The organism is Promicromonospora noduliphila (assembly GCF_056951025.1).
Map to the genome: position 1 here is coordinate 2,400,428 of NZ_CM167806.1, position 115,343 is coordinate 2,515,770.

87 protein-coding genes, 1 tRNA gene and 3 pseudogenes (2 of these 91 running past the window's edge) are annotated in these 115,343 nt (G+C 72.8%); 72 read left to right on the forward strand and 19 right to left on the reverse strand.

Annotation, left to right across the window (positions count from 1 at the left end):
* The 25 genes and pseudogenes from arc to AC0QU1_RS10685 all read left to right on the forward strand — a co-directional run.
* On the forward strand, positions 1 to 1,576 hold the 3' portion of the coding sequence (gene arc, locus AC0QU1_RS10565; protein WP_483576339.1) for a proteasome ATPase. The gene continues 86 nt to the left of window position 1, outside the view; the window shows 1,576 of its 1,662 coding nt (coding positions 87-1,662); its start codon lies beyond the left edge, outside the window; the stop codon is at positions 1,574 to 1,576.
* Between the two features lie 103 nt (positions 1,577 to 1,679).
* Positions 1,680 to 3,341: a depupylase/deamidase Dop gene (dop, locus tag AC0QU1_RS10570; RefSeq protein WP_483576666.1), complete on the forward strand. Its 1,662-nt coding sequence runs from the start codon at positions 1,680 to 1,682 to the stop codon at positions 3,339 to 3,341.
* Positions 3,342 to 3,424: 83 nt separating this feature from the next.
* Positions 3,425 to 3,622: a ubiquitin-like protein Pup gene (locus AC0QU1_RS10575; protein WP_483576340.1), complete on the forward strand. Its 198-nt coding sequence runs from the start codon at positions 3,425 to 3,427 to the stop codon at positions 3,620 to 3,622.
* Positions 3,619 to 4,458: a proteasome subunit beta gene (gene prcB, locus AC0QU1_RS10580; RefSeq protein WP_483576341.1), complete on the forward strand. Its 840-nt coding sequence runs from the start codon at positions 3,619 to 3,621 to the stop codon at positions 4,456 to 4,458. The genes AC0QU1_RS10575 and prcB overlap by 4 nt, the downstream gene beginning before the upstream one ends.
* A pseudogene (gene prcA, locus AC0QU1_RS10585) lies at positions 4,455 to 5,141 on the forward strand (proteasome subunit alpha); the annotation flags it as partial. The gene prcB and the pseudogene prcA, both read left to right, overlap by 4 nt.
* Positions 5,142 to 5,518: 377 nt before the next feature.
* Entirely contained in the window at positions 5,519 to 6,880 is a 1,362-nt protein-coding gene (pafA, locus tag AC0QU1_RS10590) for a Pup--protein ligase (RefSeq protein WP_483576342.1), read from the forward strand.
* Between the two features lie 103 nt (positions 6,881 to 6,983).
* Positions 6,984 to 7,937 (forward strand): FKBP-type peptidyl-prolyl cis-trans isomerase, encoded by a 954-nt coding sequence (locus AC0QU1_RS10595; RefSeq protein WP_483576343.1) that lies wholly within the window; start codon positions 6,984 to 6,986, stop codon positions 7,935 to 7,937.
* Positions 7,937 to 8,707, forward strand: a complete 771-nt coding sequence (gene hisF / locus AC0QU1_RS10600) for an imidazole glycerol phosphate synthase subunit HisF (RefSeq protein ID WP_483576344.1) — start codon at positions 7,937 to 7,939, stop codon at positions 8,705 to 8,707. Before AC0QU1_RS10595 ends, hisF begins: the two co-directional genes overlap by 1 nt.
* A 265-nt stretch (positions 8,708 to 8,972) precedes the next feature.
* Positions 8,973 to 10,907, forward strand: a complete 1,935-nt coding sequence (locus AC0QU1_RS10605) for an ABC transporter ATP-binding protein (protein WP_483576667.1) — start codon at positions 8,973 to 8,975, stop codon at positions 10,905 to 10,907.
* A complete protein-coding gene (locus AC0QU1_RS10610; protein ID WP_483576345.1) occupies positions 10,904 to 12,925 on the forward strand; it encodes an ABC transporter ATP-binding protein in 2,022 nt (673 codons plus the stop codon). The genes AC0QU1_RS10605 and AC0QU1_RS10610 overlap by 4 nt, the downstream gene beginning before the upstream one ends.
* Before the next feature lie 814 nt (positions 12,926 to 13,739).
* On the forward strand, positions 13,740 to 14,312 hold the full coding sequence (locus AC0QU1_RS10615) for a hypothetical protein (RefSeq protein WP_483616504.1): 573 nt from the start codon (positions 13,740 to 13,742) through the stop codon (positions 14,310 to 14,312).
* 300 nt (positions 14,313 to 14,612) lie between these two features.
* Positions 14,613 to 14,972, forward strand: a pseudogene (hisI, locus tag AC0QU1_RS10620) (phosphoribosyl-AMP cyclohydrolase); the annotation flags it as partial.
* A gap of 281 nt (positions 14,973 to 15,253) precedes the next feature.
* Positions 15,254 to 16,897 carry an anthranilate synthase component I gene (locus AC0QU1_RS10625; protein WP_483616547.1) on the forward strand — a complete coding sequence of 548 codons (1,644 nt, stop codon included), beginning with the start codon at positions 15,254 to 15,256 and terminating at the stop codon, positions 16,895 to 16,897.
* The gene (locus tag AC0QU1_RS10630; RefSeq protein WP_483576348.1) at positions 16,894 to 17,658 is read left to right on the forward strand and encodes a Trp biosynthesis-associated membrane protein; all 765 of its coding nucleotides are present in this window, start codon (positions 16,894 to 16,896) and stop codon (positions 17,656 to 17,658) included. The genes AC0QU1_RS10625 and AC0QU1_RS10630 overlap by 4 nt, the downstream gene beginning before the upstream one ends.
* 61 nt (positions 17,659 to 17,719) lie before the next feature.
* Entirely contained in the window at positions 17,720 to 17,992 is a 273-nt protein-coding gene (locus tag AC0QU1_RS10635) for an HGxxPAAW family protein (RefSeq protein ID WP_483576349.1), read from the forward strand.
* Positions 17,989 to 18,279, forward strand: a complete 291-nt coding sequence (locus tag AC0QU1_RS10640; RefSeq protein WP_483576350.1) for a DUF4190 domain-containing protein — start codon at positions 17,989 to 17,991, stop codon at positions 18,277 to 18,279. The genes AC0QU1_RS10635 and AC0QU1_RS10640 overlap by 4 nt, the downstream gene beginning before the upstream one ends.
* Complete coding sequence (locus tag AC0QU1_RS10645) at positions 18,263 to 18,697, forward strand: DUF2752 domain-containing protein (RefSeq protein WP_483576351.1); 435 nt, start codon at positions 18,263 to 18,265, stop codon at positions 18,695 to 18,697. The genes AC0QU1_RS10640 and AC0QU1_RS10645 overlap by 17 nt, the downstream gene beginning before the upstream one ends.
* 201 nt (positions 18,698 to 18,898) lie before the next feature.
* Complete coding sequence (gene trpC, locus AC0QU1_RS10650) at positions 18,899 to 19,714, forward strand: indole-3-glycerol phosphate synthase TrpC (RefSeq protein ID WP_483576352.1); 816 nt, start codon at positions 18,899 to 18,901, stop codon at positions 19,712 to 19,714.
* An 11-nt stretch (positions 19,715 to 19,725) separates the two neighbouring features.
* Positions 19,726 to 21,012 carry a tryptophan synthase subunit beta gene (gene trpB / locus AC0QU1_RS10655; RefSeq protein WP_483576353.1) on the forward strand — a complete coding sequence of 429 codons (1,287 nt, stop codon included), beginning with the start codon at positions 19,726 to 19,728 and terminating at the stop codon, positions 21,010 to 21,012.
* Positions 21,009 to 21,983 (forward strand): tryptophan synthase subunit alpha, encoded by a 975-nt coding sequence (trpA, locus tag AC0QU1_RS10660; RefSeq protein WP_483576354.1) that lies wholly within the window; start codon positions 21,009 to 21,011, stop codon positions 21,981 to 21,983. Before trpB ends, trpA begins: the two co-directional genes overlap by 4 nt.
* 5 nt (positions 21,984 to 21,988) lie before the next feature.
* A complete protein-coding gene (gene lgt, locus AC0QU1_RS10665; RefSeq protein WP_483576668.1) occupies positions 21,989 to 23,044 on the forward strand; it encodes a prolipoprotein diacylglyceryl transferase in 1,056 nt (351 codons plus the stop codon).
* A gap of 113 nt (positions 23,045 to 23,157) precedes the next feature.
* Positions 23,158 to 27,741 carry a glutamate synthase large subunit gene (gene gltB, locus AC0QU1_RS10670; protein WP_483576355.1) on the forward strand — a complete coding sequence of 1,528 codons (4,584 nt, stop codon included), beginning with the start codon at positions 23,158 to 23,160 and terminating at the stop codon, positions 27,739 to 27,741.
* Positions 27,734 to 29,212, forward strand: a complete 1,479-nt coding sequence (locus AC0QU1_RS10675) for a glutamate synthase subunit beta (protein WP_483576356.1) — start codon at positions 27,734 to 27,736, stop codon at positions 29,210 to 29,212. Before gltB ends, AC0QU1_RS10675 begins: the two co-directional genes overlap by 8 nt.
* 71 nt (positions 29,213 to 29,283) lie before the next feature.
* Entirely contained in the window at positions 29,284 to 30,717 is a 1,434-nt protein-coding gene (pyk, locus tag AC0QU1_RS10680; RefSeq protein ID WP_483576357.1) for a pyruvate kinase, read from the forward strand.
* Between the two features lie 152 nt (positions 30,718 to 30,869).
* Entirely contained in the window at positions 30,870 to 32,540 is a 1,671-nt protein-coding gene (locus tag AC0QU1_RS10685; RefSeq protein ID WP_483576358.1) for a RyR domain-containing protein, read from the forward strand.
* A gap of 40 nt (positions 32,541 to 32,580) precedes the next feature.
* Here the strand turns inward: AC0QU1_RS10685 and AC0QU1_RS10690 are convergent.
* Positions 32,581 to 32,664: transfer RNA gene (locus tag AC0QU1_RS10690), tRNA-Leu, on the reverse strand.
* A gap of 133 nt (positions 32,665 to 32,797) precedes the next feature.
* Between AC0QU1_RS10690 and AC0QU1_RS10695 the strand changes: the two genes are divergently transcribed.
* Both AC0QU1_RS10695 and AC0QU1_RS10700 read left to right on the forward strand, forming a co-directional pair.
* Positions 32,798 to 33,406, forward strand: a complete 609-nt coding sequence (locus AC0QU1_RS10695) for an ANTAR domain-containing response regulator (protein WP_483576669.1) — start codon at positions 32,798 to 32,800, stop codon at positions 33,404 to 33,406.
* A 132-nt stretch (positions 33,407 to 33,538) separates the two neighbouring features.
* Positions 33,539 to 34,189, forward strand: a complete 651-nt coding sequence (locus tag AC0QU1_RS10700; RefSeq protein WP_483576359.1) for a GNAT family N-acetyltransferase — start codon at positions 33,539 to 33,541, stop codon at positions 34,187 to 34,189.
* Positions 34,190 to 34,220: 31 nt separating this feature from the next.
* Here the strand turns inward: AC0QU1_RS10700 and AC0QU1_RS10705 are convergent, their stop codons facing one another.
* The gene (locus AC0QU1_RS10705; protein WP_483576360.1) at positions 34,221 to 34,661 is read right to left on the reverse strand and encodes a PaaI family thioesterase; all 441 of its coding nucleotides are present in this window, start codon (positions 34,659 to 34,661) and stop codon (positions 34,221 to 34,223) included.
* Positions 34,662 to 34,668: 7 nt separating this feature from the next.
* Here AC0QU1_RS10705 and polA point away from each other — a divergent pair, with 7 nt between their 5' ends.
* Positions 34,669 to 37,398, forward strand: coding sequence for a DNA polymerase I (gene polA, locus AC0QU1_RS10710; protein ID WP_483576361.1), 2,730 nt, complete (start codon positions 34,669 to 34,671; stop codon positions 37,396 to 37,398).
* Positions 37,399 to 37,501: 103 nt separating this feature from the next.
* Here polA and AC0QU1_RS10715 read toward each other — a convergent pair whose 3' ends face one another.
* Together AC0QU1_RS10715 and AC0QU1_RS10720 are read right to left on the reverse strand one after the other, a co-directional pair.
* Complete coding sequence (locus tag AC0QU1_RS10715) at positions 37,502 to 38,437, reverse strand: type IV toxin-antitoxin system AbiEi family antitoxin domain-containing protein (RefSeq protein ID WP_483576362.1); 936 nt, start codon at positions 38,435 to 38,437, stop codon at positions 37,502 to 37,504.
* A gap of 184 nt (positions 38,438 to 38,621) precedes the next feature.
* Positions 38,622 to 39,422 carry a class I SAM-dependent methyltransferase gene (locus AC0QU1_RS10720; protein WP_483576363.1) on the reverse strand — a complete coding sequence of 267 codons (801 nt, stop codon included), beginning with the start codon at positions 39,420 to 39,422 and terminating at the stop codon, positions 38,622 to 38,624.
* A gap of 194 nt (positions 39,423 to 39,616) precedes the next feature.
* Between AC0QU1_RS10720 and AC0QU1_RS10725 the strand changes: the two genes are divergently transcribed.
* The 6 genes from AC0QU1_RS10725 to AC0QU1_RS10750 all read left to right on the forward strand — a co-directional run bounded on the left by AC0QU1_RS10725 (position 39,617) and on the right by AC0QU1_RS10750 (position 50,090).
* Complete coding sequence (locus tag AC0QU1_RS10725) at positions 39,617 to 41,263, forward strand: ABC transporter substrate-binding protein (protein ID WP_483576364.1); 1,647 nt, start codon at positions 39,617 to 39,619, stop codon at positions 41,261 to 41,263.
* A gap of 127 nt (positions 41,264 to 41,390) precedes the next feature.
* Complete coding sequence (locus AC0QU1_RS10730) at positions 41,391 to 42,398, forward strand: ABC transporter permease (protein WP_483576365.1); 1,008 nt, start codon at positions 41,391 to 41,393, stop codon at positions 42,396 to 42,398.
* Entirely contained in the window at positions 42,395 to 43,357 is a 963-nt protein-coding gene (locus AC0QU1_RS10735) for an ABC transporter permease (protein WP_483576366.1), read from the forward strand. The genes AC0QU1_RS10730 and AC0QU1_RS10735 overlap by 4 nt, the downstream gene beginning before the upstream one ends.
* Positions 43,354 to 45,099 carry a dipeptide ABC transporter ATP-binding protein gene (locus AC0QU1_RS10740; RefSeq protein WP_483576367.1) on the forward strand — a complete coding sequence of 582 codons (1,746 nt, stop codon included), beginning with the start codon at positions 43,354 to 43,356 and terminating at the stop codon, positions 45,097 to 45,099. Before AC0QU1_RS10735 ends, AC0QU1_RS10740 begins: the two co-directional genes overlap by 4 nt.
* Before the next feature lie 298 nt (positions 45,100 to 45,397).
* The gene (rpsA, locus tag AC0QU1_RS10745; RefSeq protein WP_483576368.1) at positions 45,398 to 46,870 is read left to right on the forward strand and encodes a 30S ribosomal protein S1; all 1,473 of its coding nucleotides are present in this window, start codon (positions 45,398 to 45,400) and stop codon (positions 46,868 to 46,870) included.
* A 268-nt stretch (positions 46,871 to 47,138) separates the two neighbouring features.
* Entirely contained in the window at positions 47,139 to 50,090 is a 2,952-nt protein-coding gene (locus AC0QU1_RS10750; RefSeq protein ID WP_483576369.1) for a tetratricopeptide repeat protein, read from the forward strand.
* Between the two features lie 132 nt (positions 50,091 to 50,222).
* On the opposite strand, the gene AC0QU1_RS10755 is transcribed toward AC0QU1_RS10750, so the two are convergent.
* Together AC0QU1_RS10755 and AC0QU1_RS10760 are read right to left on the reverse strand one after the other, a co-directional pair.
* Positions 50,223 to 51,131: a cation diffusion facilitator family transporter gene (locus tag AC0QU1_RS10755; RefSeq protein ID WP_483576370.1), complete on the reverse strand. Its 909-nt coding sequence runs from the start codon at positions 51,129 to 51,131 to the stop codon at positions 50,223 to 50,225.
* A gap of 206 nt (positions 51,132 to 51,337) precedes the next feature.
* The gene (locus AC0QU1_RS10760; protein WP_483576670.1) at positions 51,338 to 53,227 is read right to left on the reverse strand and encodes an ABC transporter ATP-binding protein; all 1,890 of its coding nucleotides are present in this window, start codon (positions 53,225 to 53,227) and stop codon (positions 51,338 to 51,340) included.
* 206 nt (positions 53,228 to 53,433) lie between these two features.
* Here AC0QU1_RS10760 and AC0QU1_RS10765 point away from each other — a divergent pair, with 206 nt between their 5' ends.
* From AC0QU1_RS10765 to AC0QU1_RS10795, 7 genes are all read left to right on the forward strand, one after another.
* Positions 53,434 to 54,630, forward strand: a complete 1,197-nt coding sequence (locus AC0QU1_RS10765) for a cytochrome P450 family protein (protein ID WP_483576371.1) — start codon at positions 53,434 to 53,436, stop codon at positions 54,628 to 54,630.
* A 76-nt stretch (positions 54,631 to 54,706) separates the two neighbouring features.
* Positions 54,707 to 55,336: a dephospho-CoA kinase gene (coaE, locus tag AC0QU1_RS10770; protein ID WP_483576372.1), complete on the forward strand. Its 630-nt coding sequence runs from the start codon at positions 54,707 to 54,709 to the stop codon at positions 55,334 to 55,336.
* A 97-nt stretch (positions 55,337 to 55,433) separates the two neighbouring features.
* Positions 55,434 to 56,141 (forward strand): pyroglutamyl-peptidase I, encoded by a 708-nt coding sequence (locus AC0QU1_RS10775; protein ID WP_483576373.1) that lies wholly within the window; start codon positions 55,434 to 55,436, stop codon positions 56,139 to 56,141.
* Between the two features lie 153 nt (positions 56,142 to 56,294).
* On the forward strand, positions 56,295 to 57,707 hold the full coding sequence (locus tag AC0QU1_RS10780) for an FAD-dependent oxidoreductase (RefSeq protein WP_483576374.1): 1,413 nt from the start codon (positions 56,295 to 56,297) through the stop codon (positions 57,705 to 57,707).
* 37 nt (positions 57,708 to 57,744) lie between these two features.
* A complete protein-coding gene (gene uvrB, locus AC0QU1_RS10785; RefSeq protein WP_483576375.1) occupies positions 57,745 to 59,859 on the forward strand; it encodes an excinuclease ABC subunit UvrB in 2,115 nt (704 codons plus the stop codon).
* A 110-nt stretch (positions 59,860 to 59,969) separates the two neighbouring features.
* Complete coding sequence (locus AC0QU1_RS10790; RefSeq protein ID WP_483576376.1) at positions 59,970 to 60,941, forward strand: NAD(P)-dependent alcohol dehydrogenase; 972 nt, start codon at positions 59,970 to 59,972, stop codon at positions 60,939 to 60,941.
* Between the two features lie 300 nt (positions 60,942 to 61,241).
* A complete protein-coding gene (locus AC0QU1_RS10795; RefSeq protein ID WP_483576377.1) occupies positions 61,242 to 62,273 on the forward strand; it encodes a TerC family protein in 1,032 nt (343 codons plus the stop codon).
* A 110-nt stretch (positions 62,274 to 62,383) separates the two neighbouring features.
* Here AC0QU1_RS10795 and AC0QU1_RS10800 read toward each other — a convergent pair whose 3' ends face one another.
* Entirely contained in the window at positions 62,384 to 62,665 is a 282-nt protein-coding gene (locus AC0QU1_RS10800; RefSeq protein WP_483576378.1) for a YciI family protein, read from the reverse strand.
* 105 nt (positions 62,666 to 62,770) lie between these two features.
* Here AC0QU1_RS10800 and sthA point away from each other — a divergent pair, with 105 nt between their 5' ends.
* Positions 62,771 to 64,189 carry a Si-specific NAD(P)(+) transhydrogenase gene (sthA, locus tag AC0QU1_RS10805; RefSeq protein WP_483576379.1) on the forward strand — a complete coding sequence of 473 codons (1,419 nt, stop codon included), beginning with the start codon at positions 62,771 to 62,773 and terminating at the stop codon, positions 64,187 to 64,189.
* Positions 64,190 to 64,290: 101 nt separating this feature from the next.
* Here the strand turns inward: sthA and AC0QU1_RS10810 are convergent, their stop codons facing one another.
* On the reverse strand, positions 64,291 to 64,527 hold the full coding sequence (locus AC0QU1_RS10810; RefSeq protein ID WP_483576380.1) for a hypothetical protein: 237 nt from the start codon (positions 64,525 to 64,527) through the stop codon (positions 64,291 to 64,293).
* 229 nt (positions 64,528 to 64,756) lie between these two features.
* On the opposite strand from AC0QU1_RS10810, the gene AC0QU1_RS10815 reads away from it, so the two are divergent.
* The 15 genes from AC0QU1_RS10815 to AC0QU1_RS10885 all read left to right on the forward strand — a co-directional run bounded on the left by AC0QU1_RS10815 (position 64,757) and on the right by AC0QU1_RS10885 (position 83,336).
* Positions 64,757 to 67,537, forward strand: coding sequence for a tetratricopeptide repeat protein (locus tag AC0QU1_RS10815; RefSeq protein WP_483576381.1), 2,781 nt, complete (start codon positions 64,757 to 64,759; stop codon positions 67,535 to 67,537).
* Between the two features lie 82 nt (positions 67,538 to 67,619).
* Positions 67,620 to 70,592, forward strand: a complete 2,973-nt coding sequence (gene uvrA / locus AC0QU1_RS10820; RefSeq protein WP_483576382.1) for an excinuclease ABC subunit UvrA — start codon at positions 67,620 to 67,622, stop codon at positions 70,590 to 70,592.
* 125 nt (positions 70,593 to 70,717) lie between these two features.
* Complete coding sequence (locus tag AC0QU1_RS10825) at positions 70,718 to 71,800, forward strand: C2 family cysteine protease (protein ID WP_483576383.1); 1,083 nt, start codon at positions 70,718 to 70,720, stop codon at positions 71,798 to 71,800.
* A 32-nt stretch (positions 71,801 to 71,832) separates the two neighbouring features.
* A complete protein-coding gene (locus AC0QU1_RS10830) occupies positions 71,833 to 72,132 on the forward strand; it encodes a hypothetical protein (protein WP_483576384.1) in 300 nt (99 codons plus the stop codon).
* A gap of 72 nt (positions 72,133 to 72,204) precedes the next feature.
* On the forward strand, positions 72,205 to 72,690 hold the full coding sequence (locus AC0QU1_RS10835; protein WP_483576385.1) for an OsmC family protein: 486 nt from the start codon (positions 72,205 to 72,207) through the stop codon (positions 72,688 to 72,690).
* Positions 72,691 to 72,779: 89 nt separating this feature from the next.
* The gene (gene uvrC, locus AC0QU1_RS10840; protein ID WP_483576386.1) at positions 72,780 to 74,759 is read left to right on the forward strand and encodes an excinuclease ABC subunit UvrC; all 1,980 of its coding nucleotides are present in this window, start codon (positions 72,780 to 72,782) and stop codon (positions 74,757 to 74,759) included.
* A gap of 20 nt (positions 74,760 to 74,779) precedes the next feature.
* Positions 74,780 to 75,718, forward strand: a complete 939-nt coding sequence (rapZ, locus tag AC0QU1_RS10845; RefSeq protein WP_483576387.1) for an RNase adapter RapZ — start codon at positions 74,780 to 74,782, stop codon at positions 75,716 to 75,718.
* Positions 75,715 to 76,725 carry a gluconeogenesis factor YvcK family protein gene (locus tag AC0QU1_RS10850; RefSeq protein ID WP_483576388.1) on the forward strand — a complete coding sequence of 337 codons (1,011 nt, stop codon included), beginning with the start codon at positions 75,715 to 75,717 and terminating at the stop codon, positions 76,723 to 76,725. Before rapZ ends, AC0QU1_RS10850 begins: the two co-directional genes overlap by 4 nt.
* A gap of 238 nt (positions 76,726 to 76,963) precedes the next feature.
* Positions 76,964 to 77,836: a DUF1684 domain-containing protein gene (locus tag AC0QU1_RS10855; RefSeq protein ID WP_483576389.1), complete on the forward strand. Its 873-nt coding sequence runs from the start codon at positions 76,964 to 76,966 to the stop codon at positions 77,834 to 77,836.
* 113 nt (positions 77,837 to 77,949) lie between these two features.
* Positions 77,950 to 78,930, forward strand: a complete 981-nt coding sequence (gene whiA / locus AC0QU1_RS10860; protein ID WP_483576390.1) for a DNA-binding protein WhiA — start codon at positions 77,950 to 77,952, stop codon at positions 78,928 to 78,930.
* 302 nt (positions 78,931 to 79,232) lie between these two features.
* Entirely contained in the window at positions 79,233 to 80,237 is a 1,005-nt protein-coding gene (gap, locus tag AC0QU1_RS10865; protein WP_483576391.1) for a type I glyceraldehyde-3-phosphate dehydrogenase, read from the forward strand.
* A gap of 125 nt (positions 80,238 to 80,362) precedes the next feature.
* Positions 80,363 to 81,562 (forward strand): phosphoglycerate kinase, encoded by a 1,200-nt coding sequence (locus AC0QU1_RS10870; protein WP_483576392.1) that lies wholly within the window; start codon positions 80,363 to 80,365, stop codon positions 81,560 to 81,562.
* Positions 81,563 to 81,656: 94 nt separating this feature from the next.
* Entirely contained in the window at positions 81,657 to 82,427 is a 771-nt protein-coding gene (tpiA, locus tag AC0QU1_RS10875; RefSeq protein WP_483576671.1) for a triose-phosphate isomerase, read from the forward strand.
* Positions 82,428 to 82,676: 249 nt separating this feature from the next.
* Positions 82,677 to 82,919 (forward strand): preprotein translocase subunit SecG, encoded by a 243-nt coding sequence (secG, locus tag AC0QU1_RS10880; protein WP_483576393.1) that lies wholly within the window; start codon positions 82,677 to 82,679, stop codon positions 82,917 to 82,919.
* A gap of 54 nt (positions 82,920 to 82,973) precedes the next feature.
* On the forward strand, positions 82,974 to 83,336 hold the full coding sequence (locus AC0QU1_RS10885) for an RNA polymerase-binding protein RbpA (RefSeq protein ID WP_483576394.1): 363 nt from the start codon (positions 82,974 to 82,976) through the stop codon (positions 83,334 to 83,336).
* A 110-nt stretch (positions 83,337 to 83,446) separates the two neighbouring features.
* Here the strand turns inward: AC0QU1_RS10885 and pgl are convergent, their stop codons facing one another.
* From pgl to tkt, 5 genes are read right to left on the reverse strand one after another with little or no spacing between them, the layout of a single operon-like run.
* The gene (gene pgl / locus AC0QU1_RS10890) at positions 83,447 to 84,259 is read right to left on the reverse strand and encodes a 6-phosphogluconolactonase (protein ID WP_483576395.1); all 813 of its coding nucleotides are present in this window, start codon (positions 84,257 to 84,259) and stop codon (positions 83,447 to 83,449) included.
* Positions 84,259 to 85,188 (reverse strand): glucose-6-phosphate dehydrogenase assembly protein OpcA, encoded by a 930-nt coding sequence (opcA, locus tag AC0QU1_RS10895; RefSeq protein ID WP_483576396.1) that lies wholly within the window; start codon positions 85,186 to 85,188, stop codon positions 84,259 to 84,261. The genes pgl and opcA overlap by 1 nt, the downstream gene beginning before the upstream one ends.
* The gene (gene zwf, locus AC0QU1_RS10900) at positions 85,185 to 86,747 is read right to left on the reverse strand and encodes a glucose-6-phosphate dehydrogenase (protein ID WP_483576397.1); all 1,563 of its coding nucleotides are present in this window, start codon (positions 86,745 to 86,747) and stop codon (positions 85,185 to 85,187) included. Before zwf ends, opcA begins: the two co-directional genes overlap by 4 nt.
* Positions 86,744 to 87,895 carry a transaldolase gene (gene tal / locus AC0QU1_RS10905; RefSeq protein ID WP_483576398.1) on the reverse strand — a complete coding sequence of 384 codons (1,152 nt, stop codon included), beginning with the start codon at positions 87,893 to 87,895 and terminating at the stop codon, positions 86,744 to 86,746. The genes zwf and tal overlap by 4 nt, the downstream gene beginning before the upstream one ends.
* A gap of 40 nt (positions 87,896 to 87,935) precedes the next feature.
* A complete protein-coding gene (gene tkt, locus AC0QU1_RS10910; RefSeq protein ID WP_483576399.1) occupies positions 87,936 to 90,041 on the reverse strand; it encodes a transketolase in 2,106 nt (701 codons plus the stop codon).
* A 324-nt stretch (positions 90,042 to 90,365) separates the two neighbouring features.
* Here tkt and AC0QU1_RS10915 point away from each other — a divergent pair, with 324 nt between their 5' ends.
* From AC0QU1_RS10915 to cmk, 9 genes are all read left to right on the forward strand, one after another.
* Complete coding sequence (locus tag AC0QU1_RS10915; RefSeq protein WP_483576400.1) at positions 90,366 to 91,346, forward strand: heme o synthase; 981 nt, start codon at positions 90,366 to 90,368, stop codon at positions 91,344 to 91,346.
* Between the two features lie 132 nt (positions 91,347 to 91,478).
* Positions 91,479 to 93,086 carry a serine/threonine-protein kinase gene (locus AC0QU1_RS10920; protein ID WP_483576401.1) on the forward strand — a complete coding sequence of 536 codons (1,608 nt, stop codon included), beginning with the start codon at positions 91,479 to 91,481 and terminating at the stop codon, positions 93,084 to 93,086.
* Between the two features lie 248 nt (positions 93,087 to 93,334).
* Positions 93,335 to 94,120: an HpcH/HpaI aldolase/citrate lyase family protein gene (locus AC0QU1_RS10925; RefSeq protein ID WP_483576672.1), complete on the forward strand. Its 786-nt coding sequence runs from the start codon at positions 93,335 to 93,337 to the stop codon at positions 94,118 to 94,120.
* Between the two features lie 233 nt (positions 94,121 to 94,353).
* The gene (gene xerD, locus AC0QU1_RS10930; RefSeq protein ID WP_483576673.1) at positions 94,354 to 95,310 is read left to right on the forward strand and encodes a site-specific tyrosine recombinase XerD; all 957 of its coding nucleotides are present in this window, start codon (positions 94,354 to 94,356) and stop codon (positions 95,308 to 95,310) included.
* 111 nt (positions 95,311 to 95,421) lie between these two features.
* On the forward strand, positions 95,422 to 96,318 hold the full coding sequence (locus AC0QU1_RS10935) for a ParA family protein (protein ID WP_483576674.1): 897 nt from the start codon (positions 95,422 to 95,424) through the stop codon (positions 96,316 to 96,318).
* Positions 96,302 to 97,345: a segregation and condensation protein A gene (locus AC0QU1_RS10940; protein ID WP_483576402.1), complete on the forward strand. Its 1,044-nt coding sequence runs from the start codon at positions 96,302 to 96,304 to the stop codon at positions 97,343 to 97,345. Before AC0QU1_RS10935 ends, AC0QU1_RS10940 begins: the two co-directional genes overlap by 17 nt.
* A complete protein-coding gene (gene scpB / locus AC0QU1_RS10945) occupies positions 97,342 to 98,001 on the forward strand; it encodes an SMC-Scp complex subunit ScpB (protein ID WP_483576403.1) in 660 nt (219 codons plus the stop codon). Before AC0QU1_RS10940 ends, scpB begins: the two co-directional genes overlap by 4 nt.
* Before the next feature lie 71 nt (positions 98,002 to 98,072).
* Positions 98,073 to 98,990 carry a pseudouridine synthase gene (locus AC0QU1_RS10950; protein ID WP_483576404.1) on the forward strand — a complete coding sequence of 306 codons (918 nt, stop codon included), beginning with the start codon at positions 98,073 to 98,075 and terminating at the stop codon, positions 98,988 to 98,990.
* Between the two features lie 44 nt (positions 98,991 to 99,034).
* The gene (cmk, locus tag AC0QU1_RS10955) at positions 99,035 to 99,760 is read left to right on the forward strand and encodes a (d)CMP kinase (protein WP_483576405.1); all 726 of its coding nucleotides are present in this window, start codon (positions 99,035 to 99,037) and stop codon (positions 99,758 to 99,760) included.
* 78 nt (positions 99,761 to 99,838) lie between these two features.
* On the opposite strand, the gene AC0QU1_RS10960 is transcribed toward cmk, so the two are convergent.
* Positions 99,839 to 101,725 (reverse strand): FtsX-like permease family protein, encoded by a 1,887-nt coding sequence (locus tag AC0QU1_RS10960; RefSeq protein WP_483576406.1) that lies wholly within the window; start codon positions 101,723 to 101,725, stop codon positions 99,839 to 99,841.
* Entirely contained in the window at positions 101,722 to 102,474 is a 753-nt protein-coding gene (locus AC0QU1_RS10965) for an ABC transporter ATP-binding protein (protein WP_483576407.1), read from the reverse strand. The genes AC0QU1_RS10960 and AC0QU1_RS10965 overlap by 4 nt, the downstream gene beginning before the upstream one ends.
* A 107-nt stretch (positions 102,475 to 102,581) precedes the next feature.
* On the opposite strand from AC0QU1_RS10965, the gene AC0QU1_RS10970 reads away from it, so the two are divergent.
* The 3 genes from AC0QU1_RS10970 (at position 102,582) to der (ending at position 106,141) form a co-directional block, all read left to right on the forward strand.
* Entirely contained in the window at positions 102,582 to 103,835 is a 1,254-nt protein-coding gene (locus AC0QU1_RS10970) for a sensor histidine kinase (protein WP_483576408.1), read from the forward strand.
* The gene (locus tag AC0QU1_RS10975) at positions 103,820 to 104,491 is read left to right on the forward strand and encodes a response regulator (RefSeq protein WP_483576409.1); all 672 of its coding nucleotides are present in this window, start codon (positions 103,820 to 103,822) and stop codon (positions 104,489 to 104,491) included. Before AC0QU1_RS10970 ends, AC0QU1_RS10975 begins: the two co-directional genes overlap by 16 nt.
* 105 nt (positions 104,492 to 104,596) lie before the next feature.
* Positions 104,597 to 106,141, forward strand: a complete 1,545-nt coding sequence (der, locus tag AC0QU1_RS10980; protein ID WP_483576410.1) for a ribosome biogenesis GTPase Der — start codon at positions 104,597 to 104,599, stop codon at positions 106,139 to 106,141.
* Positions 106,142 to 106,372: 231 nt separating this feature from the next.
* Here der and AC0QU1_RS10985 read toward each other — a convergent pair whose 3' ends face one another.
* Genes AC0QU1_RS10985 through AC0QU1_RS11000 form a run of 4 tightly spaced genes read right to left on the reverse strand, consistent with a single transcriptional unit; the run spans position 106,373 to position 110,317 of the window.
* Positions 106,373 to 107,383: an ABC transporter substrate-binding protein gene (locus AC0QU1_RS10985; protein ID WP_483576411.1), complete on the reverse strand. Its 1,011-nt coding sequence runs from the start codon at positions 107,381 to 107,383 to the stop codon at positions 106,373 to 106,375.
* Positions 107,380 to 108,228: an ABC transporter ATP-binding protein gene (locus tag AC0QU1_RS10990; protein ID WP_483576412.1), complete on the reverse strand. Its 849-nt coding sequence runs from the start codon at positions 108,226 to 108,228 to the stop codon at positions 107,380 to 107,382. The genes AC0QU1_RS10985 and AC0QU1_RS10990 overlap by 4 nt, the downstream gene beginning before the upstream one ends.
* Positions 108,225 to 109,313 (reverse strand): FecCD family ABC transporter permease, encoded by a 1,089-nt coding sequence (locus AC0QU1_RS10995; protein WP_483576413.1) that lies wholly within the window; start codon positions 109,311 to 109,313, stop codon positions 108,225 to 108,227. Before AC0QU1_RS10995 ends, AC0QU1_RS10990 begins: the two co-directional genes overlap by 4 nt.
* Positions 109,310 to 110,317 (reverse strand): FecCD family ABC transporter permease, encoded by a 1,008-nt coding sequence (locus tag AC0QU1_RS11000; protein ID WP_483576414.1) that lies wholly within the window; start codon positions 110,315 to 110,317, stop codon positions 109,310 to 109,312. The genes AC0QU1_RS10995 and AC0QU1_RS11000 overlap by 4 nt, the downstream gene beginning before the upstream one ends.
* Positions 110,318 to 110,395: 78 nt before the next feature.
* On the opposite strand from AC0QU1_RS11000, the pseudogene lgt (AC0QU1_RS11005) reads away from it, so the two are divergent.
* The 3 genes and pseudogenes from lgt (AC0QU1_RS11005) to AC0QU1_RS11015 form a co-directional block, all read left to right on the forward strand.
* Positions 110,396 to 111,400: pseudogene (gene lgt / locus AC0QU1_RS11005) on the forward strand (prolipoprotein diacylglyceryl transferase); the annotation flags it as partial.
* A 516-nt stretch (positions 111,401 to 111,916) separates the two neighbouring features.
* Positions 111,917 to 113,005: a hypothetical protein gene (locus AC0QU1_RS11010; protein ID WP_483576415.1), complete on the forward strand. Its 1,089-nt coding sequence runs from the start codon at positions 111,917 to 111,919 to the stop codon at positions 113,003 to 113,005.
* A 49-nt stretch (positions 113,006 to 113,054) separates the two neighbouring features.
* Positions 113,055 to 115,343, forward strand: the 5' portion of a protein-coding gene (locus tag AC0QU1_RS11015) for an ATP-binding protein (protein ID WP_483576416.1). It continues 855 nt past the right edge of the window; 2,289 of the gene's 3,144 nt are visible here — the first part of the coding sequence; its start codon is at positions 113,055 to 113,057; its stop codon lies beyond the right edge, outside the window.

A 115,343-nucleotide genomic window follows, 5' to 3' on the forward strand; every position in this document is an offset into this window, starting at 1 on the left:
AGCAAAGAACGAGCGCCTCGCGGAGGCGCTCCGCGCGGCGCGCGATCAGATAGTCGAGCTCAAGAAACAGCTCGACGATCTCGCCAAGCCGCCGGGCACGTACGCGGTGTTCCTCGGTGCGCATGCCGACGGGTCGGTGGACATCTCGTCCGCCGGCCGCAAGATGCATGTGTCCGCGAGCCCCAGTCTTGACGTCACGCGCCTGAGCCCCGGCCAGGAGGTCAAGCTCAACGAGGCCATGACGGTGGTGGGTGCTGGCGACTACGAGCGCACGGGTGAGCTGGTCACGGTCAAGGAGATGCTGGGCGGCGACCGCGTGCTCGTGGTCGGCCGCGCGGACGAGGAGCGCGTGGTGCGCCTCGCCGGATCCGTGATGGACATCCCGCTGCGGGTGGGTGACTCGCTCACGGTCGACACGCGCAGCGGCTTCGTGTTCGAGGTCGTGCCCAAGTCCGAGGTCGAGGAGCTGGTCCTCGAAGAGGTGCCGGACATCGAGTACGAGGACATCGGTGGCCTCGGGCCGCAGATCGAGGCGATCCGGGACGCGGTGGAGCTGCCGTTCGCGCACCCGGACCTGTTCCGCGAGCACGGGCTGCGGCCGCCCAAGGGCGTCCTCCTGTACGGCCCGCCCGGCTGCGGCAAGACGCTCATCGCCAAGGCGGTGGCCCACTCCCTCGCCGGGATGGTGGCCAGCGCCAACGGGAACAACCCCGAGGTGAAGAGCTACTTCCTGAACGTCAAGGGTCCAGAGCTGCTCAACAAGTACGTCGGCGAGACCGAGCGGCACATCCGGCTGATCTTCGCCCGCGCCCGGGAGAAGGCTAGCCAGGGCATGCCCGTCGTCGTCTTCTTCGACGAGATGGAGTCCCTGTTCCGCACCCGCGGCACCGGCCTCTCCTCGGACGTGGAGACCACGATCGTGCCGCAGCTCCTCGCCGAGATCGACGGCGTCGAGCGGCTCGACAACGTCATCGTCATCGGTGCCTCGAACCGCGAGGACATGATCGACCCGGCCATCCTGCGCCCGGGGCGTCTCGACGTGAAGATCAAGATCGAGCGGCCCGACGCCGAGGGTGCCAAGGAGATCTTCGGCAAGTACCTCACCAAGGAGCTGCCGATCCACGCGGAGGACCTGGCGGAGTACGGCAACAACGTCGCTGAGGCGCTCGACGGCATGATCACCTCGGTGGTCGAGCGCATGTACTCGGACGACGAGGAGAACCAGTTCCTCGAGGTCACGTACGCGTCGGGGGACAAGGAGACCCTCTTCTTCAAGGACTTCAACTCGGGTGCCATGATCCAGAACGTCGTGGACCGGGCCAAGAAGAACGCGATCAAGGACTTCCTGTCCACGGGCCAGAAGGGCATCCGCGTCGAGCACCTGCTGAACGCGTGCGTCGACGAGTTCAAGGAGAACGAGGACCTCCCGAACACGACCAACCCCGACGACTGGGCGCGCATCAGCGGCAAGAAGGGCGAGCGCATCGTCTTCATCCGCACCATCGTCCAGAAGAAGGGCGAGGGCGCGACACCCCGCACCATCGACACCGTCCAGAACACCGGCCAGTACCTCTGACCGCATCCCAGGCAGGTTCCGCGTCCGTTCTCCGGGCGCGGAACCTGCCTGACCAACGGGACTACTCCGGCATAGGGTGGTGAACGTGAGCGCGCGTCGTGTGATGGGCATCGAGACCGAGTACGGGGTACTGCAGCCCGGCCGCCCCCTGGCCAATCCCATGCTGCTGTCGAGCCAGGTGGTGACGACCTACCGGGCGATCTCGACGCGCGCGGAGGGTTCCGGCGGCAAGGCCCGCTGGGACTACGACGACGAGGACCCGCTGCAGGACGCGCGCGGGTTCCACCTCGACCGCGCGGCGGCACAGCCGTCGATGCTGACCGACGACCCGGCGCTGCCCGCGCCGTCGGGCCCCGTCACCGGGCAGGTGCCCGTGGTGGAGCCGGGCCTGCCGGGCCGTGGCCGGCGCCGTCCGGGGTCGACGCAGGAGGTGGAGCGGCCCACCACCGAGGAGTACGACGACCCGAGCGCCGCCAACGTGATCCTCACCAACGGCGCGCGTCTGTACGTGGACCACGCCCACCCCGAGTACTCCTCGCCGGAGGTCATGACGCCGGAGGACCTGGTGCGCTGGGACGTGGCCGGCGAGCGGGTCATGCTCGCGGCGCTGCGGGAGCTGTCCGGCTTCCCCGGCAGCGAGGTGGTGCTCTACAAGAACAACGTGGACGGCAAGGGTGCCAGCTACGGCACGCACGAGAACTACCTCGTGGACCGGGCGCTGCCGTTCACCACGCTCGCTGAGCTCATCACGCCGTTCCTCGTCACCCGGCAGGTGTTCACCGGCTCCGGCCGGGTCGGCCTGGGCGCGACGAGCGGGACGGCGGGCTACCAGATCTCGCAGCGGGCCGACTACATCGAGGCCGAGATCGGCCTGGAGACCACGCTGCGCCGTCCGATCGTCAACACGCGCGACGAGCCGCACGCCGACCGGCAGCGGTGGCGCCGTCTGCACCTCATCCTCGGGGACGCCAACCTGATGGAGGTGCCCACCTACCTCAAGGCGGGCACGACCTCGCTCATCCTGTGGGTGCTGGAGCACCTGGACGAGCTGGCGGAGGCGGGGGTGGATGCCCGCTCGGAGCTGGGCGCCCTCCGGCTGGCCGCCCCGGTGAGCGACGTGCAGAAGGTCTCGCGTGACCTTGACCTGTCCGTGCCGCTCGACCTCGCGGACGGCCGGACCATGACGGCGCTGGAGATCCAGGGCGAGATGGCCGACGTCGTGCGCCGGTCCCTCAAGGTGCTCGGTACCGACCCGGAGTCGGACGCCGTGCTGGACCGGTGGGCCTCGGTCGTCGAGCGGCTCGGTACCGACCCGGCCGGCTGCGTACGCGAGGTGGAGTGGATCGCCAAGCTGCGCCTGCTCGACCGCCTGCGCTCGCGCGACAACCTGGGGTGGGACCACCCGCGGCTGCACGCCATGGACCTGCAGTGGTCGGACGTGCGGCCGGAGCGCGGCATCTACCACCGGCTGCTCGCCAAGGGCGCGGTGGACCGCATCGTCGACGAGGAGAGCGTGGCGCGGGCCGTGCAGCACCCGCCGTCGGACACGCGTGCCTACTTCCGGGGTGAGGTGATGGCGCGCTACGGGAGCCAGATCTCTGCGGCGAGCTGGGACTCGGTGATCTTCGACGTCGACGGCGCCCAGGCCCTGCAGCGGGTGCCGATGCTCGACCCGACCCGGGGCACGCGGCGCCACATCGGCGCGCTGCTGGACGCGAGCCCCGACGCCGCCGCCCTGCTCGCGGGACTCTCCGGGACGAGGTGACCGCCGATGTCAGTGTCACCGCCTAAGGTCAGGGCCTAGGCTTCGAGACCAGCACTACGTCAGAGAATCACCAGGAGGCGATCATGGCCGGTCAGGAACAAATCAACCCGTCACACGAGGACCGCTCTCCCGACGACGACGCCGAGACCCCGGCGCCCGCCGGCGCGGCAGCCCAGAAGGACGACGACGAGGTCGACGCCCTGCTCGAGGAGATCGACGAGGTGCTGGAGACCAATGCCGAGTCGTTCGTACGCGGATTCGTCCAGAAGGGTGGGCAGTGACTCTGAGCGCAGACCGCACCACAGGACGACTCCCGGACGCCTTCCTGCGTCCGGGATCGTCGTCCTTCGTGGACTTCCTGGCCGAGCACGCCCCCGACCGGCTGCCCGGGAACCGGGTCATGCCCGCCGGCGTGACCGACCCGGCGACCCTGTCCCCCCATGCCACCACGATCGTGGCGCTGACCTTCGAGGGCGGCGTCCTGCTCGCGGGTGACCGCCGCGCGACCGCCGGGCCCATGATCGCCAGCCGGAGCATCGAGAAGGTGTTCCCGGCGGACGAGTACTCGGCGGTCGGCATCGCCGGCTCGGCCGGCATCGGGCTGGAGCTGGTGCGGCTCTTCCAGCTCGAGCTGGAGCACTACGAGAAGATCGAGGGCTCGCTGCTCTCGCTCACGGGCAAGGCGAACCGCCTGGCCACGATGTTGCGCGGCAACCTGTCCATGGCCATGCAGGGGCTGGCCGTTGTGCCGCTGTTCGCCGGCTACGACCTGGACAAGGACGTCGGCCGCATCTTCAGCTACGACGCCACCGGCGGGCGGTACGAGGAGCACGAGCACCACGGCGTGGGCTCCGGCTCGATCTTCGCGCGCGGCGCCCTGAAGAAGCTCTGGCGGCGCGGGATGGACGAGGAGGCGGCCATCCAGGTCGCCGTCGAGTCCCTGTACGACGCGGCGGACGACGACTCCGCCACGGGCGGCCCGGACAGCGTGCGGGGCATCTTCCCCGTCGTCGCCACCGTGTCGGTGGACGGCTACCAGCGCATCGAGGACGCGGAGGTCGGCCGGGTGGCCGAGCACATCGTCGCGCAGCGTCGCGAGAGGGGGTCTGTCGCATGAACATGCCGTTCTACGTCTCGCCAGAGCAGCTGATGAAGGACCGGGCGGACTTCGCCCGGAAGGGCATCGCCCGCGGCCGGTCCGTGGTGGTGCTGGCCTACGAGGGCGGTATCGCCTTCGCCACGGAGAACCCCTCGCGGGCGCTGCACAAGATCTCGGAGATCTACGACCGCATCGCCTTCGCCGCGGTGGGCAAGTACAACGAGTTCGAGAACCTGCGCGTGGCCGGCGTGCGGTACGCCGACATGCGCGGGTACTCCTACGACCGGTCGGACGTGACGGCGCGCGGCCTGGCGAACGCGTACGCGCAGACGCTCGGCACGGTGTTCATCACCGAGTCCAAGCCGCTGGAGGTGGAGATCGTCGTCGCGGAGGTGGGCGACGACGCCAGCGGCGACCAGATCTACCGGCTGACCTACGACGGCACCGTGGCCGACGAGCACGGCTTCGTCGTGATGGGCGGCCAGGCCGAGCAGCTCGGCCGGCGCGTCAAGGAGGGCTGGCGCGCCGACCTGTCGCTGGGCGAGGCGCTGCGGCTGGCCGTGGCGGCGCTCGGGTCGGGCGAGGGCTCGTCGCCGCGCACCATCGAGGCGGCGCAGCTCGAGGTGGCGGTGCTGGAGCGGGGCCGGCCGCGGCGGGCGTTCCGGCGGCTGACCCGGCAGGTGCTCGCGGACCTGCTCGCCGAGGGCGGCGCGGCGACGTCGGCGGCGGCGCCCTCGGACGGTCTCCCGCCCGCTGAGGACGTACCGGCCGGTCCGGCGACGCCTGGCCTGGGAACGGCGGACACGGCTCCGCCGGACGCCGGACCGACGTCCGGGGACGAGCCACCTGCCGAGGAGCCGTCGGCAGGCGAGTCCTCGACCGACGAGTCCTCGGCCGACGAGGCGAGCCCGGATGCTTCCGCAACGGGCGAGCCCACGACGGACGACAGCACCACCGACGAATCCCCGACCGAGGAATCCCCGACCGAGGACAAGCCCGACGAAGGGCCGGACGCCTCCGGCCCCACGCCGGGTACCGACCACTAGGACCAGGTACCGCGAACAGGGAGGGGAAGTCCATGGACCGCAGGATCTTCGGTCTCGAGACCGAGTACGGCGTGACGTGCGCGGCCGACGACGGGCGTGGCCTGTCGGCAGACGAGGTCGCCCGCTACCTGTTCCGGAAGGTGGTGGCGTGGGGCCGTTCCTCGAACGTGTTCCTGAGGAACGGCTCCCGCCTCTACCTCGACGTGGGCTCGCACCCCGAGTACGCGACGGCCGAGTGCGACGACGTGCGCCAGCTCGTCTCGTACGACCGGGGCGGGGAGCGCATCCTGGAGGGCCTGGTGGCCGACGCGCAGCAGCGTCTGGAGCACGAGGACCTGCCGGGCCGTATCCACCTGTTCAAGAACAACACCGACTCGGCGGGCAACTCCTACGGGTGCCACGAGAACTACCTGGTCCGGCGGTCGGGGGACTTCTCGCGGCTGTCCGACGTGCTCGTGCCGTTCCTCATCACGCGCCAGATCCTGGTCGGGGCGGGCAAGGTGCTCTCGACGCCGCGCGGTGCCGTGTTCTGCCTCTCGCAGCGCGCCGACCACATTTGGGAGGCCGTCTCCAGCGCGACGACGCGGTCCCGGCCCATCATCAACACGCGCGACGAGCCGCACTCGGACGCCGAGCTGTACCGCCGCCTGCACGTCATCGTGGGCGACTCGTCCATGGCCGAGCCCACCACGATGCTCAAGGTCGGCTCCACCGACCTGGTGCTGCGCCTGGTCGAGGCGGGCGTCCCGATGCGGGACCTCACGCTGGAGAACCCGATCCGCGCGATCCGGGAGATCAGCCACGACCGCACGGGCAAGCACGCGGTCACCCTGGCCAACGGCCGGACCATGACGGCCATCGAGATCCAGTCGGAGTACTACGAGCGCGCACGCGAGCTCGTGGAGGCCAACCTCGAGGTCACGCCGGTGGTCAAGCAGGTGCTCGACCTGTGGGAGCGGGGGCTGCGGGCCCTGCAGGCGGAGAACCTGTCGCTCGTGGACCGTGAGCTGGACTGGGTCATCAAGCTCAAGCTCATCAAGCGGTACCAGGAGAAGCACGACCTGGGGCTCGACGACCCGCGGATCGCCCGGCTGGACCTCGCCTACCACGACATCTCGCGGACCGAGGGCCTGTACAACCTGCTCGCGGCGCGTGGCATGGTGGAGCGGGTCACCACGGACCTGGAGGTCTTCGAGTCCACTGCTGTGCCGCCGCAGACCACGCGGGCCAAGCTGCGCGGGGACTTCGTGCGCGCGGCGCAGGAGGCGCGGCGGGACTACACGGTGGACTGGGTGCACCTCAAGCTGAACGACCAGGCGCAGCGCACCGTGCTGTGCAAGGACCCGTTCAAGAGCGTGGACGACCGGGTGGAGCGCCTCATCGAGAGCATGTGACGTCCGAGCGGCGCCCTCCGCCGGCGCCCGGATACCGCCAAGGGTGCCCCGGATCCGACGTCGTCGATCCCGGGGCACTCCCGCGTCGTGCGAGACTTTCCGGGTGAGCTCCTGGGTGCGTGGCGTCGTCGGTGTGCTGGCAGCGGCGGCGGTGCTGGTGACGTCGGCGTGCTCGCAGGCGTCGCTGCCGGTGGAGGTGGGCCCCGAGCCGACGTCGTCGGCGTCGCAGGCGCCGCTGCAGGTCACGGGCGCCAGCGGCGTGCCGCCGACGCTCGAGTACGAGAAACCGTTCGCCGTGGTGCGCCCGGGCGCGCGCATGGTCTGGCCGGGCACCGGCGACGTCCTGGAGCGGGACGACCCGGTGCTGCTGAACCTCTACGCGCAGGACGGCCGCGACGGCACGGAGCTGCAGAACACGTTCCGCACCGCGCCGGCCGCGTACACGATGACCGAGTCGTCGCTGGGCAACCACCTCTTCGAGGCGCTGGAGGGCCGGCGGGTCGGCACGCGCCTGTCCCTCATGGAGGAGCAGGACGGCGTCCCGGTGCTGCTGGTGGTGGACGTGCTGCCCGCGAGGGCGGAGGGCACGCAGGAGGAGCCGCCCGGCGACGGGCTGCCGCAGGTGAGCGTCGACGACCTCGGCGTCCCGTCGGTGCGCATCCCGCGGCGCGCCGAGCCGCCGTCGGACCTGGTGGTGCATCCGCTGATCCGCGGCGGCGGCCCGCAGGTCCGCGCGGGCCAGATCGTCACGGTCGAGTTCACCGCCGTCCGCTGGAGCGACGGGGCGGTCGTGGACACGACCTGGACCGAGGGTACGCCGCCGCAGTCGGCGGAGATCGGGATCGGCCGGCTCGTCGAGGGCTGGGACCGGGGCCTGGTGGAGCAGACCGTCGGCTCCCAGGTGCTGCTCGTGGTCCCGCCGGAGAGCGGCTACGCCAACACCAAGAGCCGGCTGGCGGGCGAGACGATGGTGTACGTGGTCGACATCCTCGACGCGCACAGGGCGGCGGCCGAGGACGAGCCCACGAAGGAAGAACCGAAGAAGGAGGAGGGCTGATGTCGGTCGCGATCCGCGTGATCCCGTGCCTGGACGTCGACGCGGGCCGGGTGGTCAAGGGTGTCAACTTCGCCGACCTGCGCGATGCGGGCGACCCGGTGGAGCTCGCCGGCCGGTACGACGCCGAGGGCGCCGACGAGCTGACGTTCCTGGACGTGTCCGCCTCCTCCGGAGACCGCGAGACCATGGTGGACGTGGTGCGCCGCACCGCCGAGCAGTTGTTCGTCCCGCTCACCGTCGGCGGCGGCGTCCGCTCGACCGACGACGTCGACCGCCTGCTGCGCGCCGGGGCCGACAAGGTGGGCGTGAACACGGCAGCCATCGCGCGCCCCGAGCTGATCTCGGAGATCGCGCAGCGGTTCGGCTCCCAGGTGCTGACCCTGAGCGTCGACGCGCGCCGCGTCACCGGCGACGTCACGACGACGTCGGGCTACGAGGTCACCACGCACGGCGGACGGCGCGGTACCGGGATCGACGCCGTGGACTGGGCCGAGAAGGCGGCGGCGCTGGGCGCGGGGGAGATCCTGCTCAACTCGATGGACGCGGACGGCACCACCGCGGGGTTCGACCTGGAGATGCTGCGCGCGGTGCGCGAGCGCGTGCACGTGCCGCTGGTCGCGTCGGGCGGGGCGGGCACGCCCGAGCACTTCGTGGAGGCGGCGCGCGCGGGAGCCGACGCCGTCCTCGCGGCCTCGGTGTTCCACTTCGGCGCGCTGACGGTGGGGCAGGTCAAGGACGCGATGCGCGCGGCGGGTCTCGAGGTCCGCTGAGACCGGACGGCGTCGCCCCGCCGGACGGCGCCGCCCCGCCGGGCGGCTCCGGCCGAGCGGCCGCCGGTCGTCGAGCCTTGCCGGGACCGTGTCCATTGACCTCAACCAAGGTTGAGGTCATAACGTCGACAACGCCCAGGGCGAAAAACCGTCGAATCGATTCCCGGGCCGTGCGAGGATCGAGACAACCCCCAGGAAGCGAGGTCCCGCTGTGCCCTCTGACGCCCCGCGCCCGCGATCGGTGCACCGGCCACCGGCCAAGCCGATGGCCCTCACCGGCTCCCGCGTACGCCGGTCGATCGCCCTCATGTGGCGCGGGATGCGCGCCTACCCGGGCACCTACGTCCTGGCTGTCGGCGCGTCGGGGCTCTTCGGCGCGCTGACCGTCGCCGTCAGCCGCGCGGTCGGGTGGGCTACCGACTCCGTGGTCGTCCCCGCGATCGGCGGCTCCGAGGCGGCCCGCGACCGGATCTGGCTGGCCGGCCTCGTGCTGGCCGCCGTCGCGCTCAGCCTCGCCCTGTCGGTCGCCGGCCGCCGCATCTGGGCCGGCTACGGGTTCGTGAACAACCAGGCCGGGCACCGCACGGCTCTGACCAGGCAGTATCTGCGCCTGCCCGTGTCGTGGCACCGGTCGCACTCGGCGGGCCAGCTCCTGAACCACACCACCTCCGACACCGAGGCGGCCACCGGCGTGTTCAACCCGCTGCCGTTCGCGCTCGGCGTGGTGGTGATGATCGTCGTCGCCGTCGTGACGCTCGTGCTCATCGACCCGTGGCTCGCGCTCGCGGCGCTCGCCGTCATCCCCGTGACCGTCGCGGTGAACGCCGTCTACCAGCGGCACATGTCGCCCGCCGTCACGCGGGCGCAGCAGCTTCGCGGCGACGTCGCCGACGTCGCGCACGAGAGCTTCGAGGCCGCGCTGCTGGTCAAGGCGCTGGGCACGGAGGCGCGCGAGGAGGAGCGATTCGCCGCCCGCGCCCAGGAGCTGCGCGCGGCGAACGTGCGGGTCGGCACCGTCCGCGCGCTGTTCGACCCCGTGATCCAGACCCTGCCCGCCGTCGGCACGCTGCTGGTCCTCGGTGTGGGCACGTGGCGCACCACCACGGGTGACGTCGCCGCTGGCGACGTCGTCACCGCCGCCTACCTGCTGACCATGATGACCGTGCCCGTGCAGGCGTTCGGCTGGGTGCTCGGCGAGCTGCCGCGTGCCCTGGTCGGCTACGAGCGCATCGCGGCGGTCGTCGACGCGACCGGCGTCCTCGCCCACGGCGACGACCGCCTGCCCCGCACCCTCGGACAGCCCGGCCTGGCCGTCCGCCTGGACGGCGTGGGGGTCGACGTCCCGGGCGCCGGCGCGGGGAGCGGCCGGCAGATCACCCTGCTGGACGGCGTCGACGTCACCGTGGAGCCCGGCACGACCGTCGCCGTCGTCGGCTCCACAGGGGCCGGCAAGACCACGCTGGTCAGCCTCCTGGCCCGGCTGTCCGACCCGACGCGCGGCCGCGTGCTGCTCGACGGCGTCGACGCCCGCACCCTGGCCGACGGCGAGATCCCCGCGCACGTCGCGCTCGTGACCCAGTCGACGTTCGTGTTCGAGGACACCGTGCGCGGCAACGTCACCCTCGCCGACCACGACCCCGACGCGCCGTCCGACGGCACCTTCAGCGATGAGGCGGTGTGGGCGGCCCTGCGGCTCGCGCGCCTGGACGAGACCGTGCGCGAGATGCCCGGCGGGCTCGACGCCCCGCTCGGCGAGCGCGGCGCCAACCTGTCCGGCGGCCAGCGGCAGCGCCTCGCCATCGCGCGGGCCCTCGTGCGCGACCCGCGGCTGCTCGTGCTCGACGACGCGACCAGCGCCGTCGACCCGCGCGTGGAGCAGGAGATCCTGCGCGGCCTCGCCTCGCGCGGCGGCCCGGCGGACGACGGCGCCCCCGGCACCACCGTCGTCATGGTCGCCTACCGCATGTCGTCGGTGGCGCTCGCCGACCGGGTCGTCCACGTCGAGGGCGGCCGCGTCGTCGACACAGGGACGCACGACGAGCTCATGGCGCGCGACGCCGGCTACCGCGCCCTGGCCACGGCCTACGAGGCCGAGACCGACCGGCGGGAGAAGCAGAAGCAGCGGGAACGGGCCGAGGCGGCGGTGGCCGGCGTCGACCCGGACCGGCTGGACGACGAGCTCGAGGAGATGGCCCGATGACCACGGCGACACCGGAACGCGACGCCGTACCGGAGGACCTGCTCGACGCCGACGGCACGCGCATCGAGTCGACGAGCCGGCTCGGCGTGCTCGCGACGCTGCGCCGCGGCATCGAGATCAGTCCGGAGATCGCCTCGGGGCTGTGGCTCACGCTCGCGCTCGCCGTGCTGGCGGCCGGGGGCCGCGTCGTCGTGCCGCTGGTGGTGCAGCAGACCATCGACGTCGGCATCCTGGCCGACGGCGGGCCCGACGTCGGCCGCGTGGCGCTCCTGACGCTGCTCGCCCTCGGGGCGCTCGTGCTGGCCGGGCTGTGCGCCGCCATGGTCAACATCCGGCTGTTCCGGTCCACCGAGGCGGGCCTGGCGACCCTGCGCGTCACGGCGTTCCGGCACGTGCACGACCTGTCCACCCTGACCCAGAACACCGAGCGCCGCGGCGCGCTGGTCTCCCGGGTGACGAACGACGTGGACACGGTGTCGCTGTTCGTGCAGTGGGGCGGCATCATGCTGCTCGTCTCGGCGCTGCAGGTGCTGGTGGCCACCGCGCTCATGCTTGTCTACTCGCCGATCCTCACCGCGGTGGTGTGGGCCTGCTTCATCCCGATGTTCCTCGTGATCCAGTTCGGGCAGAAGTACGTCAACCGGGCCTACACCCTGGTGCGCGAGCGCGTGGGGGCCATGCTGGGCTCGATCTCGGAGTCGGTGGTCGGCGCCGAGACCGTGCGCGCGTACGGGGCCGCCGAGCGGACCGGTCGGCGGATCGCCGAGGCCGTCGGCGCCACCCGTTCGGCGCAGGCCAGGTCGCAGATCCTGGTCGCCTCGGTGTTCTCCTCGGGCGTGCTGGTGTCGAACCTGGTGCTGGCCGTCGTGGTGGTCGTCGGCTCGTACCTCGGGGTGGGCGGCGGCCTGACGGCGGGCCAGCTCGTGGCCTTCCTGTTCCTGGTGCAGCTCTTCACCGGCCCAGTGCAGATGGCCACAGAGATCCTCAACGAGCTGCAGAACGCGGTGGCCGGCTGGCGGCGCGTGCTCGCCGTCGTCGAGACGCCGGTGCGGGTGGCTGAGAAGCCCGGGGCGGTGGCGCAGCCGCGCGGCCCGGCGCACGTGACCCTGCGCGACGTCCGGTTCGCCTACCCGAACGGGCCGGAGGTGCTGCACGGCGTGACGCTCGACCTGCCGCCGCGCGCCAAGGTGGCGGTGGTGGGGCAAACCGGCTCCGGCAAGACGACCATCGCCAAGCTCGTCACGCGCCTCATGGACCCGACGGCGGGGGCCGTGGAACTGGACGGCGTGGACCTGCGCGACCTGGCCTTCGCCTCGCTCCGCGAGCGGGTGGTGCTGGTGCCGCAGGAGGGGTTCCTCTTCGACGGGACGGTGCTGGACAACGCGGCGTACGGGCTCCGGATGCCGTCTGGCGCTGGATCGACGTTCGACGGAGCCGGCGGTCCCGGGCGGGCCGCGGGCGGTGGTGCGGGTCTGGCGCGGGTGTCGGGCGGTGGTGCGGGTCTGGCGCAGGTGTCGGGTGGTGGTGCCGGTCTGGCGCAGGTGTCCGGCGGCGGTGCCGGGACCGAACGGGCGGCCGGGTCCGAGCTGGCCGAGGTGGAGCGGACCGCCGTGGTGCAGGCGTTCGCCGAGCTCGGCCTGTCCGACTGGGTGGCCGACCTGCCCGACGGGCTCGACACCGCCGTCGGGCAGCGTGGCGAGGCGCTGTCGGCGGGGGAGCGGCAGCTCGTCGCGATCGCCCGCGCCTACCTCGCGGCGCCCGACCTGCTGGTGCTGGACGAGGCGACGTCGGCGGTGGACCCGGCGACCGAGGTCCGGATCGCGCGGGCGCTCGACTCCCTGACGGCCGGCCGGTCCACGATCACCATCGCGCACCGGCTCTCCACCGCCGAGGCGTCCGACCTGGTGGTCGTGGTGGACCAGGGGCACGTGGCCGAGGTCGGCTCGCACACGGAGCTTGTCGCCGCCGACGGCATCTACGCCCGCATGCACGCAAGCTGGGTGGCCCAGACCCGCTAGGCCGGGCGGGTGAGCGCAGCCGGGCTGGTGAGCGCAGCCGGGCTGGGGCGGGCAGGGTTGCATGACGGTAGCTGGTCGCCCGATCGCAAGCTGGCTGACCGGTCGGTCGTCACCGAACCGCAAGCTGGAGGTCGGGCCACCGGCGCCGAACCGCAAGTTGCGGTCGATTGTGTCGCCGAGCCGAAGGCTACGGGTCGGTCGTGTCGCCGAGCCGAAGGTTGATCGTCCATCCATCGCACCTAGGACCACCAACTTTCGGCTCGACGCCATGATCGACCCGTAACTTGCGGGTGGGGAAGTCATGTTGACTCGGACGGCGCGGTTCGACGGTGACAGAGGCCTTCGAACGCGACCACAGGCGCCGTTGGGCGGCCTTTGTGCACAGGTGCGGACTGGAGGCGCACCGCGGCGCTTTTCGCCAGGGTTACCTGGATGCATGGGACGGCACATCGAACTACCTGGCGAGCTCGCGGTCATCGCCAAGGCCCAAGAGGGACTGATCGCCACACCACAGTGCCGCGACCTGGGCGTGTCCCTCACGCGCGTCAACCGGCAGCTCAGATCGGGTGCATGGAGGCGAGTGACCCGCGGCGTCTATGACACCGACCCGACATCTGTCTCGTCGCGGCATCCGGATCATCGCCGACGTCGGGCAGCGTTCGCCGCGAAGCTGGCGCTCGGTCCGGAGTCGATAGTGGTCGGCCCCTGTGCCCTCGCCCTGCACGGGGTCTGGGGCCTTCCGGTCGCGCTGGCACCGCAGGCGACACTGCCCGGCGGACGTCGCGCCTACTCGCGTGACGGGATCCACGCGCGGATGTTCGACGACGGGATGACGGTGACCGAGGTGGACGGGATCGCGGTGGCGACGGTGGGCTGGGCCTTGACGCAAGCCGTGCCGGAGATGGACCGGTTGCATGCCGTCGCGACGATGGACAACGCTCTGAACAGGGGCTTCATCACGCACGACGAGCTGCAAGACGTCCACGCCAGGAGCCGCGGACGGCGGGGGATCGCCACGCGCCACGGCTACTTCGGTGAGGTCGATGCCCGGTCGGAGTCGCCGTCCGAGACTCGGGCCCGGCTCGACTGCATCGACAACGGTGTGGCACCGGACATGCTGCAGGTTCCGGTGCGTGATCTGTCCGGCGTGGAACGCAGGGGCGATCTGGGCTGGTACCTCCGGGACGGCCGGATCCTGATCGCGGAGATCGACGGTCATGAGCACCACGGCACGTCTCACCTGGACGCGGACCTTGAACGGCACAACGACCTGACGGCCTCCTCGGCGATCGTCCTGCACTTTCGGAAGTCGGCTGTCTACACGCCGGGTGCGATCGCGGGGAAGGTCCGTGCAACGCTGGACCTGCACGGCGGCCGTCTCCGCTGAGGAGTCGCCGGCCCGTAGGAGACCCATCTGGCTGGTGTCGAACCGCAAGCTACGTACTCGGCTCTGCTCGCCCAACCGCAGGTTGTTGTCGGCTCCGGCTGCCGAGCCGCAGGTTGTCATCGACGCCCGACGCCGAACCGCAGGTTGTGGTCAGCTCCGGCCGTCGAACCGAAGCGAACTAGTCACTGAGGCACATGATCGACACGTATCTTGCGGTTCGGCGCCCGGAGCGGGCTGTAACTTGCGGGTCGGCGGCGGACGTCACATCGCCGTCGGCTCGGGACGTGGCAGGATTCTCAGGTGCCCGAAGTTCTTGATCCCACCATCTCCGCCCGGCTCAAGCGGGACGACGCCGGTCTGGTGACCGCCGTCGTGCAGCAGCACGACACGGGCGAGGTGGTCATGGTCGGCTGGATGGACGACGAGGCCCTGCGCCGCACGCTGACCGAGGGGCGCGTGACGTTCTGGTCCCGCAGCCGCAAGGAGTACTGGCGCAAGGGCGACACGTCCGGGCACGCCCAGTACGTCAAGGCCGCGAGCATCGACTGCGACGGCGACGCCCTGCTGGTCCAGGTGGACCAGGTGGGCGCCGCGTGCCACACCGGAACCCGCACGTGCTTCGAGGCGGGCGGCGACCTCGGCGCTGTGGTGGGAGAGCGCGGCCCGGAGGACTGCGACGACTGGGACCACGCCAAACAGGACGGTGCCGACCAAGGCCGTGCCGGCCGTGACCGTGCTGGTCAGGACGACTCAGGCCAAGGCCGCGCTGACCACGACCGTGCAGGTCAGAACAGCACCGAACAGCCCGGCACCCGGCAGAACGAGGAGGACCGGTGACCCAGCTCGACACCCAGCTCGACCCCCACGAGGCCCGTACGGCGACCGCACCCGCCGACCTGCCCTGGGGTCGCACCTGGCCGAGCCTCGGGGAGTTCCGCGAGATGGCCGCCGACCGCCGGGTGATCCCCGTCGTCCGCCCGGTCCTGGCGGACGACGCCACGCCCGTCGGCCTCTACCGCACCCTGGCCAAAGGCCGGCCGGGGACGTTCATCCTGGAGTCGGCCGAGTCCGACGGCGTGTGGGCGCGCTGGTCGTTCGTCGGCGTCGCCTCGCGGGCGACCCTGACCAGCGACGGCGGCCGGGCGGCCTGGACCGGCGACGTCCCGGTGGGCATCCCGACCGACGGCGACGTCGTCGACGTCGTGGAGGCGGCACTCACCGCGCTCCGCACGCCCGGGGTGGCGAACCTGCCGCCCCTGACCGGCGGCCTGGCGGGCGTGCTGGGCTGGGACATCGTGCGGCACTGGGAGCCCACGCTGCCCGCGACCGCCCCGGACGAGACCGGCGCGCCCGAGCTCGCGCTGTGCCTCGCGACCGACCTCGCCGTGGTCGACCACCGGGAGGGCACCGTGTGGCTGGTCGCGAACGCGATCAACGCCGATGCCACCGACGAGCGCATGGACGAGGCCTACGCGGACGCCGTCGCGCGGCTCGACGCGATGGAGGCGCAGCTCGCCTCCGGCGGGTCGCGGGTCACGTCGGTGGTGGTCGAGGACGTGCCGGAGCCGCAGCTCGAGTTCCGGTCGACCCGCCAGGAGTTCGAGGACGCGGTGCTCGCCGGCAAGGAGGCGATCCGCGACGGCGAGGTGTTCCAGGTGGTGCTGTCCCAGCGCCTGGACCTGGACTGCCCCGCGGACCCGCTGGACGTCTACCGCGCCCTGCGCACCGTGAACCCGAGCCCGTACATGTACTACTTCCACCTGGCCAAGCCGGACGGCGCAGAGTTCGCCGTGGTCGGCTCCAGCCCTGAGACGCTGGTGAAGGTGGACGACGGCCACGTCACCACCTACCCGATCGCCGGGTCCCGGCCGCGGGGCGCGCACCCGGAGGAGGACGCAGAGCTCGGCGAGGAGCTGCTGGCCGACCCCAAGGAGCGCGCCGAGCACATCATGCTCGTCGACCTGTCCCGCAACGACATGGTGAAGGTCTGCGAGCCGACCAGCGTCGAGGTGGTCGAGTTCATGGCCGTGCGCCGGTTCAGCCACATCATGCACATGTGCTCGACCGTCGTGGGCCGCCTGCGCGCGGGCTTCGGCGCGCTGGACGCGCTGAAGGCGACGTTCCCGGCCGGCACGCTGTCCGGCGCGCCGAAGCCCCGTGCGATCGCCCTGATCGACGAGCTGGAGCCCGCCTCGCGCGGCATCTACGGCGGGGTGTGCGGCTACTTCGACTTCGGCGGCAACATGGACATGGCGATCGCCATCCGCACCGCGTACATCGCCGACGGCCGTGCCAGCGTCCAGGCCGGCGCGGGCATCGTGGCCGACTCGGTGCCCGCCCTGGAGTACGCCGAGTCGCGCAACAAGGCAGCGGCGGCCGTGCGCGCCATCCAGCTCGCGTCCCGCCTGGCGCCGCTTGGCGCGGCGCCCTCGGGCACCGCACGGCTGGGGACCGAGCCCGCGGAGACGGCGACGGCGCGCACCGCGCCGCCCGGGACGGCGGGCACCGCGTCGCCCGGGGCGGCGTTGCCACAGACCGCGCCGCTCGGGCCGGCCTCCCCGCGGACGGCGGAGGCCGGCCGGTGACCCGCACCCGCACCGTCCTGGCGCTGCTCGCGCTGGGCGCGCTCACGTTCGGCACCGGCTCGCCTACCTGGGTGACCACCACCGTGGCCACGGCGCTGGAGCCCGAGGTGGCGGTCGCCGCCTCCGGCACGTCGGCCGCGCCAGGGGTCGGGGCCGGCGCCCTGGTGCTCCTGGCGGCCGGGGTGGCGTGCGCGCTCACCGGGCGCGTGGCCAGGTACCTCGCGCTCGCGGTCGCCGCGGCGGCCGGCGTGCTCGTGGTGGTGAGCACGCTCGCCGTCGTCGGCGACCCCGTGCCCGCCGCCACCTCCGCCGCGTCCGCCGCCAGCGGCGTCACCGAGCTCACCTCGCCCGTCACGCTGACCGCCTGGCCGTGGGCCGCCGTCGCCACCGGTGTGCTCGCCGTGGCCGTGGCGGTCTGGGGCGGGATCTCGGCGCGGGGGTGGACGGCGACGTCGGGCCGGCACGAGCGCGCGGACCAGACCACGGCGCGGGGCGGCGGCGCCGCCTCGGCCACCGCCGGCAGCGCAGCGCCGGCCGACAGCACGGCCTCCGCGGACGGCGCCGCGGCCGCCACCTCCGCCGGCAACACCACGGCAACCACCGCCGACGTCGGACCAGCCACCGGCCCCACGTCCGAGCCGGCCACCCGCAATGCCACCCCCACCGACGACCAGTCCGACGACCCCGAGTCCGACGACGAGATCGACCCCCACGACGCCTGGGACGCCCTGTCCCGCGGCGACGACCCGACGGGCCGCTGACCCCCACCGAAACGGTTAGGCTGAGCGCGTACCGCACGACACGAAAGGCAATCCACCCGCGATGACCGAGAACAAGCCCGAGATCGCCTACCTCCCGCCGGGCGTCCCGCCGACCAACCACGGCCACACGGTCGCCGCGTGGGTGACGATGTCAGGCATCACGCTCGGTGCGCTGATCTCCGCCATCGGCCTAGTGCTGGCGTCGACGTCGTCGGCAGGGCTGGTCCTGTTCGTGGTCGGCATGGTCGTGGTCGGCGTCTCGCTGATCGTGGGGCTGGTACTGCGCAACCTGGGCCTGGGCCAGAAGGCGGTCCGGCGGTCGGGCTCGCGATGACCGCCTTCGCGATGGCCCCTGCGCCCGCCGCCCACCCCCGCAACAGCCTGGGGGTGTGGTCGCTGGTGCTGGGCATCGCGTCGGTGGCGCTGGCGCTCGGCGTCCTCACCGGTATCCCCGCCATCATCATCGGCAACAAGGGCCGCAGGGCCGTGCGCGCCGGTGAGGCGAACAACGAGGGCATGGCCCTGACCGGCGTCGTGCTGGGCTGGTTCTCGATAGTGATCCTGGCCTTCGTGGTCGGGCTCGTCGTCGCCCAGTTCCTGACCGGTGGCACCTCCTCCTGAACCGGCCACCCGGCCGCACACGGCGCCAGCGCTCCGGGCGCCGCTGCTCGCGGGCCTGGCGGTCGGAGCCGCCACGGTGCTGGTCGCGGTACGCGACCCGCACGTGCGCGGCTCCTACGGGTTCTGCCCGCTGCTGGAGCTGACCGGGCTGGCCTGCCCGCTGTGCGGCGGCCTGCGCGCCACCCACGACCTGGCGCACCTGGACCTGGCGGGCGCCTGGTCGGCCAACGCGCTGTGGACCGTCGCCGCCCCGGTGGTCGTCGTCCTGTGGCTGGCCTGGCTGGTGTCCGCGGCGCGCGGCAGGCCGTTCCTGGGCCTGTCGAGCACGGCCGGGTGGGTCACGCTCGCCGTCGCCGTCGCCTTCTTCGTGGCGCGCAACCTTCCGGGGCTGCAGCCCTACCTGACCCCCTGGATCTGACCAGGCGATGCCCAGGGAGGGTTCGGACGACTCCCCGCCCGCGAGCTGACGGGGCGTCGTCTCACGGTCCGGGAGTGGTCAGGACCACACCCTCGGTCCGCCTACGATGACCATGGGGCGAACGCTCCCAGCATGCGTACCCGGCGGCGCCCGGCGCATGAGGTCGCATGACGAGAGCAAGGGCACGGGGAGGCTCATTACATGTCGGTCCTGGAGGACATCGTCGCGGGGGTTCGGGAGGACCTCGCGGAGCGCGAGGCACGCGTGCCTCTCGACGCGCTCAAGGAGCGCGCCACCGCGGTGCCCGGGGCCCTTGAGTGCCTCGGCCGCCTCAAGCAGGCGGACGCCGTCTCGGTGATCGCCGAGGTGAAGCGCTCGAGCCCGAGCAAGGGCTCGCTGGCGCAGATCGCCGACCCGGCCGCCCTCGCCGTCGAGTACGAGACCGGCGGGGCCTCCGCCATCTCCGTGCTTACCGAGCAGCGCCGGTTCAACGGCTCGCTGGCCGACCTGGACGCGGTGCGGGGCCGGGTCGACGTCCCGGTGCTGCGCAAGGACTTCGTGGTGACGCCGTACCAGGTGTGGGAGGCGCGGGCGCACGGGGCCGACCTGGTGCTGCTCATCGTGGCCGCCCTGGAGCAGACGGTGCTCGAGTCCCTCGTGGACCGGGTCCACTCGCTCGGCATGACCGCGCTGGTGGAGGCGCACAACCTGGAGGAGGTCCGCCGGGCCGTCGACGCCGGGGCGCGCGTGGTCGGCGTCAACGCCCGCAACCTCAAGACGCTCGAGCTGGACCGCGGCCTGTTCGGCAGCCTCGCCGAGTACATCCCGGACGACGTGGTCAAGATCGCGGAGTCCGGCATCAGGGGCCCGCACGACGTGATGGAGATGGCCCGCGCCGGCGCGGACGCCGTCCTGGTGGGCGAGGCGCTCGTGACCGACGGCGCCCCGCGCGCCTCGGTGGCCGACCTCGTCGCGGCGGGCTCGCACCCGTCGCTGCGCTCCGTCCGCCCGGCCTGAAGGGAACACAGGTGACAGACGTGAAGCTAGCCGACGTCTCCGGCCCGTACTTCGGCCGGTACGGCGGGCGGTTCGTGCCGGAGGCGCTCATCGCGGCGCTCGAGGAGCTGGAGACCGAGTTCCGCAAGGCGGCGGACGATCCCGCGTTCGCGGCCGAGCTGCGGCGTCTGCACCGCGAGTACACCGGCCGGCCGAGCCCGCTGACCGAGGTGCCGCGGTTCGCCAGGCACGCGGGCGGGGCCGACGGCGCCGTCCGCGTGTTCCTCAAGCGCGAGGACCTCAACCACACCGGCTCGCACAAGATCAACAACGTGCTGGGCCAGGCCCTGCTGGTCAAGCGCATGGGCAAGAAGCGCGTGATCGCGGAGACGGGGGCCGGCCAGCACGGCGTGGCCACCGCGACGGCCGCCGCCCTGATGGACCTCGAGTGCGTGGTCTACATGGGCGAGGAGGACACCCGGCGGCAGGCGCTCAACGTGGCGCGCATGCGCCTGCTCGGTGCCGAGGTGGTGCCGGTCAAGATCGGCTCGCGCACCCTCAAGGACGCCATCAACGAGGCACTGCGCGACTGGGTCGCCAACGTCGAGACCACGCACTACCTGCTGGGCACGGTCACCGGCCCGCACCCGTTCCCCGAGATGGTGCGCCAGTTCCACCGCGTCATCGGCGAGGAGGCGCGCGAGCAGGTCCTCGAACGCGTCGGCCGCCTGCCCGACGTCGTCGCGGCGTGCGTCGGCGGCGGGTCCAACGCGCTGGGCATCTTCAACGCGTTCCTCGACGACGACGGCGTGGACCTGTACGGCTTCGAGGCCGGCGGCGAGGGTGTGACCACGGGCCTGCACGCCGCGCGGTTCTCCGGCGGCCTGCCGGGCGTGCTGCACGGCGCGCGCTCCTACCTGCTGCAGGACGACGACGGCCAGACCCTGCCCAGCCACTCCGTGTCGGCGGGCCTGGACTACCCGAGCGTCGGTCCCGCGCACGCCTGGCTGCACGACCTCGGCCGCGCGACCTACGAGCCGGTCACCGACGACGAGGCCATGAACGCCTTCCGCCTGCTGTGCGAGACCGAGGGCATCATCCCGGCCATCGAGTCCGCGCACGCCCTCGCGGGCGCGCTCCGCGTGGGCAAGGCAGCGGCGCAGCAGGGCCGGACGGGGCCGGACGGCGAGCCGCTCGTGATCGTGGTGAACCTGTCCGGCCGCGGTGACAAGGACGTGGCGACGGCGGCGCGCTGGTTCGGGCTGCTCGACGACGGCGCCGCCGCCGAGGAGCTCGAACGCCAGGAGGGACGAGGATGAGCCAGGTCACGGCCGGGACCACGACGACGGCCCGGGGCGTCACGGGCGAGCTGCTGGCGCGCCTGCGCGACGAGGAGAACCGTCCGGCCCTCGGCGGCTACCTGCCGGTCGGCTTCCCGACGACGGCCCGCTCGGTCGAGGCACTGAAGACCATGGTCGACCACGGCGTGGACATGATCGAGCTCGGCGTCCCGTACACCGACCCGGTGCTGGACGGCCCGGTCGTGCAGGCGGCGGCACAGGGCGCCCTGGACGCGGGGACCCGGCTGTCGGACGTGTTCCGGGTGCTGGCCGAGCTGACCGCCTACGCGCCGCACGTGCCGGTGGTCGTGATGACGTACTGGAACCCGGTGCTGCGCTACGGCGTCGACGCGTTCGCGCGCGACCTGGCCGCCGCCGGCGGGGCCGGGCTGATCACGCCGGACCTCATTCCGGACGAGGGCAAGGACTGGCTGGCGGCGAGCGACCGGTACGCCGGCGGGCCGGGCGGCGGCGGTACCGCCGACGGCGCGCCTGGGCTGGACCGCGTCTTCCTCGTGGCGCCGAGCTCCACCCCCGAGCGTCTGCGCCTGACGGTCGGGGCGGCGCGCGGGTTCATCTACGCGACGTCCGTCATGGGGGTGACCGGGGCCCGCGCGACGGTGGGGGAGCGTGCCGAGCAGCTGGTGGCCGACACCCGCGCCGCCGGCGCCGAGCTGGTGTGCGTCGGTCTCGGCGTGTCCACGGGGGCGCAGGCCAGGGAGGTGGGCCGGTACGCCGACGGCGTCATCGTCGGGTCGGCGCTGGTCCGGACCCTGCTGGGCGAGAAGCTGCCGGGGCACACCGTGCCCGGCCCGCCGCACGAGGTGGACGACGCCGAGTGGGCCGCGCGTCTCACGAAGCTCGGTGCCCTGACGGAGGAGCTGGCGGACGGGGTACGGTCGGCACGCGTCGAGCCCGGCGCGCGCACCGTCCCTGGAGAGGCCCCGTGACCCTGCTGACCGCACCGCCGGCCGCTCTGCTCACCGAGCCGGCCGCCGTGCTGTCGGCCGGCCTGGCCGCGGAGATCCCCAGCCCGCCCGAGCACACCTGGTACCTCGGGTTCTTCCCGCTGCGCGCGTACGCGCTGGCGATCCTGGCCGGCATCGTCGTCGCCGTCTGGATGACGGCGCGGCGGTGGAAGGCGCGCGGGGGAGACCCGGACGACGTGCTGGAGATCACGTTCTGGGCGGTCCCGTTCGGGATCGTCGGCGGCCGGGTCTACCACGTGCTGTCCTCGCCCGACCGGTACTTCGGCGAGGACTTCTCGGGCGGCGGCGACCCCCTGGCGGCGCTCCGCATCTGGGAGGGCGGCCTCGGCATCTGGGGTGCGGTGGCGCTGGGCGCCGTCGGCGCGTGGCTCGGCTGCCGCAGGAAGGGCGTGCGCTTCTGGTCGTTCGCCGACGCCGTTGCGCCGGGCCTCCTGGTCGCGCAGGCCGTCGGCCGCCTCGGGAACTGGTTCAACCAGGAGCTCTACGGGCAGCCCACCGAGCTGCCCTGGGGCCTGTACATCGACGCGGAGCACCTGGTGGCGAACCCGGCCACCGGCGTGGCGTACCCCGAGGGCACGCTCTTCCACCCTACGTTCCTGTACGAGCTGCTGTGGAACCTGGTGATGGCCGGAGTTCTGCTCTATCTCGACCGTCGGTTCAGGTTGGGTCATGGGCGGGTATTCTGGGCGTACGTCCTGCTCTACACTCTCGGACGGGTCTGGATCGAGATGCTCCGCATCGACGATGCGGAGCTGGTGCTGGGGCTCCGCCTCAACGTCTGGACCTCGATCCTCCTGGGCCTCACGGCCCTGGTGGTCTCGATCGTGCTGGCTCGCAGGTTCCCCACCAGGGAGGAGTCGGTGCGGCTGCGGCCGGAGGACCAGGACCCGCCGGCCGGCCAGGAGGCCGGCCCGGAGCAGGACCCAGGAGCCGAAGAAACCGGTGAGGCGGACGCCGAGCCGGAGGAAGAGAAGACCGCGGCAGCGGAGGAGTCCGACGGGGACGCCTCCGCGCGCACCTGAGGGGCACGACCGCCGGGACCACCGGACGACGAGCCCCTGACCGACCGGGCCGCCGTCGTCCCGGACCACCGCAAGAACTGCGCCCGGCCACGGCCGGGTGCCTGTGAGGACCCATGACCAAGCCGTTGCCGACACAGAGGGTTGGGCTGCCCGCGCAGACGTTTGAAGGCGGACTGTACGACCCGGCGGCCGAGCACGACGCGTGCGGCGTCGCCTTCGTGGCGACCCTGCGCGGCACGCCCGGGCGCGACATCGTCGATGCCGGGCTGACCGCCCTGCTGAACCTTGACCACCGCGGTGCGGTGGGCGCGGAGGAGGACAGCGGCGACGGCGCCGGCATCCTCACCCAGATCCCTGACGCGTTCATCCGCGACGTCGTGGGCGTCGACCTGCCGCCCGCGGGCAGGTACGCCATCGGCACGGCGTTCCTGCCCACCGACGACGCCGAGCGGGACGCCGTCGTGCGCCGCGTGGAGGCCCTGGCCGCCGAGGAGAAGCTCGACGTGCTGGCCTGGCGCGACGTCCCGGTGGACGCGGGGATCGTCGGCCCGACGGCGCGCGCCTCGATGCCGGTGTTCCGGCAGATCGTCGTGGCCGACCCGTCCGGCGGCCTGTCCGGCATCGACCTGGACCGGCGCTGCTACCGGCTGCGCAAGCGCGCCGAGAACGAGGTGGGGCTGTACTTCGCCTCGCTCAGCGCCCGCACCCTGACCTACAAGGGAATGCTGACCACCGCGCAGCTCGAGCCGTTCTTCCCCGACCTGTCCGACCCGCGGTACGCCACGGAGCTCGCGCTCGTCCACTCGCGGTTCTCCACCAACACGTTCCCGTCCTGGCCGCTGGCCCAGCCGTTCCGGCTGCTGGCCCACAACGGCGAGATCAACACCGTGCGCGGCAACCGCAACTGGGTGGCGGCGCGCGAGGGCACCATGCGGTCCGACCTGCTCGGCGACCTGGAGGCGCTGCAGCCCGTGTGCTCGCCGGGGGCGAGCGACTCGGCGAGCTTCGACGAGGTGCTGGAGCTGCTACACCTGAGCGGCCGCTCCCTGCCGCACGCCGTGCTGATGATGGTGCCGGAGGCCTGGGAGAACAACCTGGGCATGGACCCGGCGCTGCGGTCCTTCTACGAGTACAACGCCAACCTCATCGAGCCGTGGGACGGCCCCGCCTCCCTCACGTTCACCGACGGCACCCTGATCGGGGCAGTGCTGGACCGCAACGGCCTGCGCCCCGGCCGCTGGTGGGTCACCGAGGACGGCCTGGTCGTGCTGGCCTCGGAGGCCGGCGTGCTCGACATCGACCCGGCCACCGTGGTCCGCAAGGGCCGCCTGGAGCCTGGCAAGATGTTCCTCGTGGACACCGGCTCGGGCCGGATCGTCGAGGACGAGGAGGTCAAGGCAGGCCTCGCGGCGATGCACCCGTACGGCGACTGGATCCGCGAGTACTCGATCCACCTCGACGAGCTGCCCGACCGCGAGCACGTGGCGCACAGCCCCGCGTCGGTCCGCCGTCGGCAGCGGGCCTTCGGGTACACCGAGGAGGAGCTCAAGATCATCCTGTCGCCGATGGCGACTACCGGCGGGGAACCGCTCGGCGCCATGGGCTCCGACACGCCCGTCGCCGTGCTCTCGCAGCGCCCGCGGCTCCTGTTCGACTACTTCACGCAGATGTTCGCGCAGGTCACCAACCCGCCGCTGGACGCGATCCGCGAAGAGCTCGTCACCGCCATCGGCAGCGCCATCGGGCCGGAGCCCAACCTCCTGGCCGACCTGCCGGAGCACGCCCGCAAGCTCGTGCTCGGCTTCCCGGTGCTGGACAACGACCAGCTCGCCAAGATCGTGCACGTCGAGCGCGACCGCGAGCTGGAGGGCGTGTTCCACGCCGAGACGATCCAGGGCCTGTACGACGTCTCCGGCGGCGGCGCCGCGCTGCTCGCGCGGCTGGAGGCGATCTTCGCCGAGGTCGACCGGTACGTCGAGGAGGGCGTCAGCTTCCTCGTGCTGTCGGACCGCGACGCCAACTCCGAGCTCGCGCCCATCCCGTCCCTGCTGCTGACCAGCGCCGTGCACCACCACCTGGTGCGCAAGCACACCCGCAACCGGGTGTCGCTCGTGGTCGAGGCCGGCGACGTGCGCGAGGTGCACCACGTGGCGCTGCTCATCGGCTACGGCGCCGCCGCCATCAACCCGTACCTCGCGATGGAGACGGTCGAGGACCTGGCCCTGCGCGGCTACCTCGACGTGAGCCCGGAGAAGGCCGTCGCCAACCTCATCAAGGCGCTCGGCAAGGGCGTGCTCAAGGTGATGTCCAAGATGGGCATCTCCACGCTCATGTCCTACCGCGGCGCCCAGATCTTCGAGGCCATCGGCCTGTCCCACGACCTGGTCGAGGACTACTTCACCGGCACCACCTCGCGGCTCGGCGGCATCGGCCTCGACGTCATCGCGGCGGAGGTGGCGGCCAGGCACGCGGAGGCGTACCCGCCGTCGGGCAACAAGAAGCCGGGCGAGCGCCTCACCACGGGCGGCGAGTACCAGTGGCGGCGCGACGGCGAGGACCACCTGTTCGACCCGGAGACCGTGTTCCGCCTGCAGCACGCCACCCGGTCCGGCCGCATGGACGTCTTCCGGCAGTACACGCGGCGCGTGGACGAGCAGTCGCAGCGCCTCATGACGCTGCGCGGCCTGCTGCGCTTCAGCCCCGACCGCGAGCCCGTGCCGATCGACGAGGTCCAGCCGGTCAGCGAGATCGTCAAGCTGTTCAACACGGGCGCCATGTCCTACGGCTCCATCTCGGCCGAGGCGCACGAGACCCTCGCGATCGCGATGAACCGCCTCGGCGGCCGGTCGAACACGGGCGAGGGCGGCGAGGACCCCGACCGCCTGTACGACGACGAGCGGCGCTCGCGCGTCAAGCAGATCGCGTCGGGCCGGTTCGGCGTGACCTCGGAGTACCTGACGCAGGCCACGGACATCCAGATCAAGCTCGCCCAGGGCGCCAAGCCCGGCGAGGGTGGCCAGCTCCCCGGGCCCAAGGTCTACCCGTGGGTGGCCAAGACCCGGCACTCGACGCCGGGCGTCGGGCTGATCTCGCCGCCGCCGCACCACGACATCTACTCGATCGAGGACCTGGCGCAGCTCATCCACGACGCGAAGAACGCCAACCCGGATGCGCGGATCCACGTCAAGCTCGTCTCCGAGTTCGGCGTGGGCACGGTGGCCACCGGCGTGTCCAAGGCGCACGCCGACGTCGTGCTCATCTCCGGGCACGACGGCGGCACGGGCGCCTCGCCGCTCACGTCGCTCAAGCACGCGGGCACGCCGTGGGAGATCGGCCTGGCCGAGACCCAGCAGACGCTCGTGCTCAACGACCTGCGCGACCGCATCGTCGTCCAGGTCGACGGCCAGATGAAGACGGGCCGCGACGTGATCGTCGCCGCGCTGCTCGGGGCCGAGGAGTTCGGCTTCGCGACGGCGCCGATGGTGGTCTCGGGCTGCATCATGATGCGCGTCTGCCACCTGGACACGTGCCCCGTCGGCGTCGCGACGCAGAACCCCGAGCTGCGCAGCCGGTTCACCGGCAAGCCGGAGTTCGTCGTGAACTTCTTCGAGTTCGTCGCCCAGGAGGTGCGCGAGCACCTCGCGGCGCTCGGCTTCCGCAGCCTCCAGGAGGCCGTCGGCCAGGTGCAGGTGCTCGACACCCGCAAGGCCGTCGACCACTGGAAGGCCCAGGGGCTCGACCTGACGCCGGTGCTCGCGCGCCCGCAGGTCAAGGAGGGCTCGGCGCTGCGCCACACGACGGCGCAGGACCACGGCCTGGCCCGCGCGCTGGACAACCAGCTCATCGCGGCGGCGGCCCCGGCGCTGGGGACGGGCGAGCGTGTCCGGATCGAGCTGCCCGTGCGCAACGTGAACCGCACGGTCGGCACGATGCTCGGCCACGAGGTGACCAAGCGGTACAGGGGGCAGGGCCTGCCCGACGACACGATCGAGGTGGTCCTCACCGGGTCGGCCGGGCAGTCGTTCGGCGCGTTCGTGCCGCGCGGCATCACGCTGCGCCTGTTCGGCGACGCCAACGACTACGTCGGCAAGGGCCTGTCGGGCGGCCGCATCGCGGTGCGGCCCGACAAGGCGGCGGTGCTCGGCGGCTCCGACGTCATCGCGGGCAACGTGATCGGCTACGGCGCCACGTCCGGCGAGATCTACCTGCGTGGCCGCGTGGGGGAGCGGTTCGGCGTGCGCAACTCCGGTGCCACGCTCGTCGCGGAGGGCGTGGGCGACCATGCCTGCGAGTACATGACGGGCGGCACGGTGCTGGTGCTCGGGCCCACGGGCCGGAACGTCGGCGCCGGCATGTCCGGCGGCACGGCGTACTTCCTGGACCTGCGGGTCGCGCGCGTCAACCAGGCGGCGCTGGAGGCGGGCGAGCTCGCCGTCGCTGTCCTGGACGACGCCGACTGGGCGACGGTGCGCGGCCTGCTGGAGCGGCACCACGCCGAGACCGGCTCGGCCGTCGCGGCCGAGCTGCTCGCGGACCCCGAGGCGGCGCGCGGCCGGTTCAGCCGCCTGCTGCCCCCCGGCTGGGCGCGCGTGCGCCTGGCCCTGGCCGAGGCGGAGGCCGCCGGCACCGACATCTCGGGCACGTCCCAGTGGGACCCGTCCGTGTGGAACCAGATCATGGAGGTGGCACGTGGCTGACCCGAGAGGATTCCTCAAGGTGCGGGAGCGCGAGCTCCCGCCGAACCGGCCCGTCGAGGTGCGCCTGCGGGACTGGAAGGACACGCACGCCCACCGCACCGAGGGGCAGCCGTTCCTCAAGGAGCAGGCCGGCCGCTGCATGGACTGCGGCGTGCCGTTCTGCCACCAGGGCTGCCCGCTGGGCAACCTGATCCCGGACTGGAACGACCTGGTGTGGCGCGGGCAGTGGGCCGACGCGATCGACCGCCTGCACGCCACGAACAACTTCCCGGAGTTCACCGGGCGGGTGTGCCCGGCGCCGTGCGAGTCGTCCTGCGTGCTGAGCATCAACCAGCCCGCGGTGACCATCAAGAACGTCGAGGTGTCGATCATCGACGAGGCCTTCGCCCGCGGCCTGGTCACGCCGCACGTCCCGGAGCGGCTCACGGGCTCCACGGTGGCCGTCGTCGGCTCGGGCCCCGCGGGTCTCGCCGCCGCGCAGCAGCTCACGCGCGCCGGGCACACCGTCGTCGTCTACGAGCGGGACGACGCGATCGGCGGCCTGCTGCGCTACGGCATCCCGGACTTCAAGCTGGAGAAGCACCACATCGACCGCCGCCTGGCGCAGATGGAGGCCGAGGGCACGCGGTTCCGCCCCGGCGTCACCATCGGCGAGGACATCAGCTGGGACGCCCTGCGCCGCCGGTTCGACGCCGTCGTGGTCGCCACGGGCGCCACCGTGCCGCGCGACCTGCCCCTGCCGGGGCGGGACCTGGCCGGCATCCACTTCGCGATGGACTACCTGACCCCCGCCAACAAGGCGGTCGGCGCCGGCACCCCGGACGTGCTGCCCGACGGCGCGCCGTCGGCCGCCGGCAAGCACGTGGTCATCATCGGCGGCGGCGACACCGGCTCCGACTGCCTCGGCACCGCGCTGCGCCAGGGCGCCGCGAGCGTCACCACGCTCGCGATCGGCAAGAAGCCGCCGCTGGAGCGCCCGGCGAACCAGCCGTGGCCGACCGACCCGATCCTGTTCGAGGTCTCGACGTCCCACGAGGAGGGCGGCGAGCGCACCTACCTCGCGTCCACGGTGGAGTTCCTGCCGGACGCCGAGGGCCGGGTCCGGGCGCTCAAGGTCGCCGAGACCGAGTACCTGCCCGACGGCCGCCGCGTGCCCACGCCCGGCACGGAGCGCGAGATCCCCGCCGACCTCGTGCTGGTGGCCATGGGCTTCACCGGCCCGGAGACCGGTGTGCTCGAGGAGCAGACCGGCATCGAGGTCACCGAGCGCGGCCTGGTGGCCCGCGGCGACGACTACGCAGCTAGTCTGCCTGGCGTGTTCGTGGCCGGCGACGCCGGCCGCGGGCAGTCCCTCATCGTGTGGGCCATCGCGGAGGGCCGTGCCGCGGCCGCCGCGGCCGACACCTACCTCCAGGGCAGCACGGAGCTGCCCGCCCCGGTGCGCCCGCGCACGCTCGCACTGCGATCGTGACGCGAGAACCCGTCCGGGAGTTGTACACCCCCACAGGGCGCCGCGGCGCCCACCATGCCTAGGCTGGAGACATGCGCAGAGCCAAGATCGTGTGCACCATCGGACCCGCCACGGAGAGCCCCGAGAAGCTTCGGGAACTCGTAGACGCCGGCATGAACGTGGCGCGGATCAACCGCAGCCACGGCGAGCAGGAGGCGCACGCGGCGGTCTACCGGCACGTACGAGAGGCCGCCAAGGCGGCAGGGAAGTCGGTGGCCGTACTCGTCGACCTGCAGGGCCCCAAGATCCGGCTCGGCCGGTTCGCCGGGGACGAGAAGCACTTCCTGAACAAGGGCGACACGTTCACCATCACGACCGAGGACATCCTCGGCAACCGGGAGATCGTGTCGACCACCCACAAGGGCCTGGCCCAGGACGCCAAGGTCGGCGACCCGCTGCTGATCGACGACGGCAAGGTGCGCGTGCGCGTCACCGCCGTCGAGGGCCCGCGCGTCATCACCGAGGTCGAGGTCCCCGGCCCCGTCTCGAACAACAAGGGCATCAACCTGCCCGGCGTCGCCGTGTCCGTGCCTGCCCTGTCCGACAAGGACGAGGACGACCTGCGCTGGGCGCTCAACCTGGGCGCCGACTTCATCGCGCTGTCGTTCGTGCGGTCCGCCAAGGACTACGAGGACGTGCGCCGGGTGATGGAGGAGGAGGGCCGCACGGTCCCCGTCATCGCCAAGATCGAGAAGCCGCAGGCCGTGGAGAACCTCGCCGAGGTGATCGCGGCGTTCGACGGCGTCATGGTGGCGCGCGGCGACCTCGCGGTCGAGATGCCGCTGGAGCAGGTGCCGCTCGTGCAGAAGCGCATCGTCGAGCTGGCGCGGCGCAACGCCAAGCCGGTCATCGTGGCCACGCAGGTGCTCGAGTCGATGACGACGTCGCCCACGCCGACCCGTGCCGAGGCCTCCGACTGCGCCAACGCCGTGCTCGACGGCGCCGACGCGGTCATGCTGTCCGGCGAGACTTCGGTGGGCGACTACCCGATCATCACGGTGCAGACCATGGCCCGGATCATCGAGGCCACCGAGGAGGCCGGCCGGGAGCGCATCGCCCCGCTCGGCTCCACGCCGCACACCCGCGGTGGCGCCATCACGCGGGCCGCCGCCGAGATCGGCGAGACGCTCGGGGTGAAGTACCTGGTGACGTTCACGCAGTCGGGCGACTCCGCGCGCCGGATGTCCCGCCTGCGGTCGTCGATCCCGCTGCTCGCCTTCACCCCGGAGCAGCACGTGGCCAACACGCTGGCGCTGACCTGGGGCACCACCGAGTACCTGGTGCCGAAGGTGGAGAACGTCGACGCGATGGTCGACCAGGTGGACCTGACCCTCCAGGACCAGGGCCTGGCCGACAAGGGCGACCTGGTCGTCGTGGTCTCGGGTGCGCCGGTCGGCGTCCCCGGCACGACCAACTCGATCCTGGTGCACCGGATCGGTTCGCACACCGACCGCCGCAGCTCCTGACTTCCCCTGCCTCACCAGGTGGGGCCGCCCTGCCCTGACCGACGCTTCCGGGAGCCGTAACCACCCGAGTTACGGCTCCCGGAAGCGTGTTGAACGTCGGTCAGCGCGCGGTGGCCGGGGGCAGGGGGCGAGATGTCGCTATTGTTCCGGGCGTGACTCGCGCTTCCTTCCCCTGGGGCCGCTTCGGCTTCGCCCTCCTCGTGGCGGTCTCGCTCGGCCTCGGCTGGTGGGGCCTCCTGCTCGACACCACGCACGTGCCCGGCCGCACCTGGTACGACGTCGTCTACCACGACCTGCAGCTCTTCGTGATGGGCGCCGACCCGGCCAGCGGGGGCGGCGAGCTCTCCTGGCAGCTCCAGGTGGCACGGTTCCTCGCGCCCGGCACCGCGGTCTACGCCCTGTTCGAGGCGGCGCGCGTCCTGTTCACCGGCGAGATCCGCCGGTTCAGGGACCGGCGCGCGCGGGGCCACGCCGTCGTCGTCGGGCAGACGGACGCCGCGGACACCGTGGCCGCCGCGCTGGAGGCGGCGGGCCACCGGGTGCTGCGCACGGCCGACGCGGCGGGGCTCGGCGACGTCGGCCTCGCCGGCGCGACCGTCCTGTACGCGTGCGGCGACGACACCGTGGACGCCACGGCCAACGTGCTCACCGTCGCCGAGGCGGAGCACGCCGTCCGCCGCGCCGGGCGTGGGCCCGACCGGCTGTACGCCCACGTCAGCGACCCCGACCTCGGCATAGCGCTCCAGGCGCGGCACCTGAGCTGCGCCGAGCCGGGCGTCGACTTCTTCACGCTGTCGGTGATCGCCGCGCAGTCGCTCGCGGTGCGCGAGGTGCGGCGCATCGCGGCCGTGCCCGGCGCGCCCGCCCCGGTGACCCGCCTCGCCGTGCTCGGCTCGGGCGAGTTCGCCAAGGCCCTCGTGGTGGGCATGGCTCGGGAGTGGGAGCTCGCGAGCGACGGCGCACGGCTGGCGGTCGACCTCGTGGCGGACGACGCCGAGCGGGTGGCCGAGGAACTGCGCGCCCGGTGGTCGCCGGTGGCCGAGAAGATCGAGCTGCGGGCGGTCGCGGGGCTCACCGCCTGGGACGCCGGCGTGCCGGACACCACGTACGTGTGCCATGCCGACGAGGGCCGGTCCCTGCGGGTGGCCCTCACCGCCACCCGGCTGTGGCACGGCGGCCCCGGGTCGCTGGTCCTCCTGCTCGACGGCCTGGCGGGGCTGACCGGCGCCTTCGGCACGGAGGCGTCCCGGGTGCTCGACGACCTCGACGGGCGGCTGCGCACCGTGACCATGCGGGACCTGCTCGCCGACGTCGAGCGCGAGGAGGCCAGGGCGCACGCCGACCTGTACGAGCGGATCGCGCGCGCCGTGCACCACGTGTACCTGCGCAACCAGCTCGAACGCGGCGTCGCGTGGGGCGAGGTGCCCGCCATGGTGCGCTGGGAGGAGCTGTCCGAGGACCTGCGGGCCTCGAACCGGGGCTGGGTCGTCGGGCTGCCCGCCCGGCTGGCCCGGATGGGTGCGACGATCGCGCCGCGCGACGGCGCCCCCACCGTGGTGTTCGAGGGTGCGGAGCTGGACCGGCTGGCCGAGGCGGAGCACGAGCTCTGGGAGTCCGTGCGGGTGGCGCAGGGCTGGCGCAGCGGTCCGGTGCGGGACGACGCCGCCAAGGTGCACCCGCTGATCGGCGTGCCGTGGTCCGAGCTGTCCGAGGACAACCGGGACAAGGACCGCGACGTGGTGCGGCTCCTGCCCGAGATCCTCGCGGAGTTCGGGCTGGAGGTCGTGCGCTACGCCGACAGCCCGGCGCTGGCCGAGGTCTGACCGCCACCCGAGGTCTGATCGCAGCCTCGGGCGGCTCGTGTGCCGGGTGTGGGACTCGAACCCACACGCCCTCGCGGGCAGCGCTTTTTGAGAGCGCCGCGTCTGCCTGTTCCGCCAACCCGGCCTAGGTCATCGAACATGACCCCGGCGGACATCGAACCACACCGCCCGGCTGGGTCCCAAGCCCGGGCGCGCAACGTAAGATGTTCCCCGTGACCGACGAGAAGACCGAGAAGCTTTCGCTGGATCTGCCCCCGATGATCGACGCCGAGCCGGAGGCCGCTCCCGCCAGCCCGTCCCGCCGCGCCGTCGTGGCGGAGGACGAGGCGCTGATCCGCATGGACGTGGTGGAGACCCTGCGCGAGGCAGGGTTCGAGGTGGTAGGGGAGGCCGGCGACGGCGAGACCGCCGTCAACCTGGCGATCGAGCTGAAGCCCGACGTCGTGGTGATGGACGTCAAGATGCCCGAGCTGGACGGCATCTCCGCCGCCGAGCGCATCGGCAAGGCCCACGCGGCCCCCGTGGTGCTGCTCACGGCGTTCTCGCAGACCGAGCTGGTCGAGCGGGCCCGCGACGCCGGCGCCATGGCGTACGTCGTCAAGCCGTTCACCCCGGCCGACCTGCTGCCCGCCGTCGAGATCGCGATCTCGCGCTACTCGCAGATCGGCGCGCTGGAGGCCGAGGTCGCCGACCTCACCGAACGCTTCGAGACCCGCAAGCGCGTGGACCGCGCCAAGGGCCTGCTGATGACGAAGATGGGGCTGTCGGAGCCCGAGTCGTTCCGCTGGATCCAGAAGACGTCGATGGACCGCCGTCTCACCATGCGCGAGGTCGCCGACGCGGTGATCGAGCAGGTCGGCGCCTGAGCGTGACGCATACCGCACTCCGGTGCGGGTGAAATTGCCGGTTGCGTGTTTTCTGTCGCCCGGGGTCAGGACTAGTGTCTGCGCTCAGCCGGCCCTGACCTCCGGACCCCAGATCCCCGGGAGGAGATAGACATGCGCACCGTGCTCGACATACACCCGGCGCGCTCGGACGAGCTGCCCGCCCTCGCTGCGCTGGCCGTCGAGGCGCGCGACGACTCGCCCGCCGGGGCACAGCTCGGCGCCCAGGAGACCGACCGCCTGCTGGAGCACCTCAGCGTGCTGCTCTCGGCGGGTGGGCACGTGCTGGTCGCCGAGCAGGACGGACGGGTCGTGGGGGTCGTGCTCGGCCGGGTGGTGGCGGCCTATCTCTTCGCCCAGCACGCGAGCCTGTACCTCGACATGCTGTACGTCGCGCCGCGGGCCCGCCGCCACGGCGTCGGGCACGCGCTGCTGCGGGCCGCCGCCGACCTCGCGGCCGAGCACGACTGCCACGACATCTACTCGGCGCCTGTGCCGGGCAACCGCGGCGTCCAGCGCTTCCTCGCCCGCCTCGGGTTCGCCCCGGCCGCCGGGCACCGCGTGGCGTCCGTCGCCGCGCTCCAGCGCCGCCTCGCGGCGGAGGCGACGGCGCGCGACGGCCGCCGGTTCAACCCCCGGGGCGGTATCGAGGACCTCATCGCGCGCCGCCGGCGGGCCCGGTCCGTCATGGAGTCCGGGCCCATCGACATGCGGACCGTGGGCGGCGGGGCGCCGTCCCGCCGGCATCCGGCCAAGGCCGGCTGAGCCGGGGCGGGCCTGGCCGGACCCCTCGGGGCTACCCGAGGATCATGCACGTCAGACGCGCCGTGCACACCCGCTTGCCCGCGTCGTCGGTGATGACAATCTCGTAGGACGCCGTCGTGCGGCCCAGGTGGATCGCCGTCGCCGTACCCGTGACGTGCCCCTCGCGGGCCCCGCGGTGGTGGGTGGCGCTCACCTCGATGCCCACGGCGTTCCGGTCCGGCCCCGCGTGCACCTGCGCCGCGAGCGAGCCGAGCGTCTCGGCCAGCACCACGGAGGCGCCGCCGTGCAGCAGCCCGGCGGGCTGGGTGTTGCCCTTGACCGGGATGCGCCCGACCGCGCGGTCCGGCGCGAGCTCCAGGAGCTCCATCTCCATGCGCTCGAAGAGGGTGCCTGCCGTGTCGGTGCTCGCGTAGATCGACTTCCAGTCGATTCCGGCCCCTGAGGGCGTCGCGGAAGGGCTCGTGTCAGTCATGCGGGCTATGTTGTCAGGCGTGACCTCCACCGCGCCAAGCCGTACTCCGGGCACGCCGCTCCCGGGCCGCCCCCGCCTCCTGCTGATCGACGGCCACTCCATGGCCTACCGGGCGTTCTACGCGCTGCCCGACACCCTCGCGACCAGCTCAGGACAGATCACGAACGCCGTGTACGGCTTCACGTCGATGCTGACGAACCTGCTGCGGGACGAGCAGCCCACCCACATGGCCGTCGCGTTCGACGCCGGCCGGGTCACCTTCCGCACCGAGCGGTTCCCGCAGTACAAGGGCACGCGGGACGCGACGCCCGACGCGTTCAAGGGGCAGGTGCCGCTCATCAAGGAGGTGCTGGACGCCCTGCGGATCCCCTCCATCGAGCTGGCCGGGATCGAGGCGGACGACATCCTCGCGACGTTCGCGACGCAGGCCAAGCAGTTCGGCATGGACGTGCTGGTGTGCTCCGGCGACCGGGACACGCTGCAGCTCGTCAACGGCGACGTCACCGTCCTGTACCCCAAGAAGGGCGTGTCCGAGCTGACTCGGATGGACCCGGCGGCCGTCGAGGCGAAGTACGGCGTGCCGCCGGAGCGGTACCCCGACCTCGCGGCGCTCGTCGGCGAGACCAGCGACAACCTGCCGGGCGTGCCCGGCGTCGGGCCCAAGACCGCCGCCAAGTGGATCACCGCGCACGGCGGCCTCGACGGCCTCCTGGCCGCCGCCGGCGAGATCAGGGGCAAGGCCGGCGAGAGCCTGCGCGAGCACCTCGACCAGGTCCGGGTCAACCGCGAGCTCAACGCCCTGCTGACCGACGTAGAGCTGCCGCTCGGCGTGGCCGACCTCGCCCTGGAGGGCTTCGACCGGGCCGCGGTGCACCTCGTCTCGGACACCCTGCAGTTCGGACAGCTCCGCGACCGGCTGCTCGCCGTCGACCCGTCGGGCACCGCGGCGGAGGAGACGGCCGGCGGCGCCGCCGTCGAGCTCGACCTGGCCGACGTCGCCCCGGGCGCCCTCGGCGCCTGGCTCGCCGCCCGCACGGGGCGCGTGGGCGTGGAGGTCGCGGGCAAGGCCGTGCCGGGCGGCGGGGACGCCTGGGCGGTGGCCGTCGCGGAGCCGGCGGGCGAGGCCGTCTACCTCGACCTCACGCAGCTCGGGCCCGACGACGAGAAGGCGCTCGCGGCCTGGCTCGCCGACGCGGGCGCGCCCAAGGTGCTGCACGGGGCCAAGGCCGCGGCGCACATGCTCGCCGCGCGCGGCATGGACCTGGAGGGCGTCGTGTTCGACACCGAGCTCGCGGCCTACCTGTGCTACCCGGACCAGCGCGGTTACGACCTGGGCGACCTCGCCGTGCGGCACATCGGCCGGGAGCTCAAGGTCGCGGAGCCCGAGGGTGCGCAGGGCGCGCTCGACCTCTCGCTCGAAGGAGAGCCGGAGGGGCAGGCGGAGGCCGTGCGCGCCCAGGGCGTCGCCGAGCTCGCGACGGCGCTGGAGGGTGAGCTCGCCGACCGGGACGCCACGCACCTGCTGGACGACGTCGAGCTGCCGCTGTCGGGCGTCCTTGCGCGCATGGAGCGCACCGGCATCTCCGCCGACACCGAGTACCTGACCGGCCTGGAGGCCCAGTTCGCGCAGGGCGTGGCCGACGCGGCGGCGGCCGCGTACGACGTGATCGGCCGGGAGGTGAACCTCGGCAGCCCCAAGCAGCTCCAGGAGGTCCTGTTCGACCAGCTCGGTATGCCCAAGACCAAGAAGATCAAGACCGGGTACACCACCGACGCGGCGAGCCTGCAGGACCTGTTCGTCAAGACGGAGCACCCGTTCCTCGCCCACCTGCTGGCTCACCGCGACGTGTCGCGCCTGCGGGTCACGGTGGAGGGCCTGCTGAAGTCGGTGGCGACGGACGGCCGCATCCACACCACGTTCCAGCAGACCATCGCCGCGACGGGCCGCCTGAGCTCGACCGACCCGAACCTGCAGAACATTCCGATCCGCACCGAGGCGGGCCGGCAGATCCGCCGGGCGTTCCGGGTGGGCGAGGGCTACGAGTCGCTGCTGACCGCCGACTACAGCCAGATCGAGATGCGGATCATGGCCCACCTGTCGGGCGACGAGGGCCTGATCGCCGCGTTCAACTCGGGCGAGGACCTGCACCGGTACGTGGGCTCCCGGGTGTTCGAGGTGGCGCCCGCCGACGTGACGCCGGACATGCGCTCCAAGATCAAGGCGATGTCGTACGGCCTGGCCTACGGCCTCAGCGCGTTCGGCCTGTCCCAGCAGCTGGGCATCGCCACCAGCGAGGCGCAGACGCTGATGGACGACTACTTCGAGCGGTTCGGTGGCGTGCGCGACTACCTCTCGGGCGTGGTGGAGGAGGCGCGCGCCACCGGGTACACCGCGACGATCCTCGGCCGGCGCCGCTACCTGCCCGACCTCACGAGCGACAACCGGCAGCGCCGGCAGATGGCGGAGCGCATGGCGCTCAACGCGCCCATCCAGGGCAGCGCCGCCGACATCATCAAGCTCGCGATGCTCCGCGTGCAGCGGGAGCTCGACGCCCGCGGGCTCGCCTCCCGCCTGCTGCTGCAGGTGCACGACGAGCTCGTGCTCGAGGTCTCACCCGGCGAGCGCGAGGCGGCCGAGGAGGTGCTGCGCAGCGAGATGGGTTCCGCGTTCACCCTCGACGTCCCGCTCGACGTCTCGGTAGGCACGGGCGCCACCTGGCACGAGGCGGGCCACTAACCCTCCGCAACCCCGTTGAGATCTGGTGTTTGTGCTGAGATCTGGTGGCGCAACACCAGATCTCAGCACAAACACCAGATCTCACGGGCCGGCCGAGAGGGAGTTAGGCCGGTGGGAGGGTCGGGAGAGGGGTGAGGGGTGGGCGGTCGGCCGCAGGTGTCTCTCGGAGCACCCAGCGGATGATGTCCGTCTCCCGGTCGCGCGCGGTGATGCGGAGCAGGCTGCGGCCGGCCGCGCGGATGGCGTCCTCGCGTCGCTTCTCGCGGAAGCGCGCGGCATCGGCGTCGTACCCGGGGCGCAGAACGCCGTCCTGGTACTTGACGAACCCGTCGAACTCCAGCAGCGGCCCCCAGTTGTCCCAGCCGATGTCGGCGTGAAAGGTCCCGATGCGGGTCACGACGGGTACCTGGGTCCGGGGCCGCGGAAACCCAGCCCGCAGCAGCACGTACCGGGTCCTGGTCTCCCACGGCGACTGCGCCCCGCCGTCGGCCAGCTCGAGGACGAGGCGGGCCCTGCGGCGATGCCTGCGGTCGGCGCGGGCCTCCAGCCCTGCGGCCAGGTCTTCCCGCCGGACACCCCGTGCGAGCGCCCAGTCCGCGAGGACCAAGCCGTTGAGCGGCGGTAGCGTCGTCAGGCAGTCGAGAACCGTGCGAACGAGGGACGTGACGGGTACGTCGCCGAGGGTGACCACGTCGTCGTCGGACAAGGCGCTGCGGTGCCGGACGACGTCAGGGGCCGCATCGGCCTTCGCGCCGTAACGCTGGATCAGGTGGACCCGTCGCGGCACCTCCCACAAGGGACCCCCGTGGAGCAGCGCGGCGCTCTCATGGCTGACGACGTGGTGCGCCGTGAGCTGGCGGTGCACCGCGACGACCGTCTGCTCGGCCCGACGCCGTGCCCGTGCCGCAGCGTGCAGGTGGTCCTCGCCCGGATCGACCGCGGTGTACGCGCCCCGGCGCAACCGCTCGACGTCGCGCGCGGCGAGGGCACGGCGCAGGGTCTCGTAGTCATGGTCACGGGCCAGCAAGATCTCGGGCATGCCACAAGCCTGAACCACCAACCCCAACCAAAACCCACCCCCGGCCATCTCCTGTGCACAACCCGAAAACTAAACCCCCCTGTGGTCGCCGGAACCCACTCGTTGAGATCTGGTGTTTGCGTTGAGATCTGGTGTTGCGCCACCAGATCTCAACGCAAACACCAGATCTCAACGAGCGGCGACCCTATCGGCGGGTCGTGACGAAGACCGCCGTGCCCGGGAGGTAGCGGCCGCGGGCCGGGCCCCAGCCGCCCCAGACCTGGTTGTTCCACTCCGGCCACTCGGGCTCGACCAGGTCGACCAGGCGCAGGCCCGCCGCGGCGACGTCGCGCACGTGGTCGCCGACGGTGCGGTGGTACTCGGCGTACAGGACCCGTCCCGCGGCGTCGGCCTCCACGTAGGGGCGCCGGTCGAAGTACGAGCGCGTCGCCGTCAGGCCGCGCAGCGACGGGTCGTCCGGGAAGGCCCACCGCAGGGGGTGGGTCACGGAGAACACCCAGCGGCCGCCGGGGCGCAGCACGCGCGCTGCCTCGCGGTGCACGCGGACGGCGTCGGGCACGAAGGGCAGGGCGCCGAAGGAGGTGAAGACGACGTCGAACGAGCCGTCCGCGAACGGCAGCGCCCGCGCGTCGGCCTGCACCCGCGGCACGACGACGCCGGTCGCGGCGTCGAGGCGGGCCGCACCGTCGAGCATGCCGGCCGAGTAGTCGGTGGCGACCGCCCGCGCCCCCTGGGTGACGAGCCAGCGCGAGCAGTGCGCCGCCCCGGCCCCGACCTCCAGGATGTCGCGGCCCGCGACGTCGCCCAGCAGGCCGGCCTCTGCCTCGGTCAGGCCCTCCGGGCCCCAGCGGAACCCGGCGTCGCCGAGGAACTCGCGGTGCTCGTCGAGATACTCGCCGGCGTTGGCGTCCCACCAGCTCCGGGCGGCGCCGCCGTCGTCGGACGCGTCGCGGTAGCCGAAGGACACGGGCTCGTCGTTGCTCACATGACCATCATCCCGCCCGTGAAGCGCGGGCCATCTACCACATACATAGCGGTAACAAAAGGGTCACGATTGGATTGCGAGTGCCGGAGCGAAATACGGAAGCAACGAAAGGGCTCCTAAGGTCGGGCGCAAACGTCTGCGCGCCGTCGTGCCCGAACCCGGACCCGCCGGTGCGCCCGAGGAAGGAGAGTGCCATGCGTCGACGCGCTTCGCGCCTCGCGGGCGGCGTCACCTTGGTGACCGCGGCCGCAGTTGCGCTGAGTGGTTGTGTCGCGAGCGAGCGGGACGCCGAGGGCAGCGGCGAGGAGAGCGGCAAGGACACGTTCGTGTTCGCCGCCTCGGCCGACCCCGGCTCGCTCGACCCGGCGTTCGCCAGCGACGGCGAGTCGTTCCGGGTCGCACGCCAGATCTTCGAGGGCCTCGTCGGGGTCGAGCCCGGCACCGCCGACCCGGCGCCGCTGCTGGCGGAGAGCTGGGACATCAGCGAGGACGGCCTGGAGTACACCTTCCACCTCAAGGAGGGCGTCACGTTCCACGACGGCACGGACTTCGACGCCGAGGCCGTGTGCTTCAACTTCGACCGCTGGGCCAACTGGACCGGCCTGGCCGCGTCGGAGTCGCTGTCCTACTACTACACGCACGTCTTCGGTGGTCAGGGCGAGAACGGCAAGTACGACTCGTGCGAGGCGGCCGACGCGGCCACCGCTGTCGTCACGCTGCGCAGCCCCCTGCCCGAGCTGATCCCCGCGCTCTCGCTGCCGTCGTTCTCCATGCAGTCGCCCACGGCGCTGGAGGAGTTCAACGCCGACGAGGTGGGCGGCGCCGAGGACGCGCCGGAGCTCTCCGAGTACGCCCTCGGGCACCCGGTCGGCACCGGCCCGTACACGTTCGAGGAGTGGAACACCGGCGAGTCGATCACGCTCAGCGCGTACGACGACTACTGGGGCGAGTTCGGCGACGTCCGGAACATCGTCTTCACGGTGATCGCCGAGGGCACCGCGCGCCGCCAGGCGCTCGAGGCCGGCGACATCGACGGCTACGACCTGGTCGCCCCCGCCGACGTCGACGCGCTCGCCCAGGCCGGCTACCAGATCCTGAACCGCGACCCCTTCAACATCCTGTACCTGGGCATGAACCAGCAGCAGGAGCCGCTGGACGACCCGCTGGTGCGCCAGGCGATCGCCCACGCGATCGACAAGGAGGCGCTGGTGCAGGCGGCGCTGCCCGAGGGCACGGAGGTCGCCACGCAGTTCGTCCCGTCGATCGTGTCCGGCTACAGCGAGGACGTCGCGACCTACGAGTTCGACCAGGACCGGGCGCGCGAGCTCCTGGCCGAGGCCGGGCAGGAGAACCTGGAGCTGGAGTTCAACTACCCGACCGACGTCTCGCGGCCGTACATGCCGGACGCCGCGGCGATCTACGAGGCCATCGCGGCCGACCTGGAGGAGGTCGGCATCACGGTGACGGCGACGCCGGAGCCGTGGAGCCCCACCTACCTCGACACCATCCAGGGCAGCGCGAACCACGGGCTGCACCTGCTGGGCTGGACGGGTGACTACAACGACACCTACAACTTCATCGGCACGTTCTTCGGCGCCGAGTCGGCCGAGTGGGGCTTCAACGACGAGGAGCTCTTCCAGAGCCTCAGCGACGCCCGCTACGCCGACCTCGACGAGCAGGAGGACCTGTACAAGGCCGCGAACGAGGCCGTGATGGAGTTCCTGCCCGGCGTGCCGCTGGCCAGCCCCGTGCCGTCGCTCGCGTTCACCGAGCAGGTCCAGGACTACCCGGTCTCGCCGGTCCAGGACGAGGTGTACAACGTCATCACGTTCTCGGAGTGAGGGAACACCAGTGACATACCTAGGGCGCCTGGCGCCTTAGGGTGAACTTCTCAGGTCGGGGCGCGGCACCTGCCGCGCCCCGACCGCTGTCCGTGCCGTTCAACGAGGAAACTTCCCGAGGATAGGTATGCTCCGCCTCATCGTGCAGCGGCTGCTGCTCCTGATACCGCTGCTCCTAGGGCTGTCGGTGCTGTTGTTCGCCTGGGTCCGGGCGCTGCCCGGCGGTCCGGCCACCGCCCTGCTGGGCGAGCGGGCCACGCCGGAGGCGGTCGCCCGGATCAACGCCCTGTACGGGTTCGACGAGCCGTTGTACGTCCAGTACTTCAAGTACCTGGGCCGCCTGCTGACCGGCGACTTCGGCGTCTCCACGCGCACGGGCCGCCCGGTGCTCGACGAGTTCCTGACCCGGTTCCCCGCGACGATCGAGCTGACCGTGGTGGCGTTGGTCATCGCGATCGGCATCGGCATACCGCTCGGCTACATCGCCGCCCGCCGGGCCGGCTCGTTCATCGACCACTCGTCGGTGGTCGTGTCGCTGATCGGCGTGACCGTGCCGGTGTTCTTCCTCGCGTTCATCCTGAAGTACCTCTTCGCCGTGGAGCTGGGCTGGTTCCCCTCCACCGGGCGCCAGGACCCGACGATGATCGCCACCCATCCGACCAACTTCTACGTGCTGGACGGCCTGCTCACCGCCGAGTGGGACGCGGCATGGGACGCGCTGGTGCACCTGATCCTGCCGGGCATCGCGCTCGGCTCCATCCCGCTCGCGATCGTGGCGCGCATGACCCGCGCCGCCGTGTCCGAGGTCCAGAACGCCGACTACGTGCGCACCGCCCGCGCCAAGGGCATCAAGCCCGCGCGGCTGCGCGGCGAGCACATCCTGCGCAACTCGATGCTCCCGGTGCTGACCACCATCGGCCTGCAGGTGGGCCTGCTGCTGTCGGGCGCGGTGCTCACCGAGACGGTGTTCGCGTTCAGCGGCATCGGCTCGTTCCTCGCCGAGGCCGTCTTCAACGCCGACTACCCGGTGATGCAGGGCTTCGTGCTGATGATCGCCGTCGTGTACGCCCTCGTGAACCTGCTCGTCGACGTGTCGTACGGGCTGATCGACCCCCGGCTGAGGAGGCAGCAGTGAGCGCCAACGAGCTTCCCGTGACCGGTGGCGCGGCCGCCGAGCCGCTCCACACCAGCATCCACGGCGACGGGCCCGGTGGCGAGGACCACGCGGGCGAGGGCGTGTGGGGTCGTGCCTGGCGCACGCTGCGCAGGAACCCCGTCGCGATCGCCGGCTTCGTCATCGTGGCGGTCTTCGTGCTGGTGGCGCTGCTCGCGCCGGTACTGGCCCCGTACGGCCCCAACGAGCTGCCGGGGCGCGCCGACGTGCGCCCGACGATGATCCCCGGGCCGTCGTCCGACTACCTGCTGGGGCTGGACCGCTACGGCGGCGACGTGCTGAGCAAGCTGATCTGGGGTGCGCGGGCCTCCCTGCTGGTGGGCGTGCTGTCCACGCTGTTCGGCCTGGCCGGCGGCATGGCGCTCGGCCTGCTCGCGGGCTGGTTCGGCAAGTGGGTCGACTTCGCGGCCATGCGCCTGGTGGACCTCATGCTGTCCGTGCCGTCGCTGCTGCTGGCGGTGTCGATCGCCGCGATCGCCGGCCAGTCGTCGATGTCGGTGATCATCGCCATCGGCGTCGTCCAGGTGCCGATCTTCGCCCGGCTGCTGCGCGGCTCGATGCTGGCGCAGCGCGGGCAGGACTACGTGCTGGCCGCCTCGGCGCTCGGCCTGAGCCGGCGCGCGGTGACGATGAGCCACGTGCTGCCCAACAGCATCGGCCCCGTCATCGTGCAGGCCACGCTGACCCTCGCCACGGCAGTGATCGAGGCTGCAGCGCTCTCCTTCCTCGGCCTGGGCGGCGGCGAGCCGTCGACGGCGGAGTGGGGCCGCATGCTGACGGCCGCGCAGCAGGAGCTGGCGGTGGCGCCGCGCCTGGCGATCCTGCCCGGCATCTGCATCGCCGTGACGGCCCTCGGCTTCACCCTCGTGGGCGAGAGCCTGCGCGAGGCCCTCGACCCCCGGAACAGGACCCGACGATGAGCGAGACCGCAGACATGAAGACCCCGGCCACCGCGCCCGGCTCGCCGGCCGACGACGTCGTCCTGCGCGTCGAGGACCTGTGCGTCGACTTCCGGACGGAGAACGGCGCGGCGCGCGCCGTGTCGAACGCGAGCCTGACCGTCGGCCGCGGCCAGACCGTCGCGATCGTGGGGGAGTCCGGCTCCGGCAAGACCACCCTCGCGATGGCGGTGCTGGGCCTGCTGGCGAACAACGGGTCGGTCGCCGACGGCCACATCTGGTTCAAGGGCGAGGACCTGGGCCACGTGTCCGCGCAGCGCATGGCGCAGCTCCGGGGCACGGAGCTGGGCCTCGTGCCGCAGGACCCGATGACCAACCTCGACCCGATCATGCGGATCGGGCAGCAGATCGACGAGGGCCTGATCGACAACGGCCTCCGGTCCCGGCGCGACGCGCGCACGCGCACGGTCGAGCTGCTCGACGAGGTGGGCCTGCCCGACGCCCGGCGCCGCGCCGGCCAGTACCCGCACGAGTTCTCCGGCGGCATGCGCCAGCGGGCGCTCATCGCCATGGGCCTGTCGGGCCGCCCGGCGCTGCTGGTGGCGGACGAGCCGACGTCGGCCCTGGACGTCACGGTGCAGCGCGGCATCCTGGACCAGCTCTCCGGGCTGACCGAGGAGCTGGGCACCGCCGTGCTGCTCATCACGCACGACCTCGGCCTGGCGGCCGAGCGCGCCGACACCGTCGTGGTGATGTACCACGGCGAGATCGTGGAGCAGGGTCCGGCCCGCCAGGTGCTCACGGCGCCACAGCACGACTACACCAAGCGGCTCATGGCCGCCGCCCCGTCGCTCGCCTCGCGCCGCATCGAGATCGCGCGCGAGCGCGGCCTGGAGGACGTGCTCGACGACGCCCTGCTCGCCCCCGGCGAGGAGGCGGCGGCGGACGGCGCGCCCGACTCCGACGTGCTGGTCTCCGTCAGGGACGTGAGCAAGGTCTTCGCCATCCGCGGCACCGGCCTGCTGTCCCGCAGCAAGGACTTCACGGCCGTCGACGGCGTGAGCCTCGACATCCCGCGCGGCTCGACCGTCGCCGTCGTGGGGGAGTCCGGCTCGGGCAAGTCGACCCTGGCCCGGATGATCCTCGACATCGAGAAGCCCACCTCCGGCACCATCACGTTCGACGGCGGCCTGGTGGGCGCGGGCGGGCACCGGGAGCAGATCGCCTACCGGCGCCGGGTGCAGCCCGTCTTCCAGGACCCGTACTCGTCGCTGGACCCGCTCTACTCGGTGTTCCGGGCGATCGAGGAGCCGCTGCGCGCCCACGACTACGGCGACGCGGCGGCCCGCCGGGCGCGCGTGGAGGAGCTCGCCGAGCAGGTGGCGCTCAGCAAGGGCCAGCTCCAGCGGTTCCCGGCCGAGCTGTCCGGCGGCCAGCGCCAGCGGGTGGCGATCGCCCGCGCGCTCGCGCTGTCGCCGGAGCTCGTGGTGTGCGACGAGGCGGTCTCGGCGCTCGACGTCGTGGTCCAGGCGCAGATCCTGCAGCTCCTGGCGCGGCTGCAGGAGGAGCTGGGGCTCACCTACCTCTTCATCACCCACGACCTCGCCGTCGTGCGGCAGATCGCGGACCGCGTGCTGGTGATGCAGCAGGGGCGGGTGGTCGAGGAGGGGACCGTCGACACGGTCTTCGACGCGCCGACCACCGACTACACGCGGGCGCTGCTGGACGCGATCCCTGGCAAGGACCTGGAGCTCGCCCTCTGAGCCCCAGCCCCCTGAGTGACAGCCCCTGAGTGACAGCCCCTGAGTGACAGCCCCGTCACGTGGCCGGACGCCGTCCGGCGGACAGCCGTCGGACCGGCACCGGGCACGGGTTCCTTCAGGCCCGCGCCACCCTGGCTCGCGTTGACCGGGCCGCTGGCGCGCCACTAGGATGGCTGGCGGTGCCGTGCGCCCTCCGGCGGCCATCGGCGCCACGTCGCTGTAGCCCAGCAGTAGCCCAGCACAGCACAAACTGACCCTGTCCGTACTACGCCATGTCCGCATCGGAGCATCGAACTCAATGACCATCTCCACCCCTGCGAAGTCCGCCCCCCAGGTTGCCGTCAACGACATCGGCACCGAGGAGGACTTCCTTGCTGCCATCGACGCCACCATCAAGTACTTCAACGATGGTGACATCGTCGAAGGCACGATCGTCAAGGTGGACCGCGACGAGGTCCTTCTCGACATCGGCTACAAGACCGAGGGTGTCATCCCGTCCCGGGAGCTCTCGATCAAGCACGACGTCGACCCTGGCGAGGTTGTCGCCGTCGGCGACGCCGTCGAGGCCCTGGTCCTCCAGAAGGAGGACAAGGAAGGCCGGCTGATCCTGTCCAAGAAGCGCGCCCAGTACGAGCGCGCCTGGGGCACGATCGAGAAGATCAAGGAGGAGGACGGCGTCGTCACCGGCACCGTCATCGAGGTCGTCAAGGGTGGCCTCATCCTCGACATCGGGCTGCGCGGCTTCCTCCCCGCCTCCCTCGTGGAGATGCGTCGTGTCCGCGACCTCCAGCCGTACGTCGGCAAGGAGATCGAGGCCAAGATCATCGAGCTCGACAAGAACCGGAACAACGTCGTCCTGTCGCGCCGGGCCTGGCTCGAGCAGACGCAGTCCGAGGTGCGCTCCACCTTCCTGCAGACCCTGCAGAAGGGCCAGGTACGCCCGGGTGTCGTCTCCTCGATCGTCAACTTCGGTGCGTTCGTGGACCTCGGCGGCGTCGACGGCCTGGTGCACGTCTCCGAGCTGTCCTGGAAGCACATCGACCACCCGTCCGAGGTCGTCGAGGTGGGCCAGGAGGTCACCGTCGAGGTGCTCGACGTCGACTTCGACCGCGAGCGTGTCTCCCTGTCGCTGAAGGCGACGCAGGAGGACCCGTGGCAGACGTTCGCCCGCACGCACGCGATCGGTCAGGTCGTGCCGGGCAAGGTCACCAAGCTGGTTCCGTTCGGCGCGTTCGTGCGCGTCGAGGACGGCATCGAGGGCCTGGTCCACATCTCGGAGCTGGCCGTGCGCCACGTCGAGCTGCCGGAGCAGGTCGTCACCGTGGGTGCCGAGGTGTTCGTCAAGGTCATCGACATCGACCTGGAGCGCCGCCGCATCTCGCTGTCGCTCAAGCAGGCCAACGAGGGCGTGGACCCGGAGTCCGAGGACTTCGACCCCGCGCTGTACGGCATGGCCGCCGAGTACGACGAGGCCGGGAACTACAAGTACCCGGAGGGCTTCGACCCGGAGACCAACGAGTGGCTCGAGGGCTTCGAGGCGCAGCGCGAGTCGTGGGAGGCCGAGTACGCCAAGGCGCACGAGCGCTGGACCGCGCACCGCAAGCAGGTCGCCGAGGCCCTCGCGGCCGACACCGAGGCGTCGGCGGAGGCTCCGGCCGCCGCTCCGGCGGGCAGCACGAGCTACTCCTCGGCCCCGGCCGAGGAGGCCGGCGGCACGCTGGCCTCGGACGAGGCGCTCGCCGCGCTCCGCGAGAAGCTCACGGGCAACTGACGCTCCGCGAGAAGTTCTCAGGCAACTGACCTGAGCCGTCCGACGGCCCGTCGCCCTCCGGGGGCGGCGGGCCGTCGTCTCCTCAGGGGCCGCGCGCCGGTCCCCGGCCCGCGGGTGAACTCGGTCCGTGGTTTTCAGACTGTGGTGCGTCAGGCGGCCTGACGCCGGTTTAGGCCCGCTGACCTGCGGGAACGCCCTTCGGAGCGCGCTGGCGGCTATCACATCGTGCGCTGGCCAGGACGGCCGCCGTGCTGTTGGATCACTCCCCATGGACCGACCCGGACTCGACGAGGCGTGGGGTGCGAGCCCTGCTGCCCTCCTCGCCCCGGAGCGGAGGGTCGTGCCGTTCATGGGCCGCGGCCGGGAGCTCGCGGACCTGCGCTCGTGGGCGCGTTCCCGGGAGCCGGTGGCCCTGCGTCTGCTGTGCGGGCTCGGCGGCGTGGGCAAGACGCGCCTGGCGCTCGAGCTGGGCCGCAGGATGCGGCGCACGGGGTGGACCGTCGTGCACGTGCCGCCCGGCCAGGAGGTGGCGGCGGTGGCCGCGGTCGCCGCCGCCCGGCGTGTCCTGCTCGTGGTCGACGACGCCGGCCTGCGGCCGGGCCTGCCCGCGATGCTCGACGCCGTGGGGGAGACCCGTGTCCGCGGGCGGCTCCGGGTCCTGTGCATCGCGCGGACCGGCGGGCAGTGGTGGCGGCGCGAGCGCTGGACCAGCACGCTGTGGGCCGGCCGGACGCCGTCGGTCACGCAGATGGCGCTCGAGCCGGCCCTGGACCGGGCGCTGGAGGTCGCGTTCGACCCCGCGCTCGGCCTGGCGGTCGACCATGCCGACGACGACCGGGTGCTGCTGGAGGCGGCCGTCGCCCGGTTCGCGAGGGTGCTCGGCCGCCCGGTGCCGGAGGTGCCGTTCGAGCCGGCGCCCGACGAGCGGTTCCGCGTCCTCGACCTGCACGCCGCCGCGCTGGTCGCCGTGCTCGACGGCGGACGCTCCGCTGCGGACCCGACGCGGGCGCTGGAGGCCGTGCTGGACCACGAGCGCGCCGGGTGGGCGCGCTCGGCCGCGGCTGCGGGGCTCGTGGCCGGTCCCGGCGGGTCCGCCGAGGCCGCCCTGGCCGCCGCCACCCTGCTGGGCGACACCTCGGACGGCGGCGTGCGCGCCGCCCTGCGCCGGGCGGGCGTCGAACCGGCGGACGGCCGGACGGCGGAGGCCGTCGCCTGGGTCCGCGCGCACCTGCCCGCCGTCCCGCGCCTGGCGGAGCTGCTGGTGTCGCGGGTCCTCGCCGGCTCGGCGGAGCTGACCGCGGCGTGCACGCACGACCTGGGGCCGCAGGAGGCGTTCGCCGTCCTGGCGTTCGCGACGGCGATGGGCGTGGACCGGCCTGCTGAGCGTCCGGCTGGCACTGGTCCTCATGGCACCGGTCCGGGCGGTACAGGACTGGGCGGCGCCGCGCCGTCCGCCACGGTGCAGGGCGGCACGGTGCAGGGCGGCACGGTGCAAGGCGACCGGGGCGGCGTCCGTACGGGGAGTGTCGGCCTTGGCGGCCCCGGTCCGGACGCCCCGACGGTGGAACCCGCCCCCGACGCCCCGGCGACTGACCTCACCGAGCGGCTGATCGCCGCCGCCGTCGCCGCGCTCCCGGACGAGCGGCCCGAGGACCTGCCCGGCCTGATGCGGGTGGCCCGCCGGCTGCCGCGGTCGTCGGGACCGCTGGCCGTGCCGGTGCTGGACCGCCTCGCGCACCGCGTGGCCGAGCTGGCCGGGACGGTCGGCGACACCGCGCAGCGGGCCGAGGCGCTGACCGACCTCGGCGTCGTCCTGGTCGCGGAGGGGGAGTCGTCCGTCGCCGTGCCGGTGCTGCAGGAGGCCGTCGGCCTGTGGCGCGGCCTCGCCTGGGCCGACGAGGACCGGTACCGCCCGCCGCTGTGCACGGCGCTGAACAACCTCGGCATGGGGTACTGGGCGGTCGGCAGGCACGGTGACGCCCTCGCCGTCCAGGAGGAGGTCATCGCCCTGTGCGGCCGGTTCCCGCCGGGGGACGCGCCGTGGGCCGACGCCGAGCACGCGCGCGCCCTGCAGAACGCCGGCGTGTCCTACACCGAGCTCGGCCGGACGAGCGAGATCGAGGCGGCCCAGCGGGCGGCCCTCGACCTCTACCGCCGCCTCGCCGACGGCGACCCGGTCCAGTACGAGCCGCGGGTCGCCGCGGTGCTGGGCAACTTCGAGGCCCTCACGGAGAGCGGCCGGCCCGAGGACGCGCTCCCGGCGAACGTCGAGGCCGTGGCGATCCGGCGCCGCCTCGCGGCGGCCCGCCCCGAGCACCTCGGCGAGCTCGCCTGGTCGCTCGGCCAGCTCGGCACCACCCTGGAGGCCCTCGGCCGGTACGAGGAGGCCGGCGCGGTGCTCGTCGAGGCGCTGGACCTCCAGCGGCACCTCGCCAAGGAGAACCCGCGCGGCACGCGCGCGGACCTGGCGGGCGCGCTGTCCGCGCTCGGCGCCCTGTACTCCACCACGGGGCGCGCCGACGAGTCGCTCCGGCTGGAGCGCGAGGCCCTGGAGCTGCGGCGTGAGCTCGCCCGCGAGCACCCCGACCGGTACCTGCACTACCTCGCGCACTCGCTGTCGAACCTCGGCGTCACCTACGCCAGGCGCGGCAGGTACGAGGAGGCGGTCCTGCTGGAGGAGGAGGCGGTGGGGATCCGCAGGGGGCTCGCGAGCCAGAACGCCCGGTCGCTGAAGTACCTCGCGCAGTCCCTGTCCAACCTGGGCGTGCGCTACGCCGACCTGGGCCGGTTCGAGGAGTCCCTGCTCCCCACGCAGGAGGCCGTGGACATGCTCCGCCGCCTCGTGCGCGAGCAGCCGGAGAAGTACCGCACCGGCCTCGCGGAGGCGCTCGCGAACCTCGGCGCCACCCTGCTCGACCTGGACCGGGCGCAGGAAGCGCTGCGGCCCATGCGGGAGGCCGTCGCGATGCGGCGCGAGCTCGCCGTGGACAACCCCGACAGGCACCGGCCCGACCTCGCGCTCGCGATCTCGAACCTGGCCAGCGCGCTCAGCGCCGTTGGCGACAACGTGGCGGCGCTCGGTCAGGCGCGGGAGGCCGTGGAGATGCGCCGCCGGCTCGCCGCCGACCTCCCGGAGCGCTACCTGCCCGAACTGGAGCGGTCCCGCGCGGTGTTAGCCCGGATAGAGGCGGCGATCCGGGACCCGTCGTCGGTGCGATGAGATCCCGCCCCGGGCCAGCTCCTGCCTGCGGCCCAGGGTGCGACTTCGGTCGCCTGTCCTGAGATCGGTCATTTAATGGACCGATCTCGAAGCAACCGACCGATCTGGCTGGAGAGGCGGTGCAACTGAGGGTCAGGCGTGCTGCGGGTGCTCGTGGGCCGGGTGCGTGACCGGCTCGACCTGGAACGTCGAGTGCTCCACCGAGATGTCGAAGTGCTCGGCGACGCACTCCTGGAGCTGGTCCAGGATGCGGCCCGCGTGGCCGTCGGTGAAGCAGTCGGTGCGCACCACCACGTGGGCGCTCAGCACGGGCAGGCCCGTCGCGATCAGGGATGCGTGCATGTCGTGCACGTCCTCGACGTGGTCGAGCTCGAGCAGGTGGGCGCGCACCTCGTCGAGGTCGAGGCCGGGCGGCGACGACTCCAGGAGCACCGAGACGGTCTCCCGCAGCAGCCGGAGCGCCCGCGGGAGGATCAGCGCCCCGATCAGCAGCCCCGCCACGACGTCGGCCCGCTGCCAGCCGGTGAGCGTGATGACGACGGCGGCGGCCACCACCGCGAGCGATCCCAGCGCGTCGTTGACCACCTCGAGGAACGCGGCGCGCAGGTTGAGGTTCGCCGACCGCCGTCCGGCCAGGACCGCCAGTGCGGCGAGGTTGCCGACCAGGCCGACCACGCCGAAGACCACGAGCTCTGGGCCCGGCACGTCGGGCGGCGCGGCGAGCCGGGCGATGCCCTCCACCAGGACGTAGACGCCCGCCGCGAGCAGCACGCCCGCCTGGGCGAGCGCGGCGATCACCTCGGCCCTGCGGTAGCCCCAGGTGCGCCGGGCCGACGGCGGACGCTCCACCAGGTGCGCCGCGAACAGGGCCATCGCGAGGCCCGCTGCATCGGTCAGCAGGTGCACGGTGTCGACGAGCAGCGCCAGGCTGCCCGTGAGGACGGCGCCCGCGACCTGGGCGAGCAGCACCGCCGCGGTGATGGCGAACGCGGCGGTCAGCCGGCCGCGGTCTCCCTGCGGGTGATGGTGATGGGATCCCACAGGACTCATCCTCCCAGTGCGCACTGGGGAGCACCCACCCAGGCGGGTACTTGCTGGGACGGAGGGCACGAGTTCGGTCCATTGTCATCGCGCGCCGACGAGATCGGTCGGTTGCCTTGAGATCGGTCGCTCAACCGACCGATCTCAGGGCAACCGACCGAAGTCGCGGGTCCGATCGTGCAAGCGACCGAAGGCGGCGCCCACGGTCAAGCAGTCTCCGCGAACTGGGTGCGGTACAGGTCCGCGTACAGGCCTCCCGCGGCGATCAGCTCCGCGTGGGTGCCCGACTGGACCACCCGCCCGTCGTCGAGCACCACTATGCGGTCCGCCGCGCGGACCGTCGACAGCCGGTGCGCGATGACGAGCGACGTCCGCCCGGCGAGCGCCTGGTCGAGCGCCACCTGCACGGCGGCCTCCGACTCCGAGTCGAGGTGCGCCGTCGCCTCGTCGAGCACCACGATGTCGGGCGCCCGCAGGAGCAGCCGCGCGATGGCGAGGCGCTGCCGCTCGCCGCCCGACAGCCGGTAGCCGCGGTCGCCCACCACGGTCTCCAGGCCCTCGGGCAGCCGGTCGACCAGGTCCCAGATCCGCGCCTGGCGCAGCACACGCTCCAGGTCGGCGTCCGTCGCCTCCGGGCGCACGAACCGCAGGTTCGCCGCCACCGTGTCATGGAACAGGTGCGCCTCCTGGGAGACGACGCCGACGGTCGCCCGCAGCGACGCGAACGTCACGGAGCGCAGGTCGGTCCCCGCGATGCGCACGGCGCCCGACGTCGGGTCGTAGATGCGGCTGACGAGCTGCGACACCGTGGTCTTGCCCGTGCCGGACGGGCCGACGAGCGCCACCATCGAGCCGGCGGGCACCTCGAAGGAGACGTCGTGCAGCGTGTCCGCCGACGGGTCCTTGCGCTGCGCCGCCACCGACTCGAGGGAGGCGAGCGACACCTCGGCGGCCCGCGGGTACCGGAACGTCACGCCCACCAGCGAGACCGAGGCACCGTGGGCGGCCACGGCGGCGCGCAGGTCGACGGCGTCCGGCCGCTCGGCGACCGACGGCTCCAGGTCCAGCACCTCCAGCACCCGCTCGAACGACACGAGCGCCGTCATGACGTCGACCTGGACGTTCGCCATCGCCGTCAGCGGCCCGTACAGGCGCGTGAGGTACGTGGCGAGCGCGACGACGGTGCCGACGGTGAGCTGGCCGGCGATCGCCTGCAGGCCGCCCAGCCCGTACACGCCCGCGACCGCCAGCGACGCGGTGGTGGTCAGGCCCACCCGGAACCAGGTGCCGAACAGGGCGGTTCGCACGCCCAGGTCGCGGCGCTCGCGGGCGGGGGCGGCGAACCGTTCGGACTCGGTGGCCGGGTCGCCGAAGACCTTGACGAGGTGCGCGCCCGCGACGTTGAAGCGTTCGTTCATGACCTGGCCCAGGTCGGCGTCGATCTCCATGCCGCGGCGGGTCAGGGCGGCCAGCCGGCGGCCGAACCAGCGCGCCGGGAACACGAACAGCGGGACCAGCACGAGCGCGCCGAGCGTGAGCTCCCACGACATGGTGAACATGGCCGCGAGCGTGAACGCGATGGTCAGGGTGTTGGAGACCACGGTCTGCAAGGTCGAGGTGAAGGCGCGCTGCGCGCCCAGCACGTCGCCGTTGAGCCGCTGCACCAGGGCGCCGGTGCGGGCCCGGGAGAAGAAGGCGAGCGGCATGCGCTGGACGTGGTCGAACACGGCGACCCGCAGGTCGAGGATGAGACCCTCGCCGACCTGGGCCGAGACCAGCCGGTCGGCCACGGACAGCCCGGCGGCCACGAAGGCGAGCAGGCCGGCGGCGCCGGCGAGCAGGACGACGAGGCGTGCGTCGCCCTGCACGATGCCGTCGTCGATGATCCGCTGGAACAGCAGCGGCGTGGCGGCGCCCGCCGCGGCCTCCAGCGCGAGGATCAGCACGAACAGGGCCAGCCGGCCCCGGTACGGTCGGGCGAAGCCGACGATGCGCCGCAGCGTGGCCCGGCCGAGGCGCTGCCGGGTGACGGACCCGTCCTGCGTGAACGACCGCATCGTACGTCCGCCGCCCATGCTGCCGCCGCCTCCGTGCATGCTCACCGTCGCACCGTCCTCACCGTCGCATCGTGCCACGGACCACGGGCGTATTACGCGATTCCCGTTACTTGTGATAGAAACCCACGGTCGGGCGTCTAGGCAGGTCGCCCCATATTTCGATGGATGAGTCGATGGACAGCTCGATGAATAGCGACGAGTGGAGGGTCATGTCTGACCGGGAACCGCAGCGGAGCGGAGGTCGGGTGGCACTGGTGGACCTGACCGGTGCGGAGGACATGGCCGCGGCACTGCGGAAGCTGCAGGACGAGTGGGGGCCTGTCGCGCCGGTGGATCTCGAACCAGGGATCCCCGGCTGGCTCGTGCTGGGGCACGCCGAGGTCATGGAGGTGATGCGCAACGAGAGCGTCTTCGCCCGGAACCCGCGGCACTGGAGAGAGCAGCTCCCGCCCGAGTCGAACCTGCACGCCATCCTGTCCCCGAACGGGCGGCGGAACCTGTACTTCGCGGACGGTGCGGAGCACCGGCGGCTGCGGCTCCCCGTGGACGAGGCGTTCTCGACCATGGACGAGGTGCGCACCGCCGCCCTGGTGCGCGGCGTCTGCGACGGGCTCATCGACTCGTTCGCCGCCCGGGGCAACGCCGACCTGATCGGGGAGTACGCGGCGGCGGTGTCGTTCCTCGCCGTGTCCGGCATGTTCGGGTTCGACCAGGGGCAGGGCTTCGCGCTGCTGCGCTGCGCGATGGAGATCTTCGGCCACGGGGGCGACCCCGTCGCGGCCCTGGAGACGATGGACCGGATCGTGCTGGACCACGTCGCCGCGACCCGGGCGCAGCCGGCGCAGAACCTGACCATGAGCTTCATCGAGCACCCGGCCTTCGAGGACGACATCGAGATCGGGCACAGCATGGTGATCTCGATCGTCGCGGCGAACGAGATGCTCATCACCTGGATCGCGGCCACGCTGCGCCGCATGCTCACCGACCCCCGGTACACCGGCCGGGTCACGGGTGTGCGCCGCGGCCTGGACGACGCGATGGACGAGACGCTGTGGCGCGAGCCGCCCGTCGCGAACCTGCCCGCCCGGTACGCCGTGACGGACTGCACGCTCGGCCAGGCCCACATCAAGGCCGGCGACGCGATAGTCATGGGCGTAGCCGCCGCGAACAACGACCCGCGTGTGCGCGCGGCGGACGAGCTGTTCGAGGCGGGCAACCAGTCGCACCTGTCGTTCGGCGTCGGGCCGCACGCGTGCCCCGCCAAGCGGCCGGGCCGGCTCGTGGTGAAGATCGCCGTGGAGAGCCTCATGAAGCGGCTCGACCTGCGGCTGACCGACCCCGAGGTGACGTGGGCGCCGTCGCCGTGGTCGCGGTACCCCGCCATGCTGCCGGTGGCCTTCACCCCCGAGCGCACCGTGGCCCGTACGCCCGCGCGCGTCTGACACGCGTCCCGCTCCGCTGACAGCCCGTGCGGCCCGCGTCTGACAGGCGCGGGCCGCACGAGGCAGGATGGGGTCCATGTTTCGCATCGGACTGACCGGAGGGATCGCGGCCGGCAAGTCGGTGGCGGCGGCGCGCCTGGCCGAGCTCGGCGCGGTCGTCGTCGACCACGACGTGCTGGCCCGGGAGGCGGTGGCGCCCGGGACGGTCGGCCTGGCCGAGATCGTCGAGGCGTTCGGCGAGGGCGTCCTGACCGACGACGGCAGCCTCGACCGGCCCGCGCTCGGCGCGCTGGTCTTCGTCGACGACGCCGCACGCACCCGCCTGAACGACATAGTCCACCCCGAGGTGCGGCGGCTGTCGGCGGAACGGGAGGCCAAGGCTGCCGCGGCGGACCCGGCCGCCGTCGTCGTGCACGACATCCCGCTGCTGGTGGAGACCGGGCTGGGCGACAGCTTCCACCTCCTCGTGGTGGTGCACACGCCCGCGGAGCAGCGGGTGCGGCGCCTCGTGGAGGGCCGTGGGCTGAGCGAGGACGCCGCGCGCGCCCGCCTCGCCGCGCAGGCGACCGACGAGGAGCGGCTCGCGGCCGCCGACGTCACGCTCGACGGCTCGGGGAGCGAGGACGACCTGCGCGCCCAGGTGGATACCCTGTGGCAGCGCGTGGCCGGCGAGGTCGCGCAGGAGGCGGAGGCGGACTCCGTCTGAGCCGGCTCGGCCCGAGCCGGTTCCGCCGGATCCGGCTCCGTCTGGTCCGGTTCTGTCTGGTCCGGCTCTGTCCGATCCGGCGGGGGAGGAATGCGCGATGAAGGTTCTGGTCACCGGTTTCGAGCCGTTCGGAGGGGACGCCGTCAACGCGTCCGCGGAGGCGGTGCGGGCCCTCGCGGCGCGCTGGTCCGGGCCGGACGAGCTGGTCACGGAGGTGCTCCCCGTGGTGTTCTCCGCGGTCCGCGCGGCGGACGGCCCGCTGCTGCGGCTGCTCGACGAGCACCGCCCCGACGTCGTGGTCGCGGCCGGTCTCGCGGCGGGGAGCCCCGCGGTGCGGCTGGAGCGGGTGGCGCTCAACCTGATGGACGCCCGGATGCCGGACAACAGCGGCGCCCGGCCCGTCGACGTACCGGTCGTCGACGGCGGTCCGGCGGCCCGGTTCACCACCCTCCCGGTCAAGGCCGCCGCCGCAGCGGTGCGCGCGGCGGGCCTTCCGGCCCAGGTCTCCTACAGTGCGGGGACGTTCGTCTGCAACGCCGTCTTCTACGTGCTCCAGCACGCGCTGGCGGAGCGGCCCGGCGTGCTCTCCGGCTTCGTGCACGTGCCGCGCACCACCGAGGAGGGCGGGGGCCCTGCGCCGTCCGCGGCCCGGTCCGCCGGCAGCACGCCGCTGTCCGACGGCGGTGAGCCGCGCCTTCCGCTGGACGGCCTGGCGGGCGCCCTGGAGATCGTGGTGCGCACGACGCTCGCGGCGGCGCGCGGCGAGACGGCGGAGTCGGCGGTGTCCGCCGGGACGCTGTACTGACCCTTGTCCGGGGCGCTGCACCGATCGCTCGGTCCGGACGACGCTGTCCTTGCCCGAGTGCTGGCTTGCCCGCGGCGCCGCTGCTGGTCGAGAATCGGGCGTAACGGACAGATGGGTTGCGGTGGCGGCGGCAGGCCGCGGAGGGTGTGACGCGTGAGCGACGGGCGGCAGGGCATCGGCGGGGGTATCGGCCAGGGCAGGGGACATGCGGTGGTCATCGGCGGCGGCATCGCGGGGATGTTCGCGGCGCTCGCGCTCGCCGGGCACGCCGAGCGCGTGACGGTCGTCGAGCGCGACCGGTACCCGGAGCGGCCTGAGCCGCGCAAGGGTGTGCCCCAGAGCAGGCACACCCATCTCCTGCTGCAGGGCGGGCTCGAGGCGATGGAGCGGCTCCTGCCGGGCATCGAGCAGGACCTGCTCGCGGCCGGTGCGCTGCACGTCCAGGCACCCACGGAGTACCTGCAGCACATGCGCGGGCGCTGGCTGGGCCGCTGGCCGGCGCAGGCCACCGCGCTGTGCCTCACCCGGCCGCTCCTCGAGCACGGCGTGCGGGCCCGGGTGCTGGCCCACCCGAGGATCACGGCGGTGCAGGGCACCGACGCCGTCGGGCTGGCCGGGTCCGCCCAGCGCGTCACCGGCGTGCTGCTGCGCGAGCGTGGTGCCGACCGCGGCGAGGGCGGCGAGCACGCCGAACCCGCCGAGGCCGCCGAGCTGTCCGCCGACCTCGTGGTGGACGCCTCCGGCAGGTCCTCGCGCACGCCCGAGTGGCTCGCGGGCCTCGGCGTCGCGCGCCCGGCCGAGGAGCGCGTCGAGTCCGGCATCGGCTACGTCACGCGGGTCTACCGGGACGGCTCGGACGGCGAGCTGACGGACGCCCGGCTCATCTACTTCGTGGGGGAGACGCTCGGCGGCGTGCTCGTGCCGGTGGACCGCGCGGGCACCACCATGATCACGTTCGCCACGCCGCCCGGGGAGGAGCTGCCCACCGACCCGGCGGGCTTCGAGGCGCTCGCCGACCGGCAGCCGCACCCGGTGCTGCGGCAGTGGATCGACCGGGCCGAGCCGGCCTCGCCCGTCTTCGGCTACCTGCGGACGGAGAACGTGCGCAGGGCGTACGACGCCGTGGTGCCGGAGGGGCTGCTCGTCACGGGGGACGCGCTGTGCGCGCTGAACCCGGTGTTCGGCCAGGGCATGGCAACGGCGGCGATGGCGGCCCTCGCGCTCGCCGACGGCCTGGGGTCCGGCCGCCCGGGCCGCGAGGTCCAGGCCCTGCTGCGCGCCGCCTCCGTCCAGGCCTGGACCATCTCCGCCGGCGCGGACAAGGCGCGGCCCGGTGTGACGGGCAACGCCGCGCGGCGTACGCGTGGCGACCGGATCAAGGGCTGGTACCTCGGCCGCGTCCAGGAGCGCTGCGCGGTGAACGAGGAGGTCCAGTCCACCTTCCGCAGGGTGATGTCCCTGGCCGCGCCGCTCACGGAGCTGTTCCGCCCTGCGGTGGTCTGGTCGGTGCTCTTCCAGAAGGGCACGCCTGCCGACGCCGCGGCACCGCTCTGGCTGAGGACCTGACTGCCGGAGTGTCAGTGGTGCGCCGTACGGTAGTCACATGCGACCCGTGACCGACCTGCAGCGCACGGTGGCCCCGTTCGAGGTCATCTCCGAGTACGAGCCCGCCGGCGACCAGCCGACGGCGATCGCCGAGCTCTCCGACCGCATCCAGGCGGGTGAGAAGGACGTGGTGCTGCTGGGCGCCACGGGTACGGGCAAGTCGGCGACGACGGCGTGGCTGGTCGAGAAGCTGCAGCGCCCCACGCTGGTCATGGCGCCGAACAAGACGCTAGCGGCGCAGCTCGCCACGGAGTTCCGGGAGCTGCTGCCGAACAACGCCGTCGAGTACTTCGTGTCGTACTACGACTACTACCAGCCGGAGGCGTACATCGCGCAGACGGACACGTACATCGAGAAGGACTCCTCGATCAACGACGAGGTGGAGCGGCTGCGGCACTCGGCGACCTCGTCGCTGCTGACGCGGCGCGACGTCGTCGTGGTCGCCTCGGTGTCGTGCATCTACGGCCTGGGCACGCCGCAGGAGTACGTGGACCGCATGGTCCGGCTCGACGTCGGCGACGTCATCGACCGCGACCAGCTCCTGCGCCAGTTCGTGACCATGCAGTACACCCGCAACGACATGTCGTTCACACGCGGCACCTTCCGGGTGCGTGGCGACACCGTCGAGATCATCCCGGTGTACGAGGAGCTCGCGATCCGCATCGAGATGTTCGGCGACGAGATCGAGTCGATCCAGACGCTGCACCCCCTCACGGGCGACGTGGTCCGCTCCGAGCAGTCGATCTACGTGTTCCCCGCCACCCACTACGTGGCGGGTCCCGAGCGCATGGAGCGCGCCATCGACGGCATCGAGAAGGAGCTCGAGGAGCGGCTGGCCGAGCTGGAGAAGCAGGGCAAGCTGCTGGAGGCGCAGCGGCTGCGCATGCGGACCACCTACGACATCGAGATGATGCGCTCGATCGGCACGTGCAACGGCATCGAGAACTACTCGATGCACATCGACGGCCGCGAGCCGGGCACCGCGCCGAACACGCTGCTCGACTACTTCCCCGAGGACTTCCTGCTCGTCATCGACGAGTCCCACCAGACGGTGCCCCAGATCGGCGCCATGTTCGAGGGCGACGCCTCCCGCAAGCGCGCGCTCGTGGACCACGGCTTCCGCCTGCCGAGCGCCATGGACAACCGCCCGCTGAAGTGGGAGGAGTTCACCGAGCGCATCGGGCAGACGGTCTACCTGTCGGCCACGCCCGGCGACTACGAGCGCTCGCTGTCCGACGGCGTCGTCGAGCAGGTCATCCGGCCCACGGGCCTGGTGGACCCCGAGGTGGTCGTCAAGCCGACGACCGGCCAGATCGACGACCTGCTGGGCGAGATCCGCGACCGGGTCGAGCGCAACGAGCGCGTGCTGGTCACGACCCTGACCAAGAAGATGGCCGAGGACCTCACGGACTACTTCCTGGAGCGCGACGTGCGCGTGCGCTACCTGCACTCCGAGGTGGACACGCTGCGCCGCGTCGAGCTGCTGCGCGAGCTGCGGCTCGGCGAGTACGACGTGCTCGTGGGCATCAACCTGCTGCGCGAGGGCCTGGACCTGCCCGAGGTGTCGCTCGTGGCGATCCTCGATGCCGACAAGGAGGGCTTCCTGCGCTCCGGGCGGTCCCTGATCCAGACCATCGGCCGCGCGGCGCGCAACGTCTCGGGCCAGGTCCACATGTACGCGGACAAGATCACGCCGGCGATGCGGGAGGCGATCGACGAGACGGCGCGCCGTCGCGAGAAGCAGATCGCCTACAACACCGAGCGCGGCATCGACCCGCAGCCGCTGCGCAAGCGGATCGCTGACGTCACCGACATGCTCGCCCGCGAGGACCTGGACACCCAGGAGCTGCTGGCCGGCGGCTACCGCAACAGCCGCAAGGCCAAGGGCGACGGCAGGGGAGCGCGGGTACCGGGCACGCCCAAGGAGGCCGCGACGTCGGGCAACCGGCTGGCCGGCGCCGCGGCGAGCGAGCTGGCCGAGCTCATCCAGGAGCTCACCGACCAGATGCACGCGGCGGCCGCCGAGCTGCAGTTCGAGGTGGCGGCGCGGCTGCGCGACGAGATCTCGGGCCTCAAGAAGGAGCTGCGCCAGATGCAGGCGGCCACCGCCTGACGATCACCGCCGGCCCTGTCGAGTTCATCCTTGACCTGGTCACGAGGGCCGGAGGACCCTGATCCCGCACAGAGCAGGGCACGTCCGGAAACGTGGGCCAGGAGGCCGTGATGCGGGCACTGACGCAGGACAGGTACGGCTGGGACGCCCTCGCGGTGCGCGAGGTCCCCGACCCGGTCCCCGGCGACGGGCAGGTGCTGATCCAGGTGCACGCCGCCGGCGTCAACCCGTACGACTGGCACTACGCCGCCGGGCAGCCGCTCATCGCCCGTGGCGGCCTCGGCGGGCTGCGCGGGCCTAAGCCGCCGGTCCGGGGGGCCGACCTGTCGGGCGTCGTGGCGGCGGTCGGCCCGGGCGTCACCGCGTTCGCGCCGGGTGACGAGGTGTTCGGGTTCGGCTCCACCGGCACGTTCGCCGAGCTCGCGGTCGCCTCGGCCGACAGCCTCGCCCGCCGGCCGGCCGACCTCACGCACGTCGAGGCGGCGGCCATGCCCATGGCCGCCGTCACGGCCCTGCAGTTCCTGCGCGCCGCCGGGCTCACGGCGGGGCAGCGCATAGCGATCACGGGCGCCGGCGGCGGGATCGGCCACTTCGCGGTGCAGATCGCCGCGGCGTGGGGCGCAGAGGTCACCGCGGTGTGCAGCTCGCGCAACGTCGCGATGGTGCGCGAGCTGGGTGCCGCCGAGGTGGTCGACTACACGCGTGAGGACGTGACCGCCGGCGAGCCGCGCTTCGACGTCGTCTTCACCAACGGCGGCCGGTACCCGGTGCGGGACCTCGGCCGCGTCGTGGTGCCCGGCGGGGTGGTCCTCGCCAACGACGGGAGCAAGGACGGCCTGCTCGGCCCCATGCCCGACCTGGTGCTGGCACCGCTGGCGGCCCGGTTCCGCCCGTACCGCGTGGTGAACATCCTGGCGACCGAGAGCGGCGAGGACCTCACGGCGCTCGCTGGAATGGTGGCGGACGGCGTGCTGCTGCCCATCGTGAGCGCGACCTTCCCCCTGGAGCGTGCCGTCGAGGCGATCAGGCAGGTGGCGGGGCACGGGCACGCGCGCGGCAAGCTGGTGGTCACGCTCGTCTGACGGCGGCGCGGCGCGCCGTCGACCCACCCCCGCCGTGTCGATCCGCCGGAACCGCGGGTCGGTTCGGGAACAAACGTGACGTCCCGTATGCTTCCTCCGTTGGAGGGGAGTACCTCGTAACGGTTCGGTCGTCATCACAGCTGCCGATGACGCCAGCTCGGCCGAACCGGCTCGTGGTGCATCATCGCCTGGTTTCAGCCAGGCTGGTGCACGGGCGGGCGAGGAAGACCTCCGGTGCCCTGCAGTACACACCGGAGGCTCGATGCTGTCGCGCGTTCCTCCCTGTTCCGGAAGGAAACAATGCTCCACGAACTACCCGTGACCTTCGAGGTGGTCTCCCTCGGAGCGATGCTCGCCCTGCTCATCGCGGACCTCCTCATCGTCGGCCGCCGCCCGCACGTCCCGTCCATCAAGGAGAGCGCCATCTGGGTGGGCTTCTACGTGGGCCTCGCCGTGATCTTCGGCGTGATCGTCTGGGTCGTCGGCGGTGTGACACCGGCAGCGGAGTTCTATGCCGGCTGGCTCATGGAGTACTCCCTGAGCGTCGACAACCTCTTCGTGTTCGTCGTCATCATGGCCCGGTTCGCGGTGCCGCGTGAGCAGCAGCAGCGCGTGCTGATGGTCGGCATCATCATGGCGCTGGTCTTCCGAGCCGCGTTCATCCTGGCCGGCGCCGCCCTCATCGAGCAGTTCAGCTGGCTCTTCTACATCTTCGGCGCGTTCCTCATCTACACGGCCATCCACTTCGTGATCGACGAGGAGGAGAACCCGGACGACTTCAAGGAGAACGCGTTCATCCGGCTGATGCGCCGGGTCCTGCCGCTGCACCACCAGTACAACGGCTCGAAGCTGACCACCACCGTCGACGGCCGCAGGCTCTTCACGCCGATGATCATCGTGTTCCTCGCGATCGGCTCGACGGACGTCCTGTTCGCGCTGGACTCCATCCCGGCGATCTTCGGCGTCACCAGGGACCCGTTCATCGTGTTCACGACCAACCTGTTCGCGCTCATGGGCCTGCGCCAGCTCTACTTCCTGCTGGGCAACCTGCTCGACCGGCTGGTGTACCTGCCGATCGCGCTGGCGGTCATCCTGGGCTTCATCGGCGTCAAGCTGATCCTCGAGGCGCTGCACACCAACTCGATCCCGTGGATCAACGGTGGCGAGGGCTTCGAGTGGGCGCCCGAGGTGCCGATCTGGCTGTCGCTGACGGTGATCGTCGTGTCCCTCGCGGTGGGCACGGTCGCCAGCCTCATGAAGTCCGCACGCGATGCGCGGATCGAGGCGGCGCAGGAGACCTCCGAGGACGTGTCGGAGGACGTGTCGAAGTAGGGCATCGACACCCAGCACCGCAGACGGCGGCCGTGTCCACGAGGGTGGGCGCGGCCGCCGTCGCCGTCCGCCCTGGTGGGCCGGTGCCGGCGGCGCGGACCTGCGGAGGCCTACTCCGCGAGCCCGCCGATCACCACCTCCCACGGGTGCACGCTGCGCTCGGCGATGACGCCGCGGACCGCGAACGGGTCGGCGTCCAGGATGGCCAGCACGGCCTCCTCCGACTCCGCCTCGACGATGACCAGGGCCCCGGTCCCGCCGTCGACCGGGCCGGAGGCGCGCACGACGCCGTCGGCGTTGAGGGCGCGCAGGAAGTCACGGTGGCTGGGCCGGACCTCGTCGCGGGTCGCGACGTCGTCGGAGTAGGTGTAGTTCACGGCGAAGATGCTCATGGGCGTCAGCCTGCCATCCGCTGGGCCTGCCCTCCGCACGGCGGGGCCGGTTAATTCTTGATGAAGTCGCTCGTCACCGGCCGGCCGGACCTCCACACTCAGAGCATGGATGCGCGCGAGAACCACTTCGACCTCGTCGTGATCGGCTCGGGGCCGGGTGGCCAGAAGGCCGCGATCGGCGCCGCAAAGCTCGGCAGGCGGGCGGCGGTGGTGGAGCGGCGCGACATGATCGGCGGCGTCTGCCTCAACACCGGCACCATCCCGTCCAAGACGCTGCGCGAGGCGGTCCTGTACCTGACGGGCCTGCAGATGCGGGACGTGTACGGCTCCAGCTACCGGCTCAAGGAGCACATCACCGTCCAGGACCTGCTGGCGCGGCTGCAGCACGTCATCGGCCGTGAGATCGAGGTGGTGCGCAACCAGCTCGCCCGCAACGACGTGGAGACCGTCGTGGGCAGCGCCCGGTTCGCCGGGCCGCACGAGATCGAGGTGACCGACCCGGAGGGCGACGTCGTCCGGCGGCTGACCGCCGACAAGGTGGTCATCGCGGTGGGCACCGAGCCGGCCCGGCCGGCGAACATCGCCTTCGACGGCGTGCGGGTGATCGACTCCGACGGGATCCTCGACATGACCGCCGTGCCCAAGACCATGGTCGTGGTGGGTGCCGGCGTGATCGGCATCGAGTACGCGTCCATCTTCGCCGCCCTCGGCACGCGGGTCACGGTCGTCGAGGCGCGCGACAAGATCCTCGACTTCTGCGACTCGGAGGTGGTCGAGGCGCTCAAGTTCCAGCTCCGTGACCTGTCGGTCACGTTCCGGCTGGGGGAGACGGTGGCGTCCGTGACGGCCAACGGGGACGGGACCGTCACCGCCCTGGCCTCCGGCAAGCGGATCCCGGCGGACTGCGTGCTCTACTCCGCCGGCCGGCAGGGCTCCACCGCCGGCCTCGACCTCGCCGCGGCGGGGCTGGAGGCCGACAAGCGCGGCCGGCTCCAGGTCGACAAGCAGTTCCGCACCGGCGTCGAGCACATCTACGCCGTCGGCGACGTCATCGGGTTCCCTGCGCTCGCGGCGACCTCGCAGGAGCAGGGGCGGCTCGCCGCGTACCACGCGTTCGACGAGCCGGTCTCGTCCGTGCTGGAGCTGCAGCCCATCGGGATCTACACCATCCCGGAGATCTCCTACTGCGGGGACACCGAGGACCAGCTCACCACCGCCGGCGTGCCGTACGAGGTGGGCGTGGCGCGCTACCGCGAGCTGGCGCGCGGGCAGATCGTGGGCGACTCCTACGGGATGCTCAAGCTGCTGGTCTCCACCGAGGACCGCCGGGTGCTCGGGGTGCATGTGTTCGGGACGGGCGCGACGGAGATCATCCACATCGGGCAGGCGATCATGACGACGGGCGGCACCGTGGACCACCTGGTCGACACCGTGTTCAACTACCCGACGCTGTCCGAGGCCTACAAGGTCGCGGCGCTCGACGCGACCAACAAGATGCGCTCGGTCGAGCGGTTCGCGCTCTGACCCGGCTCCCGCACGGGGCTCAGACCGGCGGCTGAGGGCCGACGAAGGCGCCCGCCCACCGCGAGGTGGACGGGCGCCGTCGTACGGTCAGCGCGGCGCGCTCACTTGTCGCCGGTCACCGCTGGCACCTCGGCGTCGGCGAGCGTCACGAGCGCCTGGGCGTAGACCGCGTGCTGCCACTTGCCCAGGTCCTCGATCGTCTTGATCTTGAGCTCGGCGAGCATCTCGTCGTGCTTCGGCGTGAGGCCGAGCAGTGCCGACGGCGGGGCCGAGAGGATCGCGGCGATGCTCTGGTCCTTGTAGGCCTTGTCGACGAGCTTGTTCAGGTTCAGGCTCACGTGCCTGCCTTTCGTCCGTGCGGTCGTGGAGCGGCGGGGCTTTCACCCGGCCGAAGGAAGGATGTCGTGATCGTGGGCGCTATGCAACTATTGTCCGCATTGCCGGACTGGTGAGAGGCTGGTGGGAGCCTGTGCTGCCGTCTTGTGTTCACAGGATGAATCAATCTGCCGCCACCTCTTGCAGTCCTGGACATGCGTCCGGTTGACTTTGACCGTGGTGGTCTCGGACATGTCGACCAGGCTGGCCGCCGCGGTCCGAGCCGCCCGTACGGCGGTGCGCCGCGGCCCGCTCTCGGTTGCACCCGACGCCCCTCCGCCGGACGACCTCCACCGGCCCACAGCCCTGCTCGACCCCGCCCGGGCCGTGGTCCCGTTCCTGGGCCGGGAGCAGGAGCTGGCCGAGCTGCAGGCCTGGGCCGATGGTGCGGCGCAGACCAGCCTCCGCCTGGTCATCGGCCCCGCCGGCTACGGCAAGACCCGCCTCGCGCACGAGTTCGGCAACCGGCTCGCCGACTCCGGCTGGACCGTCGTCCCCGTGCCCCGCGGCCGTGAGGCCGCGACGCTGCGGACCAGGCCGCAGGGCGACGTGCTGTTCGTCGTGGACAACGCCGCCACGCGGCTCGGCCTCGGCGCGATGCTCGACGCCATCGCCCGCCCGGCGGCCGGCAAGCTCCGGGTCCTGTTCCTGGCCCGGGTGGGCGGCGAGTGGCTGCGCCGCCTGCGCTGGGGCTCGACGCTCTGGCGGCAGCTCGAGCACGGCGACGCCACGCAGACCGCGCTGGACCTGCCGCTCGGCCCCGGCCTGACCGACGCCGACGTGCTCGCCGCCGCCGTGACCGCGTACGCGGAGCACCTCGGCGTCGAACGTCCCGCGGTACCGGCCCTCCCCACGCCCGCCCAGCACGGCGCCACCCGCGTGGTCGACCTGCACGCGGCGGCCGCGCTCGCCGTCGTCGCGGCGGCGAACGGCTCGGCCGCGGCGGGCGAGCGCGGCCCGGTCCGCGCGCTCCTCGACGTCGCGGCGGACTCCTGGGTCCGCTCGGCGCGGGACGCGGGGCTCGAGCTGACCGTCGACGAGGTGCAGGACGTCGTCGCGGCGGCGTGCCTGCTCGGCGCGGACGACGCGGCGAGCGCGCGCGACGTGCTGCGCCGCGTCGTGCCAGGACTGCCCTGGCGGGCCGGCGCGCGCTGGCTCCTCGGCCTCCAGGACTCCGTGGTGGAGCTGGGGTCGAGCGCCGCCGGCCACGACCGGGTCGGCGACCTGCTCATCGCGGAGCGGCTCGGCCGGTCGGTCGGCCTGGTCGGCTCGTGCACGTGGGGCCTGTCCCGGAAGGTGGCGCTCCGGGTCGTGCGGGTGGCCCGCCGCCTGGAGGTGGAGCTGAGCGAGGTGCCCGGCGTGGTCGCGCTGGCGAGCGAGCTCCTGCGCCGCGCGACGGACTCCTGCGGCGACGACCCGCGCGCCATGCGGACGATGTTCCTGCTCAAGCCGCGCAGCTTCAAGAACGCCACCTCGGACGACGTCGACAGGGGCGAGCTGGCCGTCGCGGCGGCGCGGGACGCCGTCGGCCGGGCAGAGGCCCTCGTCGACCTCGGGACCGCCCTGAAGGACTGCGGGCGGCTCGCGGAGGCGCTGGACGCGCTGGACAGCGCCGTCGCCGCGTGGCGGCGCATCGCGACGGGTGACCCGGACCGGTACCGCACGGCACTGGTCGGCGCGCTCCACGCGCAGGGCTCGGCGCTCTGGGAGGCCGGGCTGGCCCAGGAGGCCCTCGCGCTACAGCTCGAGTCGGTCGAGCTGTGCCGGGCCGGTCCGGCGCGCGACCGGTCGTGGATCGAGGCGGAGCTGGCGCGCCCCCTCATCAACCTGGCGGTCACCCAGTTCGAGCTGGGCCACACCAAGGAGTACGAGGAGACCGTCACGGAGGTCATCCCGATCCTGCGGACCCTCGTGGCCCGCGACCCACGGCAGTGGGGCGTGTCCCTGGCGCTGACGCTGTCCAACCGGTCGGTGGCCCTCACGGAGGGCCGGCGGGAGGGAGCCCCTGCGATGGCGCAGGAGGCCGTGGACCTGTGCCGCCGGCTCATGCGGGAGGCGCCGGAGCGGCACCGGTACCAGCTCGCGCAGGCGCTGACGAACCTCGGCAACGCGTATGCGGCCCTCGGTCGCGACCTGGAGGCGATCGAGCCCGTGGTCGAGGCCGTCGCCATCCGGCGCGACCTGGCCAGGGAGAACCCGGCGGTGCACACCTGGACGCTCGCCTACAGCCTCGCGTCGCTCGGGGCGCTGCGCTCGCGGCTCGGCGAGCTGGACGAGGCCATAGCCATCGAGCGGGAGGCCGTCCTGCTCCGCCGCCGGCTCGTCCGCGAGAACCCGGCCCGGTTCCGCCGGATGCTCGCGGCCTCCCTGTCGAACCTCGCCGTCACCTACTCCCGGGCCGGTGAGCCCGACGAGGCGCTCCCCCTGGAGCAGGAGGCGGTGGCGATCCGGCGCGGCCTGGCGGAGGAGGGCCAGCCCGGCGAGCAGTACCTCGCGCGCTCGCTGTCGAACCTCGGCGTGCTGTACTCGGAGCTCGGCCGGGCCGCCGACGCCGTGGCGCCCACCGAGGAGGCGGTGGCCCAGCTCCGGCTGCTCGCTGCGAGCGACCCCGACCGCTTCCAGCCCGACCTCGCCGACGCGCTGCTCAACCTCGGCGCCGCCCTCATCGACGCGGGCCGTCCGGAGCAGGGCATCGAGCCGACGGCGGAGGCCGTGCGCGTGCGCAGGGAGCTCGCCCGCCGCGGCCCCGACGTGCACCTGCCGGGCCTCGCGGCCGCGCTGTCCAACCTGGTGTCCGTGCACCTCGACCTCGCGCGGTACGACGCGGCGGCCGAGTACGCGCAGGAGGTCGTGGACGTCCGGCGCCGGCTCGTCGACGGGTCCTACGCCCACGAGCGGGACCTGCTGCGCGCGCTGGACCTGCAGGCCCGCGTGCGCCGCGCGGCCCCCGTCGACGGCCGTGCGGTGCGCTGACCCGCGCGGGGTGTGACGAGTCAGTCAGACCGATTCATAGAACAGGCGTGCGAATGTCAGTGGGCCGCCCTAGGATGCCTCTGTGAGCAATCGTCTCGTCATCTCCGGTGCCCGTGAGCACAACCTGAAGAACGTCGACCTGGACCTCCCGAGGGACCGGCTGATCGTGTTCACGGGGCTCTCGGGCTCGGGCAAGTCGTCGCTCGCGTTCGACACGATCTTCGCCGAGGGTCAGCGCCGGTACGTCGAGTCCCTGTCCGCGTACGCGCGCCAGTTCCTCGGCCAGATGGACAAGCCGGACGTCGACTTCATCGAGGGCCTGTCGCCCGCGGTGTCGATCGACCAGAAGTCCACCAACCGCAACCCGCGCTCGACGGTGGGCACCATCACGGAGGTCTACGACTACCTGCGCCTGCTCTACGCGCGCGCAGGCACGCAGTACTGCCCGGTGTGCGGCGAGAAGGTGCAGTCGCAGACGCCGCAGCAGATCGTGGACCAGATCCTCGAGCTGCCAGAGAACACGCGGTACCAGGTACTCGCCCCGGTGGTGCGCGGCCGCAAGGGCGAGTACGCGGACCTGTTCAAGGAGCTCCAGGCCAAGGGCTTCGCGCGTGCCCGGGTCGACGGCGAGGTCGTGCAGCTCACCGACCCGCCGACGCTGGAGAAGAAGCTCAAGCACGACATCGAGGTGGTCGTGGACCGGCTCGTGTCGCGCGAGGGCGTGCAGCGCCGCCTCACCGACTCCGTGGAGACCGCGCTCGCCCTGGCGGGCGGTCTGGTGATGATCGAGCTGGTCGACGCGGACATCGACGACCTGGGCCGCACCCGCAAGTTCTCCGAGAAGCGGGCCTGCCCCAACGAGCACCCGCTGGCGCTCGACGAGATCGAGCCGCGCACCTTCTCGTTCAACGCGCCCTACGGCGCGTGCCCCGAGTGCACCGGCATCGGCTTCCGCCTGGAGGTCGACCCGGACCTCATCGTCCCGGACGACGAGAAGACCCTGCGCGAGGGTGCCGTCGCCCCGTGGGCGCAGACGTCGTCGGAGTACTTCGAGCGGGTGCTGACGGCGCTGGCCGACGAGATGAAGTTCTCGATGGACGTGCCGTGGCGTGCCCTGCCCGAGCGCGCGAAGGACGCGATCCTGCACGGGCGCGACCACAAGGTGCACGTGCGGTACAAGAACCGGTGGGGCCGCGAGCGGCAGTACTCGACCGGGTTCGAGGGCGCCGTGACGTTCCTGGAGCGCCGGCACCGGGAGACCGACTCGGACTGGTCGAAGGAGAAGTACGAGGCCTACATGCGCGAGGTCCCGTGCCCCACGTGCGGCGGCGCGCGGCTCAAGCCGGAGGTGCTGGCGGTCAAGGTGGACGGGCTGTCCATCGCCGACGTCTGCCGCCTCCCGGTGGGCGAGGCCGCCGAGTTCCTCAAGGGCATAGAGCTCGGCGTGCGCGAGGCGCAGATCGCCACCGAGGTGCTCAAGGAGATCCACGCGCGCCTGGGCTTCCTGCTCGACGTCGGGCTGCACTACCTCACGCTGGAGCGTCCAGCGGGCACGCTGTCCGGCGGCGAGGCGCAGCGCATCCGGCTCGCCACCCAGATCGGCTCCGGCCTGGTCGGCGTGCTGTACGTGCTGGACGAGCCGTCGATCGGCCTGCACCAGCGCGACAACCGGCGCCTCATCGACACGCTGACCCGCCTGCGGGACCTGGGCAACACGCTCATCGTCGTCGAGCACGACGAGGACACCATCCGGGCGGCGGACTGGATCGTCGACATCGGCCCGGGCGCCGGCGAGCACGGCGGCGACGTCATCCACTCGGGCGACTACGCGGGGCTGCTGGAGCAGAAGGACTCGCTCACGGGCGCGTACCTGGCCGGGCGGCGCTCGATCCCGGTCCCGGCCCAGCGGCGGGCGACCGACCGGGACCGGCAGGTCACGGTGGTGGGCGCGCGGGAGAACAACCTGCGCGACGTCGACGTGTCGTTCCCGCTCGGCGTGCTGACGGTGGTGTCTGGCGTCTCGGGGTCGGGCAAGTCGACGCTCGTGAACTCGATCCTGTACACCGTCATGGCCAACCAGCTCAACGGTGCCCGCCGGGTGGCGGGCCGGCACACCCGCGTCACGGGCCTGGACCACCTCGACAAGGTGGTGCACGTGGACCAGGGGCCGATCGGCCGTACGCCGCGGTCGAACCCCGCCACGTACACCGGCGTGTGGGACCGGATCCGCAAGATCTTCGCGGAGACCGAGGAGGCCAAGGTCCGCGGCTACGGGCCGGGCCGGTTCTCGTTCAACGTCAAGGGCGGCCGCTGCGAGGCGTGCGCGGGCGACGGCACGATCAAGATCGAGATGAACTTCCTGCCGGACGTCTACGTGCCGTGCGAGGTCTGCCACGGGGCGCGGTACAACCGCGAGACCCTCGAGGTGCACTTCAAGGGCAAGACGGTCGCCGACGTCCTCGACATGCCGATCGAGGAGGCCGCCGAGTTCTTCAAGGCGTTCCCCGCGATCTCGCGGCACCTGTCCACGCTGGTCGACGTCGGCCTGGGGTACGTGCGGCTGGGGCAGCCGGCGCCCACGCTGTCCGGCGGCGAGGCGCAGCGCGTCAAGCTGGCGGCGGAGCTGCAGAAGCGGTCGTCGGGCCGCTCGGCGTACGTCCTGGACGAGCCGACCACGGGCCTGCACTTCGAGGACGTCCGCCGGCTGCTCGGGGTGCTGCAGTCGCTCGCCGACAAGGGCAACACGGTGATCGTGATCGAGCACAACCTCGACGTCATCAAGAGCGCCGACTGGGTCATCGACATGGGGCCGGAGGGCGGCAGCGGCGGCGGCACGGTCGTGGCGCAGGGCACCCCCGAGGCGGTGGCGGCCGTGCCGGAGTCGCACACGGGGACGTACCTCGCCGAGATCCTCGACGTCGTGGCGCCCGCGGAGGGCGCGGCGGGCAGTGCCGCGGCCAACACCGCCGCGACGAGCAACGGGAAGTCGAAGGCCACCAAGGCGAAGGGGGCAGCGCCGGGCCGGGCGCGGCGTGCGGCGGCCGTGGCGGGCTGAGGAGACCGGGTCGGCCGGACGCCCGATCCGGCCTCCCGCGCAATGGGTAGAGGTACCCGGGCCGCACTGTGGAGCCGCCGCTGAGCGGTGCTCTACAGTGATCCCCGACGAGGGAGGTGCCTGGGATGTCGGAGATGTACGGCGCGGATATCAGCGCGCTGCGAGCGCTCGGCAACACGATGGTCCAGCAGAGCGACGTGCTCGAGGCCGCTGTCGGCCAGATCACGCAGGCCGTGACCACGACGGAGTGGTTCGGCCCGGACCACGAGGGGTTCCTCGACGAGTGGCACACGACGCACGCCAGCGCGCTGCGGGCGGTCGCGCTGGGCCTGCTGGAGACCGGTCGGCGGGTCATCGAGAACGCGGACGCCCAGGAGCGGACGAGCGACACGTACGAGGGTGGCGGTGTCGCCGGCCCGGCCCCCGAGGGCACGGACCAGAGCTCGCCCGACGGACAGGGGCAGGGGGACAAGGCGGTCGGCGACCTCGGCGACCTGGAGGACGCCGGGCAGGTGCCGCTCGACGACCAGGCGATCGACGCGAGCGAGATCGACCAGGGAAGCCTCGCCGACTGCTGGTTCCTCGCCTCGGCGGGCGCCATTGCCGAGCAGAATCCGGAATGGATCCAGCAGCACATCCAGCGCAACCCGGACGGCACCTACACCGTGACGTTCTACGAGGACGGCGAGCCGGTGGAGATCACCGTCGACTCGAACGTCTACGAGAACGCCGCGGGGGCCCCGAACGGCGATCCGTCGTGGATCTCCATCTACGAGAAGGCCGCCGTGGAGTACCTGGGCGGCGAGTACGACGACATCGAGTACGACAACCCCGCCCGGGCGCTGGAGATGATGACGGGCAAGGACACGTCGAGCGACTCGCTCGACCCGACGTGGCCGTGGCAGGACCCGCCGAGCCTGGAGTCCATCGGCGACCGCCTCGCCAACGGCGAGCCGGTCGTGGCCTCCAGCCCCGACGGCGGCGGCTGGTTCGGCGACCCGCCCCCGGACCAGGAGGTCGTCAACAACCACGTCTACGTCGTGGAGAGCGTCTCGTCCGACGGCGAGACGATCACGCTGGTCAACCCCTGGGGCCCGGACGGCGGTACGGGCTCGGACGGGCAGCACAAGCCCGGGACCATCACGATGACGGCGGACGAGTTCTATGAGAACTTCGACTCCGTGACCTACGGCGAGTCGACGTCGTGACCGATTCCGCCGAGCGAGTGGGAGGGACTGCCGTGGCAGACGACACGGGAAGGAGCCCGGGCGCGGCTCCCGTCGTCCGGGTGAAGCAGAGTGCCCAGATGCGGATCGGTGCCACGCGGATCGGCGTCATGATCGCCGGGCCGCGTGACGGCGTGCCGACGGCGCGCCTCCTCGTCCGGTCCGACGGCGGGCAGCGGGCCACGGTCGACGTCGAGGTCGGCGGGCGGGTCGACCTGTTCGGCGAGGGTGTGCTGGAGCTCGTCGGCGTGGAGGGCGGGCGCACGCCGAAGGAGAAGAGCGCGATCACGGTCCGCCACGTCCGGCAGGCGTGACGGCCGCCGTGGGGTCCTGCGGGATGGTGCGAGACGTGGCCCTCGTCACCCCGCACGGCTAGGGTGAGCAGCATGAGCGGAGCCACGCATGACTACGCCGTGACGGTGCGGTGGACGGGCGCTGGGGACGCGGGTACGGCGTCGTACACCTCGTACTCGCGCGACCACGAGGTCGACCTGCCGCACAAGCCGCCGCTGCTCGGGTCCTCCGACCCGGCGTTCCGGGGCGACCCGCACCGGAACAGCCCCGAGGAGCTGTTCGTCGCCAGCCTGAGCCAGTGCCACATGCTGTGGTTCCTGCACCTGGCCGCCGAGTCCGGCCTGGTCGTGCGGGAGTACACCGACGGGGCGACCGGCACCATGCGGGTCGAGTCGCGCGGTGAGGGCGCGTTCACGGACGTGACGCTGCACCCGAAGGTCGTTGTGGACCCGGGCGAGCTCGCGACCGACGAGCACGTGGCCGCCCTGCACCACAAGGCGCACGCGATGTGCTTCATCGCGCGGTCGGTGAACTTCCCGGTGCACGTCTCGCCGGTGCCGCTCGCGGTCTCCGTCTGACCCGCCCGGCAGGGAACGCCGTCGGCGGTCCCACCCGGCCACGGCCAGGGTCGGTCTCGCATGTCAGTGGCAGCGCATAGGTTGGGTGCATGGCGGATCCAGCTACCTATCGACCCAAGGCGGGAGAGGTCCCGACGTCGCCCGGTGTCTACCGGTTCCGCGACGAGCACGGCCGGGTCATCTACGTGGGCAAGGCGAAGAACCTGCGCGCACGCCTGGCGAACTACTTCCAGGACGTGGCGCACCTGCACGAGCGCACGCAGCGCATGGTGAGCACGGCCGCGTCGGTCGAGTGGACGGTGGTGGGCACGGAGGTCGAGGCGCTGGCCCTCGAGTTCACCTGGATCCAGCAGTACGACCCGCGGTTCAACGTGAAGTACCGGGACGACAAGTCCTACCCGTACCTGGCCGTGACGCTCGGCGAGGAGGTGCCGCGCGCCCAGGTGATGCGCGGGGCCAAGCGCAAGGGCACGCGGTACTTCGGCCCGTACGGGCACGCGTGGGCCATCCGCGAGACCCTCGACCTGCTGCTGCGGGTGTTCCCGATCCGGACTTGCTCGGCGGGCGTCTACAAGCGGGCGGGCCAGTCGGGCCGCCCGTGCCTGCTCGGGTACATCGACAAGTGCTCCGCGCCGTGCGTGGGCCGGATCAGCGTGGAGGACCACCGCGCGCTGGTCCTGGACTTCTGCGACTTCATGGCGGGCGACACCGCCAAGTTCGAGCGCCGGCTGACCAAGCGCATGCAGGAGGCCGCCGCCGAGATGGAGTACGAGCAGGCCGCGCGCCTGCGCGACGACATCGAGGCGCTCCGCCGCGCCACCGAGAAGAACGCGGTGGTGCTCGGCGACGCCACGGACGCCGACGTGTTCGCCCTGGTGGGCGACGAGCTGGAGGCGGCGGTCCAGGTGTTCCACGTGCGCGGCGGGCGCATCCGCGGCCAGCGCGGCTGGGTGGTCGAGAAGGTCGAGGACATCAGCGACGGCGAGCTCGTGGAGCACCTGCTGCAGCAGGTGTACGGGTCGGCGGAGGAGGCAACGGGGCTGGAGGCGCGGGACGCCGTGCCGCGCGAGGTCCTCGTCCCCGTGCTGCCGCCGGACCTGGACCAGGTGGGCGCCTGGCTCAGCGGGCTGCGCGGCGCGCGCGTGGACGTGCGCGTGCCCCAGCGCGGCGACAAGCGGGAGCTCGCCGAGACGGTCCGCAAGAACGCCGAGCACGCGCTCATGCTGCACCGCACGCGCCGCGCGGGTGACCTCACCACCCGCAGCCAGGCGCTGCGCGAGATCCAGGAGGCGCTCGACCTGGACTCGGCGCCCCTGCGCATCGAGTGCTACGACATCTCGCACACCCAGGGCACCTACCAGTCGGCGTCCATGGTGGTCTTCGAGGACGGCCTGCCCCGCAAGAGCGAGTACCGCTCGTTCAGCATCCGCGGCTCGGACGGCGACGGCGCCCGCGACGACACCCAGGCCATGCACGAGGTCATCACGCGCCGCTTCCGGCGCTACCTCGCCGACCGGCTCAAGGCGAACGACGTCGAGATGTCGGCGGGCGACGACCCCGCCGGCGAGGACCCCGCCGGGGCGCTGCCAGGGGGCGAGGTCGCCGCCGACGGACCCCAGGAGAAGGCGCGGTTCGCCTACCCGCCCAGCCTCGTGGTGGTCGACGGCGGCCCGCCGCAGGTCGCGGCCGCCAAGAAGGCGATGGACGAGCTCGGCATCACCGACGTCGCGCTGTGCGGCCTGGCCAAGCGCCTGGAGGAGGTGTGGCTGCCCGGCGAGGACTACCCGGTCATCCTGCAGCGCTCCAGCGAGGGCCTGTACCTGCTGCAGCGCGTCCGCGACGAGGCGCACCGGTTCGCGATCACGCAGCACCGCAGGCGGCGCAGCAAGGGCATGACCGCCTCCGTGCTCGACGACGTCCCCGGGCTCGGCCCGGCACGCAAGAAGATGCTGCTGGCCCACTTCGGCTCCCTCAAGCGCCTGCGGGCCGCGAGCGTCGAGGAGATCGCCAGCCTGCGCGGCATGGGCGACAAGACGGCCGAGGCGGTAGTGGCCGCCCTGAAAGGCTGACCGCTGGCATGCTTGGGGCCATGAGCAATGCCGAACCGTCGCCGACCACAGCCCCCGACGGGATCGCAGCGGTCGAGGCCGCCACCCACACCCCCGAACCGAACGAGCCCCAGGTGCTCGTGATCACCGGAATGTCGGGCGCCGGCCGCTCGCGGGCCGCCGCCGTCCTGGAGGACCTCGACTGGTACGTGGTCGACAACCTGCCGCCCATGATGCTCGTGCCCCTGGTCGACCTCATGGCCAAGGGGTCGAGCATCGAGCGCGTGGCGGTCGTCGTGGACGTGCGCGGCAGGCACTTCTTCTCGGAGCTCGACAAGGTGCTCGTGCACATGACCGAGGCCGGCGTCGCCTACCGGATCCTGTTCCTCGACGCGAGCGACGAGGTGCTCGTACGCCGCTTCGAGCAGGTGCGCCGCCCGCACCCGCTGCAGGGCGACGGCCGGATCCTGGACGGCATCGCCGAGGAGCGGTCCGTCGTCGCCACGCTCGCCGCCCGCGCCGACCTGCGGATCGACACCTCCGACCTGTCCGTGCACGACCTCGCCCGGGAGATCCGGGCGTGGCTCGCGCACGACATCAACGAGGTGCTGCGCATCAACGTCATCTCGTTCGGCTTCAAGTACGGCATCCCCCTGGACGCGGACCACGTGGTGGACGTACGGTTCCTGGCCAACCCGTACTGGATCACCGAGCTGCGGCACCTGACCGGGCGCGACCAGCCGGTGCGCGACTACGTGCTCGCCCGCCCGGGCGCCGTCGAGTTCGTGGACCGCTACGTCGAGGCCCTGGCCCCCGTGCTCGCCGGCTACCTCAACGAGGAGAAGCGCTACGTGACCATCGCCGTGGGATGCACGGGCGGCAAGCACCGCTCCGTCGCCATCTCGGAAGCCATCGCCGAGCGGCTGCGCGCCAAGGGGCAGCTCGTCACCGTCTCGGCACGCGACCTGGGCCGCGAATGATCCCGCACGCACCAGGGGTGCCCGACGTCCCGGCACCCGAGTGGAGCAAGAACCCGTCCGTCGTCGCCCTGGGCGGCGGCCACGGGCTGTCCGCCAGCCTGTCCGCGCTGCGCCTCATGTCCGACCGCCTCACCGCCGTCGTGACGGTGGCCGACGACGGCGGCTCGTCGGGACGGCTGCGCGACGAGCTCGACGTGCTGCCCCCGGGCGACCTGCGGATGGCGCTCGCGGCCCTGTGCGACGACTCCGAGTGGGGCCGCACGTGGAGCGCGATGCTGCAGCACCGCTTCTCGTCGTCGGGGGCGCTGGACAACCACGCCATGGGCAACCTGCTGATCGTGGCGCTCTGGGAGCTGCTCGGCGACGAGGTGGAGGGCCTGGACTGGGTGGGCCGCCTGCTCGGCGCAAGGGGCCGGGTGCTGCCCATGGCCTCCGTGCCGCTCGTCGTGGAGGCGGACGTGCGGCACGCCGCCGCGCCGGGGGAGGCCGAGGCGCCGCTGGAGACCGTGGTCGGCCAGAGCCGCGTCGCCGTCACGCAGGGCCGGATCGAGCAGCTTCGCCTGCTCCCCGCCGACCCGCCCGCCTCACCCGAGGCGGTCCAGGCGGTGCTCGACGCCGACTGGGTGGTCCTTGGCCCGGGGTCCTGGTACTCGTCGGTGCTGGTCCACCTGCTCGTGCCCGAGCTGGCCGAGGCCCTGCACGCCACCAAGGCCCGGCGCTGCGTGACGCTCAACCTCTCCGCGGACAAGGGCGAGACGGCGGGCCTCACCGCCGTCGACCACCTGGAGGCGCTGCACAAGCATGCGCCCGGCCTGCGGATCGACGTGGTGCTCGCCGACCCGTCCGCCGTCGAGGACATCGAGGCGCTGGAGGTCGCCGCCGCGTCCATGGGCGCGCGCGTGATCATGCGACAGGTGCGCCGCGGCGACGACACCGCCCGGCACGACGGGCTGCGGCTGGCGGCGGCCTACCGGGACGTGTTCGAGGGCGTGTACGGCGACGTCTGACGGGCGGCCGGGGCCGGCCGGCCAGCCCGCCCCCGGGCGCTTCGTTGACATGACCTGGGCGGCGACGTAACTTCGGGCGAGCAGTATCCGACTGATCGAATAGACATTCGATCGGGAGGATAACTCGCGCCGTGACTTCACCCGCGGCGCGGCACAACAAGGTGGGTCGTCCGTCCGTCAGGAGCGGTGAAGGGGTCACCGCTCGCACCGGCGAGCACCCCGACCGGGAGGATCTGATATGACCGAGGCCCTGCGCACCGGGACGTCGAGCACGTCCGCCACCGACGACGCCGTCCGCGCGCACGCCGCGTGGCGCGCCGACCGCGAGCGTGAGCTGCGCGCGCCCCACGGGTGGCTCAGCCCGACGGCGTTGCTGTGGCCGACGGCGACACCCCGGCGGCTGCCCGGTGTGCCCGGCGAGTGGTGGGTCGCCGACGGCGTGCTGCACACCCGGCCGGCGCCCGGCGACACGGCGGTGCTGGTGGGCGAGCACATCGAGCCCGACGGCCCGACGGCGGTCGGCGTGGGCGAGGGGCGCGGCCGGATCATCGGCACCTTCCTGCCCAAGGGCCGGGACGGCTCCGCGGAGCCCAGCGAGGTGGCCGTCGAGGTGGTGGTGCGCACCGGCCGGTACGGCGTGCGGCTGCTCGACCCGCAGGCGGTCACGCGCACGGAGTTCTCCGGCGTCCCCGCGTTCGACTACGACCCGGCGTGGGTGCTGGACGTGCCCGTGCGCTGGTACGACGAGCCCGAGCCCGTCACGGTCGGCTCGGTCCGCCCGGGCCTCGTGCACCACGTCGAGGTGTTCGGCGAGGTCGACGTCGCGCGCGACGGGCGGAGCGCCACCCTCGCGCTCACCGGCACCCTCACCTCGCCCACCCTCGTGTTCAGCGACGAGGCCGACGGCGTCGCCCCGTGGCGGGCGCTCCAGGTGGCGCTGCCGGACGACACCGCCGAAGCCGGCCCCGCGACGTCGGACACGCTGCGCCTGGACCTGAACCGGGCGGTGAACCTGCCGCACGCGTTCACGGACTTCGGGACGGGCCCGGCGCCGCTGGTGGGCAACCACCTGCCGTTCGCCGTGACGGCGGGGGAGAAGGCGCCGCGATGAAAGACGCATTATCGCAGGCAGGGGGACATATGAGGCGACACGCCGGGACATTTCGCCCGAGTTTCCGCGATTCCACCACGTTCTTGCGGGCTTGACCATGGCAGTATGACGCCATGGCGCTCACGGGACAGGTCAAGGAGGAGCTCGCGCGGGTGAGGGTCGCGAAGACGTCGTGCCGCAAGGCAGAGGTCTCCGCGACGCTGAGGTTCTCCGGCGGGCTCCACATCATCTCCGGCCGGGTAGTGATCGAGGCGGAGCTCGACACGGAGTCGGCGGCGACCCGGCTGCGGCACGCCGTCCACGACCTGTACGGGCACACGAGCGAGCTGATCGTGGTGCAGGCGGGTGGCCTGCGCAAGAGCTCGCGGTTCGTGGTGCGCGTGGTGCGCGAGGGCGAGTCGCTCGCCCGCCAGACCGGCCTGCTCGACTCCCGCGGCCGCCCGGTGCGCGGGCTCGCGCCAGAGGTGGTGTCCGCGGGCGTGCAGGAGGCGGAGGCCGTGTGGCGCGGCGCGTTCCTCGCCCACGGCTCGCTGACCGAGCCCGGCCGGTCGATGGCGCTGGAGGTGACCAGCCCGGGGCCCGAGGCGGCGCTCGCGCTCGTCGGGGCGGCCCGCCGCCTGGGCGTCGCGGCCAAGTCCCGTGAGGTGCGCGGCATCGACCGCGTGGTGATCCGCGACGGCGACTCGATCGGGCGGATGCTGGAGCGTATGGGCGCGCCGGAGACGCTCAAGGTCTGGGAGGAGCGCAGGGAGCGCCGCGAGGTGCGCGGCACGGCGAACCGCCTGGCCAACTTCGACGACGCCAACCTGCGCCGCTCCGCCCGGGCCGCCGTCGCGGCGGGCGCCCGGGTCCAGCGGGCCTTCGAGATCCTGGGCGACGAGCTGCCCGACCACCTGCGCCAGGCCGGCGAGCTGCGGCTCGCGCACAAGCAGGCGTCGCTGGAGGAGCTGGGCCGGCTGGCCGAGCCGCAGCTCTCCAAGGACGCCGTGGCCGGCCGCATCCGCCGGCTGCTGTCGACGGCGGACAAGCGCGCGCTCGAGCTGGGCATCCCCGACACCGAGGCCGGGCTATCGGCGGACCTGCTCGACCTGTGAGCCCGCGCGGGTGAAAGAGCGCGCCTCTGCGGCGGTGCGCGCCGATCCGGGTTGTGAGAACGAACAGAACCGCGGGTTCCACGCTGTCCGGCTCGGGTCACGGTTGGGTGCTGTTCGGGTATAGGCTCGAAATCGTCAGGTGACGACGCCGTGACCATCGCGTTTCCCGTTCGGGTCGTCGCGGGGTCGCGGCGCCCGGAAAACCCTGGCGAACGCACTTCGCCGTCAGCTATCGACGGCAGTGGCGACAGAACCAAGGAAACGTGTGCGCCGGGACGGCCGGCGCCCCTGAGGAGGGCATTGTGACCATCCGCGTCGGCATCAACGGCTTCGGCCGTATCGGCAGGAACTTCTACCGGGCTCTCGTGGAGTCGGGTGCGGACATCGAGGTCGTCGGCGTGAACGACCTGACGGACAACAAGACGCTCGCGCACCTGCTCAAGTACGACACCGTGCTGGGCCGCTTCGGCAAGTCCGTCGACTTCGACGACGAGAACATCATCGTCGACGGCAAGAAGATCCGGGCGCTGGCCGAGCGCGACCCCGCGAACCTGCCCTGGGGCGAGCTGGGCGCTGACATCGTCATCGAGTCCACGGGCTTCTTCACGGACGCCACCAAGGCGAAGGCGCACATCGACGCCGGCGCCAAGAAGGTCATCATCTCGGCCCCGGCCAAGAACGAGGACGCGACCTTCGTGATGGGCGTCAACAACGAGCAGTACGACCCGGCGGCGCACCACATCATCTCGAACGCGTCGTGCACCACGAACTGCCTCGCCCCGCTGGCGAAGGCGCTGAACGACTCGATCGGCATCGAGCGTGGCCTCATGACCACGATCCACGCCTACACGGGTGACCAGAACCTGCAGGACGGCCCGCACAAGGACCTGCGCCGTGCCCGTGCGGCCGCGCAGAACATCGTGCCGACCACCACGGGTGCCGCCAAGGCCGTCGCTCTGGTGCTCCCGGAGCTCAAGGGCAAGCTCGACGGCTACGCCCTGCGCGTGCCCGTCATCACCGGCTCGGCCACGGACCTCACCTTCGAGGCGCCCAAGGACGTGACGGTCGAGGAGGTCAACGCGGCGGTCAAGGCGGCATCGGAGGGCCCGCTCAAGGGCATCCTCGAGTACGTCGAGGACGACATCGTCTCCTCGGACATCGTGACCAACCCGCACCAGAGCATCTTCGACGCCAAGCTCACCAAGGTGATCGGCAACCAGGTCAAGGTCGTCTCCTGGTACGACAACGAGTGGGGCTACTCGAACAGCCTCGTCTCGCTCACGGTGTTCGTCGGCGAGAAGCTCTGACGGCTCTCTCCCCGGCGTGAACCCCGACGTCCGCGTGCGCATCGGCCAGCCGGCGCACGCGGACGTCGTCATGTAACGGAACTCTGACCGGCCTCCTGGCGGCCGGTCCCCGACCTGGAGTGCTCATGAAGACCATCGACTCCCTCGGCGACCTGCGCGGCAAGCGCGTCCTGGTCCGCTCCGACTTCAACGTGCCGCTGGACGGTACGACCATCACCGACGACGGCCGCATCCGCGCCGCCCTACCCACGCTGCAGCGGCTGACCGGCGCCGGCGCGCGCGTCGTCGTCATGGCGCACCTGGGCCGCCCCAAGGGCACGCCGGACCCGCAGTACTCCCTCGCGCCCGTCGCCGCCCGCCTGGGCGAGCTGCTCGGGCAGGACGTCGCGCTCGCCGAGGACGTCGTCGGCGCGTCGGCGAAGGCGACGGTCGAGGCCCTGGCCGACGGCCAGGTCGCCCTGCTGGAGAACGTGCGGTTCGACGCCCGCGAGACCTCGAAGGTCGACGCGGAGCGCGCCGAGCTCGCGGGCGAGCTGGCGCAGCTCGCCGACGCGTTCGTCTCGGACGGCTTCGGCGTGGTGCACCGCAAGCAGGCGTCGGTGTACGACGTCGCGCAGGTGCTGCCGGCCGCTGCGGGCGACCTGGTGCTGAAGGAGGTCGAGTCGCTGTCGAAGGCCACCGGCGACCCCGAGCGCCCCTACGCGGTCGTGCTCGGCGGCTCGAAGGTGTCGGACAAGCTCGGCGTCATCGCGAACCTGCTGACCAAGGCGGACCGCCTGCTCGTCGGCGGCGGCATGGTCTTCACGTTCCTGACGGCCAAGGGGCTGTCGGTGGGCAACAGCCTGCTGGAGAGCGACCAGATCGACACGGTCAAGGGCTACCTGGCCACGGCAGAGGAGAACGGCGTCGAGATCGTGCTGCCGGTCGACATCGTCGCGGCGGACTCGTTCGCGGCCGACGCACCGCACCAGGTGGTCGCCGCCGACGCGATCCCGGACGGCACCATGGGCCTGGACATCGGCCCCGAGTCGGGCAAGCTGTTCGCCGACAAGCTGGGCGACGCGAAGACCATCGCGTGGAACGGCCCGATGGGCGTGTTCGAGTTCGAGGCGTTCGCGGCGGGCACCAAGGCCGTCGCACAGGGCATCGTCGACGCGACGACGGCCGGCGGGTTCTCCATCGTGGGCGGCGGCGACTCGGCCGCGGCCGTGCGCGCGCTCGGCTTCGACGAGTCCGGGTTCAGCCACATCTCGACCGGCGGCGGCGCGAGCCTGGAGCTGCTGGAGGGCAAGGAGCTCCCGGGCCTCACGGTCCTCGCGGACTGAGCCGCCCGGGCCCGAACAAGCCCGACCGGGCCCACCGACCAGACGTACCTCCCAGAGAAGGAAGAAACACGTGGCTACCACTCGCACGCCGCTCATGGCGGGCAACTGGAAGATGAACCTGGACCACCAGCAGGCGATCAGCACCGTCCAGAAGCTGGCCTGGACGCTCAAGGACGCCAAGCACGACTACGCGGCGGTCGAGGTGGCGGTCCTGCCGCCGTTCACCGACCTGCGGTCGGTGCAGACGCTCGTCGACGCCGACAAGCTGGAGCTCCGCTACGGCGCCCAGGACATCTCCAAGCACGCCTCCGGTGCGTACACCGGGGAGATCTCCGGCGCGATGCTCTCGAAGCTGGGCTGCGCCTACGTCGTGATCGGGCACTCGGAGCGCCGCGAGTACCACGGCGAGTCCGACGACCTGGTGAACGACAAGGTGCGTGCCGCCTTCGCGCACGGCCTGACCCCCATCCTGTGCGTCGGCGAGGGCCTGGAGGTCCGCAAGGCGGGCAACCAGGTGTCGCACACGCTGGCGCAGGTCGAGGCCGCGCTGGCGGACGTCCCGGCCGAGCAGATCGCGAAGATCGTCATCGCCTACGAGCCCGTCTGGGCCATCGGCACCGGCGAGGTCGCGACCCCCGAGGACGCGCAGGAGGTCTGCGGCGCGATCCGCCGGGTGCTCGGCGAGCTGTGCGACGCCGACGTCGCAGCGGGCGTGCGCGTGCTGTACGGCGGCTCGGTGAAGTCGGGCAACGTCGCGCAGATCATGGCGCAGCCCGACGTCGACGGCGCGCTCGTGGGCGGGGCGAGCCTCGACCCGGAGGAGTTCGCGAAGATCGCGCGCTACCAGTCGCACGTCGTCGCCTGAACCAGCCCTTCGCACCTGTCGGACGGACGGGTCGCGCGAGCGATCCGACGTCCGACACGTCCCCCCGAGACCGTCCCGCAACCTGCCTGAGGTACCCTCACTCGGGCGCGATGTTCCAGGTGTGACTCCCGCTCAGGGCTCCGCGAAGTCGTGAGCAGGGGGTTCGCACTGTGAGGTACGTCTCGCTTACTCTTGACCGATCCGCCGCCGGGTGACGCCCCGGCACACCTAGAACCGAGGACGTGAACCGTGGACGTGCTCCGCATCATCCTGCAGGTCCTGCTGGTCCTGACCAGTGGCTTCCTGACCATGCTCATCCTGCTCCACAAGGGCAAGGGTGGCGGGCTGTCCGACATGTTTGGTGGCGGTATCTCGATGGGCGCCGGCTCGTCCGGCGTGGCCGAGCGGAACCTCAATCGCATCACAATCGCCTTCGCCCTCGTGTGGGCCGTGGTGATCGTCCTGCTCGGACTCATCCAGAAGGTCAGCTGACCCGGTCGCCAAGCGCCTAGCAGCTGACGGCCACACACAGAGGGGACGACAGACGTGGCATCAGGCGGTCATGCGATTCGGGGGAGCCGGGTAGGCGCCGGCCCCCTCGGGGAGACGGAGCGGGGCGACACAGCGCCGCGCATCCGGGTTTCTTACTGGTGTGCCAACGGGCACGAGACAGCACCGAGCTTCTCGGTGGGCGAGGACGTCGAGGCCCCCACGCAGTGGGACTGCCCCCGGTGCGGCTTCCCCGCGGGCATGGACCCGGTGAATCCGCCGGCCCCCGTGCGGAACGAGCCCTACAAGACGCACCTTGCCTACGTGAAGGAGCGCAGGTCCGACGAGGACGGCGCCGCCCTCCTGGAGGAGGCGCTGGAGGCCCTGCGGATCCGCCGCAACGGACGCGTCGCGGGCTAAGAATTTTCAGCGGCGAACGAGAGCGCCTGCCCCGGTCACGTGGACCGGGACAGGCGCTCTCGCTGTTTGCCGGGTCAGGCATCCACGCGCCCCGCGCGTTCGACCCGTGGTCACCCTCGTGCGCCGGCCGCCTCCGCGTCCAGCAGCCACAGCGTCCGGCTCTGCCCTACGGCGCCGGCGGCCGGCACCGTGGTCACCGGCTCGCCGGCCAGCGCGGCGGCGACCTGCGCGGCCTTCTCGGTGCCTGCCGCCACTATCCACACCTCGCGGGCCGACCGGATCGCGTCGAAGGTGAGCGAGACCCGCTCGGGCGGGGGCTTGGGCGAGCCGTGCACGCCCGTCGTCGTGCCCTGGGCGGCCAGGCCCTCGTGGCCGGGGAACAGGGACGCGACGTGCCCGTCCGGTCCCATGCCGAGCAGCAGGACGTCGAACGCGGGGACGGCCGCCGCGTCGTCCTGGGCCGCCGCGGCGAGCTGCGCCGCGTAGGCCGCTGCGCCCTCCTCTGGTGTCGCCACCGACGTCGGCCCCGGCATGGGGTGCACGTTGGCCGCGGGGAGCCCGTGCTCGGCGACCAGGACGTCGAGCAGCGCCGCGCGGGCCTGCGTCTCGTTGCGGTCCGGGTCGCCGTCCGGCAGGAACCGCTCGTCGCCCCACCACAGGTGGACGCCCGACCAGTCCACGGCCGGCACCAGCGGGCTCGCGGCCGCGGCCGCGAGCGTCGCGATGCCGACCGTGCCGCCCGTGAGCACGACGTGCACGGGGGAGCGGACCGACTGCACGTCCAGGAGGCGGGTCAGCAGCCGTGCTGCCGCCGCCTGCGCGAGCACCTCCTTGTCGGGGTGCACGACGACGAGCCGCGTCCCCTGGGCCGCAACCGGGGCCGCGCCCGACACCGCACCGGAGCCAGCGGCCGGACCGGACATCAGGCCGCCGTCCGCGTGGTGATCTGGTTGAGGCCGCGCGTGAGGACCTCCTCGAAGACCTCGTCCGGGTCGAGCCGGCGCAGCTCTTCGATCAGGGCCTCGTTGAGCGCGCGGATCGGCAGGGCGATCCGGCGCGGGGGCTTGCCCGGCTGCGTGATCGTGACGGTGCGGCCGTCCGGGCGGTCGAGCACGATGGGGCCGCTCTTGCGCTCCAGCGTCACGCGGGTGATCGCGTCGTCGCTGCTGGTGCGCACCACCTCGGCCGGGCAGCCCAGCCGCGCGCCCAGCCAGGCCGCGAGCAGGTCGAGCGACGTGTGCCGCTTCTGCCCCTCCACGGTCACCGAGAGCACGGGCTCGAACGGCGGCTGCTCGACGGCCGCCGCGATGAGCGCCCGCCACAGGGTGACGCGCGCCCACGCGAGGTCGGTGTCGCCGGGCGCGTACGCGTCGACGAGGCCGCCGAGCATCTCCACCGGGTTCTTCGCCACCGTGCTGTCCGTGATCCGGCGGGCCGCCATGGCGCCCACCGGGTCCTGCGACGGCACAGCGGGCGCCTCGCGCGGCCACCAGGCCACGATCGGCGCGTCGGGCAGCAGGAGCGGCATCACGAGGGTGTCGGTGCGCTCCAGGAGCGGGCCGAAGGCGCGCAGCACCACCACCTCGGAGGCGCCCGCGTCACCACCCACGCGGATCTGGGCATCGAGCCGGGCGTCCGTACCGCGCGCCGCCGGGGCGACGACGATGACCCGGCACGGGTGCTCGCGGCTCGCGTCGTTGGCGGCCTCCACCGACTCCTCGACGTCGCGCTCGTCGGCCAGCACCACGAGGGTGAGCACGCGGCCGAGGGCCACCGCACCGCCCTCGTCGCGCAGGCGCACCAGGCGCTTGTTGACGTCGTTGGTCGTGGTGTCGGGCATGTCGATGATCACGGTCGCCTCCAGGACCTGCCGTCGCGCTCCATCATGGCGTCGGCCGACGCCGGGCCCCACGTGCCCGACGCGTACGGCTCGGGGTGCCCCTTACGCGCCCAGTACGACGTGATCGGGTCGAGGATCTTCCAGGACAGCTCGACCTCCTCGCGCGTCGGGAACAGCGGCGGGTCGCCGAGCAGCACGTCCAGGATGAGCCGCTCGTAGGCCTCGGGGGAGGACTCGGTGAACGAGTGCCCGTAGCCGAAGTCCATGGTCACGTCGCGCACCTGCATGGCAGTGCCCGGCACCTTGGCGCCGAACCGCATGGTCACGCCCTCGTCGGGCTGCACCCGGATGACCAGGGCGTTGTTGCCCAGCTCCGAGGTCAGGGACGACTCGAACGGCAGGTGCGGCGCCTTCTTGAACACCACGGCCACCTCGGTGACCCGGCGGCCCAGGCGCTTGCCGTGCCGCAGGTAGAACGGGACGCCCGCCCAGCGGCGGTTGTCGACGTCGACCCGGATCGCGGCGAAGGTCTCCGTGGCGGAGTCCTTGGCGATGCCGTCCTCCTCCAGGAAGCCGGGCACCTGCTCGCCACCCTGCCAGCCGGCCTTGTACTGGCCGCGGGCGGTGTGCTTGCCGAGGTCGCGCGGCAGGCGCACGGACGAGAGCACCTTGATCTTCTCGGCGCGCAGCTCGGCGGCGTCGAAGTTCACGGGCTCCTCCATCGCCACCAGCGCCAGGAGCTGGATCAGGTGGTTCTGGATGACGTCGCGCGCTGCACCGATCCCGTCGTAGTACCCGGCGCGGCCACCGATGCCGATGTCCTCCGCCATCGTGATCTGCACGTGGTCCACGTAGTTCGAGTTCCAGATGGGCTCGAACATCGTGTTCGCGAAGCGCAGCGCCAGCAGGTTCTGGACGGTCTCCTTGCCCAGGTAGTGGTCGATGCGGAACACCGACTCGGGCTCGAAGACCTTGGAGACCACGGCGTCGAGCTCGCGTGCGCTGGCCAGGTCGTGCCCGAAGGGCTTCTCGATGACCACGCGCCGCCAGGCGTTCACGCCGTCGCCGTCCGCGTCCTGGTCGGGGTGCGAGAGGCCGTGCTTGGAGAGCTGCTCGCACACCACGGGGAACGCCGACGGCGGGACCGACAGGTAGAACGCGTGGTTGCCGCCGGTGCCGCGCTCGCGGTCCAGGGTCTCGACGGTCTCGCGGAGGCGCTCGAACGCCTCGTCGTCGTCGAAGGAGCCCTGTACGAACCGGATGCCATCGGCGAGCTGCCGCCACGTGGCCTCCCGGAAGGGGGTGCGGGCGTGCTCCTTGACGGCGTCGTGCACGACCTGCGCGAAGTCCTGGTCCGCCCAGTCGCGCCGGGCGAAGCCCGTCAGGGCGAAGCCCGGCGGCAGGAGGCCGCGGTTGGCCAGGTCGTAGACGGCCGGCATGAGCTTCTTGCGCGACAGGTCGCCCGTCACGCCGAAGATCACCAGGCCGCTGGGCCCCGCGATGCGGGGCAGGCGCAGATCGAGGGGGTCGCGCAGGGGGTTGACCCCCTGCGCGATCTTCGCGGGCCTCACTGGTCGCCGGCCCCTGCCCCGGCGCTGTCGAGCCCGGTCTTCGTGGTGGTCAGCAGCTCGTCCCAGCTCACCTCGAACTTGGTCACGCCCTCTTCCTCCAGCTTGGCCGTCACATCGTCCATGGAGATGCCCTGCGCCTCGATCGCCGCGATGGTCGCCGCGGCCTGCTCGCCCGAGCCGGTCACGGTGTCGGCCAGCACGATGCCGTGGTCGGCGAACGCGTCCAGGGTCTTCTCCGGCATGGTGTTGACCACGCCGGCCACCACGAGCTCGTCCACGTACATCGTGTCGCGGTAGGCGGGGTCCTTCACACCGGTCGACGCCCACAGCGGGCGCTGTGGCCGGGCGCCGGCCGCGGCGAGGGCCGCCCACCGGTCGGACGCGAAGACCTCCTGGTACGCCGCGAAGGCGAGCCGCGCGTTGGCGATGGCGGCCTGGCCGCGCAGCGCCCGCGCCTCGTCCGTGCCGATGGCGTCGAGGCGCTTGTCGACCTCCGTGTCCACGCGGGACACGAAGAACGACGCCACCGACCCGATCACGGACAGGTCGTGGCCCGCCTCCTTGGCCTGCTCCAGGCCGGCCAGGAAGGCGTCCATCACCGCCCGGTAGCGTTCGATCGAGAAGATCAGCGTCACGTTCACGCTGATGCCCTTGGCCAGGGTCGCCGTGATCGCCGGCAGGCCCTCCACCGTCGCGGGGATCTTGATCATCACGTTCGGCCGGCCGACGGTCTCCCACAGCCGGACGGCCGTCGTCTTGGTCGCCTCCGTGTCGCGGGCCAGCCGCGGGTCCACCTCGATGGACACGCGGCCGTCCACGGCGGCGGTGGCGTCGTAGACGGGGCGCAGCAGGTCGGCCGCGTCCCGGACGTCGTCGGTGGTGATCCGCTCGACGGCGGCCTCGACGTCCGAGCCGGCCAGCTCGGTCAGCGAGGCGTCGTAGGCGTCGCCCGCCTTGAGAGCGGCGGCGAAGATCGTCGGGTTGGTGGTTACGCCGACGACGTTCCGCGTGGTCATCAGCTCGGCGAGGTTCCCGGTGCGCAGGCGTTCACGCGACAGGTCGTCCAACCAGATGGCGACACCCGCCTCGGACAGCCGCTCCGTGGGACTGAGGTTCTCGTTGACACTGTCGGTGGTGCTGTCGCTCATCGTGCCCTTCCTCTGTCGTGTCCGTTGGTCACCGAACGGCTCAGGACGCCGCCTCGATGGACTCCTTGGCGGCCTGGGCCACTGCCTCGGCCGTGATGCCGTACTCGGTGAAGAGCGTCTTGTAGTCCGCCGACGCGCCGTAGTGCTCGAGCGAGACGATGCGGCCGGCGTCGCCGACCACCTCGCGCCAGCCCTGTGCCACGCCCGCCTCGACCGAGACGCGCGCCTTGACGGCGGACGGGATGACCGACTCGCGGTAGGCCTCGTCCTGCTTGTCGAACCACTCGCGCGAGGGCATCGAGACCACGCGCGCCCTGATGCCGTCGCCCGCGAGGATCTCGCGCGCCGCGACGGCGAGCTGCACCTCGGAGCCGGTGCCCACCAGGACGACGTCGGGCGTGCCGTCGGTGTCCAGCAGGGTGTAGCCGCCCCTGAGGGTGCCCTCGGCGGAGGCGAAGCCGTCCGTGCCGCGCGGGTAGGTCGGCACGTTCTGCCGGGTCAGCACCAGGCCGGCCGGGTTCTTCGTGTTCTCGAGGATGCCGCGCCACGCCCAGGCGGTCTCGTTCGCGTCGGCCGGGCGGACGACGTCGAGGTTCGGGATGGCCCGCAGCGCCGCCAGGTGCTCGACGGGCTGGTGGGTCGGGCCGTCCTCGCCCAGGCCGATCGAGTCGTGCGTCCACACGAACGTGGTGGGGATGCTCATCAGCGCGGCCAGGCGGACCGACGCGCGCATGTAGTCCGAGAACTGCAGGAACGTGCCGCCGTACGGCCGCGTCAGGCCGTGCAGCACGATGCCGTTCAGGATCGAGCCCATGGCGTGCTCGCGGATGCCGAAGTGCAGCGTGCGGCCGTACGGGTCGCCCGGGAACTTCTTGGTCGCGTGCTCCGTCGGCACGAACGACGGCACGCCGTCCATGGTCGTGTTGTTGGAGCCGGCCAGGTCGGCCGAGCCGCCCCACAGCTCCGGCAGCACGTCCGCGAGGGCCGTGAGCACCTTGCCCGACGCCGCACGGGTCGCCACGCCCTTCTCGCTCGCCTCGAACTCGGGCAGGGCGTCGGCCCAGCCCTCCGGCAGCTCGTTCGCGCGCAGGCGGGCCAGCAGGGCAGCGGCCTGGGGGTTCGCGTCCTTCCAGTCCGCGAACGCGGACTCCCAGGCCTCGCGCCGGGCGGCCTGGCGCTCGCCGACGGCGCGGGTGTAGGCGAGCACGTCGTCGTCGACCACGAACGACGCCTCCGGGTCGAGGCCGAGCGCCGCCTTGAGGCCCTTGACCTCGTCGGCGCCCATGGCCGAGCCGTGGATGCCGCCCGTGTTCTGCTTGGTGGGCGCCGGCCAGCCGATGATGGTGCGCAGCGCGATGATCGAGGGCTTGCCGGTCTCGGCCTTCGCCGCGTCGATGGCGGCGGCGAGCGCGTCGGTGTCCTCGGCGTAGCCGCCGTCGCCGGAGGTCCAGTCCACGCGCTGGGTGTGCCAGCCGTAGGCCTCGTAGCGCTTCAGGACGTCCTCGGTGAACGCGATGTTGGTGTCGTCCTCGATCGAGATCTTGTTGTCGTCCCAGATCAGGATCAGGTTGCCGAGCTGCTGGTGGCCCGCGAGCGACGAGGCCTCAGAGGTCACGCCCTCCTGCAGGTCGCCGTCGGACGCGATGACGTACACGTGGTGGTCGAAGGGCGACTCGCCGGGGGCGGCGGCCGGGTCCAGCAGGCCGCGCTCGCGCCGGGAGGCGAACGCCATGCCGACGGCGGAGGCGAGGCCCTGGCCCAGCGGGCCGGTCGTGATCTCGACGCCGGCGGTGTGGCCGTACTCCGGGTGGCCCGGGGTCTTGGAGCCCCAGGTGCGCAGAGCGGCGATGTCCTCCATCTCCAGGCCGTAGCCCGCGAGGAAGAGCTGCAGGTAGATCGTCAGGGACGAGTGGCCGGCGCTCAGCACGAACCGGTCGCGGCCCTGCCAGTGCGGGTCCGACGGGTCGTGCCGCATGGTCTTCTGGAAGAGGAGGTACGCGGCCGGCGCGAGCGAGATCGCGGTGCCGGGGTGTCCGTTGCCCACCTTCTCGACGGCGTCCGCGGCCAGCGCCTTGATGGCCTTGACCGCCCGCTCGTCGAGCTCCGACCACTCCAGGGGCTTCAGCACGGGGTCGAAAGCGTTCACGAGTCCTCTTTCTCTCCGCCGCCGGTCCTCGTCCTGCCCGGGTGCGGGCCGGAGAGCCGCGCGGCGTGCTGCGGCGGCGGCGGGATGCCGGCCGCCCTTCGTTCGATAACGAAATCAACCCTATACGCGCACACCAGCCCCCGCGCAGGCCTGTCCACGCTCTGTTCGTCCTAGGACCGAGGACAAATCTCACACGCCCCGACGGGAATGCGGTGCGCGCCCGGGTCACGCCGGGACGTACCATGGGCACGCACCGGGGCGGCATCAGGGCCCACCAGGTGTGTTATCGACCTCAGGACCCTCCCGAACGGAACTGCGACGCGCGTGAGAACGAGCCAGACGACGAACGGCCAGACCGCGCGTCCCCAGACGTCCGGTCCGCAGGCGCCCCGCGACGGCGTCGAGCAGCGTCCGGGGGGCTGGTTCCTGCGGCGCGCCGGCGCGTACGTCGCGCTGACCAAGCCGCGGGTCATCGAGCTGCTGCTCGTGACGACGGTGCCCACCATGATCCTGGCCGCCGACGGCCTGCCGAACTTCTGGCTGATCCTCGGCACCCTCGTGGGCGGGGCCGGCGCGGCGGGCAGCGCCAACGCGTTCAACATGTGGTGGGACCGCGATATCGACCAGATCATGAACCGGACCAAGCGGCGCCCGCTGGCCACGGGGGAGATCTCGCCGCGCGCCGGGCTCGTGTTCGCCTCGATCCTCGGGCTGCTGTCGCTCGCGTGGTTCGGGCTGGTCATCAACTGGGCGGCGATGTGGCTCACGCTGGCCGCCATCGCGATCTACGTCGTCGGCTACACGATGATCCTCAAGCGCCGCACGCCGCAGAACATCGTGTGGGGCGGCATCGCGGGCTGCATGCCGGTGTTCATCGGCTGGGCGTCCGTGACGGGCGGGCTGAGCTGGGCGGCGCTCGCGCTGTTCGGCATCATCTTCTTCTGGACGCCGCCGCACTACTGGCCGCTGTCGATCAAGTTCAAGAAGGACTACGCGAACGCGAACGTGCCGATGCTGCCCGTGGTCAGCGACGACAAGCGCGTGGCCGCCGAGATGGTGGGCTACACGCTCGCGATGATCGCCTGCTCGCTGCTGCTGACCCCGCTGGCCGGCATGTCGTGGGTGTACACCGTGGTGGCCGCCGGGCTGGGCGGGTGGTTCCTCTGGTCCACGATCGCGATGCTGCGCCGGGCGCAGGGCCGGGCGAGCGGCAAGCTGGGCGCCATGAAGGTGTTCCACGCGTCGATCACGTACCTGTCGCTGCTCTTCGTGGCGGTGGCCGTGGACGTGTTCCTGCCCTTCTGATTCCTGCCCTTCCGAGCCGGCTGATCGGCTGCCGTACTTTCCGGGACCCGTCAGTTCCGGTGGGGTAGCATCCCGAACGTCCGTGCCGCATATATCCGGCTCGTGCCGTGAGAGCAGGGGGATCGTCCGGTGTTGCAAGAGTCGCTTGCGCAGTGGACCCTCCCCGCACCGGAGCCGACGGCGCTGGGCCGCGGCGACCCGCGCACGATCGGACCGTTCCGGGTGCGGAGCAAGCTCGGCAGCGGCGGCATGGGGGACGTCTACCTCGGCACGGGGCGCGACGGGCAGCAGGTGGCGATCAAGCTGATCCGGGGCGCCCAGCTCGACGACCAGGAGTTCCGCGCCCGGTTCCGCCGCGAGGTGCGCGCGGCGACCAAGGTGCGCAGCCGGTTCGTCGCCAACCTCGTCGACGCCGACCTGGACGCGGGCAGCCCGTGGCTCGCCACCGAGTACATCGCGGGGCCGACGCTCGCGCAGGCGCTCAAGGTGCACGGCCCGCTGTCCCAGGACGCCGTGCTGAACCTGGTGGCGGGGGTAGCGGAGGCGCTGCACACCATCCACGGCGTGGGCCTGGTGCACCGCGACGTCAAGCCGGCCAACGTGATCCTCGGGCCCGACGGCCCGTGCCTGATCGACCTGGGTGTGGTCGCGGCCATCGACGCGCTCGACGTGACGAAGCTGACCATGACGGGTCAGCCGGTCGGCACCCCGATGTACATGGCCCCGGAGCAGGCCATGGCGGACCGGGCGACGGCGGCCGCCGACGTCTGGGCGCTGGGCGCGCTGGCCTACTACGCGGCCACCGGCAACCACCTCTTCGGCGGGACGCATCCGGCCGTGGTGCTGTACCAGGTCTCGGCCGAGGACCCGTCCTACGACGACAGCCCCGCCTACCTGCGCCCGCTCCTCGACGCCTGCCTGGTCAAGGACCCGGCGCGGCGGCCGTCCCTCGACGTCATCCTGCGGTCGCTCGGTCCGTACGTGTCGGCCGGTCCCGCTGCTGGTACCGGCGGGCCGAGTGCGGGCGGCGCCGGCACGGGCGGGGCTCGCACGGAGCGGCCCGGCACGGTCGGGTCCGGCATGGCGGGGCCTGGCACGGCGCGGCCCGGAGCGGGAAGACCCGGCACGGACCGGCCGGCCCACGCGCCGGTGCGCGCCGCGCGGACCGGCGGCACGCGGGCATCTCGGCGCGCCGCGAGCCGGCGGCTCGGTGCCACCCTCGCCGGGGCCCTGGCGCTGTCCGCCGCGGGGTTCGGCGTCTGGCAGTGGCTCGACGACGATGACGGGGCCGAACCCGTCGGCACGGGACCGACGCCGGTCGCCGAGAGCCCGGTCCCTGGGGCGGAGCAGGTCACGGGCCGGGACGGGAGCCGGGGCAGCCCGTGGCCGCTGGGGACCCGGCAGCGCCTCGGCGAGGACTCGTGCTGGTTCGCCAGCGTCGACGACGTGCGGGGCCGGCTGGCCACGGTGACGCTCTCGTGCGACCAGGCGGGGACGAGCGCCTACGGCACCCCGACCCCGAGCGCGTGGCTGGAGATCTCCGCCGTCGGGACGGACGGCACCGCCCGGCCCAGCCGTCCGGAGGACGCGACGGCGCAGGACACGTTCTGGACGTGGGGCAACCTCACGGACGGGGGCAGCGTGACCACCACCGTCACGCTGCCGGACGTCGGGCCGCTGGCCGCAGTGGCCGTGCGGCACAAGGAGGGGTACGGCTGGGAGTGGGACGCCACCCGGTGACGCCACGGCGGCCCGGCTGCCCACGATGAAAGCGTCGGTCATGATTCGGTAGGTCCGGAACCCCGGCCTACGCTGAGCGGGTGACCCAGACCCCAGCCGACCGAACCGCCGCGCCCGCCGACCAGTCGGGGAGCTACTCCTCGGGCCTGCCGGCGGCGTCCGCCGTCGTCCCCGAGACCGACCTCGCCCCGCGGCGGGCCGCGCGCGAGAAGTCGCGCGTCGCGCCCGACTACGCGCGCTCGTGGCTCCTGCTGTCCGCGATGCGCGCCGAGAGCTTCGACAAGGCCCAGCTCTCCCGCGCGGACCAGGTCATCCTCGACTGCGAGGACGCCATCGACGACTCCCTCAAGGACGAGGCGCGCGAGAACGTCATCCGGTGGATCAAGAACGGCGGCAGCGCCTGGGTGCGGATCAACGACCGGCAGGCCGCGTCGTGGGCCGACGACGTCGCGTACCTGCGCGGCCTCAAGGGGCTCAACGGCGTGATGCTGGCCAAGACCGAGAGCGCCGACGACGTCATCGACACCGCGCAGCGGCTCGGCGGCGACGTGCCGGTGATCCCGCTCGTCGAGTCGGCCCTCGGCATCGAGGAGGCCGTCAACATCGCGCGGGCGCGCGGCGCCTTCCGCCTCGCGTTCGGGTCGGGCGACTACCGCCGCGACACCGGCGCGGCCAACGAGCCCATGGCCATGGCCTACCCCCGCACGCGCCTCGTGGTCGCGAGCCGCATCGGCGGCCTGCCCGGCCCCGTGGACGGCCCCACCGTCGGCTCGTCGCACGCGCTGCTGCGCGAGCAGTCTGCCGACGCCGTCAACCTCGGCATGACCGGCAAGCTCTGCCTGGACTTCGAGCAGCCTGCGGTCATCAACGAGTCCTTCGCGCCGACGTCGTCCGACGTGGCCTGGGCCGTCGACTTCTTCGCCGAGTTCGAGGCGGCGGGCTCCGTGATCCGCGACGGCAGCGACAAGCCGCGCCTCGCCCGCGCGCAGGTGATCCGCTCGCGCGCGGAGCTCTTCGGGATCAACCCGTCCTGATCCGGCGACCGTCCGAGCCGGGATTCCTCGCGGGAGTGTGTTGCGGACAGTAGACGTTGTCGACCGAGCGCAACACAACCCCGGGCGGTATCGGCTACTCGGCCGGTGCTCGCCGCCCGTTCCTGGCGCCGTCCGCCGTTCTTCCGGCGTGGCCCGCTCGCCTCGCGGGCCGCGCTCGGCATGATGGGGCGGTGTCCACCGCCCTGGCCCGCCTCCCGTCGTCCCGCAGGACCCTGCTCGCGCCCGCCGCGGCCCCGCCGTCCGACGCCGTTGGGCCCCGGTTCGAGCGGGCGCTCGCGGACTACCTCGCGCACCTGAGCGTGGAGCGCGGCCTCTCGGCCAACACCGTCGCGGCCTACCGCCGCGACCTGGTGCGGTACGTGGGCTTCCTGGAGTCGCTCGGCCGGCCGGGCCTGGCCGGGGTGCGGGAGCCCGACGTCACGGGCTTCGTCGAGGCCGTGCGCGGCGGGTCCGACGGCGGCCGGCCGCTGTCGCCGTCGTCCACCGCGCGGGCGCTGGCCGCCGTGCGGGGCTGGCACCGGTTCGCGCAGGCCGAGGGCCTGGCCGCGGACGACCCGTCCGCCGAGGTGCGCGCCCCCACCCAGCTCCGCCGCCTGCCGCACGCGCTGTCCGTCGACGATGTCGCCGGGCTGCTCGACGCGGCGGGCACCGGCGACGGGCCGCTGCCCCTGCGCGACCGGGCGCTGCTGGAGCTGCTGTACGCCACCGGCGCGCGGATCTCCGAGATCGTGGGCCTCGACGTCGACGGCGTGAGCGACCCCGCCGTCGTCCGGCTGCTCGGCAAGGGTTCGAAGGAGCGGGCGGTGCCGGTCGGCTCGTTCGCGCGTGAGGCGCTGGAGGCCTACCTGGTCCGGTCGCGTCCGGCGCTGGCCGCCGCCGGCCGCGGCACGCCCGCCCTGTTCCTCAACACGCGCGGTGCGCGGATGTCCCGGCAGACGGCGTGGGCCGCGCTGCAGTCGGCCGCCGCGCGCGCGGGCCTCACGGAGCACGTCTCGCCGCACACCCTGCGGCACTCGTTCGCCACCCACCTGCTGTCCGGCGGTGCGGACGTGCGCGTGGTCCAGGAGCTGCTCGGGCACGCGTCGGTCACGACCACGCAGATCTACACGATGGTCACCCCGGACGCGCTGCGCGAGGTCTACGCGGCGGCCCACCCGCGAGCCAGGTAGCGGCTCTGCGGCCGAAGAGCGCCACGCCGGGCCTTTCGCGGCTGCCGCACCCGACTCTGGTATAGCGTGGCGGGCGTGAGCGAGGCACCCAGCCAGGAGGGAGCGAGCACGATGACCGACATTCTTCTCGGCAAGACGGTCGTCGGCGCACCCACGGACGCGGAGATCGTGCGCGACGTCGTAGGCCGCGTCATGCCGGAGCTGCCGGAGCCGGCGCCCCTCACCAGTCACGGGCCCGCGCGCATCATCGCGATGTGCAACCAGAAGGGCGGGGTCGGCAAGACCACCACGACGATCAACCTCGGCGCGTCGCTCGCGGAGTACGGCCGCAAGGTGCTGCTGGTGGACTTCGACCCGCAGGGCGCCGCCTCGGTCGGCATCGGCGTGAACCCGCACGAGCTCGACGTCACCGTCTACAACCTGCTCATGGAGCGGGGCGTGGACATCCAGGACGTGCTCATCCCGTCCGGGATCGAGAACCTCGACGTGCTGCCCGCGAACATCGACCTGTCGGCCGCCGAGGTGCAGCTCGTCGGCGAGGTCGCCAGGGAGTCGGTGCTGGCCCGCGCGCTGCGCCCGGTGGTCGACGACTACGACGTCATCCTCATCGACTGCCAGCCGAGCCTCGGGCTGCTCACCGTGAACGCCCTGACCGCCGCGCACGGTGTGCTGATCCCGCTGGAGTGCGAGTTCTTCGCGCTGCGCGGCGTCGCGCTGCTGGTGGAGACCATCGAAAAGGTGCGGGACCGACTCAACCCGGCCCTGGAGATCGACGGTATCCTGCCCACCATGTACGACTCGCGCACTCTCCACTCCCGGGAGGTCGTGGCCCGGGTGCACGAGGCCTTCGGCGACACGCTCCTGCACTCGGTCATCGGGCGCACGGTCAAGTTCCCCGACGCCACGGTCGCCGCCGAGCCGATCACCGCCTACGCACCTGGGCACCCGGGCGCTGCCGCGTACCGTCAGCTCGCCCGGGAGCTCGTGGCCCGTGGCGACGCTGCCTGAGGCGGAGGCGCCTGAGGCGGCGGTCCGGGCGGCGGAGCCCGGCCAGGAGCCGACGGCGCAGGAGCCCGACGAGCAGCCCGCCGCCGACGAGCGCCCCGCCTCCCGCGCCTTCCAGGTGCGGCTGCACAACTTCGAGGGCCCGTTCGACCTGCTCCTGTCGCTCATCGCGAAGCACGAGCTGGACGTCACAGAGGTGGCGCTCGCCGTGGTGACCGACGAGTTCGTGGCGCACATCCGCGAGGCGGAGCGGGCCTCGCGCGAGGCCGCGGCGCGCGGCGAGGTGCACGAGTCGTGGGACCTGGGCGTGGCCAGCGAGTTCCTGGTCATCGCGGCGACCCTCCTCGACCTCAAGGCCGCCCGCCTGCTGCCGGGCGTGGTGGTGGAGGACGCCGAGGACCTGGAGCTGCTGGAGGCCCGCGACCTGCTGTTCGCGCGGCTCCTGCAGTACCGCGCCTACAAGGAGGTCTCGAAGATCCTGGCCGAGCAGATGGCGTCGGCCGGACGCCGCGTGCCGCGTCTGGCGCCGCTCGAGCCGCACCTGGCGGCGATCCTGCCGGAGCTGGTCTGGGACACGTCGGGGGAGCAGCTCGCCGAGGTCGCCGCGCGGGTACTGGCCCCCAAGCCGCCGCCCGTGGTGGGGCTGGCGCACCTGCACGGGTCGGCGGTGAGCGTGCGCGAGGAGGCGGGCGTCATCGTGCGGCGGCTGCGGACGGAGCGCGCCGTGACCTTCCGGGCGCTCACCGCGGGCACGGAGCGGCTGGTGACCGTCGCCCGGTTCCTCGCGCTGCTGGAGCTGTTCCGCGACTCCCTGGTCGGGTTCGAGCAGGTCAGCCCGCTGGGCGAGCTGACGGTGCGCTGGACCGCCGGGCCCGAGGACGGCGGCAAGTACCTCGATCCGGAGGCCGGCCCGAGCGAGTTCGACGAGGGCGACGTGTCCGAGCCGGGGGAGGAGCCTGGCGGGGCGCGGGCCGACGACGAGCCGACGCAGACACAGACCGAGCAGACCGGAACGGAGGCGAGAGCATGACCGTCGAGGAACAGGCCCCGGAGGCCCCGCAGGCAGACGCCCCGGCCGAGACCCCCACGCAGGACGAGCTGCCCTTCGTCGACGTGCACACGCTGCCCGGCGGCGCGCACGCGGCGGTCGAGGCGGTGCTCATGGTGGCGGACGCGCCCATCGGCGCCGACCGGATCGCCGCCGCGCTGAACCTGACGCAGGACGAGACCGACGACATCCTGCACGAGCTGGCCGACGAGTACGCGGGCCACCTCGGCGGGCGGCCGCGTGGGTTCGAGCTGCGCCGGTCGGTGGACGGCTGGCGCATCTACTCGTCCGCCGCCCACGCGGACCCGGTGGGCCGCTTCGTGCTGGACGGCCAGTCGGCGAAGCTGAGCCAGGCCGCCCTGGAGACGCTCGCGGTGATCGCCTACCGTCAGCCCGTGACGCGCGGCCAGGTCAGTGCGGTGCGTGGCGTGAACGTCGACGGCGTCGTGCGGACGCTGCTGACGCGCGGGCTGATCGCCGAGATCGGCCAGGACCCGAGCTCGGGTGCGGTTCTGTTCGGAACCACGGGATACTTCTTGGAGCGGATGGACTTCTCGTCGCTCGACGAGCTGCCTCCGCTGGCGCCGCACCTGCCGGACCTCGACACGGTCGACGGTCTGGACGGGCAGGACAGCTAGTCCGGGCGCGGCCCGCCGGCGCGGTCCGCAGCGCCTTCTCCGAGATTTCCCGACGTACCGAGAGACGAACCATGAGCAACGAACGCCGCGGCGGGAGCCGCCGCGAGTCCGGTGGCGGCCAGCAGCCCCGCCGTCCCAGCCAGTCCGGCCGGCAGGGCGGCAGGAACTTCAGCGGCGGCAGCTCCGCCAAGAGCCGCGCCCAGGCGAACGCGCCCCGCCGTCGGCCAGCCAAGGACGGCGAGGAGGTGCGCGACGTCCACGTCGAGGGCGGCGTGCGGCTGCAGAAGGTGCTCGCCCAGGCCGGGCTGGGCTCGCGCCGGGCGTCCGAAGAGCTCATCGCGAACGGGCACGTCGAGGTGGACGGGCAGATCGTGACCGAGCTGGGCGTGCGGATCGACCCGGCCACCGCCGTCGTGCACGTGGACGGGCTGCGGATCCAGCTCGACCAGGCCAAGGTGACCATCGCGCTGAACAAGCCGCTGGGCGTGGTCTCGACCATGGACGACCCCAAGGGCCGCCCCACCGTGGCCGACCTCGTCAAGAACCGCGAGGAGCGCCTCTTCCACGTGGGCCGGCTCGACGCCGACAGCGAGGGCCTGCTGCTCCTGACCAACGACGGCGAGCTCGCCAACCGGCTGTCACACCCCAAGTACCAGATCGCCAAGACGTACCTGGTGACGGTGGAGGGCGAGATCTACCCGCGGACCGGCCGCGAGCTCCTGAAGGGCGTCGAGCTGGAGGACGGCCCCGCCAAGCTGGACGCCGTGCGCGTGCTCCAGCAGATCGAGGGGTCCGCGATGCTGGAGGTCGTGCTGCACGAGGGACGCAATAGGATCGTGCGCCGGATGTTCGACGCCGTCGGGCACCCGGTGACGCGCCTGGTGCGCACCCGGATCGGCCCGATCCCGCTGGGCGACCTGAAGCCGGGCCGCACCCGCGTGCTCGGCCGGACGGAGCTCGGCACCCTGATGAGCGCCGTCGACCTGTGAGACCCGAGATTCTGACCGCCGTGGACCCTGAGGAGAACAGCACTGTGACCAGCCCCGTAGTGATCGCCATCGACGGGCCGTCGGGCTCCGGCAAGTCGAGCGTCTCGAAGGCGGTCGCGGCGCGGCTCGGCCTGGCCTACCTCGACACGGGCGCCATGTACCGGGCGGCCACGGTGTGGAGCATGGAGACGGCCGACCTGGACGACGCGGCGTCGGTCACGGCGGCGGTCCGCGCGATGCCGCTGGTCATGGGGCTGGACCCGGCCGCGCCGGGTGTCGAGCTGGACGGGCGGGACGTCGCCGTGACGATCCGCAGCGCCGAGGTCACGGGCGCGGTGTCGAAGGTGGCGTCCAACCTCGAGGTGCGTTCCGAGCTCAAGCGGCTGCAGCGCGAGATCATCGACCGGGAGTCCAGCCCGGTCGAGGCGGTGCGGTCCGGCGGCCGGGGGATCGTGGCGGAGGGCCGCGACATCACCACGGTCGTCGCGCCCGACGCCGACGTGCGCGTGCTGCTCACCGCCTCGGAGGAGGCGCGCCTGCGCCGTCGGTCCCTGGAGGTGCACGGCGCGGCCGACGCCACCGCCGTCGAGGCGACCAAGGACCAGGTGCTGCGCCGCGACCAGGACGACGCGAAGGTGACCCAGTTCCTCGTGGCGGCCGACGGCGTGGTGACCGTCGACTCCAGCGACCTCGACTTCGAGCAGACGGTGGACGCCGTGCTCGCCGTCGTCGCGCGGGTGACGGGGCGGGCGGTCGCGCCGTCCGCGTGAGCGACGGCGCGACCTCGCGGGCGGGCGGGCCCACGCGAGCGGGCGGGCCCGCGCGGACTTCGTAGCGCCGCCCCGGGACTACTCCCGGGTCGCCGCGTGGGCTCCCGCCACGCCGGCCGCGACCATCACGACGGCGCACGCCGCGACGATGCCGGCGAACGGCAGCCACGGGATCGTCAGCGGCGCGTCCGGCACCTCGCGCACCACGGCCTGGCGGATGAGCCACCCGACGAAGCCGGTGATCGTGCCGCCCACGAGCAGGGCCGCGACGCCGGTGAAGCATGTCTCCCAGACGGCCGCCCGGCGCACCTGCGTGGGCGTCGCGCCCAGGAGGCGGGCGGTGCCGAGCTGGCGGCGCCGCTGCCCGGACCCGATGAGGATCGCATTCACCGCGGCGATCGTCGCATATACGCCGGCGGGCCCGAGCATGACCCACAGCACGACCGCGTTCATCTCCCGGGACTCGCCGACCACCCGGCCGACCCACTCGTCGGCCGTCTCCACTCCGGCGCCCGTCTCGCGCAGCGCGGCGGCCACCGTGTCGACGTCGGCGCCGTCACCGGGGATCACGAACACCGTACCGACGGGGCGTGCGGCACGGGCGACGCCCGGCAGGTCCGCCGGCACCAGGACGTCCGCCCACAGGTCGGGAGCGTCGGGCACGACGGCGGCGATGGTCACCTTCGTGCTCGTGCCCCCCACGTGCAGGGTCCGGATGTCGCCGACCCGTGCGCCGAGGTCGGTCACGTAGGACTCGGTCACCGCCATCGCCGCGCCGTGCAGGTCGTCGAGCGAACCCTGCACGGCCCGGAGGCTGCGGGCCTCGGCCGCCGCGGCGACGTCGAGGACCTCGGCCTCCGCGTCGTCGCCGCGTCCGAGCCGGAGCTGTGCGGTGCGCCGGACGTCGGCGGTCGTGACCCCCGGAACCGCAGCGACTTCCCGGGCCGCGGCGACGGGGCGGGCGTCGCCCGACACCTCCGCCACGAGCGGGGCCCGCAGCGCGACCCGGTCGGCGCCCTCTGTCCAGTCCGCGGTGAAGCTCACGGCCAGGAGCAGGGAACCGGCCATGGCGGAGATGGCCACGACCGGCGCGGCCACCGCCGTGGTCATGCGCAGCGACGAGCGGGCGTGGTCGCGGGCCAGCCGCGCCGCGGGGTCACGGTGGGCGACGAGCCGTCCGACCAGCCCGGCGAGGGCCGGGTAGACCAGCCGGCCCACGCCGTTGATCCCGACCACGGCGACGACCGGCAGGAGCATCCCTGCCAGCAGCGCGAAGAGCAGCTCCATCTCGGGCGCGAGGACGGCCGCGGCGACCAGCGCCACGAAGGCCGAGAGCGCGGCGAGCGCCTCGAGCACGCCGGGCCGCCGTCGTTCCAGCACCGCCTCGCGGAACGCCTCGGCGGGCTGGGTGCGGCCGGCGCGGGCACCCGCCCGCCACGCGCCGACCAGCGCGACGCCGGCACCCAGCGGCGCCGCGGCCGCCCAGGCGGCCTCCGGCCCGGGCGCTGTCAGGTGCACCGGCGTCAGCCCGGTCGTCTGCAGCAGGCCGAACGCCAGGGGTGTGACCACCGTCGCCAGGACCACACCGAGCGTCGTGCCGGCGACGGCCACCACGGCCGCCTCGCCGAGCAGGAGCAGCCGCACCTGCCAGGGCGTCGCGCCGATCAGGCGGAGCAGGCCGAGCTCGCGGCGGCGGGTCGCCACGACGAACCCGAACGTGCTCGCCACCACGAACAGCGCCATGAACAGCGAGACACCCGCCATGAACCCGAAGAGCGACCCGAGATCGCCGAGCTGCTTGCGGGCCTCGGCCGTGAGCTCGGCCTGGCCGGACGTCGTGCCGAGGGATCCCAGCAGGTTCACGGCCAGGCCGATCAGACCGGTGCCGCCGGCCAGGGCCACCATCGCGCCCGCGTACGCCCGCCAGGAGTCGCGGAACGTCATGAGGCTGTGGGCAAGCATCATCCCTCCAGCTCCGTCATCCGCGCCGCGATCTGCGTGGGGTCGCCGCGCCGCATCTGCCCCACCACCAGGCCGTCCGCGAGGAACAGCACGGCGTCGGCATAGGAGGCGGCCAGCGGGTCGTGAGTGACCATGACGACGGTCTGGCCCGAGTCGGCGAGCGCCCGCAGCAGCGCCAGCACGTCGCGGCCCGTCGACCGGTCCAGGGCCCCGGTCGGCTCGTCCGCGAACAGCACGGCGGGGCGGGCATGCAGGGCGCGGGCGATCGCGACGCGCTGCTGCTGGCCACCGGACATCTCGGGCGGGCGCCGCCGGGCCAGGCCGCGCAGCCCCACCCGGTCCAGGGCGTCGAGCACCGCGGCGCGGTCGACGCGCAGCCCGGCGAGCCGGGCGGGGAGAGCGACATTGTCGAAGGCCGTCAGGGCGTCGAGCAGGTTGTACTGCTGGAACACGAAGCCCATCGTGGTGCGGCGCAGCTTGGTCAGCCGCGTCCGGTCCAGGCTCCTCAGCGGTATACCGGCGATCGTGACGTCGCCCCTGCTCGGACGGTCCAGGCCAGCGGCGATCTGCATGAGCGTGGACTTGCCCGAGCCGGAGGGGCCCATGACGGCCGTGAACGTCCCGGCCGGGAAGACGTGGGTGACGCCGCGCAGGGCATCCACCGTCCCGGACCGGGACCGGTAGGTGCGCGTGATGCCGTCGAGGACGACTGCGGCATCAGCGGCGGTGGGGGTGGGGGTGCTGACGGTCATGCCACGAGCGAACCGCACGCCCGCCGCCGGCACCCGGGCCCACACGCCACAGCGGGGTAGCGTGCGCGCTACCCCGCGGGGCGCCCCGATATGCCTAGGGTCGTCCCGTGACACCGCGACCCGACGTGTGGACCGCCCTGCGCGGTCGCCCCTGGCGCTTCCTCGGCTCGTCCTGGCCGTGGCGGTCCCTGGCCTACCTGGTGAGCACCGTGCCGGTGGGGCTCGTCGTCGCCGCGGCGCTCTTCGTGACCGCTGGTGTCGGTGTGCTGACCGCCGTGGTCGTGGTCGGGGTGCTCGTGCTCGCCGGCCTCCCCGTGATCGCCGCGGTCGCCGCGGTCGTCGAACGCCGCCGGATGCAGCTCCTGATGGGCCCGCCGGCGCCGTCGGACGGCGTGCCGTGGCCCACGAGGCTGCGGGCGTTACGCAGCATGCCCGTCGCCTGGCCGGAGGTCGGCTACACGGTCCTGCTGGCCGTCGTGCTGTGGGTGGTCGACAGCGTCGCGCTCAACCTGCTCGTCGTCTTCCCCGGGCTCCTGCTGGCGGCCCCGGTCCTCATCCGGACGGGTGACCCCATCGACCTGGGCCCGTGGCAGGTCGACACCGCGGGCGAGGCGTGGCTCGCCGTCGGGCCCGGCCTGCTGCTCCTGGTGGCCGGCCTCTACGGGGTGACCCTGCTCGCCGCGGGCCAGGCGAGCCTCGCCCGCCTGCTCCTCGACCCGCCGCACGCCCGCCTCACGAAGGCCGTCGCCGAGCTGCGGCGCTCGCGGGTCGGCCTCGTGGACGCCTTCGAGACGGAGCGCCGCCGCATCGAGCGCGACCTGCACGACGGCGCCCAGCAGCGGCTCGTGGCCCTCACGATGACCCTCGGGCGGGCCGAGCTGGAGATCCCGGAGGGTGCCGGCCTCGACCTGGTCCGAGAGGCGCACGGACAGGCCGAGGCGGCGCTGGAGGAGCTGCGCAGCACGGTGCGCGGGATCCACCCGCGGGTGCTCGTGGACCATGGTGTCGAGGCGGCGGTGCACGAGGTCGCCGACGCGGCAGAGGTCCCTGTGACCGTGGACGTGCGGCTGCCCGGGCGGCTGCCGGGACCGGTCGAGGCGGCGGCCTACTTCGTGGTGAGCGAGGCGCTGACCAACGTGGTCCGGCACGCTGAGGCGCGGTCCGTGCGGGTGCACGGTCGTCTCGCGGCCGGCTCCCTCGTGCTCACGGTGCTGGACGACGGCGTCGGCGGCGCGACCGTGCGGCCCGGCGGCGGACTGGCCGGCCTCGCCCTGCGTGTCGAGGCGCTCGACGGCGAGCTGTCCGTGACCAGCCCGCCCGGCGGCCCGACGGAGGTGCGAGCGACATGCCCGGTTCCCTGACGCCCGGTTCCCTGAGGATCGTGCTCGCCGAGGACGCCGCCCTGCTCCGCGAGGGCCTGCTGGCGATCCTGGAACGGGCGGGCCACGAGGTGGTCGCGGCGGTCGAGGATGCAGAGGCGCTGCTCGCGTTCGCCGCACGCACCTCGCCGGACGTCGTCATCACCGACATCCGGATGCCGCCCACGCACACCGACGAGGGCCTGCGGGCCGCCGCCGAGCTGCGCCGCCGTCATCCGGACCTGGCCGTGCTGGTGCTGTCCGCGTACGTCGCCGACGCCTACGTCGCGGAGCTCCTCGACTCCGCGCCCGGCGGCGGCATCGGCTACCTGCTCAAGGACCGGGTCGGGCACGTGCGCGAGTTCCTGGACAGCCTCGCCCGGGTGGCCGCGGGCGAGATGGTCGTCGACCCGCAGGTGGTGCGCCGGCTCCTCGGCCGGCGGCGCGACGACGGCCCGCTCGCCTCCCTCACGGAGCGTGAGCGGGCGGTCCTCGCCCTCATGGCCGAGGGGCGGACCAACGGGTCGATCGCCGCCGAGCTGTTCGTGTCCGAGGCCGCGGTGCGCAAGCACGTCGGGAACATCTTCGCCAAGCTGCCGCTCGACCCACGGTCGGACCGGCGCGTCTCGGCCGTGCTCGCCTACCTGCGCGACGGGTGAGCTCCAGGCTGAGTCCTGGGCTGAGCTCCGGGCTGAGCCCAGGAGCGACGCAGGTCATACGCCCGCGAGGCGGCCCGACGGCGGCGGGCCTGCGACAATGGGGGCATGACCCACGACTCCTCTGCATCGGAGGCTGCCCTGGACGCGGCGGCCCGAGATGATGCTGCCCCGGACGCCGCGCCGCCCGTCGCCCCCGACGTCGACCTGCACGAGACCGAGGACGACCGCGCGCGCGAGCGCGCCCTGCGCGCCGGCCTGGAGGAGTTCGAGCTCGACGAGGCGGACCAGGCCCTCCTGGCCTCCGAGTGGGCCGACGAGGAGTCCGAGGCCGAGCAGATCCTGCCGGTGCTCGCCATCATCGGGCGGCCGAACGTCGGCAAGTCGACCCTGGTCAACCGCATCCTCGGCCGCCGGGAGGCGGTCGTGGAGGACAAGCCGGGCGTGACGCGCGACCGCGTGTCGTACCCGGCCGAGTGGGCCGGCCGCCGGTTCATGCTCGTGGACACGGGCGGCTGGGAGGTCGACGTCGCCGGCATCGAGTCCAAGGTGGCCGAGCAGGCGGAGATCGCGATCTCGCTGGCCGACGCCGTGGTGTTCGTGGTCGACGCCACCGTCGGCGCGACCGCCACCGACGAGCGCGTCGTCGAGCTGCTGCGCCGCTCGGGCAAGCCGGTGGTGCTGTGCGCCAACAAGGTGGACGGCGCGTCGGGCGAGGCGGACGCCGCCTACCTGTGGAGCCTTGGCCTCGGCGAGCCGTACCCCGTCTCGGCGCTGCACGGCCGCGGCACGGGCGACCTGCTGGACGCCGCCGTCAAGGCGCTGCCCACGACGTCGGCGCACGGCACGCTGCGGCCCGCGGGCCCGCGCCGCGTGGCGCTCGTCGGGCGGCCGAACGTCGGCAAGTCGTCTCTGCTGAACAAGATCGCGCGTGCGGAGCGCGTGGTCGTGGACGAGGTGGCCGGCACCACCCGCGACCCGGTCGACGAGCTCATCGAGCTGCGCGGCATCCCGTACTGGTTCGTGGACACCGCCGGCATCCGCCGTCGCGTGCACCAGACCAGGGGCGCCGACTTCTACGCGTCGCTGCGCACGGCCGCCGCCATCGAGAAGGCCGAGGTCGGCGTGGTGCTCATCGACGCATCGACCCCGCTGACCGAGCAGGACGTCCGCGTGATCCAGCAGGTCGTGGACGCCGGCCGCGCCCTGGTCATCGCGTACAACAAGTGGGACCTCATGGACGAGGACCGCCGCCCCTTCCTCGAGCGTGAGATCGAGAAGGAGCTGGTCCAGATCGCGTGGGCGCCGCGGGTCAACCTGTCGGCGCGCACCGGCTGGCACAGCGAGCGCCTGGTTCCGGCGATCGAGCGGTCGCTCGAGTCCTGGGACCGGCGGATCCCGACGGGCAAGCTCAACGCGTTCCTCGGCGAGCTGGTGGCCGCGCACCCGCACCCGCTGCGCGGCGGCAAGCAGCCGCGCATCCTGTTCGCCACGCAGGCCTCGACCCGCCCGCCGCGGTTCGTCGTCTTCGCCACGGGGTTCCTCGAGGCCGGCTACCGCCGGTTCATCGAGCGCCGCCTGCGCGAGACGTTCGGCTTCGAGGGCACGCCGATCGAGATCTCGGTGCGCGTCCGGGAGAAGCGCCGCCGCTAGGTCCCGCCCGAGCGAAGCCGCGGCGCCGAACCGCAAACAAGACGTGAGACCCGTCGCCGACCCGAAACTTGTGAGCGGATCGAGTCGCCGAACCGCAGGGCACACGTCGATCAGCGTCCATGAGGACGCACAACCTTCGGTTCGGCGCCAGTGGTGACCACTAGCTTGCGGTTCGGCGAGGATGGTCCCCGGGTCGGTCAACCCGGCACGGGGACACATCCTCGGTCGCGGTTACAGATCCTCGGCCGCCTGCAGCTCGTCCGCGATCTCCTGGTAGATCTCGGCGTAGGCCCGGTACGAGTACGGCGCCGCCGCGTACCAGTCGTAGACCTGGCCGGCCCGGACGGCGGGCAGGCTGGCCCAGGTGTCGATCTTCGCGAGGTCGGCCGCCATGGACTTGCGGGCGCGGGCGTCGAAGAGGATGACGTCGGCGTCGGCGTAGTCGGCCGCCTGCTCCCAGCTGAGCTGGTGGAAGACCTCGCCGTCGGGCCCCGCCTCGTCCAGGATGTCGAGCCCGGCCTCGCGCAGGGTGCCCAGCTCGGGCAGCGTGTCGGGGTCGGCGACGTAGAGGCTGTTCGCGTCGCCGGAGAGGACGGCCACCTGCAGGCCCGTCTCGGCCGACGCCGCCGAGACGTCCGCGAGGGCCGCGTCGTAGGCCTCCTGGTCGGCGGCGAGCTCCGCGCTGCCGGTGTCGGCGCCGAGCTTGCCCGCCAGGCCGACGAACTCGGCGATCGCGTCGTCGGTGCTGGTCCAGTTGCCCTGCATGCCGATGGACGGGGCGAGCCCGAGGATCTGCTCCGCCTGCTCGGCGGGGACGTACCAGAGGGCGTCGCCGTCGAACGTGTAGTCGACGAGCAGCTCGGGGTTCATGAGGCCGTAGTCCTCGACGTCGAACTCGCCGTAGGTGGCGCCGAGGTTCGTCACCTGGTCGAAGTCGATCTCGCCGGCCTGGTAGCCCAGCTCGCCGTCGGTCTCGGCCAGCTCGCCGTAGACGCCGTCGACCTGGTAGCCCGCGTCCCACAGGGCCGCGGCCACGCTGGACTGCGCGACGACGGTCTGCGGTACCGCGTCGAGCCGTATGGTCTCGCCGCGCGCGTCGGTGTACTCGAACGGGCCGGCCGGCGCCGCGCCGTCGTCGTCGGTGCTGCCCGTGTCAGTGCCGGCGGCGCCGCAGGCGGCGAGGGTGAGGGCGGTGGTCGCGGCGAGCGCGGCGGCGGCGAGGCGCCGGGGGCCGTGGTTCACGGTGTCTCTCCTTCGTGGTGGGGTCGTCCGGGCGCGCGCAGGCGCGGGACGACGAGCGGGGTGCCGGCCTCCGGGTCGGCGATGACGCGGGCGGGCAGCCCGTAGACGTGCTCGACGAGGCCGGGGGTGACGACGTCGGCAGGGGAGCCGGTCGCCACGATCGCGCCGTCCTTCATCGCCACCACGTGGGTGGCGTAGCGGCAGGCGAGGTTGATGTCGTGCAGCACGGCGACCACGGTGCGGCCGTGCTCGGTACGCAGCCGAGCGCACAGCTCCAGGACCTCGACCTGGTGGGCCAGGTCGAGGTAGGTGGTGGGCTCGTCGAGCAGCAGCAGGTCGGTCTCCTGGGCCAGCGCCATGGCGAGCCACACGCGCTGGCGCTGGCCGCCGGACAGCTCGTCGAGCCGCCGGTCGGCCAGGTCCGTGGTGTCGGTGAGCTCCATCGCCGTCCGGACGGCGGCGCCGTCGGCGGGCGCCCACTGCCGCAGCAGGGACTGGTGCGGGTAGCGGCCGCGCGCGACGAGCTCGGCCACGCCGATGCCCTCGGGCGCGACCTGGGACTGCGGCAGCAGGGCCAGCCGCCGGGCGACGTCCTTGGCGGACCGGTGGCTCACCGGCTCGCCGTCGAGCAGCACCGTGCCGCCGGTGGGCCGCAGCAGGCGGGCGAGCCCGCGCAGGAGCGTGGACTTGCCGCTGCCGTTGGCGCCGAGGATGACGGTGAACGACCCGTCGGGCACGGTCAGGTCGAGCCGGTCGACGATCGGTTCGCCGCCGTACCCGAGCGTCACCTGCTCGGCGCGCAGCCGGTGTGCCGTGGTGTCCTGGTGCGGCGTGGTCTGGGTCATGCGTGTCCCTTCCGCCACTCGCGTCCGAGCAGCCAGACGAGGTAGAGCCCGCCGACGCCGCCGGTCAGCACACCGACAGCGGTCTCGCGCGGGACGAACGCCTCGCGCGCGGCCAGGTCGGCGAGGACCAGCACCAGCGCGCCGGTGAGCCCGGCGGCCAGCAGGCCGGGCCCGTCCGCCCTGGTCAGCCGCCGGGCGACCTGCGGGGCGGCGAGCGCGACGAAGCCGATCGGGCCCGCTGTGGCCACGGCCGACGACGCCAGCAGGATGCCGACCGCGACGGCCGCGATGCGCAGGGGGCCGGGTCGCAGGCCGAGGGCGGCGGCGCCGTCGTCGCCCAGCTCGGCCACGGTGAGCCGGCGGCTCAGCAGGAGCGCGAGCACGACGCCCACCGCCACGACCGGGGCGAGGAGCGCGAGGCGGCTCCAGTCCCGTCCGGCGAGGTTGCCGATGAGCCAGACGGCGGCGCTCTGCGCGTCGTAGAGGTTGGAGCTCACCACGAGCATCGAGTTGAGCGCCGCGAGCCCGAGCCCCGTGCCGAGCCCCACGAGCACCAGGCGGAGCGCATCGGGGCCGTGGCCGCCCTGCCCGTGCCGCGTGGCCAGCAGCAGGACGGCGACGGCGGTACCCGCCCCGCCCGCCACCGCGCCCAGGGCCGTGGTGAGCAACCCGCCGCCGGCGAAGAGCATGGCCACCAGGGCGCCCGTCGCCGCGCCGGTGTCGAAGCCGATCACGTCCGGGCTGCCCAGCGGGTTGCGGGTCAGGGACTGGAAGAGCGCGCCCGCGACGCCGAGGGCGAGGCCCACGACGGCGCCGGTGAGCACGCGCGGCGCCCGGAGCTGCCCGACGATCAGGTCCTCCGCGGGCGTCGCCGTCCCGCTCAGCACCCGCGCCAGGGCGTCGATCGGCATGGGGTGCTCGCCGGCCAGGACGCTCGCGACGACCGCGACCACGACCGCCGCCGCGAGCAGCAGGCACACGACGGCGGCGCGCGGGTCGAGCAGCACCGACCGGCGCCCGAGGCGGAGCGCCCGGAGGCGGCCGGGGCCGGCCGCGAGGGCGCGGGGCCGCGACGCCGGCGTCACAGGGCCACCAGCCTGCGCCGCCGGACCAGCGCGACGAAGACCGGCGCGCCGAGCAGGGCGGTCATCACGCCCGCCTCGATCTCGCGGCCCGAGGTCACCACGCGGCCCACGGTGTCCGCGAGCACCAGCACGGTGGCGGAGAGCAGCATCGACAGGGGGACCACCGCCCGCTGGTCCGGCCCGACGACGAACCGCGCGACGTGCGGGACCGTGAGGCCAACGAACCCGATGGGCCCCGCGACGGCGGTGGCCGCGCCGCACAGCAGGGTCACGGCGACGGCGGTGAGGGCGCGGGTGCGCGGCACGCTGAGGCCGAGCGCGCGACCGGTGTCCTCACCGAGCGCCAGCGCGTTCAGCCCCGGCGTGACCATGAGTGCCACGACGGCCCCGACGAGCAGGAACGGCACGGCGTCCGCGAGGGTGTCGAGGCCGCGGTTCACCACGGAGCCCACCACCCAGTGCCGCATCGCGTCGTAGGTCTCCTGGTCGCGCAGCGCCAGGCCGTTCACCCAGGACAGCAGCACCGCCGAGAGGGCGGCGCCGGCCAGGGCCAGGCGGGCCGGGGTGGTGGTGGCGCGCCCGCCCGAGCCGATCACGTACACGAGGACCGACGCCGCCGCGGCCCCCGCCAGCGCGAGCCAGAGCTGCGCGTGCCGGCTCGAGACGCCGAGCACGGCGAAGCCGGTCACGACGGCGGCCGCGGCGCCCGCGTTGACGCCCAGCAGTCCCGGGTCGGCGAGCGGGTTGCGGGTCAGCGCCTGCATCAGCGCGCCTGCGCCACCGAGCGCCAGGCCGACGGCGACGGCGACCACCGTGCGCTCCAGGCGCAGGCCGCGCACGATGTCGCCGGCCGGTGACGCGGTGGCGGTGAACAGCTCGTGTACCACCGTGCCCGGCGCGAGCACCTGGCGGCCGATCATGAGGCTCAGCACCACCGCCACGGCCAGGGCGACGAGCGCGGCGGCGAACACGGCGGCGCGGCGCGCCAGGGCGAGATCAGGCATGGTGAGGTAAGGCTAACCTATGTCAGTGGCGGCCCTTGCCGGTCGTGCTCGGGTGCCCGGTCGCGGTACCTTCGGGTCGTGCTCTCGGCCAGTATCCCCAGCCCCGACCCCGTGTGGTCGCAGTTCAGCCTGGGCCCCCTCACCATCCACACCTACGCCCTGTGTCTGCTGGCGGGCATCGTCGCCGCCGCATTCATCACCGACCGGCGGCTCCGCGCCCGCGGAGCGGCCCCCGGGCTCGCCCTCGACATCGCGATGTGGGCGGTGCCGATCGGCATCGTCGGCGCCCGGATCTACCACGTGCTCACCCACCTCAGCGACTTCACCGGCCCCGGCGTCGACCCGTGGGCCTGGGTGCGGATCTGGGAGGGCGGCAACGCCCTCTTCGGGTCGCTCATCGGCGGCGCCGTCGGCGTCTGGATCGGCTGCCGCCTGACCGGCCTGCGCTTCTGGTCGTTCGCCGACGCCCTGGCGCCCGGCCTGCTGGTGGCCCAGGCGATCGGGCGGATCGGCAACTACGTGAACCAGGAGCTGTTCGGCCTGCCGACCACGCTGCCCTGGGGCCTGGAGATCCGGTCCGACGCGCCGATGTTCCCGGCCGGCACGCCCGAGGGGACCCTGTTCCACCCCTTGTTCCTGTACGAGATGATCTGGAACCTCATCGGGGTGGCGGTGCTGCTGTTCATCGAGCGGCGCGTGAACCGCCGGGACGCCGCCGTGCTGGCCGACGGCGGTACTCCCGGGGCCGGTCTGCGCTGGGGCCGCATGTTCGGCCTCTACCTGATCTGGTACGGCCTGGGCCGGAGCTGGCTCGAGGCCATCCGGATCGACCCGACGAGCGACGCGCCCCTCGGCGTCCCCGCGAACATCTGGACGTCGGGGATCGCCGTCCTGCTGGGTATCGGCATCGTCGTGGTGCAGGGCCGACGGCACCCGGAGCCCGAGCCGTCGGTGTACCTGCCGGGTCGGGAGCCGGAGGACGAGGAGTCCGAGGGCGCCGGCGAGGCCGGTGCTGGCGAGGACGAGGATGCTGCCAAGGCTGAGAGCTCCGGTGGCGCAGCAGAGGACGACCCGACCGGCGCCGGGAAGCCCTCGGCCAGTGATGACGCCGCTGGCGCCGGTGTCGACGGCGCGGACCAGGCCGACGGCACCGATGCCGCTGGTGGTGACGACGTCGACGGTCCGGACCCGGCCGCCGGTGACGGGGGAGCGGATCGAGCCGCTGGTACGGAAGCGAACGCCGGCGTCGACGGTCCAGCGAGGCCGGGCGAACCCTCCGAGACCAAGTAGCCGGCCGAACCGCAACCTACATGTCACCCTCGGCGCCGAGCCGAAATCTACGGGTCGATCTGGACAAAGATCGACCACGAAGTTTCGGCTCGGCGCCGAGGTGCACAGTCAACATTCGGCTCGGCAAGGGGCACACACCAGCAACTTGCGGTTCGGCACCGATGGGGTCGCCTCTATCTTGCGGTTCGGGGCTTGGTCGGGGCTTCGTGCGGTTCGGAGTGTCGCGGGAGGACGGCGCCCACGTGGCCGGGCACTATGGCGGCCCTATGTGGCTGGGCACCATGCGGTTGGCCGTGGCACGGTGAGAGCGTGAGCGCAGCCGAACCAGCCGACCTCGATGATGCGATCGACGCGCTCTACACCCTGCCGCTCGAAGGGTTCATCGCCGGCCGGGACGACGTCGTCCGGCAGGCGGCGGACGGCGGGGACCGGCTCGGTGCCGAGCGGGTCAAGCGGCTGCCGAAGCCGTCGGTGGCGGCGTGGGTGATCAACCAGGTCGTGCGGGAGCACGCCGCCGACGTGGCGGCGATCGCCGCCGTGGGGGACGAGCTGCGGGCCGCGACGGAGGACCGGGACCGCGGCCGGATCCGGGCGCTGGACCATCTGCGGCGGGAGCGGATCGAGGCCCTGGTCCGGGCGGTGCGGGAGGCCGGCGAGGTGGGCGGGCGAACCGTGTCGGCGGCCGTGCTGGACCGCCTCACCGAGACGCTCACCGCCGCCGTCATGGACGCCGACGCCGCGGTGGCCGTGCGGGCCGGTCGGCTCTCGCGAGCGCTGCAGCACTCCGGGTTCGGCGTGGTGGACGAGCACGGCGAGGAGGCCGACCTGGTCCCGCTGCGCCCGGCGGACGCCGACGTCGGCCAGCCTGACGCCGACACCAAGCGGCGGGACGCCGACGTCGGACGTGCGGATGGTGGCGCCGCGCAGCGCGATGCCGGATCCGCTGAAGCCGAGGAGCAGGGCGCGGGCGCCGCGGAGCCGGGCGCCGGTGTCGGGCCGCGTGGCCGCACGAAGGCTGGGGACAAGACGCGTGGCCGCAAGGCGAAGGCCGAGGACACGGCGCGCGGGCGCGAGGCCGACCTGGAGGCGGCGGAGCGGGCGGTGGACGAGACGTCCGCGGAGGTCGACCGGCTGGAGGCGCGTCGCGACGATGCGCGCGAGCGGCTGCATGCCGCGGAGGCGGCCGTCGAGCACGGTGAGAGCGAGGTCGACCGCCTGGACCGCGAGCTTGAGCGGCTGACCATGGAGCGCGACGCCGCTCGCCGCACGATCGGCAAGGCTCGGAAGGAGGCGGACAAGGCACGTTCGGGTCTCGCCGCCGTCGAGGGCGAGCTCGACGACGCCGAGGAGCGCGCCGCCCAGGCACGTCGCCGTCGCCGGGAGGCGCGCGGGAGATGAGCCGGGCAGCCCAGCGCGGCGACCAGCGCCGATGTGCCAAGATCGGCCGGTGCAGATCAGGATGCTTGGACCGTTCGAGGTCGGCCTGGGCGACGGTGTCGTCGCCGAGGTGCCCGGCGCACGGCTACGCGCCCTGCTGGTCGCCCTCGCGCTGAGCCCGGGTCGCGTGGTCCCGCGGGCGACGCTCGTGGACTGGATCTGGGGCGAGTATCCGCCGTCGGACGCGGCGAACGCCCTGCAGCGCCTGGCCTCCCGCCTGCGGAAGGTGCTGCCGGACGGGGCGGTCGAGGGGCAGGCGGGCGGCTACCGGCTGCTGGTAGAGCCCGACGTCGTGGACGCCGTCCGGTTCGAGCGCCTCCTCGGCAGGGCCCGCGACGGCGAGGGAACGGCGCGGGTCCGCCTGCTGCGGGAGGCCCTCGCGCTGTGGCGCGGCGCGGCGATGCAGGACGTCGCTCTGCAGGACAGCGCCGCGTTCGATGCCGCGGCCACCCGGCTGGAGCGGCTGCGCCTGACCGCCCTGGAAGACCGGTTCGACCTGGAGACGAGCCTCGGCCACGGCGGTGACCTGGTCCCGGAGCTCACCGACCTCGTGGCGGAGCACCCGGTCCGCGAACGGCTGGCCGCCGCGCTGATGCGCGCGCTCGCCGCCACGGGGCAGGACGCCGAGGCGCTGCTGGTGTACGAGCGCACGCGCGAGGCCCTTGCCGACGCCCTGGGCGCCGACCCCTCGCCGGAGCTGTCCGCCGTGCACGTCGCCGTCCTGCGCGGTGAGCTGCGGCGGCCGGCGGAGCAGGCGGACCGCGCGACCAACCTGCGCGCAGAGCTGACCAGCTTCGTGGGCAGGGACGCCGACGTCGCGGCGGTCCGCGAGCTGGTCGCGGACCATCGGCTGACCACGCTGGTCGGGCCGGGCGGGGCCGGCAAGACCCGGCTGGCCACGGAGACCGCCCGCGCGTTGCTCGGCGATCTGCCGGACGGGGTGTGGCTGGTCGAGCTGGCCGCCGTCGGTGCGGACGGCGACGTCGGCCAGGCCACGCTGGCCGGGCTCGGGCTGCGGGACGCCCTGCTGGGCGAGACGGCGAACCTCGAACCGGTGGACCGGATCATCGCGGCGGTCCGCGAGCGGGAGGCGCTGCTCATCCTGGACAACTGCGAGCACGTCATCGAGCCTGTGGCGAAGCTCGCCGAGCGGGTGCTCGGGGAGTGTCGGCGACTGCGGATCCTGGCGACGAGCCGGGAGCCGATCGGCATCACGGGCGAGGCGCTGTGGCCGGTGCTGCCGCTGGCGCTGCCGGGCGGGGAGGCCGGCCTCGCCGAGATCGAGTCCGCCCCCGCCGTCCGGCTGCTGCGGGACCGGGCGGGCGCCGTGCGCAAGGACCTCGCGGACGACGCCCACGCCGCCTCGACGATGGCGCGCATCGCCCGGGTGCTCGACGGCATGCCGCTGGCGATCGAGCTGGCCGCCGCGCGCCTGCGCACCATGTCCCTCGACCAGCTCGCGGGCGGGCTCGACGACCGGTTCCGGCTGCTGACCGGCGGCAGCCGCACCGCGCTGCCGCGGCACCGCACGCTGCGCGCGATGGTCGACTGGAGCTGGGAGCTGCTGACCGACGCCGAACGGACGGTCCTGCGCAGGCTCTCGGTGTTCTGGGGCGGGGCGAGCCTCGCGGCGGCCGAACGGGTCTGCGCGGGCGACGCCGTCGCGCGCGACGAGGTGTTCGACCTGCTCACCGCGCTGACCGAGAAGTCGCTGCTGGTCGCCGACGGCGACGGCGCGCCGCGCTACCGGATGCTCGGCACGATCAAGGAGTACGCGGCGCACCGGCTCGCGGAGGCAGGGGAGACCGACCTCGCGCGCCACGCGCACCTCGCGTACTTCACCGAGCTCGCCGAGACCGCCGACCCGCACCTGCGCCGCGCCGAGCAGGTGGACTGGCTCGCTGTGCTCGACGCCGAGCGGGACAACCTCCGGGCCGCGATGCGCGGTGCGCTCGCGGCCGGCGAGGCGCCGACGGCGATGCGGCTCGCGGCGTACACCGGCTGGTACTGGTGGCTCAGCGGGCAGCGCGCCGAGGGCCTTGAGCTGGTCACCGCCGCCGCCGGGCTGCCCGGCGAGGTGCCCGACGAGCTCCGGGCCGTGGTGCACGGGCTGGTCGTGCACTTCATGGTGTCCGGGCTGGGCGACGTGAACCTGGTCCCGCAGTGGATCCACCAGGCCTACCGGCTCAGCCGGGGCAGCCAGGCCGGGCACCCGCTGATCGGGTTCGTCGTGCCGCTCGAACACATGCTCACCGCGCCGGACCAGGTGGTGCCCGCCTGGGAGGCGCTGCTGCAGCAC

Bases quoted from the DNA above. Each gene is read 5' to 3' on its own strand.
- coaE (WP_483576372.1), top strand. From the start codon at position 54,707: ATGTTTCGCATCGGACTGACCGGAGGGATCGCGGCCGGCAAGTCGGTG.
- AC0QU1_RS10695 (WP_483576669.1), top strand. From the start codon at position 32,798: ATGATCGACGCCGAGCCGGAGGCCGCTCCCGCCAGCCCGTCCCGCCGC.
- uvrB (WP_483576375.1), top strand. From the start codon at position 57,745: ATGCGACCCGTGACCGACCTGCAGCGCACGGTGGCCCCGTTCGAGGTC.
- AC0QU1_RS10990 (WP_483576412.1), bottom strand. From the start codon at position 108,228: ATGACCCAGACCACGCCGCACCAGGACACCACGGCACACCGGCTGCGC.
- trpA (WP_483576354.1), top strand. From the start codon at position 21,009: ATGAGCCAGGTCACGGCCGGGACCACGACGACGGCCCGGGGCGTCACG.
- AC0QU1_RS10740 (WP_483576367.1), top strand. From the start codon at position 43,354: ATGAGCGAGACCGCAGACATGAAGACCCCGGCCACCGCGCCCGGCTCG.
- rpsA (WP_483576368.1), top strand. From the start codon at position 45,398: ATGACCATCTCCACCCCTGCGAAGTCCGCCCCCCAGGTTGCCGTCAAC.
- scpB (WP_483576403.1), top strand. From the start codon at position 97,342: ATGACCGTCGAGGAACAGGCCCCGGAGGCCCCGCAGGCAGACGCCCCG.
- AC0QU1_RS10870 (WP_483576392.1), top strand. From the start codon at position 80,363: ATGAAGACCATCGACTCCCTCGGCGACCTGCGCGGCAAGCGCGTCCTG.
- AC0QU1_RS10815 (WP_483576381.1), top strand. From the start codon at position 64,757: ATGTCGACCAGGCTGGCCGCCGCGGTCCGAGCCGCCCGTACGGCGGTG.
- AC0QU1_RS10950 (WP_483576404.1), top strand. From the start codon at position 98,073: ATGAGCAACGAACGCCGCGGCGGGAGCCGCCGCGAGTCCGGTGGCGGC.
- pyk (WP_483576357.1), top strand. From the start codon at position 29,284: ATGCGCAGAGCCAAGATCGTGTGCACCATCGGACCCGCCACGGAGAGC.
- sthA (WP_483576379.1), top strand. From the start codon at position 62,771: ATGGATGCGCGCGAGAACCACTTCGACCTCGTCGTGATCGGCTCGGGG.
- AC0QU1_RS10610 (WP_483576345.1), top strand. From the start codon at position 10,904: ATGACCACGGCGACACCGGAACGCGACGCCGTACCGGAGGACCTGCTC.
- pafA (WP_483576342.1), top strand. From the start codon at position 5,519: ATGGACCGCAGGATCTTCGGTCTCGAGACCGAGTACGGCGTGACGTGC.
- hisF (WP_483576344.1), top strand. From the start codon at position 7,937: ATGTCGGTCGCGATCCGCGTGATCCCGTGCCTGGACGTCGACGCGGGC.
- AC0QU1_RS10715 (WP_483576362.1), bottom strand. From the start codon at position 38,437: ATGCCCGAGATCTTGCTGGCCCGTGACCATGACTACGAGACCCTGCGC.
- AC0QU1_RS10775 (WP_483576373.1), top strand. From the start codon at position 55,434: ATGAAGGTTCTGGTCACCGGTTTCGAGCCGTTCGGAGGGGACGCCGTC.
- AC0QU1_RS10575 (WP_483576340.1), top strand. From the start codon at position 3,425: ATGGCCGGTCAGGAACAAATCAACCCGTCACACGAGGACCGCTCTCCC.
- AC0QU1_RS10835 (WP_483576385.1), top strand. From the start codon at position 72,205: ATGAGCGGAGCCACGCATGACTACGCCGTGACGGTGCGGTGGACGGGC.
- AC0QU1_RS10975 (WP_483576409.1), top strand. From the start codon at position 103,820: ATGCCCGGTTCCCTGACGCCCGGTTCCCTGAGGATCGTGCTCGCCGAG.
- trpC (WP_483576352.1), top strand. From the start codon at position 18,899: ATGTCGGTCCTGGAGGACATCGTCGCGGGGGTTCGGGAGGACCTCGCG.
- AC0QU1_RS10730 (WP_483576365.1), top strand. From the start codon at position 41,391: ATGCTCCGCCTCATCGTGCAGCGGCTGCTGCTCCTGATACCGCTGCTC.
- whiA (WP_483576390.1), top strand. From the start codon at position 77,950: ATGGCGCTCACGGGACAGGTCAAGGAGGAGCTCGCGCGGGTGAGGGTC.
- AC0QU1_RS10725 (WP_483576364.1), top strand. From the start codon at position 39,617: ATGCGTCGACGCGCTTCGCGCCTCGCGGGCGGCGTCACCTTGGTGACC.
- AC0QU1_RS10790 (WP_483576376.1), top strand. From the start codon at position 59,970: ATGCGGGCACTGACGCAGGACAGGTACGGCTGGGACGCCCTCGCGGTG.
- gltB (WP_483576355.1), top strand. From the start codon at position 23,158: ATGACCAAGCCGTTGCCGACACAGAGGGTTGGGCTGCCCGCGCAGACG.
- AC0QU1_RS10965 (WP_483576407.1), bottom strand. From the start codon at position 102,474: ATGACCGTCAGCACCCCCACCCCCACCGCCGCTGATGCCGCAGTCGTC.
- der (WP_483576410.1), top strand. From the start codon at position 104,597: ATGACCCACGACTCCTCTGCATCGGAGGCTGCCCTGGACGCGGCGGCC.
- AC0QU1_RS10625 (WP_483616547.1), top strand. From the start codon at position 15,254: ATGGCCGCCGACCGCCGGGTGATCCCCGTCGTCCGCCCGGTCCTGGCG.
- polA (WP_483576361.1), top strand. From the start codon at position 34,669: ATGTTGTCAGGCGTGACCTCCACCGCGCCAAGCCGTACTCCGGGCACG.
- rapZ (WP_483576387.1), top strand. From the start codon at position 74,780: ATGAGCAATGCCGAACCGTCGCCGACCACAGCCCCCGACGGGATCGCA.
- AC0QU1_RS10635 (WP_483576349.1), top strand. From the start codon at position 17,720: ATGACCGAGAACAAGCCCGAGATCGCCTACCTCCCGCCGGGCGTCCCG.
- AC0QU1_RS10795 (WP_483576377.1), top strand. From the start codon at position 61,242: ATGCTCCACGAACTACCCGTGACCTTCGAGGTGGTCTCCCTCGGAGCG.
- AC0QU1_RS10825 (WP_483576383.1), top strand. From the start codon at position 70,718: ATGTCGGAGATGTACGGCGCGGATATCAGCGCGCTGCGAGCGCTCGGC.
- AC0QU1_RS10700 (WP_483576359.1), top strand. From the start codon at position 33,539: ATGCGCACCGTGCTCGACATACACCCGGCGCGCTCGGACGAGCTGCCC.
- AC0QU1_RS11000 (WP_483576414.1), bottom strand. From the start codon at position 110,317: ATGCCTGATCTCGCCCTGGCGCGCCGCGCCGCCGTGTTCGCCGCCGCG.
- AC0QU1_RS10800 (WP_483576378.1), bottom strand. From the start codon at position 62,665: ATGAGCATCTTCGCCGTGAACTACACCTACTCCGACGACGTCGCGACC.
- AC0QU1_RS10855 (WP_483576389.1), top strand. From the start codon at position 76,964: ATGACCGAGGCCCTGCGCACCGGGACGTCGAGCACGTCCGCCACCGAC.
- AC0QU1_RS10705 (WP_483576360.1), bottom strand. From the start codon at position 34,661: ATGACTGACACGAGCCCTTCCGCGACGCCCTCAGGGGCCGGAATCGAC.
- AC0QU1_RS10605 (WP_483576667.1), top strand. From the start codon at position 8,973: ATGGCCCTCACCGGCTCCCGCGTACGCCGGTCGATCGCCCTCATGTGG.
- tpiA (WP_483576671.1), top strand. From the start codon at position 81,657: ATGGCGGGCAACTGGAAGATGAACCTGGACCACCAGCAGGCGATCAGC.
- AC0QU1_RS10935 (WP_483576674.1), top strand. From the start codon at position 95,422: ATGACCGACATTCTTCTCGGCAAGACGGTCGTCGGCGCACCCACGGAC.
- dop (WP_483576666.1), top strand. From the start codon at position 1,680: ATGGGCATCGAGACCGAGTACGGGGTACTGCAGCCCGGCCGCCCCCTG.
- uvrC (WP_483576386.1), top strand. From the start codon at position 72,780: ATGGCGGATCCAGCTACCTATCGACCCAAGGCGGGAGAGGTCCCGACG.
- tal (WP_483576398.1), bottom strand. From the start codon at position 87,895: ATGAGCGACAGCACCACCGACAGTGTCAACGAGAACCTCAGTCCCACG.
- AC0QU1_RS10750 (WP_483576369.1), top strand. From the start codon at position 47,139: ATGGACCGACCCGGACTCGACGAGGCGTGGGGTGCGAGCCCTGCTGCC.
- AC0QU1_RS10615 (WP_483616504.1), top strand. From the start codon at position 13,740: ATGTTCGACGACGGGATGACGGTGACCGAGGTGGACGGGATCGCGGTG.
- AC0QU1_RS10760 (WP_483576670.1), bottom strand. From the start codon at position 53,227: ATGCACGGAGGCGGCGGCAGCATGGGCGGCGGACGTACGATGCGGTCG.
- pgl (WP_483576395.1), bottom strand. From the start codon at position 84,259: ATGTCCGGTCCGGCCGCTGGCTCCGGTGCGGTGTCGGGCGCGGCCCCG.
- AC0QU1_RS10640 (WP_483576350.1), top strand. From the start codon at position 17,989: ATGACCGCCTTCGCGATGGCCCCTGCGCCCGCCGCCCACCCCCGCAAC.
- AC0QU1_RS10960 (WP_483576406.1), bottom strand. From the start codon at position 101,725: ATGATGCTTGCCCACAGCCTCATGACGTTCCGCGACTCCTGGCGGGCG.
- AC0QU1_RS10850 (WP_483576388.1), top strand. From the start codon at position 75,715: ATGATCCCGCACGCACCAGGGGTGCCCGACGTCCCGGCACCCGAGTGG.